67 protein-coding genes are annotated in these 83,685 nt (G+C 39.1%); 43 read left to right on the forward strand and 24 right to left on the reverse strand.

All coding sequences use genetic code 11. The annotated features are described in order from the left end of the window. The first annotated feature begins 761 nt into the window (after positions 1 to 761). Positions 762 to 1,631, forward strand: coding sequence for a formate/nitrite transporter family protein (locus tag C3K47_RS17140; protein WP_103790394.1), 870 nt, complete (start codon positions 762 to 764; stop codon positions 1,629 to 1,631). Between the two features lie 65 nt (positions 1,632 to 1,696). Further along, positions 1,697 to 3,922 (forward strand): formate C-acetyltransferase, encoded by a 2,226-nt coding sequence (pflB, locus tag C3K47_RS17145; RefSeq protein ID WP_103790395.1) that lies wholly within the window; start codon positions 1,697 to 1,699, stop codon positions 3,920 to 3,922. 69 nt (positions 3,923 to 3,991) lie between these two features. Here the strand turns inward: pflB and pflA are convergent, their stop codons facing one another. The 4 genes from pflA to C3K47_RS17165 all read right to left on the reverse strand — a co-directional run bounded on the left by pflA (position 3,992) and on the right by C3K47_RS17165 (position 7,482). After that, the gene (pflA, locus tag C3K47_RS17150) at positions 3,992 to 4,774 is read right to left on the reverse strand and encodes a pyruvate formate-lyase-activating protein (protein WP_103790396.1); all 783 of its coding nucleotides are present in this window, start codon (positions 4,772 to 4,774) and stop codon (positions 3,992 to 3,994) included. A gap of 164 nt (positions 4,775 to 4,938) precedes the next feature. Further along, positions 4,939 to 5,505 carry a hypothetical protein gene (locus tag C3K47_RS17155; RefSeq protein WP_103790397.1) on the reverse strand — a complete coding sequence of 189 codons (567 nt, stop codon included), beginning with the start codon at positions 5,503 to 5,505 and terminating at the stop codon, positions 4,939 to 4,941. Positions 5,506 to 5,609: 104 nt separating this feature from the next. Then, positions 5,610 to 6,482 carry a lysylphosphatidylglycerol synthase transmembrane domain-containing protein gene (locus C3K47_RS17160; protein ID WP_165784725.1) on the reverse strand — a complete coding sequence of 291 codons (873 nt, stop codon included), beginning with the start codon at positions 6,480 to 6,482 and terminating at the stop codon, positions 5,610 to 5,612. Between the two features lie 253 nt (positions 6,483 to 6,735). Beyond that, entirely contained in the window at positions 6,736 to 7,482 is a 747-nt protein-coding gene (locus C3K47_RS17165) for a hypothetical protein (RefSeq protein WP_103790399.1), read from the reverse strand. Positions 7,483 to 8,255: 773 nt separating this feature from the next. On the opposite strand from C3K47_RS17165, the gene C3K47_RS17175 reads away from it, so the two are divergent. Continuing rightward, entirely contained in the window at positions 8,256 to 9,020 is a 765-nt protein-coding gene (locus tag C3K47_RS17175; protein WP_103790401.1) for a hypothetical protein, read from the forward strand. Positions 9,021 to 9,226: 206 nt separating this feature from the next. Here C3K47_RS17175 and C3K47_RS17180 read toward each other — a convergent pair whose 3' ends face one another. Beyond that, on the reverse strand, positions 9,227 to 9,709 hold the full coding sequence (locus tag C3K47_RS17180; RefSeq protein WP_103790402.1) for an RES family NAD+ phosphorylase: 483 nt from the start codon (positions 9,707 to 9,709) through the stop codon (positions 9,227 to 9,229). Next, positions 9,709 to 10,209: a type II RES/Xre toxin-antitoxin system antitoxin gene (gene parS, locus C3K47_RS17185; RefSeq protein ID WP_103790403.1), complete on the reverse strand. Its 501-nt coding sequence runs from the start codon at positions 10,207 to 10,209 to the stop codon at positions 9,709 to 9,711. The genes C3K47_RS17180 and parS overlap by 1 nt, the downstream gene beginning before the upstream one ends. Positions 10,210 to 10,323: 114 nt before the next feature. Here parS and C3K47_RS19605 point away from each other — a divergent pair, with 114 nt between their 5' ends. From C3K47_RS19605 to C3K47_RS17215, 6 genes are all read left to right on the forward strand, one after another. Beyond that, positions 10,324 to 10,485: a hypothetical protein gene (locus C3K47_RS19605; RefSeq protein WP_165784726.1), complete on the forward strand. Its 162-nt coding sequence runs from the start codon at positions 10,324 to 10,326 to the stop codon at positions 10,483 to 10,485. 499 nt (positions 10,486 to 10,984) lie between these two features. Continuing rightward, positions 10,985 to 11,641 carry a MarR family winged helix-turn-helix transcriptional regulator gene (locus tag C3K47_RS17195; RefSeq protein WP_103790405.1) on the forward strand — a complete coding sequence of 219 codons (657 nt, stop codon included), beginning with the start codon at positions 10,985 to 10,987 and terminating at the stop codon, positions 11,639 to 11,641. Between the two features lie 325 nt (positions 11,642 to 11,966). Continuing rightward, positions 11,967 to 12,440 carry an SRPBCC family protein gene (locus C3K47_RS17200; RefSeq protein ID WP_103790406.1) on the forward strand — a complete coding sequence of 158 codons (474 nt, stop codon included), beginning with the start codon at positions 11,967 to 11,969 and terminating at the stop codon, positions 12,438 to 12,440. Between the two features lie 89 nt (positions 12,441 to 12,529). After that, entirely contained in the window at positions 12,530 to 13,957 is a 1,428-nt protein-coding gene (locus C3K47_RS17205; protein WP_103790407.1) for an SDR family oxidoreductase, read from the forward strand. Between the two features lie 61 nt (positions 13,958 to 14,018). Further along, positions 14,019 to 14,720 carry a lycopene cyclase domain-containing protein gene (locus tag C3K47_RS17210; RefSeq protein ID WP_103790408.1) on the forward strand — a complete coding sequence of 234 codons (702 nt, stop codon included), beginning with the start codon at positions 14,019 to 14,021 and terminating at the stop codon, positions 14,718 to 14,720. Beyond that, positions 14,713 to 15,270, forward strand: coding sequence for a lipocalin family protein (locus tag C3K47_RS17215; RefSeq protein WP_103790459.1), 558 nt, complete (start codon positions 14,713 to 14,715; stop codon positions 15,268 to 15,270). Before C3K47_RS17210 ends, C3K47_RS17215 begins: the two co-directional genes overlap by 8 nt. Before the next feature lie 142 nt (positions 15,271 to 15,412). Here the strand turns inward: C3K47_RS17215 and C3K47_RS17220 are convergent, their stop codons facing one another. Further along, positions 15,413 to 15,919, reverse strand: coding sequence for a DinB family protein (locus C3K47_RS17220; protein ID WP_103790409.1), 507 nt, complete (start codon positions 15,917 to 15,919; stop codon positions 15,413 to 15,415). Positions 15,920 to 16,249: 330 nt separating this feature from the next. Between C3K47_RS17220 and pncB the strand changes: the two genes are divergently transcribed. The 13 genes from pncB (at position 16,250) to C3K47_RS19420 (ending at position 33,735) form a co-directional block, all read left to right on the forward strand. Then, positions 16,250 to 17,434, forward strand: a complete 1,185-nt coding sequence (pncB, locus tag C3K47_RS17225) for a nicotinate phosphoribosyltransferase (RefSeq protein ID WP_103790410.1) — start codon at positions 16,250 to 16,252, stop codon at positions 17,432 to 17,434. A gap of 151 nt (positions 17,435 to 17,585) precedes the next feature. Beyond that, entirely contained in the window at positions 17,586 to 18,407 is an 822-nt protein-coding gene (murI, locus tag C3K47_RS17230; RefSeq protein WP_103790411.1) for a glutamate racemase, read from the forward strand. 196 nt (positions 18,408 to 18,603) lie between these two features. Further along, on the forward strand, positions 18,604 to 19,464 hold the full coding sequence (locus tag C3K47_RS17235) for a hypothetical protein (protein WP_103790412.1): 861 nt from the start codon (positions 18,604 to 18,606) through the stop codon (positions 19,462 to 19,464). Between the two features lie 250 nt (positions 19,465 to 19,714). Further along, entirely contained in the window at positions 19,715 to 21,001 is a 1,287-nt protein-coding gene (locus C3K47_RS17240; RefSeq protein ID WP_103790413.1) for a DEAD/DEAH box helicase, read from the forward strand. Positions 21,002 to 21,111: 110 nt separating this feature from the next. Further along, positions 21,112 to 22,713, forward strand: a complete 1,602-nt coding sequence (locus C3K47_RS17245) for a DUF6377 domain-containing protein (protein ID WP_103790414.1) — start codon at positions 21,112 to 21,114, stop codon at positions 22,711 to 22,713. Between the two features lie 236 nt (positions 22,714 to 22,949). Then, on the forward strand, positions 22,950 to 23,480 hold the full coding sequence (locus C3K47_RS17250) for a DUF5004 domain-containing protein (protein WP_103790415.1): 531 nt from the start codon (positions 22,950 to 22,952) through the stop codon (positions 23,478 to 23,480). Positions 23,481 to 23,502: 22 nt separating this feature from the next. Beyond that, complete coding sequence (locus tag C3K47_RS17255; RefSeq protein WP_133159410.1) at positions 23,503 to 24,603, forward strand: hypothetical protein; 1,101 nt, start codon at positions 23,503 to 23,505, stop codon at positions 24,601 to 24,603. 21 nt (positions 24,604 to 24,624) lie between these two features. Continuing rightward, positions 24,625 to 27,585 carry a SusC/RagA family TonB-linked outer membrane protein gene (locus C3K47_RS17260; protein WP_103790417.1) on the forward strand — a complete coding sequence of 987 codons (2,961 nt, stop codon included), beginning with the start codon at positions 24,625 to 24,627 and terminating at the stop codon, positions 27,583 to 27,585. A gap of 18 nt (positions 27,586 to 27,603) precedes the next feature. Next, positions 27,604 to 29,073 carry a RagB/SusD family nutrient uptake outer membrane protein gene (locus C3K47_RS17265; protein ID WP_165784727.1) on the forward strand — a complete coding sequence of 490 codons (1,470 nt, stop codon included), beginning with the start codon at positions 27,604 to 27,606 and terminating at the stop codon, positions 29,071 to 29,073. Between the two features lie 106 nt (positions 29,074 to 29,179). After that, entirely contained in the window at positions 29,180 to 30,415 is a 1,236-nt protein-coding gene (locus tag C3K47_RS17270) for a glycoside hydrolase family 71/99-like protein (protein WP_103790419.1), read from the forward strand. Positions 30,416 to 30,422: 7 nt separating this feature from the next. Further along, on the forward strand, positions 30,423 to 32,429 hold the full coding sequence (locus C3K47_RS17275) for a glycoside hydrolase family 97 protein (protein ID WP_103790420.1): 2,007 nt from the start codon (positions 30,423 to 30,425) through the stop codon (positions 32,427 to 32,429). Between the two features lie 221 nt (positions 32,430 to 32,650). Continuing rightward, a complete protein-coding gene (locus C3K47_RS17285) occupies positions 32,651 to 33,181 on the forward strand; it encodes an aminoacyl-tRNA deacylase (RefSeq protein WP_207765323.1) in 531 nt (176 codons plus the stop codon). A gap of 365 nt (positions 33,182 to 33,546) precedes the next feature. Beyond that, positions 33,547 to 33,735 (forward strand): hypothetical protein, encoded by a 189-nt coding sequence (locus tag C3K47_RS19420; protein WP_133159411.1) that lies wholly within the window; start codon positions 33,547 to 33,549, stop codon positions 33,733 to 33,735. A gap of 146 nt (positions 33,736 to 33,881) precedes the next feature. Here the strand turns inward: C3K47_RS19420 and leuS are convergent, their stop codons facing one another. Continuing rightward, positions 33,882 to 36,650, reverse strand: a complete 2,769-nt coding sequence (gene leuS / locus C3K47_RS17290) for a leucine--tRNA ligase (RefSeq protein ID WP_103790422.1) — start codon at positions 36,648 to 36,650, stop codon at positions 33,882 to 33,884. A gap of 205 nt (positions 36,651 to 36,855) precedes the next feature. On the opposite strand from leuS, the gene C3K47_RS17295 reads away from it, so the two are divergent. The 6 genes from C3K47_RS17295 (at position 36,856) to C3K47_RS17320 (ending at position 42,153) form a co-directional block, all read left to right on the forward strand. Continuing rightward, positions 36,856 to 37,734 carry a cell division protein FtsX gene (locus C3K47_RS17295; protein ID WP_103790423.1) on the forward strand — a complete coding sequence of 293 codons (879 nt, stop codon included), beginning with the start codon at positions 36,856 to 36,858 and terminating at the stop codon, positions 37,732 to 37,734. Positions 37,735 to 37,771: 37 nt separating this feature from the next. After that, positions 37,772 to 38,005, forward strand: coding sequence for a DUF3098 domain-containing protein (locus C3K47_RS17300; protein WP_103790424.1), 234 nt, complete (start codon positions 37,772 to 37,774; stop codon positions 38,003 to 38,005). Positions 38,006 to 38,093: 88 nt separating this feature from the next. Continuing rightward, a complete protein-coding gene (locus C3K47_RS17305; protein WP_103790425.1) occupies positions 38,094 to 38,888 on the forward strand; it encodes an undecaprenyl-diphosphate phosphatase in 795 nt (264 codons plus the stop codon). 302 nt (positions 38,889 to 39,190) lie between these two features. Continuing rightward, positions 39,191 to 40,324, forward strand: a complete 1,134-nt coding sequence (locus C3K47_RS17310) for an MFS transporter (RefSeq protein ID WP_103790426.1) — start codon at positions 39,191 to 39,193, stop codon at positions 40,322 to 40,324. Between the two features lie 40 nt (positions 40,325 to 40,364). Next, the gene (truB, locus tag C3K47_RS17315) at positions 40,365 to 41,141 is read left to right on the forward strand and encodes a tRNA pseudouridine(55) synthase TruB (protein ID WP_103790427.1); all 777 of its coding nucleotides are present in this window, start codon (positions 40,365 to 40,367) and stop codon (positions 41,139 to 41,141) included. Positions 41,142 to 41,220: 79 nt separating this feature from the next. After that, positions 41,221 to 42,153, forward strand: a complete 933-nt coding sequence (locus tag C3K47_RS17320) for a bifunctional riboflavin kinase/FAD synthetase (protein ID WP_103790428.1) — start codon at positions 41,221 to 41,223, stop codon at positions 42,151 to 42,153. Between the two features lie 19 nt (positions 42,154 to 42,172). Here C3K47_RS17320 and C3K47_RS17325 read toward each other — a convergent pair whose 3' ends face one another. Beyond that, positions 42,173 to 42,649 (reverse strand): hypothetical protein, encoded by a 477-nt coding sequence (locus C3K47_RS17325; protein ID WP_103790429.1) that lies wholly within the window; start codon positions 42,647 to 42,649, stop codon positions 42,173 to 42,175. Positions 42,650 to 43,619: 970 nt separating this feature from the next. On the opposite strand from C3K47_RS17325, the gene C3K47_RS17340 reads away from it, so the two are divergent. Further along, positions 43,620 to 44,852, forward strand: coding sequence for an ROK family transcriptional regulator (locus C3K47_RS17340; protein ID WP_103790432.1), 1,233 nt, complete (start codon positions 43,620 to 43,622; stop codon positions 44,850 to 44,852). Between the two features lie 48 nt (positions 44,853 to 44,900). Here C3K47_RS17340 and C3K47_RS17345 read toward each other — a convergent pair whose 3' ends face one another. Then, on the reverse strand, positions 44,901 to 47,147 hold the full coding sequence (locus tag C3K47_RS17345) for a GH92 family glycosyl hydrolase (RefSeq protein ID WP_103790433.1): 2,247 nt from the start codon (positions 47,145 to 47,147) through the stop codon (positions 44,901 to 44,903). A gap of 117 nt (positions 47,148 to 47,264) precedes the next feature. Continuing rightward, the gene (gene uvrA, locus C3K47_RS17350) at positions 47,265 to 50,093 is read right to left on the reverse strand and encodes an excinuclease ABC subunit UvrA (RefSeq protein ID WP_103790434.1); all 2,829 of its coding nucleotides are present in this window, start codon (positions 50,091 to 50,093) and stop codon (positions 47,265 to 47,267) included. Positions 50,094 to 50,350: 257 nt separating this feature from the next. Here uvrA and C3K47_RS17355 point away from each other — a divergent pair, with 257 nt between their 5' ends. The 3 genes from C3K47_RS17355 (at position 50,351) to C3K47_RS17365 (ending at position 54,645) form a co-directional block, all read left to right on the forward strand. Continuing rightward, positions 50,351 to 50,932: an RNA polymerase sigma factor gene (locus C3K47_RS17355; RefSeq protein WP_103790435.1), complete on the forward strand. Its 582-nt coding sequence runs from the start codon at positions 50,351 to 50,353 to the stop codon at positions 50,930 to 50,932. A gap of 373 nt (positions 50,933 to 51,305) precedes the next feature. Beyond that, a complete protein-coding gene (locus C3K47_RS17360; RefSeq protein ID WP_103790436.1) occupies positions 51,306 to 52,019 on the forward strand; it encodes a COG3650 family protein in 714 nt (237 codons plus the stop codon). A 358-nt stretch (positions 52,020 to 52,377) separates the two neighbouring features. Further along, positions 52,378 to 54,645, forward strand: coding sequence for an aconitate hydratase (locus C3K47_RS17365; protein ID WP_103790437.1), 2,268 nt, complete (start codon positions 52,378 to 52,380; stop codon positions 54,643 to 54,645). 50 nt (positions 54,646 to 54,695) lie between these two features. Here the strand turns inward: C3K47_RS17365 and C3K47_RS17370 are convergent, their stop codons facing one another. Beyond that, on the reverse strand, positions 54,696 to 55,136 hold the full coding sequence (locus C3K47_RS17370) for a hypothetical protein (protein ID WP_103790438.1): 441 nt from the start codon (positions 55,134 to 55,136) through the stop codon (positions 54,696 to 54,698). A 350-nt stretch (positions 55,137 to 55,486) separates the two neighbouring features. Between C3K47_RS17370 and C3K47_RS17375 the strand changes: the two genes are divergently transcribed. The 4 genes from C3K47_RS17375 (at position 55,487) to C3K47_RS19610 (ending at position 58,838) form a co-directional block, all read left to right on the forward strand. Beyond that, a complete protein-coding gene (locus C3K47_RS17375) occupies positions 55,487 to 55,807 on the forward strand; it encodes a hypothetical protein (RefSeq protein ID WP_103790439.1) in 321 nt (106 codons plus the stop codon). Positions 55,808 to 55,953: 146 nt separating this feature from the next. After that, positions 55,954 to 58,008, forward strand: coding sequence for a PKD domain-containing protein (locus tag C3K47_RS17380; protein WP_103790440.1), 2,055 nt, complete (start codon positions 55,954 to 55,956; stop codon positions 58,006 to 58,008). Between the two features lie 14 nt (positions 58,009 to 58,022). Then, on the forward strand, positions 58,023 to 58,496 hold the full coding sequence (gene rlmH / locus C3K47_RS17385) for a 23S rRNA (pseudouridine(1915)-N(3))-methyltransferase RlmH (protein ID WP_103790441.1): 474 nt from the start codon (positions 58,023 to 58,025) through the stop codon (positions 58,494 to 58,496). Between the two features lie 189 nt (positions 58,497 to 58,685). Beyond that, a complete protein-coding gene (locus tag C3K47_RS19610; RefSeq protein WP_165784728.1) occupies positions 58,686 to 58,838 on the forward strand; it encodes a hypothetical protein in 153 nt (50 codons plus the stop codon). 20 nt (positions 58,839 to 58,858) lie between these two features. Here C3K47_RS19610 and C3K47_RS17390 read toward each other — a convergent pair whose 3' ends face one another. After that, complete coding sequence (locus C3K47_RS17390) at positions 58,859 to 59,350, reverse strand: DUF5606 family protein (RefSeq protein ID WP_103790442.1); 492 nt, start codon at positions 59,348 to 59,350, stop codon at positions 58,859 to 58,861. Between the two features lie 85 nt (positions 59,351 to 59,435). Continuing rightward, positions 59,436 to 59,897: a peptidylprolyl isomerase gene (locus C3K47_RS17395; protein WP_103790443.1), complete on the reverse strand. Its 462-nt coding sequence runs from the start codon at positions 59,895 to 59,897 to the stop codon at positions 59,436 to 59,438. Positions 59,898 to 60,050: 153 nt separating this feature from the next. On the opposite strand from C3K47_RS17395, the gene C3K47_RS17400 reads away from it, so the two are divergent. Continuing rightward, positions 60,051 to 61,307 carry an asparagine synthetase B gene (locus tag C3K47_RS17400; protein WP_103790444.1) on the forward strand — a complete coding sequence of 419 codons (1,257 nt, stop codon included), beginning with the start codon at positions 60,051 to 60,053 and terminating at the stop codon, positions 61,305 to 61,307. A 237-nt stretch (positions 61,308 to 61,544) separates the two neighbouring features. Here C3K47_RS17400 and C3K47_RS17405 read toward each other — a convergent pair whose 3' ends face one another. From C3K47_RS17405 to C3K47_RS17420, 4 genes are all read right to left on the reverse strand, one after another. Further along, positions 61,545 to 63,596 carry a putative porin gene (locus C3K47_RS17405; protein WP_103790445.1) on the reverse strand — a complete coding sequence of 684 codons (2,052 nt, stop codon included), beginning with the start codon at positions 63,594 to 63,596 and terminating at the stop codon, positions 61,545 to 61,547. A 3-nt stretch (positions 63,597 to 63,599) separates the two neighbouring features. Beyond that, positions 63,600 to 64,415 carry a purine-nucleoside phosphorylase gene (locus C3K47_RS17410; protein ID WP_103790446.1) on the reverse strand — a complete coding sequence of 272 codons (816 nt, stop codon included), beginning with the start codon at positions 64,413 to 64,415 and terminating at the stop codon, positions 63,600 to 63,602. After that, positions 64,405 to 65,457, reverse strand: coding sequence for a tetraacyldisaccharide 4'-kinase (gene lpxK, locus C3K47_RS17415; RefSeq protein WP_103790447.1), 1,053 nt, complete (start codon positions 65,455 to 65,457; stop codon positions 64,405 to 64,407). The genes C3K47_RS17410 and lpxK overlap by 11 nt, the downstream gene beginning before the upstream one ends. A 74-nt stretch (positions 65,458 to 65,531) precedes the next feature. Then, positions 65,532 to 66,017: an FKBP-type peptidyl-prolyl cis-trans isomerase gene (locus C3K47_RS17420; protein ID WP_103790448.1), complete on the reverse strand. Its 486-nt coding sequence runs from the start codon at positions 66,015 to 66,017 to the stop codon at positions 65,532 to 65,534. 194 nt (positions 66,018 to 66,211) lie between these two features. On the opposite strand from C3K47_RS17420, the gene C3K47_RS17425 reads away from it, so the two are divergent. The 5 genes from C3K47_RS17425 (at position 66,212) to C3K47_RS17445 (ending at position 72,484) form a co-directional block, all read left to right on the forward strand. After that, positions 66,212 to 66,916, forward strand: a complete 705-nt coding sequence (locus C3K47_RS17425; RefSeq protein ID WP_103790449.1) for a hypothetical protein — start codon at positions 66,212 to 66,214, stop codon at positions 66,914 to 66,916. Between the two features lie 158 nt (positions 66,917 to 67,074). Next, positions 67,075 to 68,706, forward strand: coding sequence for an L-glutamate gamma-semialdehyde dehydrogenase (gene pruA / locus C3K47_RS17430; protein ID WP_103790450.1), 1,632 nt, complete (start codon positions 67,075 to 67,077; stop codon positions 68,704 to 68,706). A 327-nt stretch (positions 68,707 to 69,033) separates the two neighbouring features. Further along, the gene (locus tag C3K47_RS17435) at positions 69,034 to 70,305 is read left to right on the forward strand and encodes a porin (RefSeq protein WP_103790451.1); all 1,272 of its coding nucleotides are present in this window, start codon (positions 69,034 to 69,036) and stop codon (positions 70,303 to 70,305) included. A 177-nt stretch (positions 70,306 to 70,482) separates the two neighbouring features. Then, positions 70,483 to 72,024 (forward strand): acyl-CoA carboxylase subunit beta, encoded by a 1,542-nt coding sequence (locus C3K47_RS17440; protein ID WP_243392574.1) that lies wholly within the window; start codon positions 70,483 to 70,485, stop codon positions 72,022 to 72,024. A gap of 52 nt (positions 72,025 to 72,076) precedes the next feature. Then, positions 72,077 to 72,484 (forward strand): GNAT family N-acetyltransferase, encoded by a 408-nt coding sequence (locus tag C3K47_RS17445; protein WP_103790452.1) that lies wholly within the window; start codon positions 72,077 to 72,079, stop codon positions 72,482 to 72,484. Between the two features lie 65 nt (positions 72,485 to 72,549). Here C3K47_RS17445 and C3K47_RS17450 read toward each other — a convergent pair whose 3' ends face one another. Continuing rightward, the gene (locus C3K47_RS17450) at positions 72,550 to 73,452 is read right to left on the reverse strand and encodes an alpha/beta hydrolase (protein WP_103790453.1); all 903 of its coding nucleotides are present in this window, start codon (positions 73,450 to 73,452) and stop codon (positions 72,550 to 72,552) included. 303 nt (positions 73,453 to 73,755) lie between these two features. Between C3K47_RS17450 and C3K47_RS17455 the strand changes: the two genes are divergently transcribed. Beyond that, positions 73,756 to 74,865: a M42 family metallopeptidase gene (locus tag C3K47_RS17455; protein WP_103790454.1), complete on the forward strand. Its 1,110-nt coding sequence runs from the start codon at positions 73,756 to 73,758 to the stop codon at positions 74,863 to 74,865. A 284-nt stretch (positions 74,866 to 75,149) separates the two neighbouring features. On the opposite strand, the gene purU is transcribed toward C3K47_RS17455, so the two are convergent. From purU to C3K47_RS19615, 5 genes are all read right to left on the reverse strand, one after another. Then, on the reverse strand, positions 75,150 to 76,013 hold the full coding sequence (gene purU, locus C3K47_RS17460) for a formyltetrahydrofolate deformylase (protein ID WP_103790455.1): 864 nt from the start codon (positions 76,011 to 76,013) through the stop codon (positions 75,150 to 75,152). A 2,562-nt stretch (positions 76,014 to 78,575) separates the two neighbouring features. Then, positions 78,576 to 80,471 (reverse strand): molecular chaperone DnaK, encoded by a 1,896-nt coding sequence (gene dnaK / locus C3K47_RS17465; RefSeq protein ID WP_103790456.1) that lies wholly within the window; start codon positions 80,469 to 80,471, stop codon positions 78,576 to 78,578. A gap of 805 nt (positions 80,472 to 81,276) precedes the next feature. Continuing rightward, positions 81,277 to 81,888, reverse strand: a complete 612-nt coding sequence (locus tag C3K47_RS17470) for an REP-associated tyrosine transposase (protein WP_317043043.1) — start codon at positions 81,886 to 81,888, stop codon at positions 81,277 to 81,279. Between the two features lie 233 nt (positions 81,889 to 82,121). Beyond that, positions 82,122 to 83,267, reverse strand: a complete 1,146-nt coding sequence (locus tag C3K47_RS17475; RefSeq protein WP_103790458.1) for a hypothetical protein — start codon at positions 83,265 to 83,267, stop codon at positions 82,122 to 82,124. Positions 83,268 to 83,295: 28 nt separating this feature from the next. Continuing rightward, on the reverse strand, positions 83,296 to 83,487 hold the full coding sequence (locus tag C3K47_RS19615) for a hypothetical protein (RefSeq protein ID WP_165784729.1): 192 nt from the start codon (positions 83,485 to 83,487) through the stop codon (positions 83,296 to 83,298). Between the last annotated feature and the right edge of the window lie 198 nt (positions 83,488 to 83,685).

Genomic DNA, 83,685 nt, shown 5'->3' on the forward strand with positions numbered 1-83,685 from the left:
TGGGCAAACCCGCTTCTACTTCTTTTACGATTTTTGCAATCAGCCGCTTGTCGTAACGACTCTTCTTGTGCAATCTAATTAAATACTGGTCTTGTTCTAACTTTTTTTCCATACATCTTTTTTGATGTATAGTTATAATAGGACGAGACACTTCCTATATGGCCGAATTATGGCAACCAAAAAGAAGAGATAATGGATATTGACCTGGATGGCAAAATGACAGGCAGGCCTGATCCCCGAAAAGCAAGATTGGATGTAATTGAAAAGGCATTTAAGAAGCGGGAAAATCTGCAATTACACGGTATTTAAATAAAGAGGGGGCTTAATAAGCCCCTTAACTTTGGTGCATTGGTAAAACATAGGCATGGTTCATTTGCTAGTTTCTACTTTTCTTTTTACCTTACATTAAAGAAAAATTGCATTTGGGCACCAGAAACATTGATTTTCATTCAGCAGCGCTTAAATTTGGCTCTCTCCGGGGTCACAAGATTTCTTGTAAAACGCAATAGCACTTGAACATTGCTGATAATTCTCAAGGTATCCTTTCATTCCAATCGTAAATTGACCTTTCATCCTAATCACGAATAACCCTTCAAGCTTTTAACGTTCAATAATAAAGCTCCATCCTGTCATAGAAGGGCCAAAGGGCGAAAAAAATTGTTGATTATCATCAACTGGCAACAAATTAATAGTGGATAATTTTGCACCTCCGTTTTAAAAACCAATAATCCTTAAATAAAGGATTTACAAAACGATCGTCTATGGCCACAGGTTATCATACTCCCCAAGAAATCACAGAATATGCTTTACAGGTAGGCATTAAAAAAGCGAATACCGATTCTATTAAAATTTTAATGTTAGGCTTTATGGGCGGCATTTTTCTGGCCCTTGCCGGACATGGCGCTTTAGTGGTGGCTCAACAATTCCCTGATTCACTTGGCCTTGCCCGCCTTTGCAGCGCTATTATTTTTCCGGTAGGACTTATTACCATCCTGTTAGCAGGGGCCGATCTATTTACGGGTAACTGCCTTATCATGATCTCCGTTCTTGGTGGCAAAACTAAATGGGGACCATTTATTAAAAACCTCACTATTGCTTATTTTGGCAATTTGTTAGGATCATTGGTAGTGGTTTTCAGCCTTTATTATCTCAATGAGGTAAATCACACTGATGGATCGTTTGGCGCATATGCCATAAAAGTGGCCGCATATAAATCCAATTTGACTTTCTCTACAGCCACCATTTCAGGCGTTTTTGCCAACTTGCTTGTATGTGCCGGCGTATGGTTATGTTACGGAGGTAAAGAATTGATTGGCAAGATCTTCGGAATATTCTTTCCCATTTATTTATTCATCATTTTAGGATTGGAACACGTTATAGCAAACATGTATTACATCCCCATGGGTTTGCTTTGTAAAAACGATCCAGCCTATTTGGCCGAAGCCATGAGCAAATGGCACGTAACTCCCGAAAAACTAGAGCACTTAACCATAACAAATGCCATTTTTAACAACTTTATTCCGGTTACTATAGGTAACTTTATAGGAGGAGCTCTCTTTTTAGGAGGCGTTTCCTGGTTCCTATATCTGAGACAAGACAAGGAAAATGATGAAGTGAATGATCAGGAATAAAATGAAAATAAGCTAATGGCTCGATCCATAAACCCTAAATAAAACATTCTTAATTATATCAGATCATGAAAACAGTTGCCCCGTTTAAACCAGGTAAGTGGACCAATGGGATCAATCCTTATGATTTCGTTGTACAAAACCTAAGCCCTTATGAAGGTGATGCTTCTTTTTTGGTAGGGCCTACTGAGAAGACCACCCGTTTATGGGAAACCGCAAAAGAAGCCTTGCTTGAGGAGCGCAAAAATAACGGTTGCCGTGATATAGATACAGAAACCATATCAACCATGACGGCGTTTCGTCCGGGATACATCCAAAAGGATGATGAGATGATTGTCGGTTTACAAACCGATGTGCTTTTAAAACGTGCAATGAAGCCTTATGGAGGCATCAAACTGGTTGAAAACGCTGTTGCCGAACGTGGATTGAAAGTTTCTGATCGGGTGGTGGACATTTTCAATTATGCCCGCAATCACAATCAGGCTGTGTTTGATGCTTATGATTCAGAGATAAAAAACTTCCGTTCGAATCATGTTTTAACCGGCTTGCCCGACAACTATGCCCGGGGCCGTATCATTGCCGATTTCCGTCGCCTGGCCCTCTACGGCGCCAATGCTTTAATTGCAGCCAAAAAAGCTGATTTTGCAGCGGTTAGCGGTGATATGGACGATGCCGCAGTGCGTTTACGCGAAGAAATCACCCAGCAGCTAAATGCATTGAATGACATGATTAAAATGGCTGCAGAATATGGATACGATGTTTCGCGCCCTGCCGAAAATGCACATGAAGCCGTACAATGGACCTATTTTGGCTACCTGTCTGCAGTGAAAGAACAAGATGGAGCAGCCATGTCATTGGGCAATACTTCTTCTTTCCTTGATATTTATATTGAACGCGATTTAAAGGAAGGTTTGATTACTGAAGCTGAAGCACAGGAATTGATCGACCACTTTGTAATGAAACTGCGTTTGGTTCGCCACTTGCGCCCAGGTGCTTATGATGAGATCTTTGGCGGTGACCCCACCTGGGTAACTGAGTCGATTGGCGGACAAATGGCTGACGGGCGAACAAAAGTTACCAAAACCTCCTTCCGTTTCTTGCAAACCTTATATAACCTTGGCCCGGCTCCCGAACCTAACCTTACTGTACTTTGGTCAGAAAAATTGCCTGTTGGTTTTAAGGAGTTCTGCGCACAGGTTTCTATTGATACTTCTTCAGTTCAATACGAAAACGATGATTTAATGCGTTCGGTAAGGGAATATGACGACTACGGAATTGCTTGTTGCGTTTCTTATCAACCCATTGGCAAACGTATTCAGCACTTTGGCGCCCGCGCTAACTTACCTAAGGCATTACTAATTGCATTGAATGAAGGCCGCGAAGAGGCACATGGCAAGCTGATCGTAAACAATGTTGCAGCCATCCCAGATGGCCCATTGGAATACGAGCAAGTAATGACCAATTTCAAATATGTGGTCTCAGAGTTGGCCAGGGTGTACGCCAAATCAATGTATATTATTCATTACATGCACGATAAGTATTATTATGAAAGAGCTCAAATGGCTTTGATCGATACTAATCCGGGTATTGACATTGCTTATGGCGCCGCCGGTATTTCTATCATCGCCGATTCATTTTCAGCAATTAAACATTCAAAGGTTATTCCTGTACGAAATGAGCAAGGTCTTACCGTTGACTTCCAAATAGAAGGCGAATATCCTCAGTTTGGCAATGATGACGACCGTGTTGATAATATCGCCAAAGAAGTTACCAGCTTTTTCATCAGCGAATTACGCAAACACAGGGCTTATAAAGATGCTGAGCCTACCCTATCGTTACTAACCATTACCTCAAACGTGATGTACGGCAGAAATACAGGAGCTACTCCTGATGGCCGTAAATCGGGTGAATCATTTGCTCCGGGAGCCAACCCAATGCATGGACGTGATAAGACCGGTGCCATTGCCTCCCTCAACTCAGTAAGTAAGTTGGAATATGCGGATGCACAGGATGGCATTTCGAACACCTTCTCCATGGTGCCTAAATCATTGGGAGCAAGTAAGGATGATCAGGTGAAAAACCTGGTGACTACCATGAACGGTTACTTTGGAAGAGGTGCTCACCATTTAAATGTTAACGTGCTAAACCGCGAAACATTGATGGATGCGTACAACAATCCTGATAATTATCCGCAATTAACCATTCGCGTATCAGGATATGCTGTAAACTTCGTTCGTCTTTCGAAGGCACATCAATTGGAAGTAATAGCGCGTACCTTCCACGAAAGCATGTAATAACCATCCGGGAAAATAAAAATCCCTTCCAGCTACCTGAAAGGGATTTTTTTTATGAACTTTAACGAACTATCTCAACTGCACATTTTCAAAATACTTTTTAAAGATGTCAAGCGTACGTTTTTTTATTTCTGCGGAAGGAGCTTCAACTCCGGGTAAACCATAATCCATTCCCAGCATTTCCCACTTATGGGTTCCTAATTTATGATAAGGCAGAATTTCTACTCGTTGAATACATTTATAATCCGTAAAGTGCTTTCCCCATTCTTCTACATATTCAGGCTGATCACTCCATCCGGGCACCAGCACATAGCGCAGCCACATCGGCAATCCTATGCTTTCGCAGTAGGCAGCCACCTGAAGCGTTGGCTTATTAGAAACACCTGTGAGTTTACGATGCCACTCTTCATTGATGTGTTTTACATCCAGCAATATCAAATCAGTATGCGTTAACAATTCTTTTACCTGGTCATCCAGCAATCGTCCATTCGTATCGAGGCAGGTATTAATGCCTTCATCATGCAAACGTTTAAAGAAAGTGATCAATTTTGATCTTTGCAACAACGGCTCGCCACCCGAAACAGTCACACCTCCATCTGTTCCAAAATATCCAATTTGCCGTTTAGCCCTTTCCACGAGCTCATCGATCTGCACAAGTTGTCCTCCTCTCACATCCAGGGTATCGGCATTCTGGCAGTATAAACAACGGAATTGACAACCCTGAGCAAACACCACCATCCGTATTCCGGGACCATCATGTGTACCAAACGTTTCAAGTGAATGAATACGGATAAATTCAGGATCCTTGTCGTTCAGCTCTTCCGCCTCTATTTCTTGAAATGGCAAATACATTTGTTATAAAATAGTATAAGGTTTGATGAATAATAGACTGCTTAACAATATCGTAATTTAACAATCTTAAACCGAATTAATCGACTGACAATCAACCCAATTTACTTATTCAAAAACCTTATAAAATTTTAATTTGAATGCAGTTCAAAAAGGCACCGCCCAAATTATGCGTTTATTTGGTTATAGGCCTTTATAGCCATAATGCCTTTATAAAGTATGTACAAAACGAAAAGATGAAAGCCGAATGCAAACCATTCTTTGGCAGCTAAGAAAATGAGAGCGTCTAAAAAGTAAATGACACCCCCAACGATAAAAGCCCATTTGTTCATTTTTTTTGCCATAAAAGCCAGGAAAACAAATAAACCGACAAAGATGAAGTCAAGGAATAGTGCTACAAAGTTATAGCTTCCAAATGCCGATATAATTGCTCCATCAATAAGCTGGGTAAATCCTAAACCAAGAATAAAATAGCCTGATTTATTAAAGACACTAAAGAGTGTGTTAATTACTGTTAGACCCGCTATCCCAAAGAACCAATTAGCTGATTTGGCAATTGTACTTATAAGTTCTTCCTTGAGAGTTTCAATGTATTCCATCTCTGCGGAATTCACGGTTTGAGTTGATACTTCTTCTTGATCTACCTGAGTAAAATTTTCCATATAATGGTTTAAAAATTGATTTTTCTTCCTTGCTGCTAATGGAAGCTGCTCTCTGCTTGTTCCAACAGCCAAATGTAATAACAATTAACTATTGGTTAAATTTCAGTATATAAAATCCTCTCAACTTTATTACACGGAGAATTATCATTACAGGGAGAGTCTAAGTCAACGCTTTGCTAACCTTCTTTCAACTCCAATTTTTTCTCATTAAAAACATAATAAACGCCCCAAAGGGAAACCACAGCGCTAATTATATAAAACCACAAACTGATTATTACAGCCGAATGCATTTCCAGTTTTAAATATTCAGCACCGAAAAGAAAAACCAATTCACGGGCGCCCAGGCCCCCGATGGTAAAAGGCAGAATGGCCACCACCGATGACACCATGAAAATCATTAAATAATCAAGGTAATGCTCATGGATACTTAACGCTTTTAAGATACAGAGGACGCAAATTAGCTGAGCTATCTGAACCAATGCTCCCTGGGCATTAGTCCTCCAAAAATGAGATTTAAAAGCTGGAAAAAAGAAGTGGTAGATAGCATAGAACGTGGTTAAGGCAATACCTCCCAACAAGATAATGGCCCATTCCCAGGTTCTAAACACAGGCGACATAAGGGCAAGCAAACAGCTCAATAGTCCTAAAGCCATAAGCCCGCTTGCACGATCGAAGAAAACGGCCCAGAAAAGTTTTTTCACCGGTGTATCGAATTGCTTATTCAGCCACCAGATTTTATAGCCATCACCGCCAATTCCACCCGGAAGGAAAAGATTGTAAAACATTCCAAGCCAATACAATCGAATATTGGCTTTTTCAGAAAAACTTAAGCCTATTGCCCTAAAAAAAGTATTTAAACGGAGAGCCGAACAAATTTTTGAAACAATAAAGAAAACAATGGCCACCAACAACCAGTTTAAATGGATGGTTTTAAAAGCATGTAACAATTCTTTAAGATCTACCTTGCGAAATACCTGCCATAGGCAAATGCCACTGACCCCAATTTTGAGCAGCAGCTTGAAATAAACTCCTAGTATTTTTTTCTCCATGGATAGATCGTTCTTATCTGAAATGTTTTTTCTGATGCAGCCCAAAAGAAACATTACACCCAAGATCAATAGCTGTTTTCCCTATATAGCTTCACCCGCCGACTCAAAAAGAGTAGATAAAAATTGATGATTATACCTAAAGTTAGGCCAATAAATCTTAAACTGCCGAAAAAACGAATGGTTTTTCTGAAGGTATTTAAGTATTAAAGAAAATATAAAAGAAGATCAGCCCAGCCTGAGACAGCCGAGCAGTTTATTTATCGCTTGTTCTCTCCAAACTATCTTTTTTATCTCTTTCTCTTGCCTTCTCGTACTCTTCTAAACATTTACCAAGCGGTTTGCCCTTGTTATGAATACAATCACAAAATTCTTCACACTCTTTTGGATTGCTATTACCGGGACATCCATTCCAGCATTCCTCTGGAGAATTGCCCGGTCTAATATCATACATGATATTGTTTAAAACAACCACTGCAGCCAGAGTTGCCACTACAGTTCCAAAAAACAAAAATGGGAACTTGTTATTTAAGGGTTTTTCATGGGCCTGGTGAACATCCGTTTTAACGTGTTTGAATGGCAGAATAGACTTTAGGCGATCATAGTCCCAGCACAATAAAAATAAATTGGCCAATAACATAAATGTTGCTGCTCGGGTGCCTTCAAACCGAACTGAATAGGCGAGCACACAAATATTAAGAATAATAGGGAAACTGCTAATAGCACCAATAATTGCGGTCCTTGGAATGAGTAATAAGATAGCTACGAATACTTGCGCAACCCCAATAAATGTATAATAGTAGCCGGTATTAAGTAAAGCATCAAAATATTGCCCCAATGGATGGTTATGGGATAAACCGGCGGCAAAACGTTCCCCTAAAATTTTCACAGACCCTGAGATCACCCACGCAACAGCCAAAGTCAAACGACAAAAAACGGCAAAGTAGCGATACCATTTGTTTTCCTTTGCTTCATAATAATAGTGCTCAAACTTATTCAACATACCGATTTGTGCCTGTTTTTTATGTTTTGCCTATCCTGTTAATTTCGCTACCCTTTTGCACCGTTTAGTTATCTTGGGTCCTTATAACGATACACGTCACTCTCGTGAAAACTTGCTCCAGCTGAAAAAACATACTCCCCTTTATCCACGCATTTAAATTTTCCTAACGGAGTGTCGGGCAATTTCCCCTTCCATTTCCACCCCTCATTTTTCAATTTTCCGGTATTTTTATTAATGCTAAACTACTGCCAGTTACAATCAATAAATGTACTTGGAGCCGGATTCAAATAAATATGCTTCACAACCCTCCCCTGTGTCAGGATAAATTGTCAACACCTCCATAGTTTTACTTTTTTTGTCCACAGTCATAAGCTTTCTTTCGTGGTCAGCCAAAAAAGGGTGCTGATTAACTTTTACGATACGAATTGAATTTACATCTATTTGCTCAACTTCTGAACAACTTGTTAATAGTACATGAATGAGTATGATAGTCCAAACTTTCATTGTTCTAAATATATAGTGTTGAATGTTTCTGCTTACCAACCTACCGGAAAACTCCACAATCAACTAGAATTGAACCAATTACAAACCTAAATCAATATAAAACCAAACAAAATAGCGAATCGGTAAGAGATTCGACCTTTTTACCCCTCCACGAGTTTCAAGAGCAACCATGCAACTTATTTAATTAATTGATTTTAAGCAAGTTGAGCCAGATAGATGCTTTCTACTTTTGTCCTCCATAAAGAAATAATAAAAATTAGAAAGGATTTATGCGAGCTCTCTTATTAATATTTGCCTTAGCAATTGCTGTACTTACTTCTTCATGTAGCCAGGATTTCGATGATGAAATGACAAGCACAGACCACCTGCTGACAAAAATAACCACTGACGACAGCGTTAAAAACTTCACTTATATCAGCTATGACGATATGAATCGTATTGTTTCTTTGGAAGTAAAAAATAGTCAGGAGGAAAGTAGCACCTATAAAGAGTTTACTTATAATAACCAACATAAGATTGTGAAAATTAAAACACAGTCTGGTTCAGAACGGATTACCTACAACCTGACTTATTCGAACAACACTATTATTGTAAAAAACGAGGAATTAAACACTGAAGAGTTTATAGTGACACTTGATGGTAACAACCGAATTAGTAAAGTTGCTTCCTTGGTAAACAACGACTATGTAATATATAGTTACAGCGACGACAAGGAGGAATTTCCTGAAAATGAAATGCAAATTGCTCAAGTCTTTTCTTATGACAAAAAGAAGCATCCTTTATCGGCTGCTGCCCAAAAAACACCTTTCTTAGGCTTTCTATTAGGCGTAGACATAATGGGTATTAAAAACTGGGTGTCCATCAATAATATTACTATGGTCAATTACACAGTCTACCAGGATGGTGTGGAAAAGGAAAAATATAATCACTATATAAACTACTCCTATAATGAAGCGGGCTTACCAACTAAAGCAAGCTCAGAAAGTAGAACAGAGACCTACGAGTACACGGTAAAGAATAAAACGAGTCTGTAAAATAAAAAGAGCGTAACTCGAATTCATAGTTTATTTTACTGATTCAGAAATCATACTGTATGAAACCTCAACTAAAACTGAGGTTTCTCTTTATTGATAAGGTTTTTTAATTGCTTCATCAAAGCAGTTTACAAATCAATAGATTAGGATTTTTTAATAAAGATGAATAGGGTACTAAATTAAAACACCTCTAATGATTTGATTTTTTATTGACGTATATGATCTTTCCTAAACCGACTATCAAACTTTAGTTTTTGTTTAGTAATTAGGGTGATTCTATTAGCATCGGGATGATTTGGATTGATTAAATAATTATACTCCGGAGGTACTATGCAGCTAGGTACTTTTAATACAGCGGCATTCTTTTGTCTTACAAAATCATCCCCAATGTATTGAGTTTCTAAAATGGGCGGCTTTGAATCCCAATTTTCCGGCAAATTCTCAATAGGTATTTCTAAAATTTCAATATCATCAGGAATATCAATTTCTACATAGTATCTATCTGTTGGTAAATCTTCACTAATATCTATATGTACCGAAATTTCTAATAAAGCGAGAGCGCGAGATTCTGCAGTATAAACTAAACTAGTATTTAAGCTATTCCATCTGTAACCATTTGCTAACGATGCCCCAATTCCGCTCAATGTGCCTTCAAGATATTTCTCTCTTTCTACTCTAAACACTCTCATCAGGCAAGGTTTCCATGCTCAATTCTATTCAGACAGTTTTCCACTTCCTGTATCCCGGTAATAGAATCCAATAAACTTTCAGGGGTTTCTCCACCTAAAGATAAGTTTGGCTTTTTCAACCAACGCTGAAACTTCTCTTCTTCATTATTGAAAACTTCAATACCAAAATCTACCAATTCCATAAGTAGTAAAACAACTTCACTGTCCCTTCCATTGAGTAATGATTTTTCTCTTAATTTTTTATTATAGGTTGTTTGAGGCAATCCAAAAATGTGCAATACTTCTTTTATAGGCACATTAATTCTCTTACTAATCACATCAATTGATCCATAGGGCACTCCACTTCGAATAATATCAATTCTTTCTGGCTTTGAAGTCCAGGTGTACTCTATCCCTTCAGATTGTAACCTCCATTTTTGAGGGGAATTCTTAGTTTTTTGCGCTCTCTCAATGCTGGCTTGAGGATCGAATACTTTTTTTTGTTGATTTTCCGTTTTCATACAAAGCAGCACATTTACTGTAAATATACAACAATTATGCTCGCAATGCAATGATCTAAAAAGATTGAATTCTTATATAATTTGACAGATTTCCCAATGAATGTATTAGTTCTTATGAATAGATTCATAAATTTCTTTGAGTTGATGTGTATGCCTTTGCACCTGGTAAAGCGTAAACATCAGCCATTCGTATCGGGTAAAAAATCCAAATCTGGGAAATTCATAGCCCAAACAAACTTGCTTAAGATCTTTCGTTTGGATGATCTCGATATGTAGATCCTTATTGCGATTTAGATATTCAGCAATGCCCTAGATCATGTATCTCCTTTTCGGGCAGCACAAAAGCCGGGCATTTAATTTAGTCGAAAAATCCTGAAACAGTATTTTAACGGCTTCCAGTCTCCATTTTGGCCCCAAGACTAAAACTACATTACCTCCCCTTTCAATTTCTCCTTTAAAAATTACTAGTCGGCCAGTGGAAGAAAAAACAGAGGTCACTTCTTTAGCAAAAATATCTACGCCTTTATGAGTTCCTGATTTTCCCCAGGGGTAAAACCAATACGATTTTGAGTTAAAGCTCTTCTTGGCAGCCTTATCAACTGGGTTGACTAAGGTCTGAGGAAGTACAAGTCAGGTTGGTTTTAATTTACCTTAATAGTTTAATAATAAACTATATATTTCCATATAATAATTATTTGGCACATATTTTAATTTTTTGAACTTAAACTAGTATATTTATATCCTAATTTAATTTCTCATTTAGTGTTAAAGAAAAATGGATTTTCATTTATTAAAAGATATCATTGATTTAATGTGGGAATTTGAAAACTCAAATTCCAAATCGAACCTATTTCCTAATGATTTAAGTGGGTTTAAGCAATGGGTAATTTTTAATTCTTCTAAATCAGAGTCCATCGTTGAACCCGATTGGGAGGGCAAGGAAAATGGTCGAAGTCCTGAAAGTGTAATCAGTACATTCATCGTCCACATGAATCGCTATGCCAAAAATTATTCTAAGTCTGCTATTTATGGTTCGGATTTTTCTACGCAGGAAGATTTTATTTATCTCATCAATCTAAAAGCTTTTGGTGAGATGACAAAAATGGAATTGATAAAAAGGAACATTCAAGATAAACCCGTTGGAATGCAAATTATCAATCGCTTGATTTCACAAGATTGGGTGCAGCAGAAAGATTCAGAAACGGACAAACGAAGCAAAGTAATCAACATAACATCAAAAGGTTTAGAAGCACTTGATAAACAAATGGGCAAAATTCGTCAAGCAACCAATATTGTTTCAGGTGATTTGTCCCACATTGAAAAAATGGAACTCATCCGATTGCTTAAGAAACTTAATGATTTTCACCATCCGATCTATTGCCAAAATTTAGAACCTGAGGAGTTGTTGAATGAAGCATTGAAAACAACATAACAATAGTAAAATGAACAGAAAAGTAGCCTTAATAGGTTCAGGATTTTCAGGGCCTTACAAACCATTTGGGCAAATCACACTATTAACCCCTTAACTAAGTTAAGCACGTTTAAAAAAGGAAAAACCAATATTGATAAAGCCATAAAAAACGAAAAGGACAATATTGAAAGACGCTTTATACGGTTATCGGTGCAGAAAAATTGTCCTAATTTTTTAGGATATAATAAAAATATACTTGAAGATGAGCGCTATTTAAGAGAGCACGTTGAAAAGGTACAATCTGATCACATAAAAATGATGATCAATAATATTTTAAAGAAATAGAATGAAATTTCAACTATACAGGGAGCAACAACAAAGTTGTGATATACAAACAGCTTGGAAGTTTTTCTCCAACCCGTTCAATCTTTCAAAAATAACTCCAAGGGATATGGGGTTTGTTGTATTGTCTAAATTTGTTGATGAAGAAATTTATGAAGGAATGGAAATTGATTATACTGTTTCTCCGTTTTTAGGCATTGCGTTGAAATGGAAAACCCGCATTACACAAGTTGAATTTCAAAAGAGTTTTACGGATTTTCAGGAAAAGGGTCCTTATAAATATTGGAATCATCGCCACGAATTTATTCCAAATGAAAAGGGGGTTTTAATGAAAGATACAGTTGACTATGAACTACCTTTTGGATTTTTAGGCACCCTGGGACACCAAGTTTTAGTTAAAAATAGATTAGAAAAAATCTTCAACTATCGATTTAATGTTTTAGAAAAAATCTTCAGGGAGGCAAAACAGGAATTATGAATTTTATACTAATATTAGGTGTTTTTATACCCTAAAAATAAAGCGAAAGAGGCGAAAAAAGATGATCACCACCAAATAAATCCCACTCCATGAAAATTCTGCTTACAGGAACTTCGGGTTATATAGGAAAAAGATTGCTTATCCATTTGTTGAAAGAAAATCATCATATCGTTTGTTCGGTTAGAGACAAGAATCGGTTCAGCTCAAAAATTTATGATGAAGCTAAGAGTAACATTACTATAATAGAAAATGACTTTTTGCAGCTAAATACATTAGACAATATTCCCGAGGATATAGATGCGGCGTATTTTCTTATACATTCTATGGCATCTGATGATGGGGACTTTGCGGAAAAAGAAAAATTGGCTGCACAGAATTTCCAATCAGCAATTGAAAAAACCGAATGCAAGCAGGTAATATTTTTAACAGGTATCATCAACGAAAACAAATTATCCAAACACCTTGAGTCTCGCAAACAAGTAGAAGCGACGTTGCAATCTCACAAATACGCCTTGACAGTATTGAGAGCAGGCATTATCGTTGGCTCAGGTAGTGCTTCATTTGAAATTATCAGAGATCTGGTAGAGAAATTACCTGTAATGATTGCCCCTGTTTGGGTAAAAACAAAATGCCAGCCAATAGGAATCAGAAATGTTATTGAATTTTTGTCAGGGGTGCTGCTCAAAAGAAATGTCTTCAATCGTAATTTTGATATAGCCGGCACCGAAGTACTTACTTATAAAGAAATGTTGTTGCAGTATGCTGAAGTACGACACTTGAAAAGATTCATTATCACAGTGCCATTTTTTAGTCCACATATTTCCTCCTACTGGCTATATTTTATTACTTCTACTTCATTTTCCTTGGCAAAAAATCTGGTTAATAGTATGAAAGTTAAGGTAATTGCCAATAAAAATAACCTGGCAGAAGATTTACAGATTACGCTAAATACCTATAAAGAAAATATCGGTTTTGCCTTTGACAAGATAAAGCAAAATGAAGTAATGTCTTCCTGGTATGATACATTTTCCAACAATCTTCATCAGCGTAATGTTTGGCAATACCTGGAAGTGCCTGACGAAGGCTGTTTCAAATATAAAAACGAAATGAAAATAATAGACCATGAAACTACGCTTAATCGAATATTTGAAATTGGCGGGGAAAATGGCTGGTATTATGCAAATACTTTATGGAGGATAAGAGGCTATTTAGACCGATTGGTTGGAGGTGTAGGATTGCGAAGGGGCCGAAGAAATGCAACTGAATTGGAGCCGGGAGACAGTCTTGATTTTTGGCGAGTTCTTTATGCAAATCGGACGGAGAAAAGACTTTTGCTTTTTGCCGAGATGAAACTCCCCGGTGAAGCATGGTTGGAGTTTAAAATTCAGGATGATAAACTTTACCAAGAAGCTACTTTCAGGCCTGTTGGCCTTTGGGGGAGGTTTTACTGGTATTTAGTGTACCCCTTTCATGGACTGATTTTTGGCGGGTTGATTAGAAATTTAGTTAGAGCCTGAAGCTAATTGATGCAGACGTAAAGCTTATGGATGACTGGCAACTTAAAATCAACTAAATTAAATGAAACCATTTACTTATTTATTAATTAACTTTTTCACGGTCATCATTTGTTTTATAACATCATTCGATAAAAGAATTCAATTCTATAAGTATTTTGGGGCTTTTGTAAAAGCTGCTATTGTTGTGGCTATCCCTTTTATTGCCTGGGATATTTGGTTTACCAAACATGGTGTTTGGTGGTTCAACTCAGCATACACAATCGGGATAACTATTGCAGGATTGCCAATTGAAGAATGTCTTTTTTTTATTTGCATCCCATTTTCCTGTGTATTTACTTATTTCTGTTTTAATAAATTTATTAAAATGAATTGGGCAGATGCATTTAATACTATTATTGTATTTATAAGTGTAATTGTTTGTTCTGTTATGGCCTTATTGCACCACAATAAGATTTACACCCTTGTTACAGCAGTAGTAACCACCCTTACCTTAATTTATTTACATTTTATTGCCCGTGCAAGCTGGATTGGAAAGGCTTCAGTGGTGTTTTTTATTTTAATGTTAGGTTTTTTACCAGTTAATGGTGTGCTTACCGGTACAGGGTTGGAATCGCCAATTGTAAATTACAATCCGGATGAGTTTTTAGACATAAGAATACTTACTATTCCTATTGAAGATGCGGTTTATGGTTATTCGCAGTTTTTGTTAGTGGTTTACTTTTTTAAAATGTTTCAAAATAAGCCTTATGAAATCAATGAATAAAATATTTATCAGCGTTACTTTAATTATTGGAATTGGTATTTTTTTTAATTCCTGTGCTTCCATCCCCTCGAAAGCACGGCCGGTTGAAAATTTTGATGTTAACCGTTATTTGGGAACCTGGTACGAAATTGCCCGGTTTGATTTTCGATTTGAAAAAGATTTAAATAATACCTCTGCCCACTATACTTTAGATAAAAAGGGAAATGTGATTGTGTTGAATAGTGGTTTTAATTTTAAAAAGCATGAATGGACAAAAGCAGAGGGCGTAGCAAAATTCCGAGGAGATAAGTCGGTTGCAGCACTTAAAGTAAGCTTTTTCGGCCCGTTTTATTCGGGTTACAATGTGGTGGCATTGGATGAAAATTATCAATATGCGTTAATTGCCGGCAGAAATTTAGATTACCTATGGATTCTATCAAGAGAAAAATCCATTCCCCAAGAGGTAAAAACAAAATACCTGAAAATTGCAAAGGAAATTGGCTACGACACTTCTAGACTCATTTGGGTGAAACATGATAAAAACTCCAATCCGTATATAAGTAAAAATTAAGATTGTACAACTTTGGACTTTATCAATATTGAATTAAAAATTCACAGCTCATAATCAGGTAGTTACATTGGAAATCCGCATGATATTTTTAAATCACTTTTTAAGGACAAGCGGTGTTTTGCAATCAATGTATTTTTTCTTATCAAATCGATTCGTAAATTTCTTTGAGTTGATGGGTATGCCTTTGCACATGGTAAAGGGCAAACATCAGCCATTCATACCGGGTGAAAAATCCAAACCTTGGAAATTCATAGCCCAAACAAACTTGCTTCAGGTCTTTGGTCTGGATGATTTCGATATGTAAATTCTTATTGCGATTTAGATCTTTCAGCAATGCCGATAGATCATGCTTCTTCTTTTCAGGCAACACAAAAGCAGGAGCATTTAATTTAGTGGCAAAATCCTGAAACAGTATTTTAACGGCTTCCACATGTTGGTCATAGGGCCGGTCGGGTTCTTTTGTTGATTCATCAGGAACTCCTTTGGTGGCTTTTATAATATGCTCTGCAACTTCACCTGCCGACCAACCACCAAAAGCAGGCTGTTTATCGATATTGTTTGAATCAAATCTGTTAAGCTGTTTGGCAAAAGCATCGAATGTTTGCTCAAATTGCTCCACCAAGGCGGTATTAATTTCAAGTATTTCCATGTCTTTACTAGTTGATGATCAAATTTAACCCAACCATTGAAAAGAGCACATGGGTGATAATGACATATTTAGGGGCTATTTAAGACAATTGTTTGCTCCAGACCATCCAAGGCTGATTTTACGCACTAGGGCTTTTATGTGCTCAGTTGAACCGAGGCTTCGACTACGCTCAGCCTGACGTTAATCACACGTCACCCTGAGCGAAGTCGAAGGGTTAGAACTAGGCCGACCATAGTACCAAATACGGTGGCTAATCCTTTAAAACTTTTAATCTTGATCCTGAATTATGTTCATTAAATTTAAGTAATCCTCAAAAACTCAATACTGCCAATGGACCCAATTCCTTCAGTTCGGTTGCTTTCCATACTTGATAACGACTTTTATAAATTCACCATGCAGTATGCGGTGGTAAAGTTGTTTCCACATGCAAAAGCACGGTACCAGTTTATCAACCGTGGGAAACATGAATTCCCCGAAGGTTTTGACCAGGCCTTAAGACAAGCCGTTGACGCCATGGCCGAACTTCAATTGAGTAAAGAAGAAAAAAGCTTTCTGAAAACCAATTGCCCTTACCTTGATCCGGCTTATCTCGACTTTTTACAAGGCTACCGATACGATCCTTCTGAAGTAACCATCATCCAATCTACCACCAATCTCGAAATACATATTGAAGGTTATTGGTACCGGACCATTTTATGGGAAGTACCCCTCTTATCGTTGGTGAGCGAACTATTCTACAAATTAAATGGTTTAAAGCGTGTTGAAGATGAAGAGGTCTGCGCCATTACCAAAGAGAAAATTGACAAGTACAATCAGCTGGGTGTTACCGTTGCAGATTTCGGTACCCGACGCCGGCACTCCTACCAGGTACAGCGCCTGGTGATTGAAACCTTACGAAAAAATGAGGGAAAGAGCTTTATCGGCACCAGCAATGTGCACATGGCCATGCTCTATAAAACCAAACCCATTGGCACTCATGCCCACGAATGGTTTATGTTTCATGCCGCCCGCTATGGTTTTAAGATGGCCAATTCGTTAGGGCTGGAGCATTGGGTGGATGTTTACCGTGGCGACCTTGGCATTGCCCTTTCCGATACCTATACAACCGAAGTCTTTTTTGAGCAGTTCGACAAAAAGTTCGCAAAGCTGTTTGACGGTGTTCGGCATGATAGCGGTGACCCGATTGAGTTTGCCGACAAAACCATTCAGCATTATCAAAAGCTGGGCATCAACCCACTTTATAAAACCATTATTTTCTCAGATGCTTTGAACTATGAAAAGGTGGTTGCCATTGCAGAACATTGCAAAAACAAGATTGGCGTTTCTTTCGGTATTGGTACTAACCTCACCAACGATGTGGGCTTAAAACCCATGAACATCGTTATTAAACTGACCGAAGCCATGCCACAAAACAAAACATGGACGCCAGTGGTTAAACTCTCTGATGAAAGAGGGAAATACACCGGTCAACCGGAAATGATCGATCTGTCGAAACAAATTTTAAACATAAAGTGAGAGAATGATTGAAGGAGAGAATGTGAGAATGTTTTAATCAACCGCCCCTTTATCAAACCATAGAAAATTCACAGAGTGGCACAAAGCCTCTTGCACTTTGTACTTTGTACTTTATACTTAAATCTTAATTTTGAGCCCACAATCGATATTTATGCAAAAAGGGCCTATTGGAGTTTTTGATTCGGGTTACGGAGGATTAACCGTATTAAAGGAAGTGGTAAGACAACTTCCTGAGTATGATTATTTATACCTTGGCGACAATGCCAGGGCGCCTTATGGCACCCGCTCCTTCGAAACCGTTTATCATTATACCTTAGAGTGTGTTAACCATCTTTTTAACATGGGCTGCTCGCTGATTGTATTGGCCTGCAATACGGCCTCGGCAAAGGCATTACGAAGTATTCAACAAAATGACTTGCCGAAGAGGGGCGACGACAAACGAGTTTTAGGAGTTATACGACCAACAGCTGAAATAATTGGCAAATATACCCGATCAAAGGAAGTGGGCATTTTAGGAACGGCCGGAACCGTGGCGTCCAAATCATATCCTATTGAAATACAAAAGTTTTATCCTGAGGTAAATGTTTACCAGGAAGCTTGTCCGATGTGGGTTCCTTTGGTTGAAAATGATGAATATGACAGCGCCGGAGCTGATTATTTTGTAAAACAGCATATCGACCGTTTACTCAATAATTCAAAAGAGATCGATACCATTGTGTTAGGTTGTACACACTACCCTTTATTATCGGCAAAGATCTTAAAGCAACTTCCGGCAAATATCAAACTCCTTTCACAAGGTGAAATTGTAGCCCATAGTTTAGCTGATTATTTGAACCGTCATCCCGAAATTGAAGAGAAGTGCAGCAAAGAAGGTAGCCGCCGTTTTTTAACCACTGATTCTACTGAAATTTTTGATACCCATGCCAGCCGCTTTTTCGGCAAGCCGGTAAAATCAGAATTGTTGGTATTATAAAAACACGAATGCGCAGTAAGGAACTTGATTGCAGAAAGCTAAACTTAAACCAACAATCAATAATTAAATCTGATCGAGCGAATTGGGTCCTATTCGTTTTAATCCTTGGTGGCATAGGTTTCTTAATTCCTTCCTATTACTTGACTATTAATGCCTTTAAAAGTGAGTATCCTCAATTTGCGGGACTTTTTATGGGGTGGGATTTTTTGGACTTTTCGGTCTTGTATCGATTGGTTCAATCTTATGGGTAGACAACTTAGAGATATATGCTGATAAACTTATTGTAAAATCAATTTTGGGTTATATTAAAAAGACGATTTATTTTGAAGAAATCAAGAGTTGGACAGAAATTGATAAGAAAAATAAATATCTAACTTGGACTGACCTTACTATTTATACGGAAGAAACCAGGTATAAAATTACATCCAACGCATATCATAATTATTACCTCATAAGATCATACTTAATTAATGGTAAACAACGAGATCTTGAGGGTGAAAAAAACTGGCAAAAAAGGAATAATCTTTATTATTCAATTGGTTCCTCATTAATTGGTGCGTTATTATTCTATGGCGCTTATAATAGTTACTTAAAAAAAGACAAGCAACTTTCTTATAATGAACTTTCAAAAATCTCCAGTGTAATTATCAATCAGCCGGAAATAACAAAAGGATCAAAGGGTTCTAAATCCATTAAAATTAAGTTAAAGGATTATCCAAATTTTGATTTTGATATAAATGGAGTAGCATTTTCATCAACCTATGTCGACGACTATATTAATTATGTAAATACGGGAGACACATTAAATGTTTACATTCTTAAAGATGAATATTTGAAAAAAATCACAAAGGAAAAAAAACTAAATTTCTTTGATAAAACAGTTAATTATCAATTCATATCTGTTTACGGGCTTACTGACGCGCAAAAAATTTATCTTTCATTAAGTAGTTATAATGAAACAAATCAAAAAGATAATGAAGAAGGAATATGGCTTTTTTTAGGTTTGGGAATATTCTTTGTTTCAATGGCAATTTATTTGGCGTTTGTAAAAGTTTAACCTAGGGTCGATATAGACTCCGGTCAACCTGGATGCGATAGTTTATAGGCATTCCCTACTGTGTTGTCTACATTGCTCTTTTAAAATTGCACTTCATAAATCTAAAATCGCATTTCTTGTTTTCTATCCTCCAAGAACTATAAACCAATAACCATTAAACTTTGTGTACCTTAGCTCCCTTAAAATAAGCCAGGTCCTATTTTACTTGGAAAAACAATCGGAGAATTTAGTTTCTTCACAATTCATAAACATGACATTTAACGAACTCAATATAATAGAGCCGATTTTAAAGGCATTACAGACTGAAGGATATACACAACCTACTCCTATTCAAGAACAGGCAATTCCTGTTTTGCTAGAAGGAAAAGACCTTTTAGGTTGTGCCCAAACAGGCACCGGGAAAACAGCAGCTTTTGCTATTCCTATCCTTCAATTGCTACAGGCAAACAGCCGACATGAGCAAGGACCCAAAGCTATAAAGGCTTTAATTCTTACTCCTACCCGCGAACTGGCCATACAAATTGGCGAAAGCTTTGCCGCTTATGGCAAAAACCTCAAACTAAAACATTTGGTTATTTACGGAGGGGTTTCACAGTTGGCGCAAACCACGGCTTTAAGCAAAGGCGTGGACATTTTAATTGCCACTCCTGGTCGTTTGCTCGATCTGATGAATCAAAAGTTCATCCATCTTCATAAAATCCAAATGTTTGTGTTAGATGAAGCCGATCGAATGCTCGACATGGGTTTTGTCAATGATGTAAAAAAAGTGATCAGTAAGCTGCCTGCAAAGCGACATAGCTTATTTTTCTCGGCTACTATGCCTCCGGCAATCCAACAACTGGCTGATAGCATCTTAACTAATCCGGTAAAGGTAGAAGTAACACCGGTTTCATCCACTGCTGAAAAAATTAACCAATCGGTTTATATGGTTGATAAAGGTAGCAAGCGTGCGCTGCTCAATCATATTTTGGAAGATAAATCAATTGAAACGGCCCTTGTATTCAGCCGCACCAAACATGGCGCCGACCGTATTTCCCGTGAACTGAACAAGGTTAAAATTAAGGCCGAAGCCATTCATGGTGATAAATCGCAAAACGCCCGACAAAGAGCATTAACCAATTTCAAGAGCAAAGAAATAAGGGTATTGGTTGCCACCGATATTGCTGCACGCGGTATCGACATTGACGACTTAACGCATGTTATTAATTTCGATTTGCCTTACGAAGCAGAAACGTATGTGCATCGCATCGGCCGAACTGGTCGTGCCGGGGCAAACGGTATAGCACTATCGTTTTGTGATGCAGAAGAAATGACCTACCTCAAAGATATTGTTAAGCTTATCGGAAAGGCCATTCCTACAATTGAAGATCATCCTTTCCCTCTAACGGTTCAGCGAATGTTAGAAGTTCAGGATCAGCAAACGCAAAAAAAGAATGATAACCGCCAAAAGCGTGGTTTTTCTCATAATAAAAACAAGGGTGCCACTCAGCACAGCAAGAAAAAACAACATCGAAAGGGAGATCAAAAGGCTAAATAAAACAGCGCAGGAAACAATTGCTAAATTATTCGGAAAAAATTTAGCAATTTTTCATTTCAATTATTTTACTTTAAGCCGATAAACCCGTTTAAACTGAATAGCGATCTTTCATGAAGTACCTGTTTACATTCTTACTAGTTGTTTCTTGTAATTTAAGCTTTGCCTCTACCCTTCCTGACAGCACTTTACAAAAATTAGATCAGATACTTGAACAGCGTCAGCTATTCGATGCTCAAAAAAATAAGGAGATCAGTGCTTTAAAACAAAGCATTATAAATACGGAGAAACTTGACGTTTATCAGCAATTTAAAATTTATTCATCGCTGTACGACCAATACCGAACCTACAGCTACGATTCGGCTTTTATTTACATCAACAAGCTGCAAAAACTGGCTGCAAAAATAAAAGACCCTTCCCTTATTGAATCAGTAAAGATCAAGCAAGGCTTTATTTTGCTTTCATCGGGAATGTTCAAAGAAGGTTTCGATACCTTAAACGCGGTCAAAACCAAGCATTTGCCGGCAACGCTGAAGCAAGAGTATTATTCGCTAATGGGAACGTCTTATTATAACCTGGGCGACTATAATAAAGACACCTATTATACCAACAAGTACAACCAGCTTGGAAGCCGATTTATCGATTCAGCTTCGGCGCTTTTGTCGCCAAATTCTTATGATTATTTATCAATGCAGGCATTAAAGGACCTGAAAGAAAATAAGCTGGATACGGCTCTGGGCATTTTTCAAAAGATTTTGGCCAATTTCAGGCTGAATAATCACCAGTACGCGATCACCACTTCTACGATGAGCGATATTTATATCCGTCGTTCGGATTATAATAATGCCATTGAACTACTGGCACAGGCCGCCATTGCCGATATTAAGTCATCAACAAAAGAAACTACCGCCATTTTAATTCTGGCCAATTTGCTGTATCAGCAAGGCGATGTAAAAAGAGCCTATGATTATATAAAGCAGGCTTCGGAAGATGCCGCATTTTATGGAGCCCGCCAGCGTAAAATTCAGGTGAGCTCGGTGATGCCCATTATTGCCGGTGAAAAACTGAACAGTATTGAAGCTCAAAAACGCGCTTTGATCATGTACTCATCGATTATCACCTTATTAACATTGGTGATCATCGGCTTTATCTTCATTATCATTAAGCAGGTTAAAAAGCTGAAAGAAGCTGAAAAAGTGATCACCGCTTCAAATGCCTCATTGCAGGAAATGAATCATACGTTGTTGGAAGCCGAAAAGATCAAGGAAGAGTACATTGGTTATTCGTTCCATATCAATTCAAATTATATTGATAAGATAGGCCGCTTTAAGAAAGTGATCGTGCAAAATGTGGAAGCCCGAAAACTGGATGAGATCAAACTACATGTTAACCGCATCGATTTAAAGAAAGAGCGTGAAGAATTATATCATGGATTTGATAAAGTGTTCCTTCGTTTGTTCCCTCATTTCGTTCCCGACTTTAACGCCTTGTTCAAAGAAGAAGATCAGATTCGACCTACCGGACTAGAATTATTGAATACCGAGCTACGCATTTTCGCCCTGATAAGATTGGGTATTACCGACAATGAAAAGATCGCGCAGATCCTCGATTTTTCAGTGAATACTATCTATTCTTATAAAACCCGAATAAAAAACAAATCATGGGTTTCAAATGATGAGTTTGAAGACAAAATTATGGCCATAAAAGCCATATAAACTCATTGTTCGTCTATATTTTATCCATATCCATCTTGATTAGCAAACCAGACAACTAGCTAATAAACAGTTAGTTGAAACACAAAATAGACTTTATTTTCTATATTGAAGTTTAATTCATTGCTCTGCTTCCTTTTTCCTCTTTCTTTTGTTTTGTGACTTGGCTCCGGGGCTTTTTGTCGCACAACCGATTTATTTAAAGACCGATTTAAGTAACCAATTTATTTACACAGCAAATGAAAACGAAAAGTCAACACGCTCTTTTCGGCTGTTTGATGTTCCTTGCCTTAGCAACAACAACAAGCAGCTGTGAAAAGAAAGACGACGGTAGCTATGTGGCACCTATCACACGCTACGAGAAAGTTCAGGGTCAATGGCAATTGACCGGGCTAAATCAAACAGACGAGCTGGCAAAATCTACCGGTGGCTCGTTAACCCAGGTAAACTTGTACGGCAAATTCAACTTTAAAGACATGAAAATCACTTTTAATGTTGATGCCGAAAACAACCCTACCTCCTATTCAGTAAGCGGCAATGCACCAGAGTTATTTACCAAAGAAGGTTTTTGGCAAATGGATGCCGCATTTACGACCGGCAAAACCGCTAAGATCTTCTTGTATTCAGACGAGGCTAAAACTCAAAAAATTGACGAGCTGGAAGTGACCACGATGCCCGGAGCAACCACCAATATGGATCTTCGATTGGTACGTACGAGTGCCGGAACTCCATTCCTTTCTTATCAATTCTCACTAAAACCGGTTGAATAATCAATTCTAACAAATACTTAAAATGAAAAGATATTTACTTTCAGCAGTTCTTTTACTGCTTCCATTTATAGGAATGTGTCAGAATGCGATTAATGAAATCTGGACACAGCCGGCTATTTTTAAAGCCGATGAGCAAGTAACCTTGTTTTTTGATGTAAAAGGCACACAGTTAGAAGCCGAAACCGACGCCATTTACTTATGGTCATGGTTCCCTAGTGAGCCTGATGCCGGTAACTGGGCCAATTCATCCGATTTTGCCAAGCTTACCCATGTAGAGGGTACCGTGTGGAAAATCACTATGGTTCCTTCTGATTATTATCATGTACCTGCTGATCAGATCGTTTCATTGTATGGTTTATTGAAAACCAAAGACGGTTCGAAAGTTTCGGATGCCTTTGCTCCTGACAAAGGAAACGCGATCAACCTATACAATTTTACGGATATCAAAAACACCAGGATCAGTGATTTCTATCCAAAAACCATTAAAGGCGACAGACCCTTCTCAATTTTAATAAATGCAGGAAAAACCTGGAGTGATTGTGCAACCAACGCCACCCAAGGTGCTTTGGCAACAGCTTCTGAAGTTCATATGCACTCGGGCTTAAACGACTGGAAAGTGATCGTTGAAAACAATCCAGCCAACCTTGCCAAAACCAAGCTTACCCATTTAGGTGATAATATTTACCGTATGGACATGATTCCATGGGAATATTATGGACAGGAGATAGCCATTACCAAAGTTAACGCGGTATTTGCCAACGACACCTGGAGCAAATTGGGCTTTGATACCAACTGTGCCGACTTCTTATTCAACAGCACTGGCATTGTAGTGGTAACGCCTAGCTACAGCTTGTTCCCTCAAAAAATAACCAAGAAAGACATCTTAACCTTAGTGGCCGTAAACGGCGATTTGGATGCATCAGACTTGAATTATGAGGTAACCATGGGTACTACAAAAGTTACCGGCAAGTTTGAAGGTGTTAAACCAAATTACCGTGCTTACATCGATTTGGTTACCCCTTTAAAGGAACAAAACGTTGATAAGATCCACGTGACCATTAAAACTAATTCGGGAGCGAACCTACTCGACACCGATATGGCTTTAACTCCAATTGTCAATTAATTCTCCTAAGAAATTAATATCATGAACTTAACAAGATTATTACGCTATAACCTGGCTTTGTTGCTGCTCGTTTGTTTGAGCGCCATGGCCTTCGCAAAACCTGTAGCTGATATTACAGTAAACGGTACTGTAGTTGATACGAAGGGTACTCCGCTTCCGGGTGTTTCTGTTTCAGTAAAAGGTTCCTCAGCCGGAACCACCACCGATAATGATGGTAAGTTTAAAATTACCGTTGCAGAAAAAACCATTTTACATTTCGCCTTTATAGGTTTTGATGCCCGCGAAATGATCGCTAACCCAACCATGTTCGTTACCCTCCAGGAAAGTGTTACTTCCCTATCGCAGGTAACGGTGGTGTCTATCGGTTACGGTTCGGCACGTAAAAGTGACCTTACCGGTGCCATCAACTCGGTAAACTCCAATAAGTTTACCAAAGGGGTGATCACCTCAACCGAGCAGGTATTACAAGGCCGTATTGCGGGTTTAATAGTTAACCGTGCAGGTGGCGACCCTACCAACGGTTCTTCAATGCGTTTACGTGGTGGAACTTCATTAACTGCTAGCAGTTATCCATTGGTGGTAGTTGACGGTGTATTAGGAGCCGACATTAATACCATTGCAGCTGACGACATTGAGTCGATGGATGTATTGAAAGACGCTTCGGCAACCGCAATTTATGGTGCCAGAGGTGCAAACGGGGTAATCATTGTTAATACCAAAAGACCAGCGGCCGGTCGTGTTAAAGTTGACCTTTCGGGCTATGGTTCTTTCGGATATACTGCTAATAGCATCGACATGTTATCTGCTAACCAGTGGAGAAAATATGTAAGAGACCATGAAATTGGTGGAGCAGTTGATTATGGCGCTACAACCGATTGGCAGGATGCAATTTCTCAAAATTCGTTTTCTCAAGGCTATAACCTTGCTTTATCAGGCGGAAATGATAAAAGTACCTACCGTGCTTCATTGAACTTAATGCAAAACAATGGTACCATCATAACCAGCAAGCTCAATCGCTTAAATGGAAAGATCAACGTAACACAAAAAGCAATTAACGACAGGCTGAATATTGACCTAAGCTTAAGCTCTACTTACGATAAGTTTAAGCCAATTGATTACAACGCCTTACGTTACATGTATAACGTAAACCCAACTATGCCAATTTATGATGCCGACGGCAACTACTTTGAGGCTAAAGGGAACCTGGACTATAACAACCCGGTGGCCCAGTTGGAGCAATTGAAAAATGACAATACCACCAACCGTTTCTTAGGTGTTTCGAAATTTGATTTTGAAATTGTAAAAGGATTAAAAGCAGTGGCTAACCTTTCGTTCATCAACAACAGTTTCGAAGGATTATACTACGCTCCTACCAACTCTATGACCGGCCAGAACGATGATGGTTTTGGTTCTCAAACCGGCAATAAAGTGAATGAGAAGTTAATGGAACTGTACCTGAACTATGATGCTAAAATTGCCGCCGATCATTCAATAAACTTAGTAGGTGGTTACTCTTATTTCGATAGTCAGAATGAGTTCTATGGTTTATCTCGTCGTGGCTTCAACTCCGACACATTTGGTTATTATAATTTAGGATCGGGCCAGGATTACCGTGTAAGCGATATTTACAATGGTAAAACCGACTGGAAACTGATCTCTTTCTTCGGTCGTGCCAGTTATAACTACAAAGGCAAGTACATGGTTTCGGGTACCTTGCGTAACGACGGTTCAACCAAGTTTGGTGCAAACAATAAATGGGGATTGTTCCCTTCAGGTGCTATTGCCTGGAACATGGCCGAGGAAGCGTTCCTGAAAGATGTTAACTGGCTGAATCAGTTAAAAGTGAGAGCTGGTTACGGTTTATCAGGTAACCAGGAAGGTATTGCGCCTTACACTTCTTTAGCCTTGAGCGGCCCATTAAATGGCGAATTGTACTATGATTCGGCATCTGATTCATGGAAAAACGCTTATGGCCCTATCCAAAACAATAACCCTGATTTAAAATGGGAAACTACCGCACAGTTAGATATTGGTGCCGACTTTACCTTATTTAACCGTATTACCGGTACCATTGATTATTACGACAAGCAAACCAACGATTTGCTTTATACCTATCGCGTGCCTCAGCCTCCATATTTATACAGCACCATTTTGGCTAACGTGGGTAACCTGAGCAACAAAGGGGTTGAACTTACCTTAAACGCTTCTGTTTACAATACTGATAAATTTAAGTGGAACATCGACTTTAACATTGCTAAAAACAAGCAGAAGATCACTAAGCTTTCTAATGATGCATATACTACGGAAGCTGTTTATAGCGGCTTATTGGTAAACCGCGGATTTTCCAACGTTTACACCCAGGTGATCAAAGAAGGTTATGCTCCGGGCACTTTCTGGGGACCTAAATTCTTAGGCATTGATGAGAATGGCAAGTTCATGCTGGAAGACCTAAATGAAGATGGTCAGATTACTGATGCAGACGGACAATATTTAGGAGATGCACAGCCTGATTTCACCGGAGGTTTGGGAATGAATTTCAGCTACAAAAACTTTGACGCAGGGTTCTCAATGTATGGTTTGTTCGGACAAAAATTATTGAATGCTACCGGCATGAGCATCACTGATGATAATCGTTTACCATCTAATAACGTTCCTGATGCATCATTAAAAGATAACTTGACCGATCAAGCCCGTTTCTCCAGCTACTGGATCCAGAATGGTTCATTCCTTCGCATGCAATACCTCACTTTAGGCTACAGGTTCAAAACCAAAGCTAACTCTTGGTTGCACAATGCCCGTGTTTATGTTACCGGTGAAAACTTATTCCTGATCACTAAATACGATGGTGCCGATCCGGAGATCAGCTTAGACGGTTTGTCAATGCCGGGTATCGACAACTTTATCACTCCGCAGGGAGGGTCAAATCCTGGAACATATCCAAAAGCGAGAACATTCTCAATAGGAGCCAGCTTATCGTTCTAATCGAAAACCATGAACATCATGAAAAAGAAACTTTTATATATACCGCTAATACCTCTGTTATTAACAGTAAACAGTTGTACAAATCTTGATGAGAAACTGTATAACACTATCCCTACGGATGAATACGGAAAAACGCCGCAGGAAATCGAAACCATTGTAGGCCGTGCGTACGCTTCGCTACGTGGTTATGCCGGGCATTTCCCATTAGATTACACCTACGAATTAAATGAAAATGCTTCTGACGAAGCGGTAATTCCTACCCGCGGAACCGACTGGTATGACGGCGGGGTACATCAACGCGTTCAGCGTCACAATTGGAAGCCTGATGAAAACTTAATTCAGGTAACCTGGGAAATGCTTTATTCAGGTATTACCATTGTTAACTCAATTATTTTCCAGGTTGATCAATCAAGCCTGACTGCCGATCAGAAAGCAAATGTAAAAGCGGAGCTAAGAGGTGTTAGAGCCTACTATTACTATCGCTTATGCGACATGTTCGGTAATGTTCCGCTGCAAATTGATTATAATGATAAAGAGGTAAAAGCCAAATCTACCCGCGCAGAAGTGTTTAACTTCATCGAATCAGAGCTAAAGGATATAGTAGGCAAACTACCTACTAGTGGTTATGGCAAGTTTACCAAAGCAGCAGGTTACAGTTTACTGGCTCGTTTGTATATCAATGCCGAAGTGTTTAAAGGCACTCCAATGTGGCAGGAATGTATTGATGCTTGTGACCAGGTAACCGGTTATTCGCTTCAAACTAATTTCCTTGATAACTTCTTAACAGAAAATCAGGGTTCGGTTGAAAATATCTTTGTTGTTCCTTACGACGCAACAGTAACCTTGGGTAACTTCAAGCAGTCGCTGGCATTGCACTACCAGTCGAGAGTGGCGTTTCAAACTACGGCCGACTTTGTAAACGGTTATTGCTGCGAACCTGGTGTGTATGGAAAATTTGAAGAAAACGATGCTCGTCGCAAAGGCTTATTACAAGGTCCTTTATTAGCACCTGATGGTTCTCAGCTTTTACAATCTGATGGAAACCCTGTAAACTACACTGATGCGGTAAGTTTGGAAAGCGCCACCCAAAGTGATGGTATACGCGATATCAAATATCAAAACTCTAAAGGCGACAAATGGGAACGCAGCAATGATTATGTATTGATCCGTTATGCTGAAGTAATGCTAATGAAGGCTGAAGCCTTGATTCGCCTGGGACGTGGTGGGCAGGCACAGCCAATAGTTGCGGCGGTTAGAAAACGTGCGAATGTTGAAACTCCAGCAAATGTTGACCTTGATTTTATGTACGACGAATTACTTCGCGAGTTCCTGTTTGAAGAACACCGCCGTACCGATCAGATCCGTTTTGGCAAATTCAGTGTTGAAGGCTGGGAGATGAATCAAACTGATAAACGCAGGGAGATCTATCCTATTCCTACCTCGGCAATGCAAACCAATAACAAACTGGTGCAAAATCCAGGCTATTAATAAATGTTAAGAAGTACGATGACGAGGTGCAGTTAAGGTGCTAACCAAAACTGTACTTCGTACTTCTTAAATCGTACTTCATTGTTTTACGTTAAACGGCAAAGTAATGAAAATACACGCCTGGCTGCTTTGCGCAATGCTAATAGTATGCGCCTGTGGCAAATCAAGCGATGATGCGCCCCAAACGAAGGAGGAATTTAAGGTTACGACATATCCGGCTGAAAAGGTGCAGAAAACAAAAACGCAAAAGGTTTATGTTCACCTGATGCCCTGGTTCGAATCAAAAGAAACCAGTCCTGATGGAAAATGGGGACAGCACTGGACCATGGCCAACAAAAACCCCGATATTATTAATGGTAGCGGTCAGCGCGAAATTGCCGCACATTTTTATCCCTTGACAGGACCCTATGCTTCAGGTGATGCTGCTATTATCGAATATCAGTTATTGCTCATGAAGCTTTCTGGCATTGATGGCGTTTTCATCGATTGGCCAGGAACAACTGTGCTTTACGATTACCCATTGCTGGTTAAAAACACCGAAAAGCTTATCGCTAAGCTCGACAAGGTGGGTTTAACCTTTGCTATTGTTTATGAAGATCAAAATATTAACATTGCTTACAATGCCCAGGTAATTCCGGATAAGCTGGCAGCCGCTCAACAAGATATGGCCTACCTGCAATCAAATTACTTTAACAAATCATCGTACATAAAAGTTAATGGCAAGCCATTGCTGATGGTCTTCGGTCCGCAAACCTTTACTACTGAAAATGAGTGGACGAATGTATTTAACGGTTTAAGTACAAAGCCTGCATTCTTCACACTTTGGAATGCATCAGGTAAAGCCGGAAAAAACGCCACAGGTGAATTTGGGTGGGTATACAAGACCAACCTTACCGATCTCACTAATTTTTATGGCAATGCATACGCTGGTGTAAAAGTAGCCTCTGCCTATCCCGGTTTTAAGGCTTTTTATACCGAAGGCGGCTGGGGAAGCAATCCTTTTACAATTGACCATAACAATATTTCAACTTTTAACGCCACCCTCGATCTTGCTTTAAACAGCGGATTAGAAAGCATTCAACTGGTTACCTGGAATGATTATGGAGAAGGAACGATGTTAGAACCTACCAAAGAATTTGGCTATGGATTTTTAACCAGCCTGCAAAGTAAACTGGGGGTAAGCTATACACAAACCGAACTTGAATTGATAGCAAAACTGTATGAACTGCGGAAAAAGTATCCCGGTTCTGCTGAAAACCAGAAAAAACTGGACCAGGTGTTTTACTACCTCGTTTCAAATAAAATAACCGAAGCCAAAGCATTGCTGCAGGAAATTAAATAAGAGAAAGATGAAAAGAAACATTGTTTTATGCCTGCTGATGCTGGTATGTGCCTCGTTTGTGGGTTGTAAATCCACCGCACAAATACTGTCGGTAAAGTCTCCCGACGGGACCCTTAACGTTTCATTCCAGTTGAAAGACGGAGTGCCTTATTACAACATTGGAAAAAGAAACTTTTCGGTTGTTAACGATTCGAAAATGGGTTTTATCCTAAAAGATATTCCTTCGCTGGATAAAGATTTTAAAATTATTGATTCAAAAACGGGCACTTTTGATCAAACCTGGACACAACCATGGGGTGAGGTAAAGGATATCCGTAATAACTATAAAAGCCTGGTAGTATCGCTGCAAGAGAAAAAGGGCCTTAAACGCAAAATGAATATTGTTTTTAAGGTTTATAATGATGGCGTTGGATTTCGTTACGAGATACCTGAACAACCGGGTTTAACCGAATACCAAATTATGGATGAGCTCACGGAGTTTAACATGTCCCGTGATTTAGAAGCATGGTGGATTCCGGCATTTCCTGACGCACAAGACTCAGAGCAGCCTTTTACCAAAACAATGCTTAGCAAGCTTGATCAAAACGTTCATACGCCATTAACTATGGAACTAAACGACAGCTTGTTTGTAAGCATCCATGAGGCGGCATTGGTCAATTATGCTTCAACAACCTTAAAACCTAATGGAACCACCTTGTTAAAAAGTGATCTGGTGCCTTGGGCCGATGGGGTAAAAGTGAAAGTTAAAGGCTCATTGAATACACCGTGGAGGACTTTGCAAATTGCCGATAAACCCGGCGATCTGATCACCTCTTACCTTATCCTCAATTTGAACGAGCCTAACAGACTTACCGATATTTCGTATGTAAAGCCAGGTAAATACACCGGGGTTTGGTGGGGTATGCACCTTAAAACCCAAACCTGGGGTCAGGGACCGCAACATGGTGCCACCACTCAAAACGTTAAAGATTTGATCGACTTTAACAAAAAACATAACATTCAAGGTGTGCTTGCCGAAGGATGGAATGAAGGCTGGGATGGCGATTGGGTAAAAGATGGAAATTTTAACTTCACCAAATCTTACCCCGATTTTGACATGGCCGAACTGAGCAAATACGCACAAGAAAATGGTGTTGCTTTAATCTCTCATCATGAAACCGGCGGTAATGTAGCCAACTATGAAAGCCAGTTGGAAGATGCCTTTAAGCTGTTGGAGAAGAATAATATTCATGCAGTTAAAACAGGCTATGTGAATAAACGCATTAATGGCAAAGAGTATCATCAGGGGCAGTTTATGGTTAACCACTACCAGCACGTGGTAGAAACTGCAGCTAATCACAAAGTAATGGTTGATATTCATGAGCCGATAAAAGATACCGGTTTACGTCGCACCTACCCTAACCTAATGACCCGTGAAGGGGTGCGCGGAACCGAGTATGAAGCATGGAGCGAAGGTAACACGCCTTCTCATACCACCATTATCCCTTTTACACGTGGTTTAGCAGGCCCAATTGATTACACTCCTGGAATATTCGACATTCAGTTTAAAAACGACGGGGGCTTTAGAGTTCACACTACTTTAGCGAAACAGTTGGCATTGTACGTGGTGATTTATAGTCCGTTTCAAATGGCTGCCGACCTGACCAAGAACTATGAGAACAATCCGGCTTTTAAATTCATTGAAGATGTTCCAACCGATTGGGAAACCACTAAAGTATTGGATGCCAAAATCGGTGAGTTTGTAACCATTGCCCGCAAGGACCGCAAAAGCAATGACTGGTACTTAGGATCTATCACTAATGATAAAGCCTGTACCATTGACGCCAAGTTAAGTTTCTTAACACCTGGAAAAAACTACATGGCCGAAGTGTATGCTGATGGTGAAGGTGCGAACTATGATACAAACCCGCTTCCGGTAGCTATTTCACAAACAAAAGTAAATTCTGAATCAATATTGAAGATCAGTCTGGCAGCCGGTGGCGGACAAGCCATCCGATTTAGAATGATCGATTAATAGATTTTTTTCATGTAAACAACAATTGAAAAACGCTTGTTTCATTGATTAATTGGTTTATTGGAGCAGCCCCTGAAAAGGCTGCTTTTTTTATTGATGCCGCTTTTATTTTGCAAGAGAAGTGGTAATCTGCTATAAAAAAATAACCCCGCTGTTCACCCAGGTTACCATTGAATATTGTTATAACACCGGGCGCTTCCAAAAACCAATTTCAATTGATAATGAAGCCATTTATTCGTAATTTCAGTTCGCATTTGCCTGCTAATCTGACAATAAAAAAAGGAGGATATATGCTAAGCAAAAAGTTAGAGGATTACTTGAACAACCAGAATGTTCAGTACGCCGTAATTGATCACATGGCAACCGCCACTGCCCAACGAACTGCCGCCGCCGCCCATATTCCGGGCAATGAAATGGCAAAAACCGTAATGCTTAAAGTTGATGACCGTATGATGATGGCCGTTCTTCCTTGCCATTGCCGCATTGATATTGGTCGTTTGAAAGAAATAACCGGAGCCAGCAATATTTCACTGGCCAGTGAAGGAGAATTCAGAACCTATTTTCCGGACTGTGAAACCGGCGCTATGCCTCCTTTCGGAAACTTATACGGCATGGACGTATTTGTGGATGAACAACTATCTAATGACCAGAAAATAGCATTTAACTCGGGCTCACATAAAGAACTTATTCAAATGCCATTCAAATCATTTGAAAACCTGGTGCACCCTCACATAACACGATTTACCGCCTAGCACGTTATCGATACTCTGCTTATTGCAGAGTATTTTTTTTAACTGAAAAGGCTTTTCCTTTTTTAACTACACTTAGCCACTTTAGCTATCAACACTTAAATCATTCATAAAAAGCCGATTGTGTTTTTTAAATTTTAATGGCTGATGAATAAAATATACATTATAAGAAATTTTAATTACTATAATTAACTAAAGCATCATAAAGGTAAACAAACCGCACTAATTAAACATTCTCATTATCAAAGTGTTATTTTTACAATAATTGATTTTTATCAGTTTTTTTGAATAAAAGGCATGTTACTTTTGTAGTGTTCTAAAAACGGAACAACATTTGAATTTTAGTTATAGTCTCAAATTATATAGTTATGAAAGCATCGTCTTCAACATTCAGCGCCGACATGAAAATCTCCAAATCAGGCAAATCATCTACTAAGTATGCACAACAGACTTATGACTATCTAAAATATTTACTAGGAAGAAAGTACCAGAAATACGGTCCAAGTGCAGCAATGGTTTACGATAATAATTGCGATTATTTTTGTAACGCCGACTAAACAAGCTTTTTTAAATAACCTTTCATATGTAAACGCGTCCCGAAATTCGGAACGCGTTTTTTTTGCTTATAAACAACAAAAGCGACCCTTTCGAATCGCCTTTGTTATGTATTAATTACTAATGGCTGCTTAGCCTCATTAACCTACTAAATCACCATATTAACAATGCGGCCTTTCACAACGATCACCTTTTTAGGTGTTTTGCCATCCAGGTATTTTTTCACATCGCTACTTTCCAAAACCAGTTTTTCAACATCAGCAGGCTCTAGTGCCAAAGAAACGTTCAGTTTGGTTTTCACCTTTCCATTAATAGAGATTGGATAATCAAATGCATCCTCCACCAAATGTTCAGGTTTAAATTCAGGATAAACGGCGTCGATAACACTTCCTTTTCCTGGGTTTAAAATGCTCCACAACTCTTCGGCAATATGAGGCGCATAAGGACAAATGGTAATTACCAGTGGTTCTAAAATGGCACGTTTATTACATTTTAAAGCCGTAAGCTCATTTACACAGATCATATAACTTGATACCGAAGTATTGAATGAGAAACGGGTAACATCTTCTTCAACCTTTTGAATGATCTTGTGAAGAGCTTTTAACTCGGCCTTGCTCGGCTCTTCGTTAGTTACACTAACCTCTCCTTTTTCATCCAAAAACAAATTCCAAAACTTACGAAGGAAATTGTAAACGCCCGAAATCCCATTGGTGTTCCATGGTTTGGATTGTTCCAATGGACCCAGGAACATTTCGTACATGCGCAGGGTATCGGCACCGTATTGCTCAATAATATCGTCAGGGCTCACCACATTGTACTTCGATTTCGACATTTTCTCTACCTCATGCCCGCAGATATATTTACCATCTTCCAGTACAAATTCGGCATTAGCGTAATCAGGTATAGATTTTTTGAATTTCTCCAGATCCAACACATCATTATGAACAATGTTTACATCTACGTGTAAAGGCTGTGTGTCGTAATCCTTACGCAAACCGTAGGAAACAAACTTGTTGGTTCCGATAATACGGTACACAAAATTTGATCGGCCCTGAATCATCCCCTGGTTGATGAGCTTTTTGAAAGGCTCCTCTTCCTGTACATATCCAAGATCTTTCAATACTTTATTCCAGAAACGAGAATATAACAAGTGGCCTGTAGCGTGCTCCGAACCGCCTATGTATAGGTCAACATCTTTCCAATAATCGGTGGCTTCTTTAGAAACAAATGACGAATCATTCTTAGCATCCATATAGCGGTACCAATACCAGCTGCTCCCCGCCCATCCAGGCATGGTGCTGTGCTCGTATTCAAATTCTCCTTTGTACTTCCAACCGGCGGCTCTTGCCAATGGCGGCTCTCCGGTTTCAGTTGGCAGGTATTTATCGATCTCCGGAAGGATCAGCGGCAGATCCGATTCGTCAATTAAATAAGGCAAACCATTTTTGAAATATACAGGCACCGGTTCACCCCAATAACGCTGGCGGGCAAAAATAGCATCGCGCATACGGTAATTGGTCTTAGCCTTCCCCGTTCCTTCTGCTTCAATTTTATGAACAAGAGTTTTCATTGCCTCTGCATAGTCCATTCCATCAATCAATCCTGAATTAACGTATTTACCTTCTTTGGTCGCGTCGGCAGTTTCATCGATTACCTGACTATCTAAGATCTGAACAATTGGAAGGTTAAAGTGCTGTGCAAAGCGGTAATCACGCTCATCGCCTGATGGTACGGCCATAACCGCTCCAGTACCATAACCGGCCAATACATAATCAGCAATCCAAACCGGCACTTTTTCACCGCTTAATGGGTTAATGGCAAAAGCTCCTGTAAACGCCCCCGAAACGGTTTTAACATCCGCCATCCGGTCGCGCTCACTCTTTTGCTTGGTTTTATTAATGTAAGCTTCTATTTCAGCCTTATGCTCGGGAGTGGTAAGTTTATCTACCAATTCATGTTCAGGAGCCAACACTAAAAAGGTTACCCCAAAAACGGTATCTAAACGAGTAGTAAAAACCTCAATTTTATCCTCAAACTTCTCTAAATTGAATTTCAACAACGCCCCCACGGATTTACCGATCCAGTTGCGCTGCATTTCGCGAATAGGCTCCGGCCAGTCGATATTATCTAAGCCCTGTAGCAAACGTTCAGCATATGCCGAAATACGCATACTCCATTGGCTCATTTTCTTTTGTTCCACAGGATGACCACCGCGCTCTGAAAAACCACCTATCACTTCGTCGTTTGCCAGTACAGTTCCCAACGCAGGGCACCAGTTAACAACTGATTCTGACAAATAGGTTAAGCGATATTTCAGCAATTCTTTTTGCTGCTCATCTTCGCTCATCGCATTCCATTCAGCAGCTGTAAAAGAACGGGTATCCTCATCACAAGCAGCCTTAACACCGTTGGTTCCATTGTTCTCAAATTTGGCAACCAGCACATTAATAGGCTCAGCTTTATCCGTCTCAAAATTGTACCATGCATCAAATAACTGCATGAAGATCCATTGCGTCCATTTATAATAGTCGGCATCGCAGGTACGCAGTTCGCGGCTCCAGTCATAAGCAAAACCAATACGGTCCAACTGTTCGCGATAACGTTTCGTATTCTGATCTGTGGTGATAGCCGGATGTTGACCGGTTTGGATGGCATATTGCTCGGCAGGTAATCCAAATGCATCGTAACCCATTGGATGCAATACATTGAATCCTTTTAATCGTTTGAAACGGCTAAAGATATCAGAGGCAATATAGCCGAGCGGGTGACCAACATGCAAGCCTGCACCTGATGGATATGGGAACATATCCAGTACATAATATTTTGGCTTGTTTAAGTTGATGTCAACCTTGTATGTATGGTTTTCGGCCCAATACTTCTGCCATTTCTGTTCAATTTCGCGAAACTTATATTCCATCTTTGTCGAATAATTAAAATAATTTCGGGTTGCTGATCGCGGCCTAGGGTTTATATACTGAGATTTAAACCTCTAACGCGCCATCCGTAACCCGTAATTCTCAATTAGAAACGCGAAAATATGAATTTAACCGCGGAAATAATTACTTGAAGTTTACGTTTGTAATTTGAATTAGTATTTTCGCAACACCTATAAAGGAATTCTTATGTCAGAATTTGAAGAAAGCAACGTTTCACGAAAGACCAAAAGAGTATACATTACCACGGTAATCAGTATTGCAATGGTGTTATTAATGGTTGGGCTTGCCGGTTTGATCATTTTACATGCCCGCAAACTTTCTGATTATGTGAAAGAAAATATCGTAGTTAATGTTTATTTAAACGAAGATGCCAAAGAGGTTGACATCCTTGCTTTGCAAAAGGAAATTGAAAAATCCCCTGCAGTAAAATCAACTGTATACGTGAGTAAAGAACTGGCTGCTGAAAATCTTTCAAAAGATTTGGGTGAAGACTTTATAAAGTTCCTTGGCTATAACCCTTTATTATACTCTATAGATGTATACATGAAGGCTGACTACGCCAACAATGCTAACATTGATAAGATCATTCAAACTATTTCGAGTAAACCATTAGTTAAAGAGGTAAAATATCAGCAATCACTGGTTGATTCGATGAATCGTAACCTTAAAGCCATCAGCTTTATCATTTTAGGATTTGGCGGTTTATTGTTGTTCATCGCCCTTGCCCTGATCAATAATACGATTCGCCTGGCCATTTATTCACAGCGCTTTACTATTAAAAGCATGCAGTTGGTTGGAGCTACCAAAAACTTCATCCGCCGCCCGTTCCTGGGTATGGCAATATTGCACGGAATTTTAGCCGGATTATTGGCAACCCTAATGGTTATGGGCGTATTGTACCTTACCCGTCAGGAAGTACCGGAGTTAATTGTACTGCAAGACTATTCAGAGTTCGGTCTTTTATTTATCGGACTGATCGTATTAGGAATCCTGATTTCTCTGTTCAGCACCTATTTTGCAGTAACCCGTTATTTACGCCTGAAAATTGACGCTTTATACGTTTAAAACTAAAGTTGCCATTGCAACATCCAGAAAATATTAAATGAGTACTGAAACAAAAACCACCTCACCAACCGATAAAAAGGTAAACTCCCTTTTTGGTCGCCAAAATTACATCTTAATGCTTGTAGGCCTGGCAGTAATTACTCTGGGATTTATCTGCATGAGCGGAACCAGCGACATTTACAACAACACTAAATTGGTAGTAGCTCCAATTTTAGTACTTATCGGTTTTACTATTGAATTCTTTGCAATCTTTAAGAAATCAGCAAAGTAATTAGTCCATAGTTAATAGATCATAGTCCATAGATTCATTTCAACTATGGACCATGGTCTATCTACTTTTTATACCCCTATAAAAACACATGACCTTTATTCAAGCAATCATCCTTGCAATTGTTGAAGGATTGACCGAATTTTTACCTGTTTCCTCAACAGGCCACATGATCATAGCGTCCTGGCTGATGAAAGTTCCGAACAGTGATTTCACTAAATTCTTTACGGTAGGTATTCAATTCGGCACTATCTTGTCGGTTGTGGTATTATATTTCAAGCGATTTTTCCAAAGTCTTGATTTCTATTTTAAGCTTTTTGTCGCCTTTATACCTGCTGTCATCTTCGGCCTTTTGCTGTCAAAACAAATTGATGCCTTACTCGAAAGTGTTTTAACTGTAGGCATTATGCTTTTAGTAGGTGGGGTTATCTTCATTTTGCTCGACAAATGGTTCAAAGCTTCAGAAAATAATCCTGACAAAGAAATAAAGTATAACAATGCTTTTGTAATTGGTTTGTTCCAATGCATCGCCATGATTCCCGGGGTTTCTCGTTCGGCTTCAACCATTATTGGTGGGTTAACTCAAAAACTAAACAGAAAGCAAGCTGCTGAATTCTCTTTCTTTTTAGCTGTTCCTACCATGTTTGCTGCAACGGCAAAAAAAATGTATGATTTTTATAAGGACGGAATTTCATTAAATACACATGAATGGCAATTGTTCGCGGTAGGTAATCTCGCTGGCTTTATCGTGGCCATTATCGCTATAAAAGCCTTTATCGGTTACCTAACTAAACACGGGTTTAAAGTATTTGGCTATTACCGTATAGTTGTTGGCCTTTTGATCCTGATATTTTATTTCATGGGACATAACCTGGAAATCATTTAGATAGAACGAAGAATCCATGTTTCATTCCATGGCATGAGGAATCCTTAACTGATTGTATTTTTAACAATAGGCTTCGACTTCGCTCAGCCTGACATTAAAGCGTCATCCTAGGCCCATTCATCCTGAGCGCAGTCGAAGCTTAGTCATCCTGAGCCTAGTCGAAGCATAGTCATCCTGAGCGGAGTCGAAGGATACTTCAAAAAAACTCCCTACTTTTGCACCCTCATTAACGTCCTGTGAGTTTGCAAAATAGTCCTGAAAGATCCGAATCGGTTTATAATTTACAATTTGTATTAGTGTGCATGAGTTCGTTTCTGTTCTCTGCAAGCTTCAATATGCTGATTCCTGAACTTCCCTCCTATCTCACCTCCCTAGGCGGCGCCGAATACAAAGGATTGATCATTGCACTATTTACATTAACAGCCGGTATTTCCCGGCCATTTAGTGGAAAACTCACCGACACCATAGGAAGAGTACCTGTAATGGCCATCGGTTCATTAGTGTGTTTTTTCTGCGGATTTTTGTATCCGGTTTTGACCACGGTTGCAGGCTTCTTATTGCTCAGGCTATTTCATGGTTTTTCAACCGGCTTTAAACCCACCGCCACGGCAGCCTACGTAGCCGATTTGATTCCGGTAAAACGATGGGGCGAAGCTATGGGTATTCATGGTTTATTTTTTAGCACTGGTATGGCCATTGGCCCGGCTATTGGAAGCTGGATCACTTCGCATTTTTCGATCAATGTTTTATTCTATTGTTCTTCCGTTTTTGCATTATTGTCGATAGCCATACTAATGAACATGAAAGAAACACTGCGAGACAAACAACGCTTTCATCCTTCACATTTAAAAATAAACCGTAAAGATATTATTGATACTCGGGCACTACCGGCGGCCATTATTACCTTTTTAAGTTACATCAGCTATGGCGCCATTCTTACTGTTGTGTCTGATTGGAGCTTACATTTAGGCGTTACCAATAAAGGTTTATTTTATATGGTGTTTACCATTGCCTCTTTATTGATCCGGTTTTTAGCCGGTAAAGTTTCCGACCGACACGGACGCATTATCGTCCTAAAAGTGAGCCTCAGCCTGTTAATCATGGCCTTGTTGGCAATAGGATTTGCAAAATCGGCAGTTGGACTATTGGCTGCATCCTCTCTTTACGGCGTTTCTACCGGCATGTTGTCACCTACGGTATCGGCATGGACCGTTGACCTTGGCCATCCTGAACAACGTGGAAAAGCAATGGCTACGATGTATATCGCACTGGAAGCGGGAATTGGCCTCGGTGCATTACTTGCCGGCTGGTTATTTATCCATGATTTAAAGATGATCCCGATCACGCTTTATATTTGCGCTGGTATTACCTCTCTGGCATTGATCTATATGCAGATCAATTTCCCTAAAAATAAACAGACTCGCCAATCCTATTAAACCAATATTCACACTATCTTTGCCCCTGAGGTAATTGAGCATGATTAACGAGAATAATAATTTTTCTAACTCTTCAGAAAACAACATAAAAAGATCAAATGGTGATACTACCCCTGACTTTAGCAAGTTTCAGGAGGGAGAGGTATTGTTAATTAATAAGCCCTACAAATGGACATCTTTTGATGTGGTTGGAAAAATAAGGAATGCCTTTAAACCCACCAAAATAAAGGTAGGTCATGCCGGCACCCTTGACCCACTGGCCAAAGGCTTGTTAATTATTTGTACAGGCAAGTTCACCAAGAAGATTGACGATTATCAGGCTCAGGAAAAAGAATATACCGGCACCATGGTGTTGGGAGGAACAACTCCTTCATACGATATGGAAACGGAGGTAGATGTGCAGTATGATATCAGGCACATTACTCAAGATCAGATTGTGGATAATACAAAGCATTTTATCGGTGAAATTGAACAGATTGCGCCGGCACATTCTGCAATAAAAATTAACGGGGAAAGAGCGTATGAAAAAGCACGCCGTGGTGAAGAAGTGATCATTAAATCACGAAAAGTGACCATCAGTGAATTTGAGATCACCCGTATTGAGTTACCGGAAATTGATTTCCGAGTGGTGTGCACCAAAGGAACTTATATCCGTTCACTTGCTCATGACTTTGGTAAAAAGCTGAATAATGGAGCCTATTTATCGGCTCTACGCCGCACCCGGATCGGTGAATTTAAAATTGAGAATGCCACCGAAGTAATGCAAATGGTGGAAGAGATTAGGAAACAAAAGGAGCCCCTGGACCAAAGGCCATAGTCCTTTGATAAACTTTAAACTATAAAATTATGGACCATGGACTATCGACCATGAACTGTAATACCTTAAGCATTAACAAATGAACATATACAGAAGTCTTGATGATTTTAAAACTCTTGAGCGCCCGGTAGTTACTCTTGGCACTTTTGACGGTGTGCATTTCGGCCATCGCAAAATCATTCAGCGACTTTTAGAAATTGCCCGCTCTATTGACGGAGAAACGGTGTTACTCACCTTTTTTCCTCATCCACGTATGATCCTGCATCCCGAATCAAACCATCCAAAACTGATCAATACCCTGGATGAAAAGATCGATCTTTTGAAACAGGCAGGTATTCAACACCTGATCATTATACCTTTCACCCGCGATTTTTCAAACCTCAACTCTTCCGAATTCATTGAAGACATTTTGGTAAAGAAAATAGGAACCAAAAAATTGGTAATTGGCTACGACCATCGTTTTGGCAAAGATCGCGAAGGCAGTTTTGAACATCTTAAAATGTATGGCCCGCAATATGGATTTGAGGTAGAAGAGATTCCTGAACAGGATGTGAATGACGTTGCGGTAAGCTCAACCAAAATCCGTGAAGCTTTGTTAAAAGGTAATGTTAGCGCAGCGGATGAATTTCTGGGTTATAATTTCAGATTAAGTGGACGAGTGGTAAAAGGCGACCAGATTGGAAGAAAAATCGGGTTCCCTACTGCTAATCTATATGTAGAAGAAAGTTATAAACTAATTCCCAGCGACGGTATCTATGCAGTAAAAGTGCACATTGATGAGGAACAGTTTGGAGGAATGCTATACATCGGTCATAGGCCTACAATTAATGGCATGACACACAACATTGAAGTAAACATCTTCAATTTTAACCGCGATATTTATACCCAATCCATCACAATTGAATTTATTGAATTCATTAGAAATGATGAAAAGTTTAACGGTTTGGAAGAACTTACCGCACAGTTAAAAAAAGATGAGGTTAATGCCAAATCTGTTTTATCCGGTATCTGATATCCTCGGGATTTATATTTTAACGCGCTGCTTTTTTAGAACTAACGTAATAGGTTTTCGTTTGCCTGATCATTAATCCTTTTGATCCGGATACAACCTTTTTGTATTCCAGGAAGTTTCCTTGTTTATCTAAAAAACCAACAAGGCAGGAGTTGGGTTCATGTCCTTTTTTCAAGGCCGGAACCATTTCCATTCCTAATTTTGGAAACACCACTGTATCACTAACTTCAAGTTCACGGTCAACAACATCCATTCGGTACCAAAAGGTTTTGGGTGTTTCGTACAGCCTTACCGAAAAACGCCAATCATTTAAATCGGCTCCCCTGATTTGTCCAACATATTTTTGATCAAACACAACAACCGCTTTCTTTGATACAACTGCCCTAGTTTCTTCTACTTTTCCTTCATTCTCAGTCTTATTTTGTTTTAAAGCTGAAGGTTTACAGGATATTAAAAGGGAAAGTAATACGAAAAATACTAATAGATGCTTATTCATTTAATATGTCTAACAATTTTAAGCTGCAAAGATAACAGATTCCAGCTTTTAGATCCTCAATTTTATATAAATAGAAAAGAGACTGCAATTTTTCTAAAAATCAATCCTAACACAACTGTTCAAATTTACTTTCTAATGGAATACTGGCACCACTTTGATTATTTGATTGAGAAAAAAATGAAAACTTAGGCTAAAAATTAATAAGTAACAAATTCCTAAAATTATTTTTTTACGTAGTTAACTCTAAACTTCACTTTTCAATTAAAAAGTGATTATAACTAAAACACCTCCTCAATTAACCCTAACCCGATCGATTTTTTTATTGATCAATTTAAAAACCTCTTACCATTAGAAATGAGATAATAATTTCTCCAATCAATCCGTTTATTCATTAGTTCTTTTGCTATTTGATTTAAATTATACAGTTTTAAAAAACCGGCTAGATTATATAATACTATTAAAAAGATGACTAGTTTTAACTTTACTAAAAGAGGGAAAAATATTTTCTCATAAAACATATTCCTATTTTCTTTATTTTTACCTTTATTAGTAAAAAAAATTAACAACTTAAATTCTTTTATTTTGCTAGCACCCTAAATCACTTTTGAAATAGCGGTATACAATTAAAAAGATTCGTTTAAAATCTAATAGTAAAAAAATAAGTAGCATACGATTGGAAGTCTTTTTGCTCTTGTTTATGGTGATCTTCAAAAAAGATCACCTTTTTATTTGTTTTAAAAAGGAACCTTTTTACCATCCTAATTACTCTTCCACCCCTTTTCTTTTGCAATTGAATTGATATAATTTAAACGCTTGGAATTCCTTGAATTTGAAATACCCCCTCTAAAACAGCATCCATTAGCTATCTTTTTTGATAAATCAATTGAATCTTTTTAATTTTTTTTCGAATAAACAATTATATTCGTAACCATATATAAAAATTTCTTTCATTATTGATTGACTTTTAAACATGAATGCAACGAATACTTTTTTTGAAGAACTCGAAAATGAAAACATTTCGGGTGTAGCATATAAAAATTTAGATTTAAAGAAAAAGACGATAGGCCATTTTGCAAACATCGGAAATGCCACCATTGCCGATTTATGTAAAGAGTTAAACGCCAGCGCGCCAAAAGTTACCACTCTCATAAACGACTTGATCAAAGAAGGATTGGTAAAAGATTATGGAAAAATAGATTCAACAGGTGGTCGCAGACCAAATTTATACGGACTAGCTTCGGAATCGGGCTTCTTTCTTGGCGTTGAAGTGCGCAAATACCATGTAAGCATAGGCTTACTCGACTTTAAAAAAAATCTGGTTAAGGTAACGGAAAAGATCCCTTACAGACTTTTTAATACAATGGATTCACTTGATGAACTTTGTTCAATAATTCAAAAATTCATTAACGAGCAACCTATTTCAAAGGATAAAATTCTGGGAATGGGAATCAACTTATCGGGCCGGGTAAATTTTGCTACCGGTTATAACTACAACTCCTTCTATTTTAGCAATGATGAACCGCTAAGTAAGATCATGGAAAGCAAGGTGGGGATTAAAACACTTATCGAAAACGATTCGAGGGCCATGGCTTATGGTGAATATTGCTCGGGTTCGGTTGGTGAGGAAAAAAATGTCTTATTCGTCAATCTCGATTACGGGATTGGTATGGGTATTTTGATTAATGGTCAGCTATACTATGGTAAATCAGGATATTCTGGTGAGTTCGGACATATCCCATTTTTCAACAACGAGATATTATGTCATTGCGGCAAAAAAGGTTGTTTGGAAACTGAAGCTTCGGGCGATGCTTTATTAAAACTATTTATTAAGAAAATTGAAGAAGGTTCATCAAGTATTGCCATGCGCAATAAAAAGCTTGAGGAGATCCGACTGGATGATATTTTACAGGCTGCCATAAATGATGATGTTTTGGCAATTGAACTTTTGGAACAAATCGGCGAAAAAATTGGCAGAGGCGTTGCCCTGCTGATCAACCTTTTCAATCCGGAAATGGTGGTTTTAGGAGGAATGATCGCTTCTACAGGTAATTATATCCAGCTACCAATTAAAAGTGCCTTAAATAAATATTCACTAAGCCTTGTTAATAACGACACGCAATTAACTATCTCAACACTGGGTGCAAAGGCCGGTATCGTTGGAGCTTCGTTGCTGGCAAGAAATATGACATTATCCATCGGTTAATACCATAAAAAAAGTCCTGATCGAATAAATCAGGACTTTTTTTATCAACTATCGGGCTAAACTCATAGCAGGTGGAATTGCCTTTTCATCCGTTCCAAATTTCTTATTAGGTGTTTTACCCATCGTAAATACCAGCACTCCCCCTTTTAGCATATCGGAATGCGTGATATAAGTTTTATTATACGGTTTTCCATTTAGGCTTGCCGATTGTATATATATATTTTCTTTGGAGTTATTTACCGCGTTAATGGCAAACGTTCTACCATTGCCCAGGTTGATCTTTGCAGAATTTAGTATCGGACTACCGAAAACATACACCCCACTTGCCGGATTAACCGGATAAATACCCATCGAACTTAATACATACCAGGCACTCATTTGTCCGCAATCCTCATTACCCGAAAGACCATCAGGTTTTGCGGTATACATGGTTCTTAAAATTTCTCTCACCCGCGCCTGACTCTTCCAGGGCTGGCCGGCATAATTATATAAATAGGCAATATGATGACTTGGCTCATTACCATGTGCATACTGACCGATAAACCCAGAAACATCCGGAGATTTATTTGCACCAGTCATTTCTGAACTTACGGTAAACAGCGAATCCAGCTTTGCTACAAATGCCTCTTTACTTCCAAACAGGTTAATTAAACCTTGAGGGTCATGAGGAACAAACCAGCTATGTTGCCAGGCGTTACCTTCTGTGTACTGCGATTTGGCGCCATGCTCTGAAAAATATGGATCGAAGTTAGGAACCCATTGACCATCAGAATTTTTGGCTCGCATAAAACCTGTTGATTTGTCGAACAAGTTGGCATAATAACCTGCACGACTCATATAAGTGTTATAATCATCGGTTTTACCAAGTTTTTGGGCTACCTGGGCAATACACCAGTCATCATAAGCATACTCAAGTGTGATGGTAACACTTTCATCTTTTTTATCCTGAGGTAAATATTTATACTGACGATAAGCATCTGTTCCGCGAATATTTTGCATTGAGCTTGCCTTCATCGCCTCATAGGCTAGCTCGTAATCAAACCCTTTAAAGCCTTTTAAAATTGCATCGGCAACTACCGGAACCGCATGATAGCCGGTCATACAATTGGTTTCGTTTCCGGCCAGTGGCCATACCGGCAATAAGCCCGACTCCTTATAAAATGCCAGAAAAGAATTGATAAAATCAGGAACTCGCTCTGGCTGAACGAGGGTATACAACGGATTTGCGGCTCTGAACGTATCCCAAAGTGAGAATACTGAATAATCCATAAAGCCTTTTGCCTGATTAACCTGTCCGTTAGGCCCTTTATAATTACCGTTTAAGTCGCTGAAAAGGGTTGGAGCAACATATGTATGATACAGCGCCGTATAAAAAATCGTTTTATTTTCATCAGTACCACTTACATCTATTTTAGCCAATTCCTTTTCCCAGGTTTGTTCTGCATTCTTTCGGGTTTTGTCAAAACCCCAGCCTTTTTCAGCCTCTAATGCTTTTAACGCTCCTTCAATATTGGCTGATGAAAGGGCCACTTTCATTATCACTTGTTCATTTTCTGTAGTGGCAAAAATTAACGATGTAACTACTTTTTTGCCTCTTTCAGCTTTAAAGCCACTCTCCTTTCCATCCTTTACAACAGAAAAGCCTAAGATCTTTTTCGAAAGTTGCGCAGCAAAGAATACCCATTGGTCATCAGCCCAACCTTTTGATTTTCGATAACCCACTACAGTAGAGTCATTTTCAATTTTGAGGTAAGTTTCTACCGGTGAATCCCAGTTAATGGCAAACCCTAGGTCAAATCTTATGGTGGCTATTTCTGATTCTGGAAATGTATATCGGTGCCAACCTACATTTTGACTAGCGGTTAATTCTACTTTTATTTTTGAATCATCTAAAAGAACTGAATAATAACCTGGAGAAGCCTTTTCACGGCTATGTGAAAAGTGCTCGAGGATCTTTGCTGAGTCAACCAATTTTAAGGTAGGCATAACGGAAATATCAGCTAAATCGCCAATTCCGGTTCCACTTAAGTGTGTATGACTGAATCCTGTAATTAATGAATCAGTATAATGATAGCCCGAAACCCAGTCCCAACCCTGCGAACCATTATCCGGACTCAATTGCACCATCCCAAAAGGAACGGTCGCTCCAGGATAGGTGTGTCCATGCCCCCCGGTGCCTATGAAGGGATTCACATAGTCAATTCTCTTGCTTTTTTGCTGTGCAAAAACCTGACTTACCGAAATGGCCATCAGCAGCATTAAGAAGAATCTTACTTTGTTTACGTTTATATTCATGGTATATAAATTGATGTGCCCAATTTAATGCTAAATTGTTTTAGCAAGAATAAAACAAAGAAAAATTTATCAATATAAAACAAACAGAGGCTGATATATTTATTCAGCCTCCACTTATTATTTATGATTTAATCTTTCTTTTAAAAACTTGCCTGTATAGGAATGTTCCGATTTAATTAAGTCTTCCGGAACACCTTCAAATACCAAATTACCTCCCTTTTCTCCGCCCTCTGGCCCGATATCGATGATCCAATCGGCGCATTTTATCACGTCCATATTATGTTCGATCACAATAATGGTATTACCCTGTGCAATCAATGCATCGAAAGATTTCATCAGTTTATTGATATCATCAAAATGCAATCCCGTGGTGGGTTCATCAAAGATAAATAAAGTATGATGAGGATTATGGCCTTTCACCAGGAATGATGCCAGTTTAATACGCTGTGCCTCTCCTCCTGATAAGGTATTTGATGATTGCCCTAGTTTAACATAGCCCAAACCAACATCCTGCAAAGGCTGAATCTTCGAAGTGATCTTTTTCTCTTCCACAAAAAACTCCAAAGCCTCGTCAATACTAAGATCGAGAATTTCGGAAATATCTTTTTCTCTGTATTTTACATCGAGAACATGTTGTTTAAACCGTCTTCCGCCACAGGTTTCGCAAGGCAAATAAATATCTGCCATAAACTGCATTTCAATTTTCACTTCTCCTTCACCCTGACACGTATCACAACGTCCGCCTTCAACATTAAACGAAAATGCCGATGGCTTTAAGCCGGATGCCTTTGCAGCCGATTGAGAAGCGAATAAGTTTCGGATTTCATCATATGCCTTAACATACGTCACCGGATTGGAACGAGAGGAACGGCCAATCGGATTCTGATCGATCATTTCAATCTGGGCCACCTTAGAAATATCTCCCGATATATTGTTAAAGGCTCCGCTCTGCTCTCCGGTAAAATTACCGATAGCTTTTTGCAAAGCGGGATAAAGAATACGCTTTACCAAACTTGTTTTGCCCGACCCGCTTACGCCTGTAATACAGGTTAAGGTATGCAGCGGAAACTTAACGCTTATATTTTTAAGATTGTTTTCCCTTGCTCCCTCAATTTCTATATAATCTGCCCATTTGCGTCGCTGGGCAGGGATAGCAATTTCTTTTTTCCCCGACAAATACTGACCCGTTAAACTATGTGTATCGGTTAAGATGGCGGCAAAATCTCCTTCAAACACCAATTCTCCACCATTAATGCCAGCCCGGGGCCCTATATCGATCAAGTGATCGGCAGCAAGCATGATCTCTTCTTCGTGTTCAACCACTAAAACCGAGTTACCAGCATTACGCAGCGATTTTAAAACCCCGATTAAACGATGAGTATCGCGAGGATGCAAGCCTATGCTTGGTTCGTCTAAAACATAAACGGAACCGACCAAACTACTTCCCAGGGATGTAGCCAGGTTAATGCGTTGAGACTCTCCTCCCGACAAGGTATTTGATAATCGATTTAAGGTTAAATAACCCAATCCAACATCATTTAAAAATCGTAAGCGATTTTGAATTTCAATCAGCAAACGTTTAGAAACCTGAGCGTCATGTTCGTTCAATTGAATCTCTTCAAAAAACTTCGAAGCTTTTTCCAAAGACATTAACACAATATCAGTGATCGATTTTCCGGCAATCTTCACATAGCTGGCATCTTTTCGCAAACGGCTACCCTTACAATCAGGACAAACTGTTTTACCTCTGTATCTGGAAAGGATTACCCGATACTGAATTTTATAAGTTTGAGATTCGAGATCTTTAAAGAAGTCATTTAAACCACCAAAGTATCGGTTACCGGTCCATAGCAATTCCTTTTCTTCCTCAGTTAGTTCGATATATGCCCGATGAATAGGAAAATCAAACTTGGCCGCATTCTTAATCAAAGCCTCATTCCATTCCTTCATCTTTTCTCCACGCCATGGAGCAATGGCACTGTCATAAATAGATTTCGATTTATCCGGAATCACCAGATCAGGATCTATACCGATCACACTTCCGTATCCCTCACAGGTTTTGCAAGCTCCGTATGGGTTATTAAAGCTGAAAAACTGTGGCGTTGGCTCCTCAAAACGCATTTCATCCAACTCGAACCGGTCGCAAAAATGCCTTTCAATGTTTTCATCTGTAGCTTCATCTTTATATTGAACATACGCATCTCCCTTGCCTTCAAAGAAAGCGGTTTGAACCGAATCCGAAATTCTGTTTAAAGTATCTTCTTCCCTATCCACAATAATTCGGTCGACTAAAATCCTTAATTCTCCCTCCTTTAATGGATGATTGGCGTCAATAGATTTATCTTCTAATAGATCTTCAATTTTTGAAACACTACCGTGATAGGCTACCCGTTTAAAACCTTTTTGCAGTAAAACAGCCAGTTCTTCCTTCAGGGCGCGGTTATTATGAGGATGTAACGGACAAAAAACATTTACCGCTGTATCATCGGTCAATGATAAAATAAAATCAGTTACGCTAGTCACGCTGTCGCGCTTAACCTCCATCCCTGAAATTGGCGAATATGTTCTTCCCACCCTTGCAAAAAGCAATTTCAGATAATCATAAATTTCAGTAGAAGTCCCTACTGTAGAGCGGGGATTTGACGTGTTTACTTTTTGTTCAATGGCAATTGCCGGGGCTATACCTTTGATATAATCAACTTCGGGTTTATTCATTCGGCCCATAAACTGGCGGGCATAAGCAGATAAACTTTCCACATAACGACGTTGGCCTTCGGCATATAATGTATCAAAGGCTAAACTTGATTTGCCTGACCCCGAAAGGCCGGTTATTACCACAAGTTTGTTCTTAGGAATGGCCACATCCACGTTTTTTAAATTGTGAACTCTGGCCCCTTTTATCACTATGTGCGTTTTCGCACTGATCTCGTCAATATTTTTACTCATTAAAACCGTTTGAAAAAGGTACGAAGTTTGAACATTTGCCCTGTTAGAAAAGTTTAGCAAAACTGCATATTTTCAACACTCAATAAAAATATATTTGTGTTTGAAAATTGTGGTTATAACAAAAATATATTTTTGATTTTTTGAAAATAGTCGTTTATTTGTGATATAACCCAAAAACAACAGGAGGAAATTATAGGCTAAAAATCTACACTACTTTAATATTTTTTTTAATTAAAAGTTAACATAGATAGAGGCCCATGAACCGCCATCAAGAAAACGATCAATCCCTGATTCACCATTATCTTAAGGGTAATGAAGAAGCGCTCGAAATTCTCATTAATCGTCATAAAGCCAAAATTTACACAACTATCTATTTATTGGTTAAAGATTCTTATTTAGCTGAGGATATTTTCCAGGATACTTTTATCAAGGTAATCAATACCCTTAGAGCCGGTAAATACAATGAAGAAGGTAAGTTTTTACCATGGGTTTTACGTATTGCCCATAACCTTGTTATCGATCATTTCCGTAAAGACAAACGCACACCGGTGGTTACCACTATCGACGGATACGACATCTTCAACGTTTTGCACTTTGTTGATGAAAATGCGGAAGATAAAATGATCAGAGAGCAAAATATTGCCGATTTAAGAAAGCTGATATTAATGCTTCCGGAAGAACAAAGAGAAGTGTTGATCATGCGTCATTACGCCGACTTAAGTTTTAAAGAGATAGCCGATATAACTGAAGTAAGCATTAACACTGCCCTTGGCCGTATGCGCTATGCTTTAAATAACTTGCGCAAGATGATGAATATTAAAGAAGAAAGTTTAAAATAGGCTAACAAATAAACTGTAGCTCATTTATATAAAACGCCTTGATAATAGATCAAGGCGTTTTTCATTTGTAGGTAGGAGTTAGATTTTAGATCTACAACCTAACTCCTACCTTTTTACTCGCCCTCTACAATCGTAAAGCCCAAATTGTTATTTGTACTTCTTGCTTTGTACTTTCTACTCTTCACTCTAAAATCCTAAATCCCAAATCGTACTTTGTACTTCTTACTTTGTACTTTCCCTTTATACTTTATCCCAATTGTTGCATAAAGCTGTTGGTAATACTGTTTAAAAATTGAATATTGTACGCAGTTTACGCAGCCATAGCTATCATTGAATGAATATTTAAACCAATTGAATAACAACAACTTAAACCATGACCATAAAAACAGCACTCAGATCTTCTTTAACAGCGTTTTGTCTACTTTCATCAGCCTTAGTGCTGTTTTCTTGCCAAAACGGTAACAAATCGGGACAAAAACTAGGCGATGACACCGTTTATGTAAAAGGCCTATATGTGCATTCAGAAAAACTGGATAGTTTGAGAGATTGTGTTGATACATCAATGGTTTTCTTCGTAAAAGATGAAACAGGTACGCTGGCTCAGCGCTATGATAGTTTGCCGGCCATTAAACACACCGAAGAAGCTGTTTTAGTAGAACTAAAAGGTATTATTTCTAAAACCACTAACGACAGTATTGCTAAAACCCTTCCTAAAACGTTGAAAGTATATGAAGTTCGCCGTATGGAACATAAAAACTATCAAAACGTTTGTATTCCGTATGATTTCTGGGCCTTGGGAAGTGAACCAAGCTGGAACCTGGAGATCTCAAAATCTGAAAACCTGATCTCATTCTCTGATTTTAATACGCAAAAAGCATATCGTTTTAATTTCAAGGAACCTATAATTAATAAAGACACTACTTCATGGACCTATGAAACCCGTAACAAGGAAGAAAGGGCTAATATTCGCATCACGATTCGTCAGCAAGAGTGCAGTGATACCATGACCGATACAAAGTATAAATTCAGTGCCGAAATACTGATCAATGGTAAAAGTTATAAAGGCTGCGCCATTTCCTGGAAATAATAAAGGGTTGTAATGATAAACGGTTAAACTGTTATTTGTTTTACCCGATTAATTGTAAATCAGGTAAAACAATTTTACAATAAATCAATTTACAGTTAAGCCATATGGCATTTTGTCTTGCATCAATTTTGAACATGCTTTTTATTTAGAATTTTTATAAATAAGCAAAACCTGTTATAACCGGCGATTCTAAACCGATTTTTTGTAAATTCGCATTGCTTAAATTATGAATTTCATAAAGTTGAATAAAAACTTTTATCAATTCTTCCGAGCCATCTCTAAATTTCGCTAAACCTTCTGCCCAAACAGAGGTTATTTAATTAAGTCCATATTAAAAAAACATATAATACTCATAAAAATGGCGTTTGACATAGAAATGATCAAGAAGGTTTATGAGCGCATGCCAGCCCGTGTAGAGGCGGCACGTAAGCTTGTAGGCCGTCCGTTAACACTTACCGAAAAAATTCTTTATTCTCACTTATGGGATGGTACTCCTGGTACTATCTATGAACGTGGCAAGTCATACGTTGATTTTGCTCCGGATCGGGTAGCCATGCAAGATGCAACGGCTCAAATGGCCTTGTTACAATTTATGCAAGCAGGCCGCCCTAAAGTTGCGGTTCCTTCAACTGTTCATTGCGACCACTTAATTACTGCGAAAGTTGGTTCTTCCGAGGATTTACATTCAGCAGAAGTTACGAATAAAGAAGTTTATGATTTCTTATCATCTGTTTCAAACAAATATGGTATTGGATTCTGGAAACCAGGTGCAGGTATCATTCACCAGGTAGTTTTAGAAAACTACGCGTTTCCGGGTGGTATGATGATCGGTACCGACTCGCACACTGTAAATGCTGGTGGTTTAGGTATGATCGCAATTGGTGTGGGTGGTGCTGATGCATGTGACGTAATGGCTGGCCTGCCTTGGGAGTTGAAATTCCCTAAATTGATCGGCGTGAAATTAACCGGTAAATTAAGTGGCTGGACTGCTCCAAAAGACGTGATCTTAAAAGTTGCCGGAATTTTAACTGTAAAAGGTGGAACCGGTTGCATTGTAGAATATTTTGGCGAAGGTGTTACCTCTATGTCATGTACAGGTAAAGGTACTATCGCTAACATGGGTGCTGAAATTGGTGCAACCACTTCAACTTTCGGTTATGATGAGTCAATGGAGCGTTATTTACGTTCAACTGATCGTAATGAAGTTGCTGACTTGGCTAATGGAATCAAAGAACATTTAACAGCAGATGCTGAAGTGTATGCTAACCCTGAGAAATATTTCGATCAGTTGATCGAAATTAACTTAGATGAACTAGAGCCACACTTAAACGGTCCTTTCACTCCAGATTTAGCTACCCCTATTTCAAAAATTAAAGAAGAAGCTGAGAAAAACGGTTGGCCTACCAAAATTGAAGTAGGATTGATCGGTTCTTGTACCAACTCTTCATATGAAGATATTGCACGTGCTGCTTCATTAGCGAAACAGGTTGCTAATAAAAACCTTAAAACTAAAGCTGAATTCACTATCACTCCAGGTTCGGAGTTAGTACGTTATACCATTGAGCGCGACGGTTTCTTAGAAACTTTTGATCAGATTGGTGCTAAAGTATTTGCTAACGCTTGTGGACCATGTATCGGTATGTGGGCACGTGTTGGTGCTGAGAAAGCTGAAAAGAATACCATTGTACACTCATTCAACCGTAACTTCGCTAAACGTGCCGATGGCAATCCAAATACATTTGCCTTTGTAGGTTCTCCTGAATTGGTGACCGCTTTAGCTATTGCTGGTGATCTTACCTTTAACCCTGCTACCGATTTCTTAACCAATGAAAAAGGCGAGAAAGTTAAATTAGATCCTCCTACAGGTGACGAGTTACCAACTAAAGGATTTGCAGTTGAAGACGCTGGTTATCAAGCTCCTGCTGAAGACGGCAGTGGTGTAACTGTTGCTGTTGCTCCTACTTCTGACCGTTTACAATTATTAGATCCATTTGCTGCTTGGGAAGGAACTGATCTTAAAGGATTAAAACTTTTGATCAAAGCTAAAGGTAAATGTACAACCGACCATATCTCAATGGCCGGCCCTTGGTTAAAATACCGCGGTCACTTAGATAATATCTCTAACAATATGTTAATTGGTGCAGTTAACTTCTTTAATGAAAAAACTGACAATGTTAAAAACCAATTAACCGGCGAATATGGTCCGGTTCCGGCTACTCAGCGTGCTTACAAAGCAGCTGGTATCGGTTCAATTGTTGTTGGGGACGAAAACTACGGTGAAGGTTCTTCACGTGAGCATGCTGCCATGGAGCCTCGTCATTTAGGAGTTCGTGTAGTGTTAACTAAATCGTTTGCACGTATTCACGAAACTAACCTTAAAAAGCAAGGTATGTTAGGTGTTACTTTTGCTACCCCTGCCGACTATGATAAAATTCAGGAAAATGATGTTATCGATATTATCGGCCTAACAGATTTTGCTCCAGGTAAACAATTAACTATTGTTTTACACCATGCTGATGGTTCTACTGAGCAATTCGCTGTAAATCATACTTATAATGAACAGCAGATCGAATGGTTTAAGGCAGGTGGTGCATTAAACATTATTCGTAAACAAGTTGTGAACTAATTAATTCCCAACTTTTATAAAAAAACCCGGCCACAAACCGGGTTTTTTATTTATTGGAACTTCAGCTCTCTCATTAGTTTCGTTCCAATGATATCTCTCATATCAACTCTTGATACCATTATCTTCTTTTGAACATCTTCATTTCCAACCACCTTCTGCTCCATTGCATCCATCTTATCACTTAATCCATCTAAGGCGGCCATATTTTTATATTCCACCAAAATGAGCATATTCCAATCTCCCTGTCCGCTGGCATCTCCCGAAAGTATTTTATATGACACTAGCAGCCCTTGCTTGATGGCTTCGTCATATAGTTTTCGCAACCCTCCATTTAAACTTTTAAGATAATCCTCTCCCATTCCAGGTTTTACCCTGATCATGGTGATGTCCCAAACCGAGCTTTCCGTATATGGTTTCATAGATTGGGAATTAGCAGTATAGGCAATACAAATCAAGCCTATCATTAGTACATAGGTTTTAATTGATTTCATAAGTCCTCCTTTCTAAAGGTGATTTAAAATGAAATGAAAATAGATGGCAGTAGAGAAATTTTGAATGGAAGTAATTGAACTAAAGTTAATTATAATAAAACATAAATTAACGAGACTATTTAAGTTTCTTGAACAAACTGTGGTTAACTTTTCTCATAATTTAAATTCCATCGTAAAATTCTACGTTATAATTTGTTATAAAATTTTACATAGAGTTTATAAAACAAAACAATAGTTTTTAATGCAGGTGTTTATCAAAATATTTTTCCACAAAAATTATAATTGGTATGGTTTTTTAAATATTAATGGTAATATAGCTGTACAAACTAAACTAAACTCAATAATAAACCATGAAGAAATTTGTTCACTTATTTCAATACTTAACAGAGCTGACCAAAAAGGGCTATAATTATACTTTTGAACTTACCGGAAATGGCATTCGATTAATTGAAAAAAATATTTTTTTAAGCCCGGATAACTTTACAATTAAGGAGTATTACAAACTTGATGGAATAAAAGACCCGCAAGATGCTTCATTAATATTTGCCATTGAATCAAACGATGGTTTATTCAAAGGCGCATTGATTACTGCCTACTCTGCATTTAACGATTTACTCTCAGCCGATCTAATTAAGAAATTAGCTTTGCATCCGGCTCCGTACAACAACTAATACATTTAAATCAAAATAAATTGAAAGCGTCCCGATATTTTCAGGACGCTTTCTCTATTTTAATTTCTCCCCATTTTCAACATCGAACCTATTGTTAATCAACACTTCATGCTTACTATTTAGAAATTCTTTTCTTAAATTAAAGCATGGCTCTCAAAATTTACGTTTCTCTAATCTTACTATTACTTTTTGTTTATTCTCAACAAGCAAAGGCACAAACTACGGCGAGTGATAATTGTGCCAATGCAACTGCAATTACCAGCGTTAATAATTATTGTTCAGCAGATGGAGCTTTTAGTAATGCCAATGCCACCACTGGTGATCCGGCGAAACCACAAGCCTGGCCTTCTGTGGGCAAAGACGTTTGGTTTAAATTTACCGCAGTAGCGCTTGATATCAACATTACCGTTTCCGGTAATGTAAACGGAATGGGAGGAACGATAACAAAACCCCTCATTCAACTTTACAGCGGCGATTGCTTTACCTTTAATGAGATCTTCTCTTCTGTTCTTACAAATGGAAATGTTAGTACCTTATACAAAGGCGGCTTGGCCATTGGAACAGTTTATTACATCAGGATAAGCGCGGAAAATAACAATACCGGAACCTTTAAAATTTGCGTCAACAATTACAACCCTATTTTAAAACCCGGACAAGATTGCAGCTCGGCTTCATTTTTATGTAATAAAGATTCCTTTACTCAAACTAACGTAGTGGGAGCCGGAACCAATAACCGCGAGGCGGCAGGCACTTGCCTCGACCCAATTCCGCAGGAACCTTCAGAATCGAACAGCGCCTGGTATAAATGGACAGCAGCTAATTCAGGAACCTTAACATTCACCATCACGCCTACTGTTTCTACTGATGATATTGACTGGGTTTTATATGACTTAGGCATTGGTGGTGATTGCAGTAGGATAAATGCCGGCAACGCAATTCGATGCGCAGCCGGAAGTGGTGTTACTTGTAACCCTTTTTACAATCAAACCGGCATGAACCTTGGGGCAACAGATACCCGCGAAGAACCTGGTTGCATTCCGGGACAAGATGGTTTTGTTAAATTTATTAACATGCAGCAAGATCATAATTATGCCTTATTAGTTAATAATTTTTCGAGCGGAAACAATGGTTTTACCATTGAGTTTGGAGGATCGGGAGAGTTTCAAGGGCCTACTGCATCCGTTAGCGCCACTCCTTTAGACCCGGCTTGCGGAACTACACAGCGATACAGTTTTACAGCCACTGTTAAAGATGCCATAAAATATAAATGGACATTTGGAGAAGGGGCCTCGCCTGCTGAAGCTAATACCCTGGGACCACATACTGTAACGTACACAACAGCAGGTGTTAAAACAGCTGTATTGCAGGTAGAAGGTGAAAAAGGCTGTAATGTAATTGCTTATCAAACGTTTACTGTTGGCCTGAAACCTGAAATACCGATTATATTAAGTAGCAGCTCTGCAATTTGTGAAAATGATGTATTAAAGCTGGAGGCTAAAGATGTACCCGGGGCTACTTATTTATGGACCGGGCCCAATGGTTTTACTTCCACTGAAAGAAACCCTTCAATTACTGCACAAGGCACTAGATCTCTTGGGACTTATACATTAAAGATCTCAAAATTTGGCTGTGAAAGCGAAGCGGCTACCCAGGTTATCGACCGGATCATTCCCAATCCTGTGGCTTCATTTACAACTGATCCGGCTATCCCCGTTAAACTATTCCCTCCATACACCGTAAAGTTTAATAACACATCCATAAACGCCGATTCATTTTTATGGGATTTTGGCGATGGTACCACTTCAACAGAAACCAACCCTGAACATGTTTACGAAAAAGACGGAGAATATAATATAAAACTTACTGCCACTAACCAGCAAAGTTGTAATAGCACGGTTATAATAGGAACCTTAACGATTTCCTCGGAAAGTGAAATTTTTACCCCAAATGTAATAACCCCCAATAGTGATGGTTTAAATGATACCTTTGTGGTAACGGTTACTCATATTAAAACGTATAAACTATCAATTTTCGACCGATGGGGAGCAAAACTGTTTGAGTCAAACAATATTGATTTCAGGTGGGATGGAACTTGCAATAATGAACCGGTTCCTCCGGCAACTTATTATTATGTTATCGATGGTTTAAATGAGAATAACAGGGCCGTTAAAAAGGCAGGAGACATTACTGTAATTTACTGACAGCATTCTTATTAATGAAGATTACTCTTATTCAATTAGGCAAAACCGAGGATAGTTACATAACTGATGGGGTTGATAAATATGAAAAACGGTTAAAACACTATATTAACTTTTCTACGATTACTATTCCGGCTTTAAAAAACACTAAAAACCTAACGGTTGATGAACAGAAGAAGAAAGAGGCAGAACTGTTATTTAAACACCTAAATGCTACTGATCAGGTGGTGCTACTAGACGAAAAAGGTAAAGAATTTTCTTCCGTTCAGTTCTCTGCCCATATAAATAAGAACATGAACAGGGCCGTACAGAATCTGGTGTTTATTATTGGTGGGCCTTATGGTTTCGATCCAAAGGTTTATGAACGAGCCAATGAGAAAATTAGTCTTTCCAAAATGACGTTCTCTCATCAAATGGTTAGATTATTTTTCGTTGAGCAGCTATATCGGGCATTTACTATACTAAAAGGGGAACCTTATCACCATGAATAACCCACTTTGGGAATTTTTATCTACAATCAAAACTTTTTAATAAAACTTACACATTGGCTATCAACTTATTAACTATTTAACCAAAAGATTCAATAGTTAATGAATGGTTAAACACTTGCGAATACTACTTTTTTTATTTTACTTACGCTTAAGTTTTAACCAAACGCAATGGAACCAATGAATTTCAGTATGGAAAGAAAAAAGGAAGTGAGTATTATATTACTTCTGCTTTTATTAGTTGTAACCATTACAACCCAATTTATGGAGCACTGGAGAGATGCAAAATCCAATAATAGCCCAACAGCGATCCAAAAAGAGATTAAGTTTTCAGCAAAGAACTAAACAAAAAAAAGGCAGAGTAATTACTCTGCCTTTTTTGCTTTTCTTGCCTTTTTAGGTTTTTCTACCTCTTCAGCTATGGTTTCTTCTTTCCCTTCTTCTACTACAGGCTCAGAAGTTCCTGCATCAGGATCAGCCTCGTCCCACAAAGGAAAACCAGATAGGATTTTCACCCAACTAACAATTTTCTTAATATCAGAAACATATACGCGTTCCGAATCATGCTCTGGAGCCATTGCCGCAAAGTAATTTTTCAACACTTTACCATCTTCCTTAGGATCAGGCACAGCGTTTAAATCTTCACCCATTTTAGCAATGATATCCCGCAATTGAAGATCATCATTCTGACCATAAACAGTAATTTCATGCAAAGCCGCAACTTTAGCATTCCCATTAATAACTGTTTTATTTTTTGCTTCATCTAACGACTCAAGTACAAAACCGGCTTTATTTTGACCAATCACTTTGTATAAGCCTGGTTTGCCTGAAACAGCAACAATTCCTCTTAAATTCATAATTTTAGTATTTGAGGGCCGGAAAAACAATAACAGCTATAATTATCCAATTTGCCAACTGCTTTTATTTTTCCGGCAACTATTTTTAAGCTTCAATAACTTCTATTTTCAAAATTTTGTCGCCCTGACGAATATCATCCACAACATCTACATTCTCAACCACTTTACCAAAACAGGTATGATTACGATCAAGATGTGCGGTATTTGCACGGCTGTGACAAATAAAGAACTGGGAACCACCAGTATTACGACCTGCATGAGCCATTGAAAGCACACCACGATCATGGTATTGGTTTTCGCCGTTCAATTCACAATCGATATGGTAGCCAGGACCACCGGTACCTGCACGAAATGCAGTTGCCGGATCTTTTGAAAACGGACATCCTCCCTGAACAACGAAATTTGGAATTACACGATGAAACGTTATTCCATCGTAAAAACCTTCTTTGGCTAATTTCACAAAGTTCGCAACGGTATTGGGAGCATCCTTTTCAAAAAACTCCACAGTCATATCACCCTTTTCGGTTTTTATTATTGCTTTAACCATTTCTGTTTAATAAATAAATTAAGGCCGCAAAAATACAAAAAGTTCAGTCATAAATCAGTATTCAATACAATTGAAAAAACTGGTTATTATTTACCCTCAAACTATTCATCAATTTGAATTACCGTTAGTCATTGTCAATACTTAAATTTGGAAATGAAGAAAACCCTCGTTACTACGCTGTTTATTTTCATTTGCTGCTGCAGTTTTGCTTCATCCATTTTAATTCCGATGGATGAAAATCAAAAAAACCATTTAAAGGCATATGGTATTGCATATTGGGTGCTCAGCAAACAACTTACGGTTGATTGGCTTTTGAATTACCGGGGTGGCAGTTTTTTAATTCAGAATGATTCACAAATACAAAATGAATGCAGGATACGGGGTGTTTCATTTGAAGTGATCCCCGATGTGCAGGTAAGCGCCATCTTGAAAGAGATCAGTGACCCGGAATCAAACACCGACCTGGTTAAACTCGAGAAAATGCCCAAAATTGCCGTATACTCTCCTAAAAATAAACTGCCTTGGGACGATGCTGTAACCTTGGTTCTTACCTATGCCGAAATTCCTTACACTACTATTTATGACGAGGAAGTAATTAAAGGCGAACTTCCGAAATATGACTGGCTGCACATGCACCATGAAGATTTCACGGGGCAATACGGACGATTTTATGCTCAATTCAGAATGATGCCCTGGTACCAACAGGATGTTGCTATACAAGAAAAAACTGCCCGCTCTTTAGGATTCAAAAAGGTTTCAGAAATGAAACTGGCCGTTGCTAAAACCATTCGCGACTTTACCGCAGGTGGAGGCTTCTTGTTTTCGATGTGCTCAGGAACCGACAGTTTCGATATTTCACTTGCAGCCGAAGGCTTAGATATCTGCGAATCAATGTTCGACGGAGACCCTGCTGATCCCAATGCAAATGCTAAACTCGATTATAGCAAAACATTTGCGTTCAAGGATTTTAAACTCGATATGAATCCTTATAACTATGAGTTCGCCGATATTGATGTACCGGCCCTGAGAGCCGTTGATGAAGAAAATGATCTATTTACATTGTTTGATTTTTCGGCCAAATGGGATGTTGTTCCTACTATGCTAACTCAAAATCACACCAAGATCATTAAAGGCTTTATGGGACAAACCACCGCCTTTAGAAAGCAAATGATAAAACCGGAAGTTTTGATATTGGGTGAAAACAAAGGACTAAATGAGGCGAGGTATATCCACGGTGAATTTGGCCAGGGCACATGGACATTCTACGGAGGTCATGATCCCGAAGATTATCGGCACCAGGTTGGAGACCCTCCTACTGATTTAAGTCTCTACCCCAGCTCTCCCGGTTATCGCTTAATATTAAACAATGTATTATTCCCGGCTGCCAAAAAGAAAAAACAAAAAACCTGATGGATTTTAGATTTCGGATTGAAGATCTTAGATCTAGCCCCTGAGCTTTCGTAAGTCGTAAATCTAAAATCTACAATACACCATAGGCCTGATGGATTTTAGATTTCGGATTGAAGATTGTTGACTTAGCCCTTCTCTGTCGTAAATCGTAAATCTACAATACACCTAATATAAAAAATGCCCTGCAGGTTAACTTGCAGGGCATTTTTAAATTATCAAATTTTTCAAATTCTCAAATTAATCATAGAATCTCCAACTTAACCCGAATTTAAATGTAGCATCCGGCATTGGATATTTATCAATTGTATAATAACCTTCTTTATTCCAGCCCTGGTTCAAATAATCATACTTAATTAAGAAACGTGTGCGGCGCAAACCTGCTGTTATAAACACATCTGCAATGGGATAGTTTCCAACTTCCCGGGTTCCATTAGCAATGTAAAACTGCCCCAGCTCTGGGGAATACCCCATAGATTTAAAGCTGGTATAATATCTCACATCAAAACCTATCTGAAAGTCGAGCACTTTAAACAGTTTATTCTGATAATAAATACTCTGGTAAGTATAAAAATCAGGTGTTGGGATCAGTTCCTTATCACTATTAGCCTGATAACTAAAATGACTTGCTAAGTTGAATTTTCCAAACCTGAATTCCTGATCAGCATTTATCCTTAACAAATTAATTATGTCACCACTTTGTTGTGGTAAAACTTCAGTATTGGTTTTAGCAAAATAAGCGTAATTGCTGATCAAATTATATTCTGCCGAAAGACGCGTTCTTGTTACTCCATTCAGGTAGGTAAAGGAAAGCAGGTTATTATTGACCTTAGAAAAACTATTGCCCCAACGATGAAAATTTGAAGAATACTGGTTAAAAATAATTGCCGGTTCCGTATTTTGAATGATAGCTTTCAATAATATCTGCCCCACCTTCCTGCCTAACGAAACAGTGGCAGTTCCATCCAATAAAACATCCCCGATATTGTATCCTGCAAAATCATATTGCCCTCTGATATCTAGATCTACATTCGATGCTATTGAAAAACCAATTCTACCTTTTAAAAGCAGGTTATTAAGGCTGCGATTGATAAAGGTAACATCACCCAACTTACGGTCCGAGCCGGACCCCACCGAATCGAGTGAAGATTGACTATAATTCACGCTTTCATAGGCAATGCCTCCGCCCAGGTTAAAACGTTCTCCCTTTCCCCGTCCAAACAAACTGATGTCCATATCGGTCCGGAATCGGCTTTCTTTGGTTTTATCCGATGCCTGACTAGGATCGGTATATAAATGGGCAAAATACTCCTGAGGCGCTAACGGATCATTGCTGGCATATTGATAGCCGAACTTGTATTGCTTCTGATCGAACTGAATGGTGTTGGTAACTTTTGAATACGGAGATTTAAAAGCTTTTGCTTGGGTAACGGCATTAGTATCACGAGCTCCAACAACAAATGATTGCTTTATATAAAACGTGGAATTATTCCAGCTGGTTAAGGCACTGTTTAAATAAACACTTTGAAACTCGTGCTCAATAGTTGTTGGAACAGTAAAAATACTGTCGTTGGGTAGCCCACCGTTTTCCGGCGACTTTAAACTATTGAACACCACGTTAGCCAATAAGTTATACCTTAAATTACGTGATTGATACCAGCTCCAACCTGAAAACAGATTGTATTTAGGTCGTTGACGCGGATAATATCCTTGCGAACCTATTGATGCATATTCAATACCGATGTTAAGATTTGGCTTAATATTTTGCGTATGCAAAAAGTCAATTAAACTTTCATTTCCTAAGCCGCTAACCCAGGTCACATTGGTATAAGGTGAATAAACCCTGTAGTAATTTACCCTTTGAGGATTAAACTCGTATAAGCTTAAGGCAGTTTGTCCGTTATTAAAACCCATGGGATTGCCAAATTGAGGCAGCATGCTTTTATTAGCCAATCCCAGGTTACCTATATTAATATAGTAGTTGTTATTAGCATAAAAAGGACTATAGTTTTGATAACCGGTGAGTGAAGTATCGAGACGTGAAAATGCAATAGTATCAAGGTCAAATTGTCGTGGTTCGGCAAAACGGATACTTTTGGCAAAAAACTTTTTAACCGAGTCTTTTCGATTATAAAAATCCTGCAATTTATCTTCTTTTGCAGGCTTCTTTTTAGTAGTGTCCTGTCCAAAGGCATCCTTGCCAGAGCCCGGATAGTTAGGATTAACTATCTGCGCGTTGGCAAACAATGGAAACAGTAAACAGGCAAGAATAATAAGTATAAAGTTCTTCAAAGCTTAAAATGATGATATCAGCTCTTTTAAAATTAAGGTCATTTTAGGTTCTGCTAGTTGAGCCACCCTCACAATTTCATCGATTGAGACTTTTGACAAAGTATCCGGAAATCCTTCATCGGTGATCACTGAAATTGCAAATACTGGTAGCTCCATATGATTGGCAACGATCACCTCGGGCACCGTTGACATACCTACCACATCACCTCCAATTGTACGAAGATACTTGTATTCGGCACGAGTTTCAAGATTAGGACCAGCGATGCTTACATAAACACCAGTATGAGCCACAATATTCTTTGCTGCCGCAATTTCTTCGGCCTTTTTAATCATGGTTTTATCATACGGCGCCGACATATCCGGAAACCGGGGCCCCAGGGTATCTAAATTATGACCGCGTAATGGATTATCAGGTAATAAATTGATATGATCATCAATGATCATCAGATCCCCTTTTCTGTAATCAGGGTTCAGGCATCCACAGGCATTAGAAACCAATAAACGCTCAATACCCAACAACTTCATTACTCTCACCGGAAAAGTGATCTGCTGCATTGAATAGCCTTCATAATAATGCAAACGCCCCTGCATTGCCACCACATTTTTGCCTGCAAGAACGCCAAAAATTAATTTTCCTGCATGAAATTCCACGGTTGAAATAGGAAAGTTGGGAATATTGGAATACATAAGTTCATATTTGATCTCTATATCCTCCACCAGCTTACCTAAACCGGTTCCTAAAATTATCCCAACTTCAGGCTTAAACCCTTCTATACGTTTTTCAATATGTTCAACGGTAGTGCGAAATCTATCCAACATAGTTTAATATCTTTTTATCAAATTCTTCCTTAAAACGGTCGCAAATTTCGGCTTTAATAGGAATATAATGAACAGGTAATTTCGAAACTTCATCAACCAGTTCTGCATCCATTAATCGCATGGCATCTTTCTCGGTAGTAATAATTACCTTTTGAGTTGATAAGCCTGAATTATAGGTTTCCGCGAGCTTCTGAATATCTTTTTGACCAAATTTATAATGATCGCCGTATTTTAAATGCGTAATTTTTTTGGTTCGAAGTTCCAAAAAGTCAACAAGTGGTTGTGTTTTAGCAATTCCTGTTAACAATATGACTTCGGTTTTTCTGCTGATATCCTGTAAAGTAAACGGTTCAAAAGCCTCATTCTTATTCAATAGCTCAAGTTCCCCATAACTTATATAGGAATAGTAAATATCTTTATCGAAATAAGGTTTGATGTGAGCCTCCACCACGCGCTGATCGAGCGGCGAGAATATTTTAGGAGCTTTTGTTACCACAACAAGATCAGCCCTTTTCATTTCTTTTTTTGATTCGCGCATATTTCCGGCCGGCAATAAAAACGAGCGTTCCCCTATCCTATTGTAATCAAGCAATAAAATAGTTAGCCCTGCTTTTACTTTGCGATGCTGAAAAGCATCATCTAACAAAATCACCTGCTGTTCCTCTTCCACTTGATGGATGGCCTTTACTCTGTTTTCGCTGGCTATTACGGTTACTTCAGGAAACTTTCTATTGAACTGCATAGGTTCATCACCTATTTCGGCTGCTGAAGAATCCTGATCGGCAATAATTAAACCTTTTGTTTTACGGCCGTACCCACGGCTGATGGTGGCTATCTTTTTTGAATTACCAATTAATCGAATCAAGTATTCAATCATTGGCGTTTTACCTGCCCCCCCAACCTCTAAGTTGCCAACAGCAATTATCGGCAAATCAAATTCATGCGCTTTCAACACTCCTTTATTATAAAAGAAGTTGCGCAGTTTTACAATTGAACCGTAAACTAAAGAAAATGGGAGTAGAACTAAACGAAAGACTGACATAAGCAAACTCTGATCCTGGCGGCACAAGAAATTGAAGTTAACAGTCGGCTTTGGGCCGACTGTTAACTATTTTATTAATGATGTTGATGACCAGGGCCATGTACGTGACCGTGATCCACTTCTTCTTTAGAGGCATCACGCAAGGCTTCAACCTTCACATCAAAATGTAAGGTTTCACCTGCTAATGGATGATTTCCGTCAACAGTAACTTTATCGCCTTCGATATTTACAATGCGGATAACCATTGGACCTGCTTCGCCCTGAGCCTGAAACTGCATACCTACTTCAAGATCTGCATCAGGAGGGAAATTTTGACGCTGTGCATCAAATATCAACTCGTTATTTAATTCACCGTAACCTTCAGCAGGAGCTACAGTAACTTTTTTGGCATCGCCAACTTGTAATCCTTCCAATTCTTTTTCCAAGCCTGGAATGATATTGTAACTACCGTGTAAATATTCTAATGGCTGGTTTGGCTGCGATTGATCGAGCACTTCATTGTTGTCATTCGTAAGGGTGTACGAAATGCTCACCACCTTACCGTTTTTTACTGTTTCCATTTACTGCAATTTAGTAGCTGCGAAAATAGCACATTATGCTGAGAGATTATAGCCGAAATAATTGAAAATAGCAGCTTAACCTAAACACGTAACTAAAAGGAAATTATATTGCAACTAATTTCCGATGTTATCGTATTAAGTACACAAGGGAATACCCTACCAACTAAAAACAATAAAACCAGATCTTTTTTATAATGAAAAGAAAATTACTAGCCCTTGCAATCATAGCTATCAGTTTATCATCTTGTTCCGACAAATGGGAGTACGCCGAAGGCATGGAACCTGAAACTGGTGAAAATCAGAATGGAAACGGAAGTGGCAACGGTAACGGAAGCGGTACTGAAACTACCTACGACTATCAGCCAATGACAATAGGTTCGAAGTGGATTTATACCGGCGACTATAACTATATCGTGGAGTCGACTAGTGAAGATAAGGTTATTGATGGTATTAGCTATCATTCATTCACCAACAGCTTTATGAATAATACCTTTTACAGCGCTATAAAAGATGGCGTTTATTATGTAAATGGTAACTCCTCAATTGAAGCTTCGCAACTGGATTTCCCTGCGGCGCCAATGATGTATTTAAAAGACAATGTTGCCTTGAATACCAGTTGGAGCAGTAAAGTTAAAATCAGCCCTGCTGACTCACCAATTGAATTATCTGCCACTTATCAGTATACGTTAAAAGAAAAAGGCATCAGTTTTAAAATCGATAAAGTTACTTATCCTGATGTTATCCATGTGGATATGACCATGACCTTACCTGGCAGCAGCACACCAGTGTGTACCGGATCTTATTACTATGCGAAAAAGATTGGTTTCATCTATTCAAAAGTAACCATGAACGGGCAAACAAATACCATTAAGCTGGCGAGCTACGAAATTAAACCATAATAACATTATAGAACTACGAAGAAAGCCGTCCAGATAGTATCGGGACGGCTTTCTCTATTTAATAAATAGGCTAAACTTCATCGGTTAGCATTCTTTTTCTATCTTTGCGCTTCAAAATAAACCTTTACACAATCAATTAGTTACTAGCATTTTTTATTATGTTGAAAGGATTTTTTAAGACTCCTAAACCTTACAATGAGCCGGTATTAACCTACGCTCCGGGAACAACTGAACGTAATGCATTGAAGGCAGCCCTTGCCGATGCGCGCTCTAAACAACTTGATATTCCAATGTACATTGGCGGAGAAAAAGTGTACTCAGACAAAAAAGTAGCACTTCGCCCTCCTCATGATCATCAGCATATTTTAGGTCATTTCTCTCAGGGAAATAAGGACCATATAAAACAGGCTATTGATGCAGCTTTAAAAGCAAAAGCACAATGGGAAAACCTTGCCTGGGAACAACGCGCTGCTATTTTCTTAAAAGCTGCAGAATTATTAGCCGGCCCATACCGTGCTAAGATCAATGCTGCCACCATGTTGGGCCAATCAAAAAATGCGTACCAGGCTGAAATCGATTCGGCTTGTGAGTTGATCGACTTTTTACGTTTCAACGTTACCTACATGACTGAAATTTATAGTCAGCAGGTAGATTCGGCAAAAGGTATTTGGAACCGCATTGAACAACGTCCTTTAGAAGGTTTTGTATTTGCCTTAACGCCTTTCAACTTTACAGCTATTGCAGGTAATCTTCCTACATCTGCAGCTATGATGGGAAATGTGGTGGTTTGGAAACCTGCCAATACCCAAATTTATGCAGCAAACGTAATTATGGAAGTATTGCGTGAAGCAGGTTTGCCAGCTGGTGTTATCAACTTGGTTTATGTTTCGGGACCAGATGCCGGCGATGTTATTTTTAAACATCCTGACTTTGCCGGAATTCACTTTACCGGTTCTACTGAAGTGTTCCAAAACATCTGGAAAGAGATCGGAAACAATATTCATTTATATAAAACATATCCTCGCATTGTTGGCGAAACAGGTGGTAAAGACTTCGTAGTGGTTCACCCTTCAGCGGATGCTAAAGCGGCAGCAGTAGGATTGGTTCGCGGAGCATTTGAATACCAGGGACAGAAATGTTCAGCGGCATCACGTGCATATGTTCCTAAATCACTTTGGCCCGAAATTAAAGAGTCGATGCAAAAAGATATCTCTTCATTTAAGATCGGACCTACAGAAGATTTTGAAAACTTTGTTAACGCTGTGATCGACGAAAAATCATTCGATAAACTAGCTAAATACATTGATAACGCAAAAAATGATCCTTCGGTAGAGATCATTGCAGGTGGCACTTACGATAAATCAAAAGGGTATTTTATTCACCCTACCGTTATTGTGGCTAAGGACCCTAAATACGTTACCATGTGCGAAGAGCTGTTTGGACCAGTATTGACAATTTATGTTTACGAAGATGCCAAATTTGAAGAGACATTGGAATTAGTTGATACCACTTCGATCTATGCATTGACCGGAGCCATTTTTGCACAAGACAGATACGCTGTAGAGCAGGCAACAACTAAGCTTCGCAATGCTGCTGGTAACTTCTACATTAATGATAAGCCAACAGGTGCCGTAGTTGGTCAGCAACCATTTGGTGGCGCCAGAGGTTCAGGTACTAACGATAAAGCAGGTTCAATGATCAATTTATTACGTTGGGTATCTCCTCGCACCATTAAGGAGACCTTTGATCCACCTAAAGATTATCGTTATCCTTTCATGGATAAAGAATAGTTAACATAACTCATTAACAAAAGCCGTCCCGGTACTATCGGGACGGCTTTTCTTTTGGTATAAACTTCCGCTTCTATTTGTTAAATTACTGTAAATCTGCATTTTGACAACATTCAGGCTATTTAACTAATATTCATATTCTTATAGCATTTTTTACTGAATATTCACAATAGCTTAACAATGGCTTAACCTAACTTTCTCCTTGAGGTAATATTTTTGCGATGTTAATTTAACCGGGAATAAATTAAAAGTTAACATAACAAGCGGTAAAATATCACACTTGTTAAACAAAAATTTTATAACTTATTATCAGACAGTTCTAAACAAATGAAGCTGCACAAAACCACAATAGTAACGCTTATCTTATTTCTCCTCTCTCCTGTTTTATTAAAGGCACAGGTAACTGTTTACAAAGATTCAGTTCGTAATGTTTTCCTTACCGGATACATTCAGGCACAATACGAAAAAGCTGATTCAGCAGGAATACCATCATTTGAAGGCGGAGATTTCCCTCCAAATGTTGACTCTCGCTTTATGTTAAGAAGAACGCGTTTCGCCGTAGGATATACAGAAAAATTCGTGTCAGCCAACCTCGAAATTGATTATGTTCAAAACAACGTGCGCATGGCCAATGCTTATGTACAACTAAACGAACAAACGTTTAAAGCATTTTCGATGGGCATAGGATTAGCCACTGTGCCATTCGGTTTAGAAACCGTTTACTCCTCATTTAACCTCGAATCGGCTGAACGAAGCCGAATGATACAAACACTTTTCCCCGATGAAAAGGATTGTGGCGCTCAGCTAGTTTTCAATCCCCGAAATTCTAAAAACTGGAATTTCCTAACCGCTTCACTGGCTATAATAAATGGTGCCGGACGCAACTTTGTTGACTACGATAGCAAAAAGAACTTTGTTGGTAGCCTGCAACTGAATTTAGCCAGCAAATTAAAATTAAACTCGTTGCCGGTGTTAGCTGCCGGAGCTTCTTACTATAGCGGAAGATCACGCTCAAACACCAATGTAATGCTGTCAAACGGTTATAATAATGGTGTAAAAGGATTTGAACTGAATACAAACCCTAATAATGTTGGAGCTTATGCTGATCGTATTTACACCGGATTTAATGCACAAGCCGGACTTAGCAGTAAAATAGGATTGTCGCGTATAAATTTCGAGTACATATGGGGAAAGCAGCCCGGAGTTGCCTCATCTCCCACCATAAATGGACCGCAGGCATCACGTAGTTTTAACACTCAACCTAGCACCAATATTTATAACAGAGAGTTTAACGGTTATTTCGTCACCTTTAATCAAACCGTTGGCAAAACGCCCTTAAACTTAATGGTAAAATATGACTGGTACGACCCTAACACATTTTTAAGTGGCAAAGAAATTGGAGCGGCGAACAGCAATTCTACGAGTGGTGATATTGCTTATTCAACCTGGAGTTTCGGTGCATATCTAAATATGCTAAAGGGGAACGCTCGTTTAGCAGCTTACTACGATATTGTTAAGAACGAAGATACCTCTGTACCCGAATATGCTAATGATATTAAAGATGATGTATTGACAGTTAGACTTCAATTCAGATTCTAATCGTATAATAACTATTCATCGTTAAAGCTCATGAGATCAACCTATAGATTTCATGAGCTTTTGCATTTCAATGATGCTCATATCTCTCTCCTGATCATTCTAATTCCAGGCTTCAATAATAAATATTCTACGCTCTGAAGGTTTTTTTTAAATTTGGCAGATTCAATAAATCTATACGTGGAAAGAATAAATAATTTACTGCAAAAACGCGAGGAGGCTTCTCTCGGAGGCGGCCAAAAACGCATCGACAGTCAACATAGCAAAGGAAAACTAACTGCCCGTGAACGTATTCATTTCTTACTCGATGAAGGCTCATTTGAAGAGGTCGGCATGTTTGTCACTCACCGCACTTCCGATTTTGGACTAGATGAAGAAAAATATCCGGGTGATGGGGTAATTACAGGTTGGGGTACAGTTAATGGACGTTTAACCTATGTATATGCACAAGATTTTACCGTTTTCGGAGGTTCACTTTCGGAAACCCATGCCGAGAAAATTTGCAAGATCATGGATCTGGCACTTAAGAACGGTGCGCCAATGATCGGGTTAAACGATTCGGGAGGTGCCCGCATACAGGAAGGGGTGGTTTCTTTAGGCGGATATGCCGATATTTTTTATCGCAATACCTTAGCATCGGGAGTAATTCCTCAAATTTCGGCCATAATGGGCCCTTGCGCCGGCGGCGCTGTTTACTCTCCCGCTCTTACCGATTTTATCATGATGGTTGAAAACAGCTCGTATATGTTTGTTACGGGGCCAAACGTAGTAAAAACGGTAACGCATGAAGAGGTAAGTGCCGAAGAATTGGGCGGAGCTTCAACCCATTCAACCAAATCGGGGGTAACACATTTCTCCTGCGCCAATGAAATTGAATGTATCAATAGCATTAAACAGCTATTGAGCTATATGCCGCAAAACTGTGAAGATGACCCTGCATTATGGGAATACGAATCGACAGGAAACGAAATCAGGGAAGCTTTGGATAGCATCGTTCCTCAAAATGCCAATCAGCCATACGACATTCGGGATGTAATTAATAATATAATTGATGAAGGATCTTTCTTTGAAGTTCATCAGAATTATGCCGAAAACATTGTTGTTGGATTTTCTCGCATTGGAGGCAGAAGCATTGGTATTATAGCCAACCAACCTGCATATTTGGCAGGTGTATTGGATATCCACGCCTCTACCAAGGGAGCTCGCTTTGTCCGTTTTTGTGACTCGTTCAATATCCCTTTATTGGTGCTCGAAGATGTTCCTGGATTTTTGCCGGGTACCGACCAGGAATGGAACGGTATTATCAACCACGGGGCAAAACTCCTGTATGCCTTCTGTGAAGCCACAGTACCTCGTATAACAGTAATTACAAGAAAAGCTTATGGAGGAGCTTATTGCGTAATGAACTCTAAACATATTGGCGCCGATATGAACTATGCATGGCCAACGGCCGAAATTGCGGTTATGGGTGCCAAAGGTGCTGCAGAGATCATTTTCAAGAAGGAAATTACCGCGGCCGATGATCAGTATCAAAAGCTGGCTGAAAAAGAACGCGAATATTCCGACCTGTTTGCCAATCCGTACCGGGCGGCCGAAAGAGGTTTCGTTGATGAGGTGATCTTACCAAATGAAACCCGTCATAAACTGATTAAGGCATTCAAAATGCTGGAAAACAAAGCAGTTAAAAACCCAAGGAAGAAACACGGAAATATTCCGTTGTAAAATACAATTGAAATGGATAGCCCAAACGCTATCCTTTCTTTTTTATAAGACGATGAAAATAAAAAGGATCACAGCCGATGAGGTGCTAAACATCCGCCGGGAAGTACTCTATCCTGATAGAGCTATTCATGAAATAAAACTTCCTGAAGATGACCATGGCCTGCATTATGGTTTATTTATCGATGCTGAACTGATCAGCGTAGTGTCTTTATTTATTACCGGCAAAAGTGCCCAGTTTCGAAAATTCGCCACAATAGCAAAATACCAGGGTAAGGGATATGGATCGTACTTGCTTAATTATATAATTGCTGAAGCTGAAAACCATGGATGTGAACTCATTTGGTGTAATGCCCGATTAAGCGCCGTAAAGTTTTATCTGAAATTTGGTTTTACTGAAACAGAAGAAAGGTTTACAAAAGATAATGTGGCCTTTGTGATTATGGAATACCTTATTAGTTAGTTTAATTTTTATCGTTTATAAAAGAAAAGGCTATCTGAACAAACAGATAGCCTTTTTATATTTCTTTATAAGCCCAGTAAATATTCCAACGGAATTCCAAACCTTCGTTGCCAATAAACTTCCGAGTGCTCATCTTCCACAAACTTAATGCTCGTCCAATGACCATTGGGCCATTTATCGTGCATCACCTTATCAACAGCAACCTGGTAAGGGCCATACAAACTGTCCAGCGTTTTGGTACCGTAATCGAAATAGATCTTATGACCATCACTCGATGGCAAATGATCAGCCAGGTATTTCCTATAGGCTTCGCCTATCTTTTCGTCATTATTCTTTAAACTAACCGGCCAGTGGGTCGACATACAAGCAACTGAACCAAATATTTGTGGATATTCGCAAACAGCATAAAAAGAGATCAGCCCTCCCATACTCGAACCGATCATTGCTGTATTTTTAGCATCAGCCAGGGTTCTATAATGTGTGTCGATATAAGGTTTAAGTTCCTGAGTAACAAATTCGAGGTATTGGTCGCCCAGTGGAGCGCCTTTAAATTCAGCAGAAAGTTTCTTTTGTAAGGTATCAGACAATAAGGCATAAGGTTTCCCCGGCTGATACTCGCGCATTCGTTTTGAGGTATTCCAGATACCTACAACAATACAATCTTTAATTTTGTGATCACCCATCATAGATGAAGCTGTTTCATCTACTCTCCATTCCACTTCCTGGTAAGCAGTGTCGTCCATAAATAAATTCTGCCCGTCTTGCATGTAAATCACTGCATAGCGTTTTGATGAATCGTTGCCATAATTCTCAGGCAACCAAATATCAACCCTACGAGCTGAAACGTATTTAGAATGAAATGACTCGAGTTTTTGAAGCTTGCCTTTTTTTAATGGAATTAACGTTTGCCCCATCGCCGTCACGAACGTAAAACACATTAACACGCAAACAAGTAATCTTTTATTCATTAATATTCAATTTCTTTCCTTAAAAAACTTAAACTTTAAGTTTCATAGAATGACAATTATATATATATAAAATCAAATTCGGATACCTAAAGTATAAAAAACTTACGTAAAAGTTTCGAAAATATAAAATTATGCTTATAAATTTAAAATAAAAACTTTTGATTAATTGCTAAAAATAGTCAATAAATACCACTAATTCCTTATAATCAAATAGTTAACAAACATTCTTTTTAAAAGGATGCAATCTGATTTTAGAGTTCACTTTTAACGAATTATTTTCATTTTTGTAAAAATTGTTGCAGCATGAGCAAGAAAAAAGAAGAAAAGAAACACCAACCGGTGGTGACTAAGAAATCCCTTGATTTTTTTGAAAAATATATCAACAACCCTTCCCCTACTGGTTTCGAATGGAGCGGTCAAAAAATGTGGTTAGACTATCTGAAGCCATACATTGATGAGCACTATGTCGACAACTATGGAACTGCTGTTGGAGTTATCAATCCTAAGGCCGAATATAAAGTGGTAATCGAGGCACACGCCGATGAAATTTCATGGTTCGTAAACTACATTACCAACGACGGTTTAATTTATGTGATCCGCAATGGAGGTTCCGATCATCAGATCGCCCCTTCTAAACGGGTAAACATTCATACTGACAAAGGCATTGTAAAAGCTGTTTTCGGGTGGCCGGCAATTCATACCCGCAATGGGGAAAAAGAAGAAGCTCCAACTCTTAAAAACATTTTCCTAGACTGTGGATGTACTTCTAAAGAAGAAGTGGAAAAACTGGGAATTCATGTGGGCTGTGTTATCACCTACGAAGATGAGTTCATGGTTTTAAATGATCGCTACTATGTTGGACGTGCTTTGGATAACCGTGCCGGTGGATTTATGATCGCTGAAGTAGCTCGTTTACTAAAAGAAAACAAGAAAAAACTTCCTTTCGGACTATATATTGTTAACTCCGTGCAGGAAGAGATCGGTTTACGCGGTGCTGAAATGATCGCCAACCGTATTAAACCGAATGTTGCGATTGTTACCGATGTTACACACGACACAAACACTCCGATGATTAACAAAATTACTCAGGGTGATTTAAGCTGCGGAAAAGGTCCGGTTATCTCATATGCTCCTGCTGTTCACAATAATCTTAATAAATTATTAATTGAAGCGGCGGAGAAGAACGACATTCCGTTCCAACGTAATGCCAGTTCTCGCGCAACAGGTACCGATACCGACGCCTTTGCTTATTCTAATGGTGGTGTATTCTCGGCACTTATTTCATTACCGTTACGCTATATGCACACCACGGTTGAAATGGTCCACAAAGAAGACCTGGATAATGTGATCAGTTTGATCTATCATTCAATATTGAATATCAAAGAAGGTCACGATTTCAGATACATTAAATAGCACCATGGAAGTAGATTTTAGAAGTAAGATTTTAGAGGTACGATTAAGAACATTTCTAAAATCTAAAATCCTACTTCTAAAATAGACGCTGCCGGACATCGAAGAGAATGAACAATTTTAGAGGTACGATTTTAGAAGGACGAACATTCTAAAATCTAAAATCCTACTTCTAAAATTATCGATGCCGGAAATCTAAGAGAAAGGACAACTTTAGAGGCACGATTTAAGAAGGAAGAAAATTCTAAAATCAAAAATCCAACATCTAAAATTCAGCTTTTACTTTCTTAATCAAACACGATCGTTTTATTTCCGTGCACCAGAATCCGGTCTTCTACATGATATCTGAGGCCTCTCGATAAAACATTCTTCTCCACGTCTTTCCCTAAGTTGATCATATCTTCTAATGAACAGCTATGATCCACCCTGTTCACGTCTTGCTCAATAATAGGTCCCTGGTCGAGTTCTTCGGTAACATAATGGCAGGTGGCGCCGATCATTTTCACCCCGCGTTCGTAGGCCTGGTGATAAGGCTTAGCACCTACAAATGAAGGTAAAAAGCTATGATGAATATTAATGATCTTGTTAGGAAACAATTTGCATATTTCAGGGGAAAGCACCTGCATGTAACGAGCCAGCACAATAACATCGGCTTTGTGCTGCTCAAAAAGCTTCACCATTACGGCATACTGAGCCGGTTTATTTTCTGAGGAAATAGGCAAGCAATGGTAAGGGATGCCATGCCACTCAACAAAGCTGCGCATGTTTTCATGGTTAGAAATGATACAGGGCACTTCAAACTCAAATTCCTGTGAGCGGTATCGATATAAAAGATCATAAAGACAATGATCCTGTTTACTTACCAAAATTATAACTCGTTTCCTTTGGGCCGAATCCGTTATCTGCCAATCCATCTCAAACTCTGCTGCCATATCGGCAAAACGCTCCCTAAACTCATCCACATCCATCTTTAATGAATCAGCAAGTATTTGCACACGCATAAAAAAATGATGATCGGTAAAATCACCATGTTGACTAGCATCTGTGATCCAGCCCCCCAAATTAGCTATGAAACTGGTTACCGTTGATACAATTCCGGTTCTATCAGGACATGAAAGCGTAAGCGTGTACAATCGTTTTTTCGCAGGCATAATCAAACATTAGCACTTCAACAAGATTGCACTTTTTATTTCAAAATAACAACAAAAACAAATTTTAATTGCCAAAATAATAGACAAATCAAATATTGAATCAAATATTTCAAACCTCCACTACGTTCATAGTATCACCCTGAGCGAGGCTTCGACTCCGCTCAGCCTGACAATGCTGTTACCCTGAGCGGAGTCGAAAGGTTTAAAGAGGCTTCGACTACGCTCAGCCTGACAACACTCACGTCACCTTAGCGTAATCTAAGAGATGAACAAGGCTTCGACTACGCTCAGCCTGACAATGGTGTGGCCCTTAGCGTTGTCGAAAGGTTTAAAGAGGCTTCGACTACGCTCAGCCTGACAATGGTGTTGCCCTGAGCGTGGTCGAAAGGTTTAAAGAGGCTTCGACTACGCTCAGCCTGACAATGGGGTTACCCTGAGCGTTATCTAAGAGATGAACAGGGCTTCGACTACGCTCAGCCTGACAATGGTGTTACCCTGTGCGGAGTCGAAAGTTTAAAGAGGCTTCGACTCCGCTCAGCCTGACAATGATGTTACCCTGAGCGAAGTCGAAAGGTTTAAAGAGGCTTCGACTCCGCTCAGCCTGACAATGGTGTTACCCTGAGCGAAGTCGAAAGGTTTAAAGAGGCTTCGACTACGCTCAGCCTGACAATGGGGTTACCCTGAGCGGTAATCTAAGAGATGAACAGGGCTTCGACTACGCTCAGCCTGACAATGGTGTTGCACTTAGCGTTGCCGAAAGGTTTAAAGAGGCTTCGACTATGCTCAGCCTGACAATGGTGTTGCACTTAGCGTTGCCGAAAGGTTTAAAGAGGCTTCGACTATGCTCAGCCTGACAACACTCTCGTCATGTTGAGCGCAGTGGAAGCATGAAACATGAAACATGAAGGGCCGAGAGCCGTCAGTCCAAGCAGTCACCTTGAGCGTAATCTAATAGATGAACAAGGCTTCGACTCCGCTCAGCCTGACAATGGTGTTGCCCTGAGCGTAATCTAAGAGATGAACAGGGTTTCGACTCCGCTCAGCCTGACAATGGTGTTACCCTGAGCGTTGCCGAAAGGTTTAAAGAGGCTTCGACGCTCAGCCTGACAATGGTGTTGCCCTTAGCGTTGTCGAAAGGTTTAAAGAGGCTTCGACGCTCAGCCTGACAATGATGTTACCCTGAGCGAAGTCGAAAGTTTAAAGAGGCTTCGATGCTTAGCCTGACAATGGGGTTACCCTGAGCGGAGTCGAAAGGTTTAAAGAGGCTTCGACTACGCTCAGCCTGACAATGGGGTTACCCTGAGCGTTGCCGAAAGGTTTAAAGAGGCTTCGACTCCGCTCAGCCTGACAATGATGTTACCCTGAGCGAAGTCGAAAGGTTTAAAGAGGCTTCGACTCCGCTCAGCCTGACAATGATGTTACCCTGAGCGAAGTCGAAAGGTTTAAAGAGGCTTCGACTACGCTCAGCCTGACAATGATGTTGCCCTTAGCGAAGTCGAAAGGTTTAAAGAGGCTTCGACTCCGCTCAGCCTGACAATGATGTTACCCTGAGCGAAGTCGAAAGGTTTAAAGAGGCTTCGACGCTCAGCCTGACAATGGTGTTGCCCTTAGCGTTGTCGAAAGGTTTAAAGAGGCTTCGACTACGCTCAGCCTGACAATGGTGTTGCCCTGAGCGGAGTCGAAAGGTTTAAAGAGGCTTCGACTACGCTCAGCCTGACAATGGTGTTACCCTGAGCGTTGCCGAAAGGTATAAAGAGGCTTCGACTACGCTCAGCCTGACAACACTCACGTCACCTTAAGCGTAATCTAAGATGAACAAGGCTTCGACTACGCTCAGCCCGACAATGGTGTCACCCTGAGCGTAATCTAAGAGATGAATAGGGCTTCGACTCCGCTCAGCCTGGCAATGGTGTTGCACTTAGCGTTGTCGAAAGGTTTAAAGAGGCTTCGACTACGCTCAGCCTGACAACACTCACGTCACCTTGAGCGTAATCTAAGAGATGAATAGGGCTTCGACTACGCTCAGCCTGACAATGGTGTTGCCCTGAGCGTAATCTAAGAGATGAACAGGGCTTCGACTACGCTCAGCCTGACAATGGTGTTACCCTGAGCGGAGTCAAAAGGTTTAAAGAGGCTTCGACTACGCTCAGCCTGACAATGGGGTTACCCTGAGCGGAGTCGAAAGGTTTAAAGAGGCTTCGACTACGCTCAGCCTGACAACACTCACGTCACCTTAAGCTTAATCTAAGAGATGAATAGGGCTTCGACTACGCTCAGCCTGACAATGGTGTCACCTTAAGCGTAATCTAAGAGATGAACAAGGCTTCGACTACGCTCAGCCTGACAATGGTGTCACCTTAAGCGTAATCTAAGAGATGAACAAGGCTTCGACTACGCTCAGCCTGACAATGGGGTTACCCTGAGCGCAGTCGAAAGGTTTAAAGAGGCTTCGACTACGCTCAGCCTGACAATGGTGTTGCCTTAGCGTTGTCGAAGGACGCAAACAAAAAACGGCTGCTCCTTTATCAGAAACAGCCGTTTATATCAAATCAGTGTAATCAATTACTTCACTTCTTCGAAATCTACATCTTTAACATCACCGCTATTTTCGCCCGAAGATTGACCAGCATCACCAGGTTGCTGAGCCGCACCTTCGTTAGTCGCTTTGTACATCTCTTCAGAAGCAGCATTCCAAGCGTTGGTTAAAGCAGTTGAAGCAGTTTCAATGGCAGCAAAATCTTTAGCAGCATGAGCATCTTTCAATTGCTTCAATGCATCTTCAATTGCCGACTTATTACCTTCCGAAAGTTTGTCACCGTATTCTTTTAATTGTTTCTCAGTTGAGAAAACTAAAGAATCAGCTGCATTCAACTTTTCGATCTCTTCTTTTGCTTGTTTGTCAGCTTCTGCATTTGCTTCAGCCTCTTTTTTCATTCTATCGATATCAGCATCAGACAAACCAGAGCTTGCTTCGATACGGATCTTTTGCTCTTTACCGGTAGCTTTATCTTTCGCTAAAACGTGTAAGATACCGTTAGCATCAATATCAAAAGCCACTTCAATTTGAGGAATACCACGAGGAGCAGGCGGAATACCATCTAAGTGGAAACGACCGATAGTGCGGTTTTGATTCGCCATTGGACGCTCACCTTGCAATACGTGAATTTCTACCGAAGGCTGATTGTCAGAAGCTGTTGAGAACACTTCGCTACGTTTGGTAGGAATAGTTGTGTTCGACTCGATCAAGCGGGTCATTACACCACCCATGGTTTCAATACCTAATGAAAGTGGGGTAACGTCTAATAACAATACATCTTTAACTTCACCGGTTAATACACCACCTTGAATAGCCGCACCTACTGCAACCACCTCATCAGGGTTTACCCCTTTTGAAGGAGCTTTACCGAAGAATGCCTGCACCGCTTCCTGAATTGCAGGGATACGTGTTGAACCACCTACCAAAATCACCTCGTCAATATCGCTGGTTGACATACCTGCATTTTTTAATGCGGTACGGCAAGGCTCAATGGTACGTTTGATCAATGAATCAGCTAATTGCTCAAATTTAGCACGAGAGAAGTTGCGCACTAAGTGTTTAGGCACACCATCAACCGGCATAATATATGGCAGGTTAATTTCTGTTGAAGTAGAGCTCGATAATTCAATTTTAGCTTTTTCAGCAGCTTCTTTCAAACGCTGTAAAGCCATAGGATCTCTACGAAGATCTAAACCTTCATCTTTTTTAAACTCTTCTGCCAACCAGTCAATAATTACCTGGTCAAAGTCATCACCACCTAAGTGTGTATCACCATCAGTTGATTTTACTTCGAAAACGCCATCACCTAATTCCAGGATAGAAACGTCGTGCGTACCACCACCGCAGTCAAACACCACAATTTTCATATCCTTATGCGCTTTATCTAAACCGTAAGCTAAGGCAGCTGCAGTAGGCTCATTGATAATACGTTTTACCGTTAAACCGGCAATTTCACCTGCTTCTTTAGTAGCCTGACGCTGCGCATCGTTAAAGTAAGCAGGAACAGTAATAACCGCTTCTGTAACTTCAGTACCTAAATAGTCTTCAGCCGTTTTCTTCATTTTCTGAAGTACCATTGCCGAAATTTCCTGAGGAGTGTAGGTACGATCATCGATTTGAACGCGAGGTGTATTATTATCACCTTTTACTACTGAATAAGGAACACGTGAGATCTCTTTTAAGTCCTCTTCATAAGTGTTACCCATGAAGCGCTTAATTGAGTAAACCGTTTTCTTTGGATTTGTAATCGCCTGGCGTTTAGCAGGATCACCTACTTTACGTTCACCATTCTCCACAAATGCAACAATTGAAGGTGTAGTTCTTCTACCTTCACTGTTCGGAATTACTACCGGCTCGTTACCTTCCATAACGGCAACACATGAGTTGGTAGTTCCTAAATCTATACCTATAATTTTTGACATAATTCTAAAATTTTCATTGAACGATAAGCACTATTATCAATGCATATGCCAATACCAATGAGGCAGCATAATTTGAAATGCTGACAGTAGAATAAATGTCAAACTTTGAATTGCGGGCTTTACAATATGACAAAAAGTCCGTCATACCTTCCTCTCCGCTTTCACCTGCGCTCTTTCGGATTTGCAATCCGAAAGTACTTAACTCAGGATTTGCAATCCTGATCTTGCATTCACATCCAACTTGGCTGTTTCAGGATTAAGTGCGGAAAGCGGATTATAAATCCGCATGCATAAATGTCCGGATTGCAAATCCGGACAAGCGAGCGCTCTTTCGGATTTGCAATCCGAAAGTCCTTAACGCAGGATTAAGTGCAGAATGCGGATTATAAATCCGCATGTATAAATGTCCGAATTGCAAATCCGAACAAGCGAGCGCTCTTTCGGATTTGCAATCCGAAAGTCCTTAACTCAGGATTTACAATCCTGATCTTGCATGCACATCCAACTTGGCTGTTTCAGGATTAAGTGCGGAAAGCGGATTATAAATCCGCATGTATAAATGTCCGGATTGCAAATCCGGACAAGCGAACGCTCTTTCGGATTTGCAATCCGAAAGTACTTAACTCAGGATTTACAATCCTGATCTTGCATACACATCCAACTTGGCTGTTTCAGGATTAAGTGCAGAATGCGGATTATAAATCCGCATGTATAAATGTCCGAATTGCAAATCCGAACAAGCGAGCGCTCTTTCGGATTTGCAATCCGAAAGTCCTTAACTCAGGATTTGTAATCCTAAACAAAATCAATCCTCCAAAATCACCTCCAACAAACCTTTTCCACCGGCATAATCTACTGCTGAACTGAATTTATAGTGTTCCGGCTCATTTACAATCTCCGCAACAACAGGATTTTGATGTACATATTCAATTTTTTGTTCCAAAAATTCGTTGGAATGAATTTCTTTTGCTTCATTACCTTCTTGCCAAAATTTATAGCATTTAATTTTTGGATCATACTTACCTGCAAATTCAAACCGATTTAATATCCAGTCCTTTCTACTTTCATTTTCTTTTTCAATCATTTCCACTATTGCTTTACTGGTAAACTTTTTAAAATCGCGAAGAATATCCGAAAGCGAATAAAAATTATCTGGACTAACCGAAACTATCAAATGGAGATGATTAGTCATTAAACACCATGCATAAATTTCCAGGCCTTTTTGTTTTTGACAATGTTTAAGAGAATCTATTATAATATGCTTATAAACCGGTCTGGAGAAAATATCCACCCAATCAACAACAGTTATAGTTAAAAAATAAAGGTATCCTTTATGAATTCGGTTCTTTAAGCCCATAATAGTATAGATGTATCTTAAATATACGATTCTAATAAAAAGAGGATTACAAATCCGCATTTAAATGTGTTATAAAAAGCCGATTGCAAATCCGGACAAGCGAGCGCTCTTTCGGATTTACAATCCGAAAGTCCTTAACTCAGGATTTGCAATCCTGATCTTGTATGCACATTCAACTTGGCTGTTTCAGGATTAAGTGCAGAAAGCGGATTATAAATCCGCATGTATAAATGTCCGGATTGCAAATCCGGACAAGCGAGCGGATTACAAATCCGGACAAGCGAGTTATTGCCTTACCAATAAACAAATTCTGTTTTTACATCATACAGAAAGCTTCCCGAACCAGGAGACCGATAGCTTTTTATTACCTTTTCAGGATAGCCTTGCGCATCATAGGTATATTCAATTTTAAATAGTTCAGTTGTAGGGTAGCTGCCTCCGTAACCTTTTTGTTGATCAATCACATTGTTTTTAGACAAATTTGACATGTACAGGTTGGGCATATTCAAATGCACAAAAGGGTTGATGTAGAAGTCATACTTATAAGAACCTCCTTCGGTGGCACCTGTCGATGTCAGGGCTCTGTCACTTATTTTATTCCCGTTTTTAAATTGCATGCTATATTCCATTGCATGACCATTACTAAACAAAAAGTCGATATCGATAGAACCATTTCCACCCAAAAAACCATTTTTAACAACAGTATGCGTTTCCTGTCCGCTTTGTTTATCACTCATGTTAATGATACCACCATTGGCATCATAAGCAAAGCCGGTAGATCCTTGCAGATTACTAAATCCATCAAATCGTTTGATTATTGAAAGTCTGCCATTTTGGTATTCGTATTTATGGACATTGCTCAGCTGGAGAGCTTGAACATGCACTTCTTTTTTAAAGAATGTTAGTTGCTTCAGGGTTCCGTCGGCATTATACGTATAATGCGTTCTCGCCTGAGGATGCCATTCATCCTGAATAAATCTATATGTTGCTTCTGATTTCAGCTTCCGCGCAACCCGGATTCCTCCCATAGTTAGTAGATCACTTTGTTCTAATTCCGGTCCGGTTAAGGTTTTCTCTTCAGTTATTCCCCATTGAGTAAGTTTTAACTGGTATTTTAAATGGTTTTTGGGCAATTTTATAGTATTGACGCCAGGCAAAAGATCGAGGCTTTTTTTGTTTTCGGTATGACTGCTATCCCAACTTGTAATTTCTAAAGATGCAGGTATACTATCGTACGTAATTTCTCCTATTTTAATTACCGCTTTTATTTTAATAGTATACGTTCCAGGACTTACAATGGGGCCAGGGTTATGGGAGGTATCCCCATCGGAAGGCATTTCAATCGGTTCTGGCGAAAGCCCGTCTTCTTTTGAACATGAGATAAGACAAGTGGCTACAATTAACATTGCGTATGCGCAATTTTTTTTTAAATAGTTCATAGTAAATGTTTTAAGTACAAAACAAATATCATCTATGATCAATCAGGAAGTCAATAATTGGAATAACATTTTGATTACCAGCAAATAACATATTAGTGATTTGGTAACAAACCGGCGATGCAAACCACGATAACATGCTGAGCCGAGTAGCTGCATGGGTCATCAGTACATGGGCGTCACCCTGCGAAGTCGAAGCATAGTCGAGGTATACTCGACGCATACTAGACGCATACTAGACGTATACTAGACGTATACTAGACGCATAGTCGAGGTATATACTATATAACATGTCCTTTGACCCGTCCTGAAATAACTATACAGATTAGTGAATAAATCCTGGATTAACTATACACTGGATGTTGTTAATCCTAATTAACCTATACAGGCAGTTTTTCGAAGTTACTTTTTTTAGTGTTAG

It is taken from the genome of Solitalea longa (assembly GCF_002920915.1).
GTDB classification, from domain to species: domain Bacteria; phylum Bacteroidota; class Bacteroidia; order Sphingobacteriales; family Sphingobacteriaceae; genus Solitalea; species Solitalea longa.

Bases quoted from the DNA above. Each gene is read 5' to 3' on its own strand.
- C3K47_RS17380 (WP_103790440.1), top strand. From the start codon at position 55,954: ATGGCTCTCAAAATTTACGTTTCTCTAATCTTACTATTACTTTTTGTT.
- C3K47_RS19605 (WP_165784726.1), top strand. From the start codon at position 10,324: ATGAATAGATTCATAAATTTCTTTGAGTTGATGTGTATGCCTTTGCAC.
- C3K47_RS17195 (WP_103790405.1), top strand. From the start codon at position 10,985: ATGGATTTTCATTTATTAAAAGATATCATTGATTTAATGTGGGAATTT.
- C3K47_RS17395 (WP_103790443.1), bottom strand. From the start codon at position 59,897: ATGGTTAAAGCAATAATAAAAACCGAAAAGGGTGATATGACTGTGGAG.
- C3K47_RS17140 (WP_103790394.1), top strand. From the start codon at position 762: ATGGCCACAGGTTATCATACTCCCCAAGAAATCACAGAATATGCTTTA.
- C3K47_RS17310 (WP_103790426.1), top strand. From the start codon at position 39,191: ATGAGTTCGTTTCTGTTCTCTGCAAGCTTCAATATGCTGATTCCTGAA.
- C3K47_RS19420 (WP_133159411.1), top strand. From the start codon at position 33,547: ATGAAAGCATCGTCTTCAACATTCAGCGCCGACATGAAAATCTCCAAA.
- C3K47_RS17375 (WP_103790439.1), top strand. From the start codon at position 55,487: ATGAAGAAATTTGTTCACTTATTTCAATACTTAACAGAGCTGACCAAA.
- C3K47_RS17445 (WP_103790452.1), top strand. From the start codon at position 72,077: ATGAAAATAAAAAGGATCACAGCCGATGAGGTGCTAAACATCCGCCGG.
- C3K47_RS17210 (WP_103790408.1), top strand. From the start codon at position 14,019: ATGAAACCATTTACTTATTTATTAATTAACTTTTTCACGGTCATCATT.
- C3K47_RS17250 (WP_103790415.1), top strand. From the start codon at position 22,950: ATGAAAACGAAAAGTCAACACGCTCTTTTCGGCTGTTTGATGTTCCTT.
- C3K47_RS17300 (WP_103790424.1), top strand. From the start codon at position 37,772: ATGAGTACTGAAACAAAAACCACCTCACCAACCGATAAAAAGGTAAAC.
- C3K47_RS17275 (WP_103790420.1), top strand. From the start codon at position 30,423: ATGAAAAGAAACATTGTTTTATGCCTGCTGATGCTGGTATGTGCCTCG.
- C3K47_RS17360 (WP_103790436.1), top strand. From the start codon at position 51,306: ATGACCATAAAAACAGCACTCAGATCTTCTTTAACAGCGTTTTGTCTA.
- C3K47_RS17215 (WP_103790459.1), top strand. From the start codon at position 14,713: ATGAATAAAATATTTATCAGCGTTACTTTAATTATTGGAATTGGTATT.
- C3K47_RS17320 (WP_103790428.1), top strand. From the start codon at position 41,221: ATGAACATATACAGAAGTCTTGATGATTTTAAAACTCTTGAGCGCCCG.
- C3K47_RS17370 (WP_103790438.1), bottom strand. From the start codon at position 55,136: ATGAAATCAATTAAAACCTATGTACTAATGATAGGCTTGATTTGTATT.
- C3K47_RS17425 (WP_103790449.1), top strand. From the start codon at position 66,212: ATGAAAAGAAAATTACTAGCCCTTGCAATCATAGCTATCAGTTTATCA.
- C3K47_RS17355 (WP_103790435.1), top strand. From the start codon at position 50,351: ATGAACCGCCATCAAGAAAACGATCAATCCCTGATTCACCATTATCTT.
- C3K47_RS17255 (WP_133159410.1), top strand. From the start codon at position 23,503: ATGAAAAGATATTTACTTTCAGCAGTTCTTTTACTGCTTCCATTTATA.
- parS (WP_103790403.1), bottom strand. From the start codon at position 10,209: ATGAAAACGGAAAATCAACAAAAAAAAGTATTCGATCCTCAAGCCAGC.
- lpxK (WP_103790447.1), bottom strand. From the start codon at position 65,457: ATGTCAGTCTTTCGTTTAGTTCTACTCCCATTTTCTTTAGTTTACGGT.
- uvrA (WP_103790434.1), bottom strand. From the start codon at position 50,093: ATGAGTAAAAATATTGACGAGATCAGTGCGAAAACGCACATAGTGATA.
- truB (WP_103790427.1), top strand. From the start codon at position 40,365: ATGATTAACGAGAATAATAATTTTTCTAACTCTTCAGAAAACAACATA.
- C3K47_RS17180 (WP_103790402.1), bottom strand. From the start codon at position 9,709: ATGAGAGTGTTTAGAGTAGAAAGAGAGAAATATCTTGAAGGCACATTG.
- C3K47_RS17175 (WP_103790401.1), top strand. From the start codon at position 8,256: ATGCGAGCTCTCTTATTAATATTTGCCTTAGCAATTGCTGTACTTACT.
- pflB (WP_103790395.1), top strand. From the start codon at position 1,697: ATGAAAACAGTTGCCCCGTTTAAACCAGGTAAGTGGACCAATGGGATC.
- C3K47_RS17470 (WP_317043043.1), bottom strand. From the start codon at position 81,888: ATGCGGATTTGTAATCCTCTTTTTATTAGAATCGTATATTTAAGATAC.
- C3K47_RS17325 (WP_103790429.1), bottom strand. From the start codon at position 42,649: ATGAATAAGCATCTATTAGTATTTTTCGTATTACTTTCCCTTTTAATA.
- C3K47_RS17200 (WP_103790406.1), top strand. From the start codon at position 11,967: ATGAAATTTCAACTATACAGGGAGCAACAACAAAGTTGTGATATACAA.
- C3K47_RS17420 (WP_103790448.1), bottom strand. From the start codon at position 66,017: ATGGAAACAGTAAAAAACGGTAAGGTGGTGAGCATTTCGTACACCCTT.
- C3K47_RS17295 (WP_103790423.1), top strand. From the start codon at position 36,856: ATGTCAGAATTTGAAGAAAGCAACGTTTCACGAAAGACCAAAAGAGTA.
- pncB (WP_103790410.1), top strand. From the start codon at position 16,250: ATGGACCCAATTCCTTCAGTTCGGTTGCTTTCCATACTTGATAACGAC.
- C3K47_RS17365 (WP_103790437.1), top strand. From the start codon at position 52,378: ATGGCGTTTGACATAGAAATGATCAAGAAGGTTTATGAGCGCATGCCA.
- pflA (WP_103790396.1), bottom strand. From the start codon at position 4,774: ATGTATTTGCCATTTCAAGAAATAGAGGCGGAAGAGCTGAACGACAAG.
- C3K47_RS17285 (WP_207765323.1), top strand. From the start codon at position 32,651: ATGAAGCCATTTATTCGTAATTTCAGTTCGCATTTGCCTGCTAATCTG.
- C3K47_RS17475 (WP_103790458.1), bottom strand. From the start codon at position 83,267: ATGAACTATTTAAAAAAAAATTGCGCATACGCAATGTTAATTGTAGCC.
- C3K47_RS17245 (WP_103790414.1), top strand. From the start codon at position 21,112: ATGAAGTACCTGTTTACATTCTTACTAGTTGTTTCTTGTAATTTAAGC.
- C3K47_RS17205 (WP_103790407.1), top strand. From the start codon at position 12,530: ATGAAAATTCTGCTTACAGGAACTTCGGGTTATATAGGAAAAAGATTG.
- C3K47_RS17240 (WP_103790413.1), top strand. From the start codon at position 19,715: ATGACATTTAACGAACTCAATATAATAGAGCCGATTTTAAAGGCATTA.
- C3K47_RS17390 (WP_103790442.1), bottom strand. From the start codon at position 59,350: ATGAATTTAAGAGGAATTGTTGCTGTTTCAGGCAAACCAGGCTTATAC.
- C3K47_RS19610 (WP_165784728.1), top strand. From the start codon at position 58,686: ATGGAAAGAAAAAAGGAAGTGAGTATTATATTACTTCTGCTTTTATTA.
- pruA (WP_103790450.1), top strand. From the start codon at position 67,075: ATGTTGAAAGGATTTTTTAAGACTCCTAAACCTTACAATGAGCCGGTA.
- dnaK (WP_103790456.1), bottom strand. From the start codon at position 80,471: ATGTCAAAAATTATAGGTATAGATTTAGGAACTACCAACTCATGTGTT.
- murI (WP_103790411.1), top strand. From the start codon at position 17,586: ATGCAAAAAGGGCCTATTGGAGTTTTTGATTCGGGTTACGGAGGATTA.
- C3K47_RS17340 (WP_103790432.1), top strand. From the start codon at position 43,620: ATGAATGCAACGAATACTTTTTTTGAAGAACTCGAAAATGAAAACATT.
- C3K47_RS17455 (WP_103790454.1), top strand. From the start codon at position 73,756: ATGAGCAAGAAAAAAGAAGAAAAGAAACACCAACCGGTGGTGACTAAG.
- rlmH (WP_103790441.1), top strand. From the start codon at position 58,023: ATGAAGATTACTCTTATTCAATTAGGCAAAACCGAGGATAGTTACATA.
- leuS (WP_103790422.1), bottom strand. From the start codon at position 36,650: ATGGAATATAAGTTTCGCGAAATTGAACAGAAATGGCAGAAGTATTGG.
- C3K47_RS17265 (WP_165784727.1), top strand. From the start codon at position 27,604: ATGAAAAAGAAACTTTTATATATACCGCTAATACCTCTGTTATTAACA.
- purU (WP_103790455.1), bottom strand. From the start codon at position 76,013: ATGCCTGCGAAAAAACGATTGTACACGCTTACGCTTTCATGTCCTGAT.
- C3K47_RS17450 (WP_103790453.1), bottom strand. From the start codon at position 73,452: ATGAATAAAAGATTACTTGTTTGCGTGTTAATGTGTTTTACGTTCGTG.
- C3K47_RS17165 (WP_103790399.1), bottom strand. From the start codon at position 7,482: ATGTTGAATAAGTTTGAGCACTATTATTATGAAGCAAAGGAAAACAAA.
- C3K47_RS17270 (WP_103790419.1), top strand. From the start codon at position 29,180: ATGAAAATACACGCCTGGCTGCTTTGCGCAATGCTAATAGTATGCGCC.
- C3K47_RS17160 (WP_165784725.1), bottom strand. From the start codon at position 6,482: ATGGAGAAAAAAATACTAGGAGTTTATTTCAAGCTGCTGCTCAAAATT.
- C3K47_RS17435 (WP_103790451.1), top strand. From the start codon at position 69,034: ATGAAGCTGCACAAAACCACAATAGTAACGCTTATCTTATTTCTCCTC.
- C3K47_RS17260 (WP_103790417.1), top strand. From the start codon at position 24,625: ATGAACTTAACAAGATTATTACGCTATAACCTGGCTTTGTTGCTGCTC.
- C3K47_RS17305 (WP_103790425.1), top strand. From the start codon at position 38,094: ATGACCTTTATTCAAGCAATCATCCTTGCAATTGTTGAAGGATTGACC.
- C3K47_RS17410 (WP_103790446.1), bottom strand. From the start codon at position 64,415: ATGTTGGATAGATTTCGCACTACCGTTGAACATATTGAAAAACGTATA.
- C3K47_RS17220 (WP_103790409.1), bottom strand. From the start codon at position 15,919: ATGGAAATACTTGAAATTAATACCGCCTTGGTGGAGCAATTTGAGCAA.
- C3K47_RS17400 (WP_103790444.1), top strand. From the start codon at position 60,051: ATGAAGAAAACCCTCGTTACTACGCTGTTTATTTTCATTTGCTGCTGC.
- C3K47_RS19615 (WP_165784729.1), bottom strand. From the start codon at position 83,487: ATGCGTCGAGTATACCTCGACTATGCTTCGACTTCGCAGGGTGACGCC.
- C3K47_RS17345 (WP_103790433.1), bottom strand. From the start codon at position 47,147: ATGAATATAAACGTAAACAAAGTAAGATTCTTCTTAATGCTGCTGATG.